Consider the following 110,463-nt stretch of genomic DNA (forward strand, 5'->3'; position numbering starts at 1 on the left):
GGTGACCCGTACGGGAATCGAACCCGTGTTTCAGCCGTGAAAGGGCCGCGTCCTAACCGCTAGACGAACGGGCCACAGCCGTGGCACTTTTGTGCGGATTGCAAATGCAATACCGCCACCGTGGTGACCCGTACGGGAATCGAACCCGTGTTTCAGCCGTGAAAGGGCCGCGTCCTAACCGCTAGACGAACGGGCCACACCCGCTGAGCGGGTCGGTGGCGTGGCGGGCCAATTAGGCGTGGGGCTGCGAGGCGTCAAGCCTCGAATGCACGCAATTTCGTCAATCGGCCCAAGCGGCGTCTTCGAGGTGCAACTCCGCCTGCGGGCGGCTGCCCCAATCGTCGATCTTCACGCGTCCGGCGAGCCACAGCCGGCGGCCGCGCGCGCCGTGCAGCAAGGCCTGGCCCATGTCGCTCTCCGCGGCGCGGAAGGCGATGCCCTTGAAGCTCTTGCCGTCGTCGCCCGCAGCGATCAGCCGGACGTGGTCGGTGCCGACGATATCGCATTTGACCAGCCGTACGGGGCCGACTGCCACGCGCGGTCCGGGCCAGCCGACGCCGTAGGGGCCGGCGCCTTCGAGCGATTCGACCAGTTCTGGCGTCAGACCGCCCGGCGCGACCGCCAGGTCGAGCGCCATCTCACGGCCTGCCGAGGCGCGCGCGACCTGCGCTTCGAGCGTCGTGTCGAGCCATTCGGCGAGGTCTTCGATCCGCTCGCTCGCGACGGTCAGGCCCGCCGCCATGGCGTGGCCGCCGCCCGCGACGAGCAGGCCCTCGTCGCGCGCACGGATGATCGCGGCACCAAGATCGACGCCGGCGATCGAACGTCCCGAGCCCTTGCCGGTCTCGCCGTCGAGCGCGACGACAAGCGAGGGCTTGCCGGTCTTCTCCTTGATCCGTCCGGCGACGATGCCGATGACGCCCGGGTGCCAGCCTTCGCCGGCGAGCAGATGCACCGCGCGGTTGTGCTGCGCGGCGAGCTGCTCCTCCGCGGCTTCCTGCACCTCCGCTTCGATCGCGCGGCGTTCCTCGTTGAGCGCGGAAAGCTGCGCCGCGATCTCGCGGGCCTCCTCCGGGTCCTGCGTGGTCAGCAGGCGGACGCCGAGCGTCGATTCGCCGACCCGTCCGCCGGCATTTATCCGCGGTCCGAGCGCGAATCCGAGATCGGAACAGGCGGGCGCGCGCTTCAGGCGGCTCGCATCGATCAGCGCGGCCATGCCGATACTCTCACGCCGGGCCATGACCTTGAGCCCCTGCGCCACGAAGGCCCGGTTGAGCCCGTGGAGCGCGGCGACATCGGCCACCGTCCCCAGCGCCACGACATCGAGCAGTGCGAGCAGGTCGGGTTCCTTGCGCCTTTCGAAATAGCCGCGCTCGCGCAGCGTGCGAACGAGCGCGATCGCGAGCAGGAAGGCGACCCCGACCGCGGCGAGATGGCCGTGCGATGCGGCTTCGTCCTCCTCGTCGAGGCGGTTGGGATTGACCAGCGCCACGGTCTTGGGAAGCTCGGCAGCGCATTTGTGGTGATCGACCACGATCACGTCGATTCCGGCATCATGCGCCATGGCCAGCGCCTCGTGCGCCATCGCCCCGCAGTCGACCGTCACGATCAGGCTCGAGCCCTGTTCGCCGAGCCTGACGAGCGCCTCGCCCGAAGGGCCATAGCCTTCGAGCAATCGATCGGGGATATAGTAGCCAGCCTCGACCCCGAGATCGCGCAGCAGGCGGATCAGCAGTGCCGAGCTGGTCGCACCATCGACGTCATAATCGCCGTAGATGGTGATCGTCTCGCCTGCGATGACCGCTTGCGCGATGCGGTCGGCGGCAGCGTCCATATCGCGGAACAGCGAAGGGTCGGGGAGGAAATTTCGCAGCGTCGGCCTGCGGTGGCGCTCGATATCATCGGGCGCGACGCCGCGCGACAGCAGCAGCTGGCGGACGATGTCGTCGCCGAGCGCCTGGCCGTTGCCGAGTTCCATATTGCCGCCGCGCCAGCGCCAGGCGCGCCCGGTGAGCGACTGCGAAACGCCGAAGACGTGCGAGAGGGCCTGCGATGCCATGGGGCCACCATAGACTCTGGCTGTGGGCGGTGAAAGTTGCGCCGATTGACAATCGACAGGCGTGGCCGATGCTGGAGGCATGTCCACGGGCCCACTCCTGATCGTCTGGCATAGTCGCACCGGGGCGAGCGAGCAACTGGCCGCCGCCGCCGCCGAGGGCGCGGGATCAGGCGCTCGCCTGCTGCGCGCCGGTGAAACCACGCCCGACGATTTGCTCGCTGCCGGCGGGTACTTGTTTTGCTGTCCCGAGAACCTCGCCAGCATGAGCGGCGAGATGAAGGAGATGTTCGACCGCTGCTATTACCCCGTGCTCGGGCGGATCGAGGGCCGGCCCTATGCCTCGGCGATCGCCGCCGGGTCGGACGGCGAGGGGGCGCAGCGGCAGATCGACCGGATTGCGACGGGCTGGCGCCTGAAACGCGTGACCGATCCGTGGATCGTCATGATGCACGCGCAGGAACCGGCGGAAATCCTCGCCGCAAAGACCATCGACGGCGACGATCGCGAAAAGGCGAGCGAACTCGGCGCGGCGCTGGCCGAAGGTATCGCCCAAGGGATATTCTAGTATTGCCTCCGATTTCGAGCGAAGAGCCCGCTATGGCTCGACGCGCCCGTGCATTGCCGCCAGATATGATGGTCTGGAGGATGGCGGACAGGGTGACGGTACAAGGACGAAGCGGCGCACAGGTGAGACCGGCTCGGTCCGGCCTGATGCTGGTATTCGATCGCGGTGCGAGGCCAGATCGCACAGCGGTGGCGACGGCGCTTGCCGCCATTCCCCGCGTTGCGATCAGCCACGACCCGGCGACACTTGCCGGTCCTACGCATGCCGCCAGTCCCTTGGCGGCGCCCGAAGACATGACACGGTGGCTCGAACTTCTGGTCGACGGGCTGACCGTCGATCTGGTCGGGTTGGCTCCCGGACCCGCCTTGGACGAGCCCGATGTCGCCTATCGCTACAACTGCGAAATCGGCGAGCCAGGTGGTAGGGAGGCAGTCGGTTTGTTTCCCGGTCCGCATATCGCAGCGGGAGCAAGCAGCATGCCGATCCTGCGCACGCTCCTCGGTCTCGGTGCGGATCTTGCGGATACGCTCGATGGGCTTCGAGCAGTGTGCTGGGGACCGGCGCGTTCTGCGATCGCGCCACAATTCTTCGTTCGGACCATCAGGGCATGGCTGGACGACGGGCCGTTTCCCGCGCTTGGCCTTCTCGGCCTGCATTTCGACGAGGGCGGCACGCTGACTAGCGAGGGCCTAGCCTTCTTCACGGGCTACGAGCTGGCGGTCGATCCCGCACTGACCGCCGACCGCGCGGCGGCCATGCGCCTAACGGTGCGGGTGGTGCACGAACTGGTTGGGGCGGAGCTGCCCGAGGTGCGTCACGAATTCGTGACCGACGAGGGTTTGCCGCTTGCGCTCGAACCCGATCCTTCCGCGCGGCTGATCAGGATCGGGCCTCTCTAGGCGGCGTGGGCGAGGGGGGACTTCCTGCGGCCTGCGGGGATCGGCCCCGATTGCCATTCCGAGCGGTCAACCGGCGCGGGACGCCGCAGCACGACCCAGCGCTCCAGCGCCACCATCTCCTGCCGCGGCAATTGCTCGGGCAGCCTTGTTTCGGCTTGCTGTTCGACGCACTTGGCCGGGAAAGGATCGGTTTCGACGACTTTCGCCGCAATGGCCTGCTTCTGCCCGCTCGTGAGGAGGCGGCGCGGCGGCTAGCCCTGCCGCTGCATCGCGGTCCGCATCGCGCCTACAACCAGATGGTCATCGATCGCGTCGGTCGGATCGAACGGCAGTGGTCGCGCCAGAGCCTTGCCCAGCCGCGCCATGCGGCCGAAACCGCGCTGATGCGCCTGGCGCTGCTTCAGCGGGCTTTGCGCCAGCGGTTGATCGACGAGCGCCAGCCGTTGCGGCTCAGTCGCAAGGACCCGCTCGGACAGGGGATGGACTTCTCGGAGCTCGACGCCATGGCGGAATTCCTCTGGGGCGCGACCTCCGCCTAGGCGATGGCCTTGGCCAGCGCTTCCTTCGCCGCGACATATTCGCGCTCGAGCCGGGCAACGGTGGCTTCGACCGGCGCGGTCTCGGTCACCGTGCCGATGCCCTGGCCCGAACCCCAGATGTCCTTCCACGCCTTGGCCTTGGTGTTGCCGCCGCTGCCGAAGTTCATCTTGCTCGGATCGCTGACCGGCAGATTGTCGGGATCGAGCCCGGCGCCCTCGATGCTCGACCGCAGGTAATTGCCGTGCACGCCGGTGAAGAGGTTGGTGTAGACGATACCGTCTGCGCGGCCTTCGACGATCGCCTGCTTGTAGCGTTCGTCGGCATTGGCCTCGGTCGCCGCGATCCAGGGCGAACCGATATAGGCGAAGTCCGCCCCCAGTGCCTGCGCCGCGAGGATCGAGCGACCGTGCGCAATTGAGCCCGACAGCGCGACCAGCCCGTCGAACCAGCTGCGGATTTCCTGCATCAGAGCGAAGGGGCTGAGCACGCCGGCATGACCGCCGGCACCCGCGGCGACAGGGATGAGGCCCGTTGCGCCCTTTTCGATCGCCTTGTGCGCGAAGCGGTCGTTGATCACATCGTGCAGGGTGATGCCGCCCCAGGAATCGACGGCTTGGAAGATGTCCTCGCGTGCGCCGAGCGAGGTGATCACCATCGGCACCTGCCACTTGGCGCAAGTGCCCATGTCGGCCTCGAGCCGGTCGTTCGACTTGTGGACGATCTGGTTGACCGCATAGGGCGCCGCAGGGCGATCGGGATTGTTGCGATTGTGCGCCGCCAGTTCCTCGGTGATCTGGTGGAGCCACTCGTCGAGCTGGCTCTGCGGACGCGCGTTGAGCGCGGGGAAGCTGCCGACGATGCCCGCCTTGCACTGCGCGATGACCAGCTCGGGCCCGGAGACGATGAACAGCGGCGAGCCGATGACCGGCAGGCGCAGTCGGTCGAAAGGGGCGGGCAGGGGCATGCGGCAATCTCCGTTGCGTTTCGAAACCGGTGGAGGCTTATGGGGGCAGGGGCGGCTTGTCGAGCGTGACGTTACGTAACGCTCAGCCGGTCGAAAGCAGGTGCTCGATGTCGTAGATCCGCGCGGCCGTGCCGGCGAACAACGCGTGTTTTTCGTCCGCGCTGTGCCCCGAGGCGAGCCGCTTGAAAGCGTTCCACAGCACGGGGTAGCTCGCGCCCCAGCGATCGACCGGATAGTTCGATTCGAACATCGCGCGGTCGGCTCCGAAAGCCTCGATGCAGGTTTCCACATAGGGCCGCCACAGGCCTGCCAGGTGCTCCGATCCCATGCCCTTGGCCGGGCCTTCCGCGGGCAGTCCGCAGAAGGCCATGGCCAGGCCGCCGAGTTTGACCGCGACATTGGGGCATTCGGCGATGGCATGGATCGACCGGCGCCAAGTATCGAAGCGCTCGTGCAGCCGACCGCAATAGCTGGCGATGCCCAGCGGCGTCCCGCAATGGTCGAGCACGATCTGCTGGTCGGGGAAAGCCTTGGCGAGATCGAGCACGTCGCCGAGTTGCGGCTCGAGCAGCCAGGCGTCGAAGCTCAGGCCGTACTCGGCATAGGCGGCAAAGCCGGCGCGGAACGCGTCCGAACCATAGAGTCCTTCGGGCGCATGAAAGGGAGGACCGAGCACTTCGGGATCGGCATCCCAGGCCGCGGCATGACGAATGCCCTTGAACCGTCCGTTGCCCGCTGCAACCAGCGCTTCGACCACCGGCCTCACCGCATCGCCGAGCGTCAGATCGGCATGGCCGACGATCGCGGCGCAGGGGCGATAGTCGCCATAGAGTCCGCTCGCCCCCTGCGCGGCGACGCCATTGACGAATTCGACCTCGCCCACCGGCTTCATCGCCTCGTCGCGGCCGGCGTCGTAGAAGGCGCCGCACTCCATGAACACCGTGCCGACTACCTTGTGGCCCGAATGCGTGTCGGCGTGGAGCGCGTCAAAGGTGTAGTAGGAGGCGCCCGCGATCGCCTCGAGGAAATCGTGGCGCGGTTCGGGAAAGGAAGGCAGCAGCGGGCGCAGGTCCCACAAATGATGGTGCGGGTCGATGATCGGCAGATCGGGTTCGAGAATTTCTTCGGTCATCGGCGGCGCTCTCCCTTCGCTCCTTCAACGCGATTCCGGCCTGTGTGACCGGATGCGGCGATGGAACACGGGGAGGGCATGGCTGACAAGGTTAATCTCGCGGCGGGGGCCCGCCATTTCGGAAGGTCTGTTCCGAACATCCTGAAATACCGCCGAAATCCCACTGCTCCGACGACGTGGCGGCACGGCTTGGCGTCGCGTCGGGCGACGGCCTTTCCAAAATCCTAATGGTCACCTAAGTAGCTGCACGGAGGCGATTTCCCGACTCCCGTTAACCTTGCCGAGGTACCTGTTTACCACGAAACGGGGAGTCCAATGACGCATCCAATGTGGCGCATTGCCACCTATGGCGCAGTATTTTTCGGCGTCACCTCCTTTACTATCTTCTGGACGCGCTTCGCCGGCGGGCTGGCGCTCGTCTGGCTGGGATCCGCGATCGGCGCCGCGCTGTTTCTCGCGCTCCCACGTGCGCGCCATCCGCTCGCTGCAGCGATCCTGATAGCCCTCAGCACGCTTGCGACGAGCCTGTTCGGGTTCGGTCCCACCTGGGCTTTTCCGCTCGCATTGGTCAATATCTTCGAAGCCTGGTTCATCGCCTGGCTGCTGGTGCGGTTCCGGCCTGAGCGCGACTATGTAGACAGCGCCGCCGGCATCGTTAGCCTCGGTTTTTTTGCTGGGCTCATAGGGCCGGCTACCGCCGCAATTCCGGGTGCCATCATCGTAAGCCAGATCGTCGGCGGGAATTTGGCGACTCACGCCCTGTCGTGGCTGGTCGGTCATGGCCTCGGTACCATGCTGGCGATGCCGCTCGCGCTGCTGCTGCAATCTTACCGGCGGCTCAATTTTGCGCCCTTGCGCGAAGCCGGTCGCACATTGCCCTTTGCGGGCTTGATGCTGCTGAGCATCGGCATCTCTGCTATCGCATTTTTTCAGTCGACCTTCCCGTCGCTCTTCTTCCCGGTGGTTCCGCTGGTGCTCGCCAGCTTCCGCTTCGGACGGTTCGGAGCTTCGGTCGTTGTGCTTCTGATCTCGATGGCGGCAGCGGCTTCGCTCGGCATGGAGATTGGAGTTTTCGCCGAACTCGAGATTCCCCTGTGGCAAAAGGCCCTGTTCGTACAGTTCTACCTAGCCACGCTGTTGCTCATCTCTCTGCCCCTGGCCGTGGCGCTCAAGCAGCGACAGCGCTTTCTCGAGGAACTAATCGATCGCGAAGCCATGCAGCGGCTGATCGCCGACCATTCGGACGATGCATTGCTGCACCTCGATCAGCACGGGACAATTCGCTTTGCGTCTCCTGCGTCCGCGCGCCTGAGCGGCCGGGAAAGCACCGACGGCATGCATCTCGGCGCATTCTTCAGCGATTTCGACAAGCAAGTGGTGTCGGATGCGCTGGACGCCGCTGCCGAATCCCCCGGACGTACAGAGATCGTCGAGCGTTCGGTGGAACGCGATGGCAAGACGAAGTGGCTCGAAGCCAAGCTCCGGGCGATCGAATCCTCGAAACAACAAACCTCGGCCTACGTCGTCACCATCCGCGACGTGACCGATCGCAAGCTCGAAGAAATACAGGCTTCGTTCGAAGCGCGCACCGATGCCCTGACCGGCCTGCCGAACCGTCGAGCCTTCCTCGACGAGTTGGAAGGAAGGCTCGACGTGGCCGAGAAGCAACCCTTCGCCTTTGCCCTGATCGATCTCGATCACTTCAAGCGCGTCAATGATGCCTACGGTCACTCGGTGGGCGATTCCGTCCTCAAGGAGGTCGCCGAAATCATGCGCGACAGCACCAATCAGGACTGCTTCTTCGCCCGGCTCGGCGGGGAAGAGTTCGGGATGATTGCGGTCGGCCCCGCGCTGGAATCCTCGGCGATCATTTCCGAACGGCTGCGGCGCACCATCCAGCAGCATGCCATGACCGACGTCAATGGCGGGAGTTTCTCGGTCACGGCGAGCATCGGCATTGCGGTCATCGGCGAACGCTGTAGCACGTCGATGGCCATGCAGGCGGCCGATGGCCCGCTCTATTCGGCCAAAGCCTCGGGCCGCAATTGCGTTCGTCACGCCCAGGATCTGAAGCGGTTTGCCCAGATCGACGAGCCGCCGCGGAATAAGCCCATCGCTGCCGCCAACTAGGTCTTCTCGAAGGCCGAATTTGCGGCGCTCAACACCGCCCGGACGCTGGCCGTGGCGATGTCTTCGTCGATCCCGCAGCCCCAGATCGTCCGGCTATCCACTGTACGGCATTCGAGATAGGCAGCGGCGCGGCTGTCACGGCCGGTGGTCAGCGCGTGCTCGGTGTAGTCGACCACTTCGAGACTGAGCCCGAATGCATTCTCGAGGGTCGTCAGCACGCTGGAGATCAACCCGTTGCCGCGTCCCGAGACGGTCTGTTCCTGGCCGTCGACTGCGATGGTTCCGGTGAACAGGCGCGTGCCGTCGCTGGCGCGGCGCTCCTCGTAATCGACCAGCTGGAAATGCTTGGGGTGCGTCTGGACGTGGTAGGCGCTCTTGAAGGCGCTCCAGATGTCCGCAGCGTTGAGTTCGCGGCCGAGCTCGTCGGCCATTCGCTGGACGTGAGGACTGAAATCGGCCTGCATCTTCTTGGGCAGCTTGAGCCCCTGGTCCTGTTCGAGCACCCAGGCGAAGCCGCCTTTGCCCGACTGCGAATTGACGCGGATGACCGCTTCGTAACTGCGCCCCAGATCAGCGGGATCGATTGGCAGGTAGGGTACGCGCCAGTGCGGATCGTTCTGCGTCTCGAGCGCAGCAAAGCCCTTCTTGATCGCATCCTGGTGGCTACCCGAAAAGGCGGTGTAGACCAGCTCGCCGCCATAGGGATGGCGCTGGTGTACGGGCAGTTCGTTGCAGAACTCCACCGTCTCGATGACGCGGTCGATGTCAGAGAAGTCGAGCCGTGGATCGACCCCTTGCGTGTACATGTTGAGCGCCATGGTCACCAGGCAGCAATTGCCGGTGCGTTCGCCATTGCCGAACAGGCAGCCCTCTACCCGGTCGGCGCCCGCCATCAGCGCCAGCTCCGCGGCCGCCACTCCGGTGCCGCGGTCGTTGTGGGTGTGGAGGCTGATCACCGCGCTCTCGCGGTTGGGCAGGTTGCGGATGAAATATTCGACCTGGTCGGCGTAGATATTGGGCGTCGCCGCCTCGACCGTGGCAGGCAGGTTGAGGATGATCGGATGCTCGGGCGTGGGCGCGAGCACTTCCATCACCGCCTCGCAAACCTCGAGTGAGAAATCGAGTTCGGCGGTCGAGAAGGTCTCCGGCGAATACTGGAAATGCCAGTCGGTGCCGGGCTGCTTGCCCGCCTCATCGCGCATGACCTTGGCGCCGTGGACCGCGATATCGCGCACCTGATCCCGCGTCATGCCGAATACGACCTCGCGCCAGGCGGGGCTCACCGCATTGTAGAGGTGGACGATCGCCGCCCGCGCGCCGGTGAGGCTGGCGAAGCTGGTGCGGATGAGGTCTTCGCGGCTCTGGGTGAGCACCTGCACCAGCACGTCGTCGGGCACGCGGCCCGATTGCACGAGGCCGGAGATGAAATCGAACTCGGTAGCGCCCGCGCTGGGAAAGCCGACTTCGATTTCCTTCACGCCCACTTCGACGAGCAGGTCGAAGAAGCGGGTCTTCTTGTGCGCATCCATCGGATCGACGATCGCTTGGTTGCCATCGCGCAAGTCCGTCGAAAGCCAGCGCGGCGGCGCGGTGATGGTGCGCGTGGGCCATTGCCGGTCGCTCAAGGGGACCTGCGGAAAGGGCGAATATTTGCTGCTCGGGTCGCGGAGCATGGGCATCGGAACTCTCGGGTCTTGCGAAGGTCTGGGTTGGAAATCGGTCCCTTGGGCGCTCAGCGCACCCGTGCAGGCACGCCAGCTATCACGCCCAAGGGCGTGTAAGTCGCAGGATAAGGCCGAGCTCTTTGTGCATGACGCTTGCTATGCTGGCCCGGCGCAGGGTTGTAAAGCAAAACAGTCTTGGGCATCGCGAGAAATTATATTTCACGTTCGACGGGAGAAAGCATGGCTGACGGGCATTCGCTGTATGAAACGATGGGACTGGTGCGGATCGTTTCGACCGATCCCGAAGGCCGCGCCAGCCTCGAATACGAGGCGAAGCGCGAACAGTGCCATTCGGGCGGGGTTGTGCAGGGGGGCTTCATCAGCGGGTGGATCGATGCCGCGATGGCGCATGCGGCGATGGCCAGGAACGGACAGGGTATCGTACCGATGACGCTGGAGCTGAAGGTCAGCTTCTTTGCGCCGACACGGCCGGGACTGGTGGTTGCCGAAGCCTGGGTCGAGCGCCACGGCAAGCGCACGAGCTTCTACGAGGGGCATTTGAAGGATGCGAACGGGACGGTGCTGGCCAAGGCGACCAGCACGATCCTGCTCGCCGACGTGTCGCGCGTGGTCGAGGCATCGCGAAAGGCGACCGGAGGATAGCGATGGGCGAGATCAGACCGTTCGAACTGGATATTCCCGAAGACGAACTCGTCCGCCTCGCGGACCGGCTCGACCGGACGCGCTGGCCCGAGCAGGAACCGGTCGCCGACTGGTCGCAGGGCACGAGGCTCGCGGCGCTGAAGGAACTCGTCGCCTATTGGCGGATCGAATACGACTGGCGGCGCTGCGAGGCGAAGCTCAACGCAATCGGCCAGCACGTCACCGAGATCGACGGGCTCGATATCCATTTCCTCCACAAGCGCTCTTCGCGCCCGGACGCGCTGCCGCTGGTCATCACGCATGGCTGGCCGGGGTCGGTGGTCGAGTTCCTAGGGATTATCGACGAGCTGGCCGAGCCCTCGGACTCCGAGGCGCTGGCCTTCCATGTCGTCGCGCCCTCGCTGCCTGGGTACGGCTTCTCGCAAAAGCCTTCCTCCACGGGCTGGGGCGTCGAGCGGATCGCGCGCGCATGGGCGGAGCTGATGCAGCGGCTCGGCTATGCGCAATGGGTCGCGCAGGGCGGTGACTGGGGTGCGGCGGTGACCACCGCGATCGGCCAGCTCGCGCCCGCAGGGTGCCGGGGTATCCACCTCAATATGCCGATCGGGCGTCCCGGTCCGGAGGATATGGCGAGCAAGGATCCCAAGGTCCTCAAGGCCCTGCAGGCGCTCGGCTTCTATCAGGAATGGGATTCGGGCTATTCGAAAGAGCAGAGCACGCGGCCGCAGACGATCGGCTACGCGCTGGTGGATTCGCCAGTGGGGCTCGCGGCGTGGATTCTCGAAAAAATCCATTGCTGGACCGACAACGACGGGTCGCCCTGGGATGCGCTGTCGATGGACCAGGTGCTCGACGATATCATGCTCTACTGGCTGCCGGCGACAGGGGCCTCCGCCGCACGGCTCTATTGGGAAAGCTTCGCCAAGTTCGGCGCTGGGACGGTTGCAATCCCGTCCGGAGTGAGCGCGTTCCCGAAGGAGATCCTGCCCGCGCCGCGCGCATGGGTCGAACGGACGCTCACCAATCTGGTCTATTGGAACGACCTCGACAAGGGCGGCCACTTCGCCGCCTGGGAGCAGCCCGAGCTGTTCGTCGGCGAGCTGCGCGCCTGTTTCGCGCGGATGGCCTAGCGCCAGCGCAGGCGGTCGGGTGTGAGCTGGTCGACCGAGGTGACGCCCATAAGCCGCATGCCGCGCTCGATTTCTTCCTTGAGGATGCCGATCGCGCGCTCGACTCCCGGCTGCCCCGCCGCAGCGAGCGCATAGAGGTAAAGTCGACCGCCCGAGGCGGCGGTTGCACCTGCCGCGAGGCTCTTGAGCACATGCGTTCCGCGCCCGACGCCGCCGTCGAGTACGATCTCGATTTCGCCGCCCACCGCGTCGACGATCTCGCGCAACTGGTCAAAGGGCGCGCGGCTGCCGTCCAATTGCCGTCCACCATGGTTCGAGATCCAGATCGCATCGGCCCCGATCTCGACCGCACGGCGCGCATCGGCGGCGCTCATGACGCCCTTCAGCGCGAAGGTTCCGCCCCAGTCCTGCCGGATGCGCGCGGCGGTGTCCCAGTCCATGCCCGTATCAAGCATGGTGTTGAAATAGTCCTGGATGCTGACTGCCTTGCCGGTCCCTTCCTGCACGTGGCCGTCGAGATTGGGCAGGCGGAACTTGGGCCCGAAGACATAGTCGAGCGTCCAGCGCGGCCGCGTCGCGTAGCTCCACAGCGCGCTGGCGGTGAAACGGGGCGGGGTGGTGAAGCCCGACCGCAGGCAGCGTTCGCGCTTGCCCGAAACGATCGTGTCGACCGTCAGCGCGAGCGCATCGAAGCCCGCCGCCTGGCAGCGTTCAATCATGCTGGCGTTGAGTCCCTTGTCCTTGTGGACGTAGAGCTGGAACAGTTTCGGGCCGCTCGTCAGCGCGGCGATCTCCTCGATCGAATGCGTCGCAAGGCTCGAGATCCCGAACCACACACCGAATTTCTCCGCCGCCTGCGCCACCGCACGCTCGCCATCGCGGTGGAAGGCACGCTGGAGAGCAGTGGGGCTGAGCAGGAGCGGCAGCGCACTCTTGCGGCCCATGATCGTGCAGGAGGTGTCGATCTCCGCCACGCCGGCCAGAACATCGGGCACGAGATCGACTTCGTCGAAGGCGCTGGTGTTGCGCGCCTTGGTGATCTCGTCGTCGGCGGCTCCATCGATGTAGTCGAACACGGGCCAAGGCAGCCGCTGCCGGGCGAGTTTTCGGAAGTCGTCAATATTGTGGCAGTCGGTCAGCCTCATGCGCGCCCCAGAGCGTGTTTTTCCGCCTGCGTCAGCTGGCGTGGTTTTGCGATCGGCTCAAGCGTCTCCGGATCGAACAGGGCGCTGCGGCGACGATCGCCGCTGAGGATATCCTTGATCATGCGCGGGAAGAAGCGGCGCATCAGGCGGTTCATCGATAGCGGCTTGAGACCGCTGGTGTCGCCCGTCGCGTCGCCGATGAAGAGGTGGCCCAGCGGCTCACCGAGGCTTGCCCGCGCTGCCGCGTCGCAATTGGCGAGCAGCGTCGTGACATAAGGGATCCGCCCGTTGCGGTAGGTGTTGAACAGCGGCGTGTCGCAACAGCTCGCGTACCAGCGCAGCGTCGGCCCTTCGGTCATGTGCAGCTCGGCGAGCCTTTCGCGGCCCCGATCGATCCGCATCCGGGCGCAGCGCGACTGGTAGAGCGCGGTCCCGCCATGGGCATCGAGTAGGCGCGCTTCGTGGCCGAAATGGCGGACGAGGTCGCGGCAGTCGGTGCAGTGGCACACGACATAATCGCCCTCGGCAGCGGTTGCCTTCTCGATCTCGCCAGCCACGGCGCCGCATTCGCAGGCAAATCTCACGGCTTGCGCAGGATCTTGGCCATCGGCCTGCCCTTGGCCAGCTCGTCGATCAGCTTGTCGAGATAGCGGATCTCGCGCATCAGCGGCTCTTCCACTGTCTCGACCTGGACGCCGCAGACCTTGCCTGTGATGAGCTTGCGGTCGGGGTTCAACGGCGCATCGCCGAAGAACTCGGTGAAAGTGGTGTCCTGATCGACATGGCGGTCGAGGTCGTCCTGAGAGTAGCCGGTGAGCCAGCGGATGATCTCGTCCACCTCCTCGCGCGTGCGGCCCTTCCGCTCCGCCTTGGCGATGTAGGCGCGATGCACGCCCGCGAAGGGCATGGCGTAGATGCGGTGTCCGGCCATGCCCTTCGAGCTATCAGTTCCGATCCTTGTCGACCAGCTTGTTGGCACCGATCCAGGGCATCATCGCGCGGAGCTGCGCGCCCGTCCTTTCGATCGGATGCGCGGCGGCGGCCTTGCGGCTGGCCTTGAGTTCGGGCTGGCCCGCCTGGTTGTCGAGCACGAAGTCCTTCACGAAGCGGCCCGACTGGATGTCCTTGAGCACGCGTTTCATCTCGGCCTTGGTCTCCTCGGTGATGATCCGCGGCCCGGTCTTGATGTCGCCGTACTCGGCAGTGTTCGAGATCGAATAGCGCATGTTGGCGATGCCGCCTTCATAGAGCAGGTCGACGATCAGCTTGGTCTCATGGAGGCATTCGAAATAGGCCATTTCGGGCGCGTATCCGGCCTCGACCAGTGTCTCGAAACCGGCCTGGATCAGGTGGGTGATGCCGCCGCACAGCACGGCCTGCTCACCGAAGAGGTCGGTTTCGCACTCTTCCTTGAAGTCGGTTTCGATGATGCCCGAACGCCCGCCACCGACCGCGCTCGCGTAGGACAGGGCGAGCTGCTTGGCATAGCCCTGTCCGCCCGACTGTTCGCTTTCCTGGTGGACGGCGATGAGGCAGGGGACGCCGCCGCCCTTGATGTATTCGCCGCGCACCGTGTGGCCGGGGCCCTTGGGTGCGATCATGATCACGTCGACATCGGCGGGCGGGTCGATCAGGCCGAAGTGGATGTTGAGGCCATGCGCGAAGGCGAGCGCGGTGCCAGGACGCATCTTGCCGGCGACCTCGTTGGCGTAGATCGCGGCCTGGTGTTCGTCGGGCGCGAGGATCATGAGCACGTCGGCCCATTCGGCCGCCTCGGAGACGGTCTTCACGGTAAAGCCCGCGCTTTCCGCCTTCTTGGCGCTGGCCGAGCCTGGGCGAAGTGCGATGGCGATCTCGCCGACGCCGCTGTCGCGCAGGTTCTGAGCGTGAGCATGGCCCTGACTGCCATAGCCGACAATGGCGACCTTCTTGTCCTTGATCAGCCCGGTGTCGCAATCGGCATCGTAGTAAACTTGCATTGTCTTCCCTCGCGTCGCCCCCGCGAAGGCAGGGGCCCAGATAAGGTCGCACATTGGCGATATGTTGGTTAGGCTCCTGCCTTCGCAGGAGCGACGAAAATCTCAAAGTCAGTCGGACGCGGTCCCGCGCATCATGCCGACGATCCCCGAGCGGCCGACCTCGACGAGGCCGAGCTCGCGCATCAGGGCGATGAAACTGTCGATCTTTTCCGGCGCGCCGGTCAGTTCGAAGACGAAACTCTGCGTGGTGGTGTCGACCACATTCGCGCGGAACAGTTCGGCGATGCGCAGCGACTCGACGCGGTTGTCCCCCTTGCCAGCAACCTTCACCAGCGCCAGCTCGCGTTCGACATGCGCGCCCTCCTCGGTCAGGTCGATGACCTTGTGCACCGGCACGAGGCGTTCGAGCTGCGCGCGGATCTGGTCGATCACCGGTTCGGGGCCCTTGGTGACAATGGTGATCCGGCTGATCGCATGGTCTTCCGAAATGTCGGCCACGGTCAGGCTGTCGATATTGTAGCCGCGCGCGGTGAACATGCCGGTGATCTTGGCGAGGATGCCCGGTTCGTTGTCGACGATGACATTGAGGACGTGCCGTTCGCTGGCCTGCTGGGCGATCTTCACGGAGTCCGCTCCTGCCACACCGGCTCGAACATGCGCCCGTCGCCATCGTAGTCGCGCAGGAAATCGCGCCCGCGCCGAACCGCCTCGAAATTGTCGGTCTGGCGGCTCAGGTCGAGCCGGTCGGGTAGCAGCGTCCAGACCTCGTCGTCCTGCTTCTCGGCGACTTCCATGCCGATGAAACGATGGCCATCTTCCTCGAGCCAGTCGAGCACCTGTTCGGCATCGCTGCGACTGAACCAGCGGCGCCGTTCCGCGCGCTCGGAAAATTCGGTCGGGATCGCGCTATGCATGCCCATCACACCAGTGCCTTCGCTTCGTCGTCCATCGTCCCCTCGACCAGGTCGCCGTAGAGCAGCATGTCGGTATGCGCCGCTCCGCTGGGGATCATCGGGAAACAGTTCGCTTCCTTCGCCACCTGGCAATCGACCATCACCGGTCCGTCATGCGCGAGCATGGCTTCGATCCCGGCATCGAGCTGGCTTTCGTCTTCGATCCGGATGCCCTTCCAGCCATAGGCTTCGGCAAGCTTCACGAAGTCCGGCAAGGAATCGCTGTAACTGTTTGAATAACGGCTTTCATAGGTCAGCTCCTGCCACTGGCGAACCATGCCCATATATTCGTTGTTGAGGATGAAGACCTTGACCGGCAGGCGGTACTGGCTCGCCGTCCCCAGTTCCTGGATGTTCATCTGGATGCTGGCTTCGCCTGCGATGTCGATCACCAGCCGACCGGGATTACCGAGCTGCGCGCCGATCGCCGCGGGAAGGCCGTAACCCATGGTGCCGAGGCCGCCGCTGGTGAGCCACCGGTTGGGCGCAGAGAAGCCGAAATATTGCGCCGCCCACATCTGGTGCTGGCCGACTTCGGTGGTGATGATGGGATCGCGGTCCTGCGTCAGCGCGAAGAGACGTTCGATGCTCTTCTGTGGCATGATCAAGTCGCTTCCGCGGTCGGGATAGGCGAGGCAATCGCGTGCCTTCCAGCCGAGGATACGCGCCTTCCATTCGGAGAGGTCCTGTGGCTTGCGACCGCCCCAGCATTCGAGCAGCTGGTCGAGCACATGCGCGCAGTCGCCGACGATGCCGAGATCGACGGGGACGATCTTGTTGATGCTCGCCCGGTCGATGTCGATGTGGACCTTCTTTGCTTCGGGCGCGAAGGCATCGAGCCGTCCGGTAACCCGGTCGTCGAACCGCGCACCCACTGCGATGATGAGGTCGGCGCGGTTCATCGCCATATTGGCTTCGTAGGTGCCGTGCATGCCGAGCATGCCGAGCCAGTCGGGATGGTCGGCCGGGAAAGCGCCGAGGCCCATCAGCGTGCTGGTGACCGGGGCGCCGGTGGCGTGCTGCAGTCTGCGCAACAGCTCGGAAGCGCGGGGCCCGGCATTGATCACCCCGCCGCCGGTATAGAACACTGGGCGCTCGGCTGCGGCGAGCATGGCCACGGTCTCGGCGATCTCGTCGGCCGCGCCGACCATACGCGGCTGGTAGCGATGCGAGGGGAGGGGCCTGTCGTCCTGCGCGTCCCAGCTCGCGAGCGCGATCTGCACATCCTTGGGGATGTCGACAACCACCGGGCCGGGGCGACCGGTGGTGGCTATGCGAAAAGCCTCCTCGATCGTTGCGCCGAGGCGCTCGGGGTCCTTCACGAGGTAATTGTGCTTGGTACAGTGACGCGTCAGACCGACCGTATCGGCTTCCTGGAAGGCGTCGGTGCCGATCAGCGCGGTCGGCACCTGCCCGGTAATCACCACCAGCGGGATCGAATCCATATAGGCGTCGGCGATGCCGGTGACCGCATTGGTCGCGCCGGGGCCGCTGGTGACGAGCACCACGCCGGGCTTGCCGGTCGATCGGGCATAGCCTTCGGCGGCATGCGCCGCACCGGCTTCGTGGCGCACGAGGATGTGGCGGATTTCTTTGTCGGCAAAGAGCTCGTCATAGATCGGCAGCACTGCGCCGCCGGGATATCCGAAGACGAATTCGACATCCTGCCGCTTGAGGCATTCGATCAGGATTGCAGCGCCGCTGCGCTCGGTACTCACACCAACCTCCGACCCGTTCGGGGCTCTGAAAGACACAAATCGGCCCGGCGCTGGGGTCTGGAGCGCCGGGCCGACTGGTTCGGAAATAGGCATTGTGAATTACGCGGTCAAGCGTTGTGGTGAAATAAAGAAACAAAATAATCGCACTCACCGATAGATTTGTTATCAACGCGTGGCCAGTCATCGGGGGGCTGGTTGCGGAACCAGGTATATTGCCGCTTGGCATATTGCCGGGTCGCGGTCTGGCCCGCGGCGATGGTCTCGTCGCGCGACATCTCGCCGCGAAGCAGGGCCGCGACCTCGGGTACGCCGATCGCACGCATGACCGGAAGTGTGGGGTCGAGATCGCGCGCGATCAGAGCCTCGACCTCCTCCAGCGCGCCTTTGTCGAGCATGATCTCGAAACGCAGGTCACAGCGTGCGTAGAGCCATTCGCGCTCGGGCAGCAGAACCAGCGGGTGGAGCGCGATCTTGGAAGCAATTCCACCCGTCTGCCGGTCCTGCCAGTGGACCATGGGCTTGCCGGTCGAGCGGACCACCTCGAGCGCGCGCGCCATGCGCTGAACGTCGCGCGGGCCGAGCCGGCCGGCAGCCTCGAAATCTTCTTCCAGCAGGCATTCGCGCAGTTCTTCGGCGGAAAGAGCGCGCACCGCCTGGCGTATCTCGGGATCGATCGCTGGGATGGGGGATATCCCGTCGAGCAGCGTACGCATGTAAAGTCCCGTCCCGCCGCACAGGATCGGCACGCCATCGCGAGCGTGGACCTCGGCGATGGCGCGCTTGGCCGCGTCGGCCCAGTCGGCGGCGGAGCATGCTTCGACTCCGTCCCATGTGCCGAACAGCCGGTGCTCGACCCCGCGCATCTCTTCTTCACTCGGCCGCGCGGAGAGCACGCGCAGGTCGCGGTACACCTGCTGGCTGTCGGCGTTGATCACCACGCCAAGCCGACCATCACCGGCAAGCCTCTTCGCAAGGCGCACAGCGAGATCGCTCTTGCCGCTCGCGGTCGGCCCTGCAATGAGCGCGACCGGCTTATTTTCGGGAGATTTCCTGGTGCTCATTGCCCGGCTGATAGCAGACATGGACGCGGTGGAAACACGCCTCGAAGCCGCCATGGCCGCTGCATCGCAAGCGGACATGCCCGTGGCCATGGCGGGGATGCTCGATTTCTGCAGCGACGTGCTCCAGCTCTCGCTCCCGCACGGCGACCGGGCGGGCCTCTCCGCCATCCTCGACGAAAATTTCGGCGACTGCGACCTGCTGATCGCGGATCACGCGATCGAGGTGCCCCGACTCTTCGTCTCGGACATGGATTCAACCATGATAGGGCAGGAATGCATCGACGAGCTCGCCGATTTCGCGGGAATCAAGGAGCAGGTCGCAGCGATCACCGAACGCGCGATGCTCGGCGAGCTCGACTTCGAAAGCGCGCTCAAGGAGCGCGTCGGGTTGCTCGAAGGGCTCGAGGAGGAGGCGATCGACCGCTGCCTGAGCGAGCGAATCCGCCCCGTCGACGGCGCACGGACGCTTGTCGCGACGTTGCGCAGCAAGGGCTGCCGCACCGTGCTCGTGACCGGCGGTTTCCATCATTTCGCCGACCCGGTTGCCGAATCGCTGGGCTTCGAGCGCGTGGTGGGCAATCGCCTCGCCGTCGCCGGCGGCAAGCTGACCGGTGGGCTCGCAGGACCGGTCAGCGACGCTTCGACCAAGCTCGCCACGCTGGTCGAGGAGCGCGACAGCCTGGGCGAGGGCGCGCGGGTGCTGGCGACCGGCGACGGGGCCAACGACATCCCGATGATGGAGGCGGCCGATTACGGCATCGCCTATCGCGCCAAGCCCAAGGCGCGCGCGGCGGCCGCCGGGCGCATCGCGGGCCGTGACCTGACCGCCGTGCTCAAGCTGTTCGGCATCCCGCAAAGCGAATGGGTCGAGGACTTCCCCGGCTGACGGCTTGGCGCGCATTTCCAATTGCGCGATGTCGGTTTCTGTTAAAGACTGACGTCTATGAGCAAAAGCATGGCTAGCAGCGCACCCGCCCTCTCCGGTTCCGACACCGCCCGCGACGGGACCCCGCTGCGCCATCCGCGGCGCCCCAAGGCGCGCTACCGCCCGCTGACCGCGCTCAAGCACTTCCGCGAGCTGCTCAAGGACAAGGAAAACACCGCCGAGGTCTTCAAGATCTACGACGCCCTTCCCTCGGGCAAATTCATTCCCCGCGTGCGCGCGCTGACTCTGAGCCAGCACGGCGAGGCGCTGCGCGCGAGCGAGCCTTTCCTCCCGACGATCCTCGACGATCACACGGCACTGCGCCGCCTGCCCGAAGGCTCGGTGGGGCATGCCTATTGCGATTTCATGGAACGCGAAGGGCTGTCCGCCGCGGGCTTGGTCGAGGAGTTCGCCAAGGCCGGCCGACCGACCTACGACGATCTCATCCAGTGGTTCGGGTTCCGCCAGCGCGATACCCACGACCTGATGCATGTGCTGACCGGCTACGGCCGCGATGCGCTGGGCGAGCAATGCGTGCTGCTGTTCACCCACGGACAGTCGCCGAGCCAGGGCCACCTGCTGCTCGGCTATGCCGGTTCGCTCCATCTCAAGAAGCTGGTCAGGAGCGAGGCGCCGGTGATGAAGGCGGTGCGCCAGGCACATCGCACCGGCAAGGCTTGCCCGCCGCTGGTCGGCCTGTCGGTCCGCGAGCTCCTCGCCAAGGACCTGCAGCAGGCCCGCGCCGAGCTGAACATTCCCGAGCCGCACTGGTATCGCGAATGCCACCGCGTCTGGCGCGAGGAGGGGATCGACCCCTACGACCTGCTCGCGCCACGCGCCGACACGGAGATGGCTGCGGCCGCCTGAGGTCAGAGCCAGCTGGCGATCTGCTCCAGCGGCTTCTTGTTCAGCGCATGGGCCGGCACCGTCGCATCATCTGCTGGGTGCCCGACTACGACGACCATCAGCGGCTTTTCGTGATCGGGTCTTCCGCAGATTTCGCGCAGGAAGCCCATCGGCGAGGGCGTGTGGGTCAGCGTTGCCAGGCCCGCCTCGTGGAGCGTCGCGATCAGGAGCCCGCAGGCGATTCCGACGCTCTCGGTGACATAGTAATTCTGCGTCTTGCCATCCTCGGCGATCCCGCCCTTGCGCTGGGCGAAGACCACGATCAGCCAGGGCGCGGTCTCGAGGAAGGACTTGTCCTCGTCGGTGCCGAGCGGGGCGAGCGCTTCGAGCCATTCCGCGCTCGCCTTGCCAGCGTAGAAACTGCGTTCTTCCTCCTCGGCCGCCTCGCGGATCGCGCGCTTCTTCTCGGGTGAGGCAACGACCGCGAAATGCCAGGGCTGGTGGTTGGCGCCATTGGGTGCGGTGCCCGCAGCCTCGATTGCCGCCTCGATCACTTCGCGCGGCACCCGCTTGTCGGAGAAATATCGGCAGGTACGGCGCTCCTTCAGCCGGTCTCGCATCTCCTGAGCCAGGGCAATGCTCATGGCTTCCGGGATGCTGGGGAGCGAATAGGGGACGGTCTCGTGGTCGCGCATGAGACCGTCCCTAACGCATGCGGGCCTTCAATGCGACGCGGTCAGGTGGGTATCTCCGGTGCGCGCATTGTAGAACAGTTCGAAGTGCCAATCCTCGCACAGGTCGAGCCCGTCCCAGATGGCCTCCTCGCCATCGTCATAGACGACCTTGAGGTCCCAATCGCAGGTGTTCTCGGAGCGCCTGAAATCCACCTCGAATTCCTGCCCGTCCTCGAGCACGTCCCAGTCGAGCACATCCTCTTCCCAGCTGCGCGAGGATGCGGGCGAAATGTAGATTTCGGAAATCGTGTAGCCGGTCGAGTTCACAAGCGTGATGTTCTCGTACATTTGCGCGATGGCCGCGCTCGTGGCGCCGACTGCTAACGCCGCGCCCGCGCAAAGCTTCAGCCATATCCGATTGGTCATGTCGACATCTCCCCCGCCGATGAGCGACCCGGGCCGATCCTAGGTGCCAATCGCGGGGGCGGAAAGACGAATTCGGATCAGCGCAATTCCTTGCGGATGACCAGCTTCAAGCCCGACCAGACGTCGTCCACCGCGCAGACCTTGGTATCGACGAGGCCGAGCGGGAGGCAGACCTCGCGGATCGTGTCCTCGGTGATATCGGTCGGGACCTTCGACGCCTTCTTGGGCCAGCTGACCCACACATGCCCGTCGCGTGCCATCGTTTCGCGCAAAGCCGCGAGTTTCGCTTCCATCGCGCTTCGCTCGGTCACGAAGATATGCGCAGCATCGGGCCGCTCTTCAGGGCCGGCGACGAAGATCAGTTCGAGCGCATATTCGCCGATCTCGTCCTGCACGCTTTCGGGCATGGCATCGAACCACACGCGCTGACCGTCGCGCAGGCTGAGCTTCTTGGCCAACGGAGTGGCGGAATATCCCGCCGCCACTGTTCAGGCCTCCATCCACTCGGCGAAGAAGCTGCGGTGCGCGGCGCGCATCGCTTCTACCGTGTTGCCGAACAGCGTGTCGCCTCCGGTCTTGCCGATCCGGCGGAAACCGATCGAGGCCGTCTCGTCGTTCTCGGTACCCTTGGCAAGCGCCTCGTTGAGCGCCTGCGTGTCGGGAACGGTCACCACGTAGCGCCCCTGATCTTCGCCGAACCACCATGCGGCCTTCGAGTATTCCTCGTTCCACTCGACTTCGGCGCCGATACCGCCAGCCATTGCCATTTCGGCGAGTGCCATGGCCAGACCGCCGTCGGAGACGTCATGGACCGCGCTGACGAGACCGTCGGCAATGAGCTGCAGTACGATCTTGCCCGCGTTCTTTTCGACCGTGAGATCGGTCGGCGGAGTGCGGCCCTCGTCGCGGCCATGGATTTCCGAAAGCCACAACGACTTGCCGAGGTGCGAGCGCTCGGGATCCGCCGTTGCCCATTCTTCGGCGTGGATGAGATAGATCGCTTCGCCTTCGGCCTTGAACGGCATGGTCATCATGTGATCGTAGTCGTCGATCAGGCCCACGCCGCCGATGGCCGGTGTGGGCAGGATGGCACTGCCGCCGCCGGTCGCCTTGCTCTCGTTGTAAAGGCTGACGTTGCCGCTCACGATCGGGAAATCGAGCACCTTGCACGCACGGCCCATGCCCTCGAGCGCATGGACGAACTGGCTCATGATTTCGGGCCGCTGCGGATTGCCGAAATTGAGGCAGTTGGTCACCGCCAGCGGCCGCGCGCCGACCGCGCAGAGATTGCGATAGGCTTCGGCGATCGCCTGCTTGCCGCCTTCATAGGGATCGGCATGGACATAGCGCGGCGTGCAGTCGGTGCTGATCGCCAGCGCCTTCTTCGTGCCGTGGACGCGGACCACGCCCGCATCGCCGCCAGTCTGCAGCGTGTCCGCGCCCACCTGGCTGTCGTACTGCTCCGCAATCCAATTGCGCGAGGACAGATTGGGCGAGGCGAGCAGCTTCATCAGGTCGCCGCCGACATCGTCGGTGTCGGGGCGCTCGGTCATCGGCTTGATGCCCGCCCAGGCGGTGTAGTCTGCCTTCGAGAGGTAGGGGCGGTCGTATTCGGGCGCGTCGGCGGCAAGCGGGCCGAGCGGGATGTCGCAGACAACCTCGCCGTCGAATTCGAGCACCATGTGACGCGTGTCGGTGACTTCGCCGATCACCGCGAAATCGAGCTCCCACTTCTCGAAGATGGCCTGCGCCATCGCTTCCTTGCCGGGCTTCAGCACCATGAGCATGCGCTCCTGGCTTTCGCTCAGCATCATCTCGTAGGGAGTCATGCCCTCTTCACGGCACGGCACCTTGTTCATGTCGAGCCGGATGCCCGCCTTGCCGTTGGTCGCCATTTCGACACTGGAGGAGGTCAGGCCCGCAGCGCCCATGTCCTGGATCGCGACGATCGCGTCGGTCGCCATGAGCTCGAGGCAGGCCTCGATCAGCAGCTTCTCGGTGAAGGGATCGCCGACCTGCACGGTGGGGCGCTTGGCATCGGCGTCTTCCTCGAAGTCGGCAGAGGCCATGGTTGCGCCGTGGATGCCGTCGCGGCCCGTCTTCGAGCCGACATAGACGATCGGATTGCCGACGCCGGTGGCGGCCGAATAGAAGATCTTGTCGGCATCGGCGACGCCGACGGTCATAGCGTTGACCAGGATATTGCCGTCATAGGCGGGGTGGAAATTGGTCTCGCCCGCGACGGTCGGCACGCCGACGCAATTGCCGTAGCCGCCGATTCCCGCGACCACGCCCTGGACGAGGTGCTTCATCTTGGGGTGGTCGGGTCGCCCAAAGCGCAGCGCGTTGGCGTTCGCCACCGGGCGCGCACCCATGGTGAAGACGTCGCGCAGGATCCCGCCCACGCCGGTCGCCGCGCCCTGGTAGGGCTCGATATAGCTCGGATGGTTGTGGCTCTCCATCTTGAAGATGGCGGCCTGGCCGTCACCGATGTCGATCACGCCGGCATTCTCGCCCGGGCCGCAAATCACCCAGGGCGCCTCGGTCGGAAGCTTCTTCAGGTGCAAGCGCGAGCTCTTGTAGCTGCAGTGCTCGGACCACATGACCGAAAAGATGCCCAACTCGACCAGATTGGGCTCGCGACCCAGCGCGTGCAGGACGCGGTCGTACTCTTCGGGGCTGAGGCCGTGCTGTTCGACGACTTCGGGGGTGATCGCGGATTCGACTGTTGCCATGCGCGCGCGCTTAGCGCCGCACGCTCGCTACCGCCAGTCCCACCTTGTTTTTATGCCACCGCGTCGTCTGCACCCAGAAGGCCAGAGCGGTGAGGATGGCGTAGCCGAGCAGGGCCAGCAGATACATGCCCACGCCCGCCTGTTCCGGCTTGGCGCCGAACCAGTCGATCGCCTGGAACAGGAGCAACGCCACGAGCAGGATCAGCGGAGGAACCAGCGGCCCCTTCGTGCGGCGGATGTAGTAGCAATAGGCCAGCAGCACGAGACCGATCTCGAGAGGCATTTCGATCGATGGGTGGTTCCACAGTCCGAAACCATAGCGGGTCTCGCCACCGGCGATGGTCAGGTCTGGACGATGCACGAGCAGGTCGAGCAGCCAGTGGCTCACCACTACGATCGCGCCCCATGTCGCGGCCACGGGATTCCGCGTGACGATCCACACGACCATGCCGAAGCCGAGGGCCCAGAGGGCGCTGGCCAGCAGGCTGTGAGTGTAGGGCATGTAATAGAGGTCTAGCGGGTTCATCGCGGTGATCCCCGGCACCAGTCGCACCTTCTCGATCCCGACGATCGCCAGCGTGAAGAAGACCCAATCGATGAATTGCGCGGCGAAGAAGAATGTGCCCAGCTTCGGCGCCTCGTCGGTGATGCCGCGGGCCGCGAAGGCGGGGGCGAAATGGCCGATGAACATCGCTCAGCCAATCCTCTCTGCAGCGAAGGTCGCCGCACTCGCGGCGATTGCGGTGGCGAAGGCTCCCCAGGCGATATCGGCCAGCGTAACTGTTGTGGACCAGTCGCGCAGGGTCGTCTGGTTGGTGAGGTCGTAGGTCGCATAGCAGATCGCGCCCAGCAGTGCCCCGTTGAGAGCGGCGGCGCCGACCCCGCCCGCGAGACCCGGCCGCACGGCGAACCAGACTATCGCGGCGATATAGGCGGCGTAGAAGGCCAGCGCGGGGACGAGGCGGAACTCGTCCGCCAGCAGCTCACCAAGCCGGGGGCGATAGAAATTGGGCCCGGCCCAGTTCAACCACACAGCGTCGAGCCCGCCGAATACGAGTGCGGCGACCACGACGGCTACAATCCACGTCATATTGCCCGTCCCCCTTTTGGGTTTACTTGACCGCGCGCAGGCGGGCCGTCAATGCTTGCCCGCGATGGCAGAGGAACAGTCACAGATCCCCGAAATGAGCTTCGAGCAGGCGTTGCGCGAGCTCGAAGGCGTGGTCCGCCGGCTCGAAAGCGGCGACGTGCCGCTCGACGAGAGCATCGATCTCTACGAACGCGGCGAAGATCTGCGCAAGGCCTGCCAGGCACGGCTCGATGCAGCGCAGGCGCGGATCGAAAAGATCGTCCAGGGAGCGGACGGCAAGCCTGCGGGCACCGAACCCTTCGACGCGGACAACCCCGCGTGAGCGTGATGACGGCGATGCCCGATCTGCTTGGCGATGCCTTCGAACGGATCCAGGACGAAGTCGACAGTGCCTTCGACGCCTTCCTGCCCGTGCCGCAGGATACACGGGCGCGGCTGGTCGAGGCGATGCGCTATGCGGCGATCGGCGGGGGCAAGCGCGTGCGGCCCCTGCTGGTGGTCGCCACGGCGGAGCTTTACGGCGTCAATCGCGACGCGGCGGTCAACGCCGGCTGTGCGATCGAGGCGATCCATGCCTACTCGCTGATCCATGACGACTTGCCCTGCATGGACGACGACGAATTGCGCCATGGCAAGCCGACGCTGCACCGCAAGTTTGACGAGGCGACCGCGGTGCTGGCGGGTGACTGCCTCCATGCGCTCGCTTTCGACATCCTGACCCAGCCGGATACCAGCTCCGATCCCTTCGTGCGCGCCGAACTGGTCGCGACGCTCGCGCGCGCCAGCGGTCACGAGGGTATGGCCGGGGGGCAGATGATGGACATCGTGTCCGAGCAGCAGGCCTACGACCTGCGGCAGATCACCCGCCTCCAGCAGCTCAAGACGGGTGCGCTACTCGCCGCCAGCGTCGAGATGGGCGCGGTGCTCGGTCGCATCCCGCCCGAGGGGCGCACGCATCTGCGCGCCTATGCCCGCGACATCGGGCTCGCCTTCCAGATCGCCGACGATTTGCTCGATGTCGAAGGCGACGAGACCAAGGCGGGCAAGGCGCTGCGCAAAGACGCGGGGCAGGGCAAGCAGACCTTCGTCACGCTGATGGGCGCCGAACAGGCGCGCGCGCAGGCGGAAATGCTGGTCGAACAGGCGGGGCGGCACCTGGCCGGCCATGGCGAGGACGCACGGCTGCTGGTCGAGCTGGCGCAATTCATCGTCAGGAGGGACCACTGATGGCCAAGCGAATCGGCATCTACCCGGGAACCTTCGACCCGATCACGCTCGGCCACATGGACATCATCGAGCGCGGCGCGAAGCTGGTCGACGAGCTCATCATCGGTGTTACCACCAATATCGCGAAATCGCCGATGTTCGACGACGACGAGCGGATCGCCATGGTCGAGCGCGAGGTCGCCAAGATCGAATGCGACTCCATTCGCGTGGTCGGTTTCAATTCGCTGCTGATGGATTTCGCCGAGCAGATGAATGCCGGCATCGTCATCCGCGGAATCCGCGGGGTGACCGATTTCGAATACGAGTACCAGCTGACCGGCATGAACCGGCAGCTCAACGACCGGATCGAGACCGTCTTCCTGATGGCGGATGTCGAACTGCAGCCGATCGCGAGCCGGCTGGTCAAGGAAATCGCGCTCTACGGCGGGCCGATCGACAAGTTCGTCACCCCCAAGGTGCGCGAGGATGTCGAGGCCCGGGTCCGCGAGCAGGGCCGCAAGGGCGGTTGAGGACCGCTGCCAACCTATTCATTGAACGGACAGTCACCCCTCGTTAGACGGTCCGCCATCCAGGACATTGCTACGGAATGACAATGCTCAAGACTTCGCTTGCCCTTGCCGCCGCGTTGACCCTCGCCGCGACGCCCTTTGCCGCCCATGCGCAGGACGAACCCGCGACGGAAGAGGCCGCCACGCAGGAAACCACCGCCGATACGCGGGTCTATTCACCGGTCAATTTCGATGTCGAGGAAGATCTCGAGAACATTCTCCTGCTCGACCTGTCCAATGGTCAGCGCGTGGCGATCAGGTTGAAGCCCGACTGGGCGCCGCAGCATGTCGAACGGATCAAGACGCTGACCCGGCAGGGCTTCTACGACGGCATCATCTTCCACCGCGTGATCGACGGCTTCATGGCCCAAACCGGCGACCCGACGGGGACCGGTACCGGCGGTTCGCAGCTGCCCGACCTGGCCGAGGAGTTCAATCCGATGCCGCATGTCCGCGGCACCGTCTCGATGGCCCGCGCTGCGAGCGAGGATAGCGCCAACAGCCAGTTCTTCATCGTCTTCTATCCGCGCTTCAACCTCGATACCAATTACACCAATTTCGGGCGCGTGATCTCCAACATGGCGGCCGTCGACGCGATCCAGCGCGGCGAGCCGCCCGCCAATCCGACGCGCATCCTGCAGGCTTCGATCGCCGCCGACCACAAGCCGGTTCCGCCAATGCCCGCACCGCAGGTCGCCGGCGAGGAAATCACCGCCGACGATCTGAACGCGCCGCTCGGCAACTGACTTTTCATCGCGCCGCACCCGGACTAGGGGCGGCGCGATGAAAGTCGACCTTTTCGATTTCGAACTGCCGCCCGAACGGATCGCGCTGCGCCCGGCGCGGCCGCGCGATGCGGCGCGCATGCTCGTGGTCCGGAGCGATGGCCCGTTCGAGGATCGCGGCGTGCGCGATCTGCCGCAGCTGTTGCGCGCGGGCGACGTCCTCGTCTTCAACGACACGCGCGTCATCCCGGCACAGCTCGAAGGGCGTCGCGGCGAGGCGAAGATCGGCGCGACGCTGCACAAGCGCATCGATCTGCGGCGCTGGCAGGCCTTCGTCCGCAACGCCAAGCGGCTGCGCGTCGGCGATGTCGCCGAATTCGGCGGCGGGGTCACCGCAGTGGCCGAGGAGCGTCTGCCGGACGGCAGTGTCGTGCTCTTCTTCGAGGGCGAGGAACCGGTCGAGGTGCTGCTCGAACGCGCCGGGCGCATGCCGTTGCCGCCCTATATCGCGGGCAAGCGCGACACCGACGAGCGCGACCGCGAGGACTACCAGACCATGTTCGCGGCAGAGGACGGCGCCGTTGCCGCGCCGACTGCTGCGCTCCATTTCACACCCGAGCTGATCGCGGCGCTCGATGAGGCGGGCATCGGCAGCGAGACGCTGACGCTGCATGTTGGGGCGGGGACTTTCCTCCCGGTCAAGGCCGACGATACCGACGACCACGCGATGCATGCCGAATGGGGCCGGATCGAACCCGAGACAGCCGAACGCCTGAATGCCGTAGGCGGGGCCGGGGGCAGGGTGATCGCGGTCGGTACGACCAGCCTGCGCCTGCTCGAAAGCGCGACGGGCGAGGATGGCGTGATCCGTCCCTTCGCGGGCGACACCGCCATCTTCATCACGCCGGGATACCAATTTCGCGCAGTCGACGGGCTGATGACCAATTTCCACCTGCCCAAGTCGACGCTGATGATGTTGGTGAGCGCGCTGATGGGGCGCGAGCGGATGATGGCGGCCTACAACCACGCTATCGCGGAGGAATACCGCTTCTACAGCTACGGCGATTCGTCGCTACTGCTACCCTGACTGCGGGAACAGGCTGCGCGTATCGAGCATCCGCTCGATCAGGGCGTCGTCGGCCGGAATCCTCCCGTCGAGCATGAGCATGGCGAGGCCATGCGCGATCGACCAAGCTTGCAACGCCAGCGTCTCCGCCTTCTCGGGATCGCCCGCCAGCGCGCGCGTGTTGGCGGTGAGCAATTCACGCGCGGGGTCGGCGTGCCCAGCATGCTCGATCGGTTCGCCTTGCGTGAACATCAGCCGGAACAGCGCGGGATGCGCTAGCGCGAAGCGGACGTAAGCGCGCCCGGTTTCTGCAAAGCCCGCGCTTCCACCGCCGACCTTTGCGGCTGCCTCGGCCTGCTCCTGGCCGAGCAGTTGCAATCCTTCGAGCGCCAGCGCCTTGTCGAGCGCATGCTTGTCAGGGAAGTGGCGATAGACTGCCGTGGGCGAGACGCCGACGGCCCGGGCCAACTCGCGCAGCGACGGCGCCTTTCCCTCGGCACCCTCCAGCGCCGACAGGCCGGCTGCGAGCAGGGCGTCGCGCAAATTGCCGTGATGATAAGCTTCATTCGATGTTGACACTGTTATCATTGACCCTATGTTTACAGCGTTCACTTTAACCGGAGCGAGTCGGTCATGGCAAGTGTCATCGAGAAAACCATCCGCAAGGCAGTCACCCCGGCGATCCAGGCCGTGGCCAGTTTCAACCGCTCGCGCCTGCCCGGGGCGAAGGACAATCCGTTCCTGAAAGGCGTGCATACGCCGCTGACCGAGGAATTCACTCTCGACCAGCTCGAAGTGACCGGCAGCATCCCGCCCGAACTCGACGGGCGCTATGTCCGGATCGGTCCGAACCCCTTTGGCGAAGGAAGCAAGGGCCACCACTGGTTCATCGGCGACGGCATGGTCCACGGCGTGCGTCTGCGCGATGGCAAGGCCGAATGGTATCGCAACCGGTACATCCGCTCGCGCGATCTCGAGGGGAAGGGTGGCCCCGCCGCCGTTGGCGGCCCCCGCCGCGGCTTCGGCGATACCGTCAACACCAACGTGCTCGATATAGGCGGCAAGATCATGGCGTTGGTCGAAGCCAGCAGCTTTCCCGTCGAACTCGACGGGAATCTCGACAGCGTCGCCTATTCCGACTTCGGCGGCGGGCTGACCGGATCCTTCACCGCTCATCCGCACCAATGCCCGACGACCGGCGAATTCCACGCCATTTGCTACGACGGTACGTCGGCCGATACGATCCGCCACGTGGCTCTCGACAGCACGGGCCGCGTGCTGCGCGAGACGTCGATCGCCGTTCAGGACGGGCCCTCGATCCATGATTGCGCGCTGACCGAGAATTACGTCGTCATCCTCGACCTGCCGGTGACCTTCTCGATGCAGGCGCTGATTGCTGGACACAAGTTCCCCTATCGCTGGAACCGCGAACACCGCGCCCGCGTCGGCCTGCTGCCGCGTGACGGATCGGGCGACCAGGTTGTCTGGCACGAGGTCGATCCCTGCTACGTCTTCCACGTCGGCAACAGTTTCGAGGACGAGTCCGGCCGCGTCGTGATCGACCTCTGCGCCTACGAGACGATCTTCGACGGCGAGATGGCGGGGCCCTATGGCAAGTCGCTCGGGCTCGAACGCTGGACGCTCGACGGCAGCGGCGGGAAGGTCGTGCGCGAAACGCTGGACGCGTCGGGACAGGAATTCCCGCGCCCCGACGAGCGCTATTTCACCCGTGCCTATCGCTATCTCTGGGCGATGGGACTGCCCGAGGACGGCGACCTTGAATTCGTCGCGCCTATGCCGCTCTACCGTCACGATCTCGCCACGGGCGAGCGTGCGCAGCGCGATTTCGGCGAGGGCCGCATCCCGGGCGAGTTCGTCTTCGTTCCGCGCAGCGCCGATGCGCCCGAGGGAGACGGTTGGGTGATGGGCTATGTCATCGATCGCAAGGAAGGCACCAGCGCTCTCGAGATCCTCGATGCGATGAGCCTCGATCCGGTCGCATCGGTCCATGTCCCGCATCTCATCCCGCCGGGCTTCCACGGCAACTGGATCGCCGCTAGCTAGGAGGGCGTGGATCCGATTCTCGAACTCAGCGGCCTGTCGAAGGTCTATCCCGGCGGGTTGAAGGCGCTCGACGATGTCGATCTCACCATCCGCAAGGGCGAGATATTCGCGCTGCTCGGGCCCAATGGCGCGGGCAAGACCACGCTGATTGGGGCGGTGTGCGGGATCGTGCGGCCGACATCGGGTACGATCCGCGCCTTCGGGCACGACATGGCGAGCGACTGGCGCCAGGCGCGCAGTCGGATCGGGCTGGTGCCGCAGGAACTCGCCACCGACATGTTTGAACCGGTCAGGCGCGCCGTCAGCTATTCGCGCGGCCTCTTCGGCCTGGCCCCCGATCCCGCGCGGATCGAAGAAATCCTGAGATCGCTCAGCCTGTGGGACAAGCGCGATGAGCGCATCATGGCGCTGTCGGGAGGGATGAAGCGGCGCGTGCTGATCGCCAAGGCGCTGGCGCACGAACCCGACCTGCTGTTTCTCGACGAGCCCACCGCGGGCGTCGACGTCGAGCTGCGCAAGGGCATGTGGGCGATCATCGACGAGATGCGCGGGCGCGGCGTGACGATCATCCTCACCACGCATTACATCGAGGAAGCCGAGATGATGGCCGACCGCGTCGGCATCATCAATCGCGGCAAGTTGCTGATGGTCGACGAGAAGGACGCCATGATGGCGCGGCTCGGGCGCACCGAGGCGCATATCACGCTCGCCAAGCCGCTGGCATCGCTGCCGCCGGAGATCGCGCACTTCCCCGTCGAACTCGAAGCGGGCGGGACCTCGCTCTGCTATCGCGGCGGGGATGGGACCGGCAAGGGCAAGGCCGAGGTCGCCGCGCTGACCAAGGCGCTGATCGTCTCCGGCATCGACTACACCGGCATCGACACGCGCGAGAGCAGCCTCGAGGACATCTTCGTCTCGCTGCTCGGCGAAGGGGAGGGCGCAGCATGATTTCCTGGCGCTCGACCTGGTCGATCTACACGCGCGAGCTGATGCGTTTCCTGCGCACCGCCTTCCAGTCGGTGCTCGCACCGGTTCTGACCACCTCGCTCTATTTCATCGTCTTCGGCGCGGCCATCGGAGGGCGCATGCCCGATCTCGGCGGAGTCGACTATGGCGCCTTCATCATCCCCGGCCTGCTGATGCTCACCCTGCTCGGCGAGACCACCAGCAATTCCAGTTTCGGCATCTACATGCCGCGCTTCACTGGGACGATCTACGAATTGCTCAGCGCGCCGGTCGGCGTCGCGGAAACGCTGCTCGGCTTCGTCGGCGCGGCGATGACCAAGAGCCTGATCCTCGCGACGATCATCCTCGTCACCGCGCGGCTGTTCGTCGACTATTCGATCGCGCACCCGTTGCTGGCGCTGGTCTATATCATGCTGGTCGCCGCGGCCTTCAGCCTGTTCGGCTTCATCCTCGGCATCTGGGCCGACAATTTCGAAAAGCTCGGCATCATCCCGATGCTCTTCCTCACCCCGCTGACCTTCCTTGGCGGGACGTTCTACTCGATCAAGATGCTGCCCAAGCCGTGGGACACCATCGCGCTGGCGAACCCGATCGTCTACCTCGTCAGCGGGCTGCGTTGGACCTTCTATGGCAAGGCCGATGTCGACATCGGCCTGAGCTTCGCGATCACGCTCGGCTTCCTTGCCGCATGTATCGCGGTGATTGCATATATCTTCCGCACGGGTTGGCGCCTGCGCGCCTGACCCCACGCATACGATTGCGGGTTGGCGTGCAGGCGCACAAGCCGCTAGGCGCGTGTGATGCGTTTCCTCCTGCTGCTTCCTCCCCTCCTGCTGGCCAGCACAGCCGTTCCTGCGCGGGCCGAACTCCCCGAAGGCACGCGAGCGATGATCGACGCAGCGCTCGCGACGGGGGACAAGGCCAAGGTCGCCACCGTGCTCGACCTCGCGCGCAGCACCTGGCCCGATGACTCCGCCGAGATCGATGCGGTGGCATCCGCCTTCGAAGCCTCTTTCGCCGCGAAGCAGGCAGAGGCCGAGAAGCAGAAAGAGCAGACAATCCGCAATGCCGGCCTGTTCGACATGTGGAAGGGCGAGGGCGAACTCGGCGGCTTCCAGTCGAGCGGCAACAGCAATACCGTCGGCATCACCGCGGGGCTCAAGCTCAAGCGCGAGGGGATCGACTGGTCGCATCGCCTGCGCGCCCGCTTCGACTACCAACGGCAGAATGGCGTAACGAGTCGCGAACAGCTGTTTCTCGCCTATGAACCGCGCTGGCAGTTCGACGAGAATCTCTTCGCCTACGGCCTGTCGCAGTTCGAGCGTGACCAGATCCAGGGTATCGACGCGCGCTACGCGATTTCCGGCGGCCTCGGCTATCAGGTACTCGCCAGGGATGGCCTGAGCCTGTCGCTCAAGGCTGGCCCCGCCTACCGCGTCACCGACTTTACAGACGGACGAAAGGACAGTCGCATCGCCGCTCTCGCCGGGCTCGATTTCGACTGGAAGGTCTTCGACCGGCTGACACTGACCCAGGACGCGAGCGCCGTCGCCGAGACCGGTGGCGAGGCCGTCGTCCTGATCGACAGCGCGAACACGACGATCAACTTCGTGACCGGGCTCGACTTCGTGGTCAGCGACCGCTTGCGCGCCCGGATGTCGTACCAGCTCGACTACGACAGCAGTCCTCCGGTCGGAAAGGTTTCCACCGACACGCTGACCCGCGCGACCCTGATCTACGGGTTCTGACCATGCCAGAACGTTTCGCCTTCACCATCCAAGCCACCGATGGCGCTGCCCGTACGGGCCGCATCGAGATGTTGCGCGGCGAAATTCGCACGCCTGCCTTCATGCCCGTGGGCACCGCGGCGACGGTCAAGGCGCTCAAGCCCGAGACGGTGCGCAAGACCGGGGCGGACATCATCCTCGGCAATACCTACCACCTTATGCTGCGCCCCGGGGCCGAGCGTGTCGCTCGGCTCGGCGGGCTGCACAAGTTCATGAACTGGCCGCGCCCGATCCTGACCGACAGCGGCGGCTACCAGGTGATGAGCCTGTCCGAGCTCCGGAAGTTGACCGAGAAGGGCGTCGAATTCCGCAGCCATATCGACGGCTCGAAGCACATGCTGACGCCCGAGCGCAGCATGGAGATCCAGCGCCTGCTCGGCAGCGACATCGTCATGGCTTTCGACGAATGCCCGCGTGCCGACCGTCCACGCGACGAGATCGCCGCGAGCATGGAAATGTCGATGCGCTGGGCGAAGCGCAGCCGCGACGGCTTCAATGCGGGCGGGGAACATGCGGCCCGTGCGGCGCTGTTCGGCATCCAGCAGGGCGCGCTCGACGAGGAGTTGCGCAAGGTCAGCGCCGAGAAGCTCGCCGAGATCGGCTTCGACGGCTATGCGATCGGCGGGCTCGCAGTGGGCGAGGGGCAGGAGGCGATGTTCGCCACGCTCGACTTCGCTCCCGGCCAGCTCCCTGCCGACCGCCCGCGCTATCTGATGGGCGTGGGCAAGCCCGACGACCTCGTCGGCGCGGTCGAGCGGGGGGTCGACATGTTCGATTGCGTGCTGCCGAGCCGGTCGGGTCGCAACGGCCAGGCATTCACCTGGAACGGCCCGATCAACCTCCGCAATGCGCGTTTCGCCGAGGATCAGGAGCCGCTCGACGGCCGCTGCGCCTGCGACACCTGCGGCACGTATACGCGCGCCTATCTCCACCATCTGGTGAAGTCGCAGGAAATCCTCGGCGCTATGCTGATGACCGAGCACAACATCGCCTTTTATCAGCAGCTGATGCAGGCGATGCGCGATGCCATCGCCGAAGGGCGATTCGCGACCTTTGCGACGAATTTCCGCAGTGATTACTTGCGTTAGGGCCATCCTGCGATAGGCTGGGGCAATGGAAAATAAGTCCCAGCAACTCGTCGTGCCCGCGAAATGGGGCCTGCCCTATGCGGAGGACGAGATGAAGCCGGTCGTCAAGCGCGAACAGACCTATATCGTCGCCTTCGCGGTGCTCACCATCATCGCCTGGCAGACCAGGATCGGGACGATGGCGCTGCTGCCGTTCACCCTGCTGTCGACCTGGTGGCACGAAATGGCGCACGGCCTCACCGCCACCCTGCTCGGCGCGAATTTCGAGCGCCTCGTGATCTTCGCCGACGGGTCGGGCTTTGCCGAGCATTCGGGCGGGCTTTGGGCCGTCGGGCAGGCGATCGTCGCCGCGGCAGGCCTGCTCGGCCCGAGTGTGGCCGGCTGCGCGATGATCGTGGCCTCACGTTCGCGCCGGGCGACCCGGCTGGCGCTGCTCGCCCTCGCCACCGCGCTGCTCGTGACCGCGCTGATCTGGGTCCGCTCGGTGACGGGCTGGATCGTCCTGCCCGCCTTTGCCGCGGCGGCGCTCTACATCGCCGCGCGCGGAAGCGCGAAATGGCAGCGGATCGCGGTCGAGTTCCTCGGTGTGCAGGGTGCGGTCGCGGTCTACCAGGACCTCGGCTACCTGTTCAGCCCGGGTGCCGTGGTCGGCGGGCATGTCGCCCTTTCGGACACTGGGCGCATCGCCGATGCGCTGTTCCTGCCCTACTGGTTCTGGGGTGGGGCGATCACGATCGCAATCGTGGCGATGGTGTGGAAGTCGCTGCAGGTCGCCGGGCGATATTGAATTCGATTGCTCGAATTTCGACGGAATTAGTTATCCTATGCGGTTGCGCTGCGAATAAGCTTTGCTAATCTTCGACCGACTTGGAAATGAGGGGTCGAAATTCATGAAAAAGCTATTCACCGGCGTCGCCGCCGTGTCCTTTTGCGCGCTTGCTTCGTCGGTTTCCGCCGGCACAGTGGAGGAAGATGCGACGGCATTCGGCGCACGCCAATCGATCTTCCATGCAAGCCTGTCCCCTTCGGGCAAGAAGCTGGCCTATGTCGGTACCGTCGGGGCCGGGGGAGAGGCGCTCTACACGGTCGATCTGGAAGCGGGAACGCCGCCCAAGCGGGCGCTGGCAGCGCTCGACCCCATGAGTGACCTTTCCTATTGCAACTGGATTACCGAAGAGCGGCTCGTCTGTCAGACGATCCTGCGTCGCAAGGACGATTCCATCGGTCGGTATATCGCTGCCAGCAGGATGATCTCGGTCAACGCCGATGGCACCGATCCCAATGTGATCGAGGGCCGCAAGTCGATGCGCGCCTACGGCAATATTTACTTCGGCGGAGGCATCATCTCACTAAATGCCGAAGGAGAAGAATCGTCGGTCCTCGTGACGCGCGGTTACGTGAAGGAATCTTCGCTCAACACCCGTCTAGCCAACCAGGCTGAAGGTTTGGGCGTTGTGTCGCACGATGTCGTCACAGGCAAGGAACGGCCGGTCGAGGCCCCCGACAAGGATGCCTTCGAATACATCGCAGACGATGCGGGGATCGTGCGGATCAAGGGCACCCTCAACAGCAACCCGCGTGGCTACGCGCAGGACACGCTCGCCTATTTCTATCGCGAGCAAGGAAGCAAGCGCTGGAATCCGCTCTCTCGTGCCGAAATCGATAGCCAGACGATCGATGGCTTCGAACCTTACGCCGTCGATTCTGCGACCAATGCCGCCATCGGTTTCGACAACGATGACCGCGGGTTCAAGACGCTTTACGCGATCTCGCTAGACGGCACCCTCGCGCGCAAGGAACTCCTCGCCGCCGAAGGTGCGGATGTCGATTCGCTCGTGACAATCGGACGGCGCCAGCGCGTGATCGGTGCGAGCTATGCCACTGAAAAGCGCCTGGTGAAGTACTTCGACCCGGCATTTCGCGACTTGGCTGGCGCATTGAGTGGCGCTCTGCCCGGCAAGCCTGCTGTGAGCTTCGTCGGTGCCAGCGAGGACGAGCGGCAGGTGCTTCTTGTCACGGGTTCGGATGTCGACCCCGGCATGCTCTACAAGTTCGATCGCGACACGAACCAGCTCAATCCTCTCCTGCCGATCCGCGAGACGACCGAAGGGCACAAGCTTGCCGAAATGAAGCCTGTCGTATTCCCCGCTGCCGACGGAACGCAGATACCGGGTTACCTGACGCTGCCCGTGGGCTCGACCGGCAAGAACCTGCCTGCGATCGTCCTGCCGCACGGAGGCCCTTCCGCGCGCGACGAGTGGGGCTTCGACTGGCTGGTGCAGTTTTTTGCCGCGCGCGGCTATGCAGTCCTTCAGCCCAATTTCCGGGGATCTACGGGCTATGGTGCCGAATGGTTCGGCAAAAATGGGGTCAAGGCATGGCGGACTGCGATCGGCGACGTGAACGACGCTGGCAGGTGGCTGGTGTCGCAAGGCATTGCCAAGCCCGACAAAATGGCGATCGTGGGCTGGTCCTATGGCGGGTACACCGCTCTCCAGTCGCAAGTTGTCGATGCTGACCTCTACAAGGCGGTGGTGGCGATCGCCCCGGTCGCGGACTGGCGCCAGTATCTCGAAGAGGAGCGCACCACCTCGAACTATCGCCTCGTCCAGAAGTTCGTCGGCGACGGGCCGTATCTCGAGCAAGGTAGTCCCATGCGCAATGCGGCCGCTTTCGAGGCTCCGGTGCTCCTGGTCCATGGAACTGCGGACAACAATGTCGATGTCGAACAGTCGCGCAACATGGAAGACGCCCTGCGCGCTGCGGGCAAGCCGGTCGAATTTCTCGAGTTCGAAGGACTGGCGCACTCGCTTCACGACGGAGCCGCGCGCAAGCAGATGCTCGTGAAGATCGATAGCTTCCTGTCAGCCAACCTCGGATCCTGATCGGGTCCGGGCAGGGCCCAACGAGGAAGGGCGGCTCCGCGAGGGGCCGCCCGTTTCTTTATCGCTGTCATAGAGGCTTGGCGGGCGAGCGCTAGGTCGATGCTTTTTCGCGGAATTCCAGCACGGTGCCGCGATAGGCAATGAAGTTGCCGGCAGCATCGAGATAGCCCGCCCCAATGGCGTTGGCGCGCGCCTGGGCATCGCCGAGGCTGGGATACCATTTTCCGCGCCGGTTGGGTGTGATGAAGCGATATTGGGTCATGGCCAAATGTGAACTGTGGATATCGATCCGCGTTCCCGCCAAATCTTTGAAAAATAACATAGACATGAAAAAAAGGCGGCCCCGCGAGGGACCGCCCTTTTTCTGTGTCGCTGCCGTGAGGCTTAGCGCGAGTAGAACTCGACCACGAGGTTCGGTTCCATGGTGACCGGGTAGGGCACTTCGTCGAGCTTCGGCACGCGGGTGAAAGTCACCTTGTCGTTGCCGTCGGGCGCGACGTAGTCGGGAATGTCACGCTCGGGCAGGCTCTGCGCTTCGATGACCAGTGCCATTTCCTGCGCCTTCTTGCCGAGCGAAACGACGTCGCCGACCTTGACGCGGGCCGAGGCGATGTTGGTCTTCACGCCGTTGAGGAAGATGTGACCGTGGCTCACGATCTGACGCGCGGCGAAGATGGTCGGCGCGAACTTGGCGCGGTAGACGACCATGTCGAGGCGCTGTTCGAGCAGGCCGATCAGGTTCTGACCGGTGTCGCCCTTCATGGCCGATGCTTCCTTGTAGGTGCGCTTGAACTGCTTCTCGGTCACGTCGCCGTAGTAGCCCTTGAGCTTCTGCTTGGCGCGCAGCTGCAGACCGAAGTCCGACATCTTGCCCTTGCGGCGCTGGCCGTGCTGGCCCGGGCCGTAGGAACGCTTGTTGACGGGGCTGTTCGGGCGACCCCAGATGTTTTCACCCATCCGGCGGTCGAGCTTGTACTTGGCGCTGGTGCGCTTCGTCATGGTATTTCCTTCAATTTGCAGGACTGCCCCTGTGGCAGCCATCGAACCCGGCATCGCACCACCGAACCTGGGTTCGATGCGGCTACCGCTTCACCGGGGTGCGGGGCCAATTCGCGAAGGCGCGCCAATAGCAGTATCGCGCGCTTCGTCAAGGGTGAAGATAGGTGCTCGACAAGCACGCCCAAGCGGGGCAGGGCGCGCGCCATGAGCGACGATTTCAAGCTACCCGACGATTGCATCGATATGCGCGAAGTGCGCATGGGCGTGGACCGGACCGACCGCGAGCTGATGGAAATGCTCGACCGGCGCTTCGGCTACATGCGCGCAGCCGCCCGCATCAAGACCGACCGCAATGTCGTGCGCGACGAGGCGCGCAAGGCCGAAGTGATCGAGAATGCCCGCGCGGATGCGGAGGGGCGCGGTCTTCCTGCCGCGAAGATCGCGCAGATATGGGACGACCTGGTCGAAACCTCGATCGCCTACGAACTCGTCGAGTGGGACCGCCTGCGCGACCCCGACTAAGGGCGCTCAGCCCTGGCGGGTGTTGCCCGTTGCGCTGCGTTCTTGCCGTTCGCGAGCGGCGTCACCGGCCATTTCCTGCTCGAGGCGCCAGGCGGCATTGGTCTTGCAGACCTTCTTGCCCATGATGCGCGTGCCGGCCGGCGGAGGCTGGCGCTTGCAGACGATGGTCGCAGGATCGTCCGCCCTCGCGTCGCTCTCGTCGATGATCTGGGCACGCTCCTGATCCAGCGCCGATACGGCAGACGCGGGGAGCGCCGCCATCAAAGCCGCGCCGAATGCGAGGAAAAATGTCGAGTTCTTCATACTCACCTCCTGCGGGGACTATATCACAGCGTGGCCGAAACGTGAAAAATTCACGCTTCAGCCATCGGTCGCCGGGATTTAGCCGCTCGTGCGCGTGTTACCGGTGCCGCTGCGATCCTGGTTTTCGCGGGCTGCCTGAGCGGCAGCTTCCTGCTCCAAGCGCCATGCAGCGTTGGTCTTGCAGACCTTCTTGCCGCCCATGCGCGAACCGACCGGCGGGGGCAGGCGCTTGCAGCGGACCGTTGCGTCATCATTGGCCTTGGCGTCGTCTTCACCGACGACCACGCCCTTTTCGCCGGCCATTGCCGACGCGGCGGGGACAAGAAACAGGGCAGCGGCGCCGGCTGCGAAAGCAATATTGAAGCTCTTCATAAATCCTCCTGTTGATCCGCTTACCACCCTATGTGGTAAAGCTGAACCCCAAATGGACGGGCGACCGACGGACCATGTCGGTCGACGATTGTTCCGGTCATGGGTCAGCCTCGATTACGGATCAGGCCCATGCGCTCGGTGTCGCGCATCTCTTCCTTCGTGTTCTCTTCCCATTGCTTCCACTGGAATAGGGTGAGGCATACGCGGCGGCCGGGAATGCGGGTGCCCACGCGCGGAGCCAGATTTCGGCACTCGATTGCTTCGTCGTCGCGCTCTTCCGCAGCGTTCTCGTCGGAGGCCTGCTGGATATCCGCTTCGACAGCAACGGGATCCGTCATGTCTGCTTGCTGAGCGACGACAGACGGCGCAAGCGATACAGAAATGATGGCGATGAGGGCAAGGGCGCGAGTATTCATGAAGAATCTCCTTCGCCTGCAGGATACACTATTGTATTCGAATAACAATCGCGTCCAGGTTTTTACTTGCGCGGTTCGCGTTCGAGTGCGGACAGAACCCCTCGAAGGGTGCGTACTTCTAGGTGATTCCAGCCCGGCTTGGTGAGCACGCCCCTCAGGGTGCGTCGCGTCGCCTCCCGGCGGGTTTCGGGCAGGTAGTAGCCCTTGGGATCGAGCATGCCTTCGAGATGGGAAATCAGGCCGTCGAGCTCTTCCTGCGGGGCGGGCGGCAGGAGATCCTCCTGCGTGGGCTGCACCAGCTGTTCGTGCTTCGACCATTCATAGGCGCACAGGATGACGGCCTGGGCGAGGTTGAGTGACCCGAATTCGGGATTGATCGGAACCGTCAGGATGGCCCGGGCCAGCGCAACGTCCTCGGTTTCAAGGCCGGAGCGTTCGGGACCGAACAGGATGGCGCTGCGCCCCGGTTGGCTTGCCATTTCCCGGCTTGCTTCCTCGGGCGTCAGGACCGGCTTGGTCACCCCGCGCTTGCGCACGGTGGTGGCATAGACATGCGCGCAATCGGCCACAGCTTCGGCGGTAGAGGAATAGACCGTGGCCCGCTCCAGCACGATGTCCGCACCGGAGGCGGCGGGGCCGGCCGAAGGATTGGGCCAGCCATCGCGTGGCTCGACCAGGCGCATCTCGGTGAGGCCGAAATTGAGCATGGCGCGCGCCGCCTTGCCGATGTTTTCGCCCAGCTGCGGCCGGATGAGGACGATTGCGGGTTTGCGCAGGTCAGCCGCGCTCATGGGCCGCCGCTTCCTGCACCGTGCTCGCGAATTCCTCGAAGTCGCGCGCTTCGCTGAAGTCGCGATAGACGCTGGCGAAACGGATGTAGGCGACGCTGTCGAGGCCTTTCAGACCGTCCATCACCATTTCGCCGATGCGTTGCGACGGGATCTCGGCTTCGCCGGCGGTCTCGACCTGCCGCTGGATGCCCGAGACGAGCTGGTCGATCCGCTCCTGCGGCACGTCGCGCTTGCGACAGGCGAGTGAGATCGACTGTTCGAGTTTGCCGCGATCGAAGGCTTCGCGTCGGTCGCCGCTCTTGACGACGGTCACCTCGCGCAGCTGAACGCGCTCGAATGTGGTGAAGCGCGCGCCGCAGCTCGAACATTGCCGCCGACGGCGGATCGAGGTCGAATCCTCGGTCGGACGACTGTCCTTTACCTGGCTGTCGTCATGGGCGCAGAACGGGCAGCGCATTTAGTCCCTGATGCGCTTGTAAAGCGCGTAGCCGCCGCCCGCGAGACCGCCGATCAGCGGACCGACGACGGGCACGAACAGGCCGGCGGCAGCGCCGACCGCGGCGCCCTTGAGCACTGGCTTGGTCGACGGATGGTCGAGCCCGCCGTGGAGCATGTCGCTCAACTCGCCCTTGGCATCGGGGAACAGGTCGCGATCCTGATTGCGGGGTTCGCGGTCATCCATATGTCTCGTCCTTATGTGGCTGGAAAGTAACGCGCATTCACGCCCGGAAGTATCCGGTGCCAGCTCTAAAGCGAATATTTCGAATTGGGAAGTCGTTCAGGGCCGCAGGCGCTTGTACAGCATGAACCCCGCGCCCGCGACGAGACCTATCGGCCAGGTCACCACAGGCAGAATCCCGGCGGCAATCGCGCCCACCGCAGCGCCGGTCAGCACCGGCTTGGTTGAGGGATGGTTCATCCCTTCCCTCGCCATACCCTTGATCTCGTTTCCAGCGTCGGAAATCAGGTCGTGATCCTGGTGGTTGGGTTCGTGCTCGTCCATCGTTCGTCTCCTCAGCGCCCGGGATAGACGGGGAAGGCCGCGCAGAGTTCGGCCACCTTGCCGCGCACCTGCTCTTCGACCTGCCCGTCGCCTTCGGGGCCGTTGCGCGAGAGACCGTCTACCACTTCGCAGATCAGCGCGCCAATCTTTCGGAATTCGTCGGGGCCGAAGCCGCGCGTGGTACCGGCAGGCGTGCCGAGGCGGATGCCGCTGGTCACGAAGGGGCTGCGCGTGTCGTAGGGGATGCCGTTCTTGTTGCAGGTCAGCCAGGCGCGATCGAGCCCGGCTTCGGCCGCCTTGCCGGTAACGTCCTTGGGCGTCAGGTCGACGAGCATCGAATGGTTGTCGGTGCCGCCCGAAACGACACGCAGGCCATTGGCCTCGATCCCTTCGGCCAGCGCGCGCGCGTTCTCGACCACGCGGCTGGCATAGTCTTGGAAATCGGGGCGCAGTGCCTCGCCGAAGGCGACTGCCTTGGCGGCAACGACATGCATCAACGGTCCGCCCTGCATGCCGGGGAAGACGGCCATGTTGATCGGCTTGGTCAGCTCCGCGTCGTCCCACAGGATCACGCCCGAACGCGGGCCGCGCAGGCTCTTGTGCGTGGTGGTGGTGACGACATGGGCGTGCGGGAAGGGCGAGGGATGCGCTCCCCCGGCGACGAGACCGGAAATGTGGCTCATGTCGACCATCAGGTATGCGCCGACCTCGTCGGCGACCTTGCGGAAAGCTTCCCAGTCCCACACGCGCGAATAGGCAGTGCCGCCGGCGATGATCAGCTTGGGCTGGTTGGCCTTGGCGATTGCCATGACCTCATCCATGTCGATCAGCTCGTCGTCCTTGCGGACACCGTAGCTTACCGGATTGAACCACTTGCCGCTCATGTTGACCGGCGAACCGTGGGTCAGGTGGCCGCCCGAATTAAGATCGAGGCCCATGAAGGTATCGCCCGGCTGCAGAAGCGCGAGGAACACCGCCTGGTTCATCTGGCTGCCCGAGTTGGGCTGGACGTTGGCGAATTGGCAGCCGAACAGTTGCTTGGCGCGTTCGATCGCCAGCGTTTCGACCACGTCGGCATAGTCGCAGCCACCGTAGTAGCGCTTGCCCGGGTAGCCCTCGGCATATTTGTTGGTGAAGACACTGCCGGTGGCTTCGAGGACTGCCGTCGAGGCGATGTTCTCGCTCGCGATCAGTTCGATCTTGTCCTGCTGGCGTGCGAGTTCCTTGCGAATCGCGCCGTAAATCTCCGGATCGGCCTCGGCGAGCGTATCGTGCCAGAAACGGTCCATCGGGCTGCGGTTGGTCGATGCGGGCTGGGTAGCCAAGTCAGATCTCCGGATTGGATAGCTTGTCGACGCGGCGCTGGTGGCGGCCGCCGGCGAATTCGGTTTCGAGGAAGGCGGCGAGGCACGCCTTCGCCATGTCGCTACCGGTCAGCCGCGCGCCCATGGCGATGCAATTGGCATCGTTGTGTTCGCGTGCGAGGCTGGCCGATAGCGGCTCCGAAACCAGCGCGCAGCGCACCGCGGGATTGCGGTTGACGCTCATCGAGATGCCGATGCCAGAGCCGCACAGCGCGACGCCGCGCTCGGCCGTGCCGTCGGCGACGACTGCGGCCAGCTTGTAGCCGAAGTCGGGATAGTCGACGCTGTCGGTGGTCTCGGGGCCGAGGTCGGCGACCTCGTGGCCCTGCTCGATCAACCACTCGCGCAGCTCGGCCTTGAGGTCGATGGCGGCATGGTCGGAGGCAATGGCGATACGCATGGGCTGCCTCATAGGCGAGGGCTGACGAATCCTCCACCCGGAAGTCGCAAATTGCCACAAGCGAATGCTGGACAATTCCCGGGTGCAGGCGCAGCACCCGTTGCGGGCGGCTGCGGCGCGCGGATCGCAGGGGCGGGACGGCGCGAGTCGCTGCGTGGGGAGTTGGATCATGAAAAGACTGTTCAAGCGATTCGTCGCAGCCGTCGTGCTGTCCCTTTCGTTGTTCGCGGTCCCTGCTTCGGCGCAGGCGACCCGTACCTGGGTTTCGGGGGTCGGCGACGATGCCAATCCCTGTTCCCGCACGGCACCGTGCAAGACCCTTGCAGGAGCGATCTCGAAGACCGCCGCGGCGGGCGAGATAAACATCCTCGACCCTGCCGGCATTGGCTCGGTGACCATCACCAAGTCGATCACCATCCAGGGCGAGGGAACATTGGGATCGATCCTTGCCAGCGGGACCAATGGCATCATCATCAACGCTGCGACCACCGACCGGGTGGTGATCCAGAATATCGAGATCGAAGGCTTCGGCGGGAGCTGCGTTTCGGGAATCAAGATCCTCAGCGCCAATCAGGTCTCGGTGATCAACACCACGATACTCGCCTGCCAGAATGGCATCGAGGTCGCCAATACCAACGATTTGATGATGACGATCGATCAATGCGAATTCATCGACAATACGGGCTATGGCATCAATTATACCACCAGCGTCGGCCGATCGCGGGCTTGGGTGACACGCAATGTCTTCGCCTTCAACGATCTCGCCCAAGTGCGGATGAACGGCCCGCAGCAGAAGATGAGCATCGACGACAACAAGTTCGCCGGCCCCTCCGGCACCTTCGTTCTCAACAACAACGCGCAGCTCACGTCCTACGGCAACAACCTGTTCGATGATGTTCCGCCGACGGGTTACCAGCTCAAGCAGCAGAACTAGCAAGAAAAAGCCGCCCGGTCGCATGTGGACCGGGCGGCTTCGTCATTACTGTGGCAAGGCGGCTGGCGCCTTACTGATCGAGGAACGACCGCATCTTGCGGCTGCGGCTCGGGTGCTTGAGTTTGCGCAGCGCCTTGGCTTCGATCTGGCGGATACGTTCGCGCGTAACCGAGAACTGCTGGCCGACTTCCTCGAGCGTGTGGTCGGTGTTCATGCCGATGCCGAAGCGCATGCGCAGCACGCGTTCCTCGCGCGGGGTGAGGCTGGCGAGGACGCGGGTGACCGTTTCCTTGAGGTTCGCCTGGATCGCCGCGTCGACCGGGATGATCGCGTTCTTGTCCTCGATGAAATCGCCGAGGTGGCTGTCTTCCTCGTCGCCGATCGGCGTCTCGAGACTGATCGGCTCCTTGGCGATCTTCATCACCTTGCGCACCTTCTCGAGTGGCATGGAGAGCTTCTCCGCCATCTCTTCGGGAGTCGGTTCGCGGCCCTGATCGTGCAGGAACTGGCGGCTGCAGCGGACCAGCTTGTTGATCGTTTCGATCATGTGGACCGGGATGCGGATGGTGCGCGCCTGGTCGGCGATCGAACGGGTGATCGCCTGCCGGATCCACCAGGTGGCGTAGGTGCTGAACTTGTAGCCGCGGCGGTATTCGAACTTGTCGACCGCCTTCATCAACCCGATGTTGCCTTCCTGGATCAGGTCAAGGAACTGCAACCCGCGGTTGGTGTACTTCTTCGCGATCGATATCACGAGGCGGAGGTTCGCCTCGACCATTTCCTTCTTGGCGATGCGCGCTTCGCGCTCGCCTTTCTGGACCATGTTCACGATGCGGCGGAATTCCTCCAGCGCCATGCCGGTCTGGCTGGCGATGTCGGAGATCTCGGCGCGGATGCGCTCGACGGCTTCGGCTTCCTTCTCGGCGAAGGCGGCCCATTTCTTGTCCTTCTTGGCGCGGTCCTTGAGCCAGCTGTCGTCGAGCTCGTTGCCGATATAGGCGTCGAGGAAGTCGAGGCGCTTGACCTTGTGGCGCTCGGCCAGACGCAGCATCTGGCCGCCAAGAGCGGTCAGGCGGCGGTTGAAGGCGTAGAGATTGTCGACCAGGAACTCGATCTTGGTCGCGTGGAACTGGACGCTTTCGACCTCGGCGGTGAGCTGTTCCGACAGCGCTTCGTATTTCTTTTCCTTGGCCGCGCTGAAGGTTTCGCCCTTGGCCATGAGCTCGACGCGCTCCTTCTGGAGCTTCTCGAACTTGCCGAACAGGTCGGTGATGCGCGCGAAGCGTTCGATGGCGTCGGGCTTGAGGGCCGCCTCCATCTGCGCGAGCGACATCGTGTTGTCCTCGTCGTCGTCATCGTCGCTCTTGGACGAGCCTTCCTCGCCGTCCTCACCGTCTTCGTCGGAATCCTCGTCTTCGTCATCGTCGCGGATCGAGGGGCCGGCAGTTTCTTCCGAAATCTCGCCGTCGTCGTCTTCCTCTTCCTCCGCCATCTTCTCGGGCGGGGGTTCCTTCGATAGCATGGCGTCGAGATCGAGAATCTCGCGCAGTTGCATTTCCTCGGCGTTGAGCGCCTCGGACCATTGGATGATGGCATGGAAGGTGATCGGGCTCTGGCACAGGCCCATGATCATCATGTCGCGGCCGGCCTCGATGCGCTTGGCGATGGCGATTTCACCCTCGCGGCTGAGCAGTTCGACCGCGCCCATTTCGCGCAGGTACATGCGCACGGGGTCGTCGGTGCGCTCGCCGGTGGCGGTCTTCTTCGCAGCTGCAGCCGCGGTCGTCTTCTTGGTTTCCTTCTTGCCGTCGGCGGCCTCGATTTCCTCGACCTCTTCGGCTTCTTCGGCGGCGGCCTCGGCCTCTTCGTCGCTCTCGACGATCTGCACGCCCATGTCGGACAGGGCCGACTGGATGTCCTCGATCTGGTCGGAGCTCATCTCGCCCTGCGGCAGCGCATCGTTGAGCTCGTCATAAGTGACGTAGCCGCGCTTCTTCGCCTTCGCGAGGAGCTTCTTCACCGATGCCTCATTGAGGTCGATCAGGGGAGCGTCGCCGTCGTCCTTGGTCTTCGACTTGGTGGCCATGGGGTCTTCAGTCCAGTCTTTGTCTTGTCCACGGGCCGCGCACCCGGGGGATCATGATTCCGATTCGCCGATCGCTGCCGCTTTCCTGCGCCCGAAACGCTTCAACCGCTCGTTCAGTGCCAGCAATCGCTCGCGCAATCGGGTCTGTTCGGCGATGGAGCCTTCCGGATCGCGCTCGAAACGCGCCGTGGCTGCGGCGAGCGCAGCCTCCAGCGCAGGTCTTTCGACCAGCAACGAAACGGCCTCGGCCAGATCCTCGCGCGCATCACCCGGGTCGGTGCCTTCATCGAGGAAGGCGAAATGAGCTTTTTCCGGTGGGGCGGGAAGGCCTCGTTCGAGCGATATGGTCGATTGAGCGGACAAATCAAGCGTCTCGGCCGCTTCGAGCAGCAAATCGATCGCGGAACCGACATTTTGGTCACGCCGGGCGAGGTCGCCGAGCGCCTCTTCGTGGCGCAGGATCTGGTCGGGAAAGCGGACGAGACCGGCGATCACCGCGCGAGTGAGCGCGTCGCGCGCGCCGCCCTGCATCGCACGGGTCAGGCTCGCACGAGCCTCGGGGGTGAGCGCAGGAGCGGGCTGACGGAAATTGCCCTTCTTCCAGTCGCCACGGGGCTGGAACTCGCGTGGGGGGCGGGGCGGGAAGGCGAGGGCGGAAAAGCGTTCGAGCAGTTCGCGCTTGTAGAGCGCGCGGATATCGGGGTGCTGGATGGCCTCGACATGATCGAGCAGCCGCGCCTTGAGCCCGGCCTTGTCCTCGGGCGTATCGAGTGGCGCGGCGGCCTTTTCGAATTCCCACAGCATGTCGAGCAGGCTCGCGGGCCGTGCCAGCAGCTCCTCGATCGCGGCTACGCCCTTCTCGCGGATCAGGTCGTCGGGGTCCTTGCCCGCGGGCATGCGCACGATCGCGAGCGAATGCGCCGGGCGAAGCATCGGCAGCACGCGGGCGATCGCGCGCATCGCGGCGCGCTGGCCGGCATTGTCGCCGTCGAAACACAGGATCGGGCGTTCGACCTGGCGCCACAGCAGTTCGATCTGGTTCTCAGTCAGTGCGGTGCCGAGCGGAGCGACCGCCTCGCGAATGCCTGCATTGGCGAGCGCGATCGCGTCCATATAGCCCTCGACAACGATCATCCGCCCGCTCTGCCGCGCGGCGGGAGCGGCGCGATGGAGGTTGTAGAGCGTGCGCCCCTTGTCGAACAGCGGGGTGTCGGGGCTGTTGAGGTATTTCGGCTTGCCCTCGGGATCGAGCACGCGGCCGCCGAAGGCGATCACGCGCCCGCGCATGTCGTGGATCGGCAGCATCAGACGGCCCCGGAACCGGTCGTAGGGCTCCTTGTCCTCGACCGAGATGCGCATGCCGGATTCGATCAGCATCGGCTCGTCGAATTTGCCGAGCGCACGCTTGAGCGCCTGGCGGTCCTCGGGCGCGTAGCCGAAGCCGAATTCGCGGATCGTCGCGTCTGAAAAACCGCGCCGGCCGAGATAGGCGCGCGCCTGCGCGCCGTCGGCCGACTTGAGATTGCCGACGAACCAGTCCTGCGCCGCCGCGGTCACATCGTGCAGGCTCGCGCGCTTCTCCGCTCGCTGCGCGGCGCGCGGATCGGGGGCGGGAACCTCCATCCCGGCCTCCGCCGCCAGTTCCTTCACTGCATCCATGAAGGGCATGCCGCGCTGGTCAGTCAGCCAGCGGATCGCATCGCCATGCGCCTCGCAGCCGAAGCAGTGGTAGAAGCCCTTCTCGTCATTGACGTAGAAGCTCGGCGTCTTCTCGTTGTGGAAGGGGCAGCAGGCCTTGAACTCGCGGCCCGCCTTGGTCAGCCGCAGGGTACGACCGATCACTGCGGACAGCGTGGTCCGCATGCGCAATTCGTCGAGCCATTGGGGAGACAGGGCCATAAGGTCGCAGACCTTATCGCTCCGGCCTTCCCGCCGCTAGCCGATGGTCGAACGCTCCACAGGCTTATACCCGCATGTTACGCGCTTGGGAGAGTGTCACCCCTTCGCCGGGGGAGCCTCACAGGCATTGGTCGCGCCCGCTGCCTGGCCGGGATAGGGGCCGCTGCCCGTCGCCTGCGTGTAGTTTGCCGTGATTGCATAGGCTTCTGCAGGGCCAGCCGGGGGCACGGTCGATTGCCACCAGAAGGTCAGCGGTTCGGCCTGTTCCCACTGGTCGCCGCCGTCACCCGCGCTCACGGTCCACACCAGCGCGCCTTTGTCGCAGGTGACGACGACATCGGCCTTGGGTCCGATCGCCGCCATGGCCTCGTCCTTCGAATAGCCCGCCGCGCCGGTGAAGCCCGTCGCCGGGCGGGTCATGCGGAAGACGGTCGCGCGCTCGATGTCGGAGGAATCATTGCCCTCGCCGCTCCCGCTGTCGTCTTCATTGTCCTCGCCTGGGTAGACCACGTGGACATAGGTATAGACCGTGCCCTCGGGCGCCTTCGCCGGGTCGCAGGTCTTCATGCCGGCAGGGCAGGCGACGAAGCTGCGCATGTCGGCGAAATTGCCTTCAGGGTTCGACAGCGCGCTTTCGACCTCCTCGCCCTGCGGCCCGACGATCTTCGCGCCGAGCTGCAAGTCGAGGAAATCGCCCGCCTCGATCTGGCGCGCCAGCGCCTCGGCCTCGCCGTCGCTTACCGCCACATCGAGATCGGTAGGCGGCTCGTCGGCATCGCTGCCGCAGGCGCCGAGCGCGAGAACGAGGGGGAGGGCGACGGCGATACGGTTCATGACAGCGCTTCCTTTACCAGCCCGCTGGCCTTGGTCATGTCGAGAGTAGCGCCGTGGCGGGCCTTAAGTTCCCCCATTACGCGGCCCATGTCCTTCATTCCCTCGGCGTTGAGGTCGGCCTTGATCGCGGCGATGGCGGTGCGGGTTTCGTCCTCGCTCATCTGTTTCGGCAGGAATTCCTCGATCACCGCGAGCTCGGATTTTTCCTTGTCGGCGAGTTCCTGGCGCCCGCCGTCCTCGTACATCTCGATCGACTCGCGGCGTTGCTTGGCCATCTTCATCAGTACGTCGGTGACGAGCTCGTCGTCTTCCGGCTTTGTGTCCGACGTGCGCAGCTCGATGTCGCGATCCTTGATCTTGGCCCCGATCAGGCGGAGCGCGGCGGTGCGATCCTTGTCCTTTGCCTTCATGGCGGTGACGGTCTCGGCCTGGATTTTTTCGCGCAGCATTGGGATTCCCGATGGTTGGTGTCTGGAGTTCGCAGCCCATTTAGAACAGTGCGGCGATAAGCCAAGGGTTCCGCTTGACGGGAATCGCTGGGGTCCCTAGCGGCTGGGACTTAGCACACATCGCTGGAAACCTTTTACCCGGAGCGCCCATGGCCCTGTCCGCATCTTCGCACGCGCAACCCAAAGGCGCGACCGGAGTCCTCGTACTTGGCGACGGCACCGTCATCTGGGGCAAGGGCTTCGGCGCCAGCGGCAGCGCGGTGGGCGAAGTCTGCTTCAACACCGCGATGACCGGCTACCAGGAGGTGATGACCGATCCCTCCTACGACAGCCAGATCGTCACCTTCACCTTCCCGCATATCGGCAATGTCGGCGCGAACGAGGAAGACCACGAGAGCCGCGGGCTCGGCGCGGTCGGCTGCGTCGTGCGGCAGGAAGTGACCGCGCATTCGAATTTCCGCGCGCAGAACGAATTCGTCGAATGGATGCGCGAGCACGGCAAGATCGGCCTCTCGGGTGTCGATACGCGCGCGCTCACCCGCCGCATTCGCCTGTCGGGCGCGCCCAATGCGGTGATCGCGCACAGCCCGCGCGGGGAGTTCGACCTCAAGGCGCTCAAGCAGCAGGCCGCCGAATGGAGCGGGCTCGAAGGGCTCGACCTCGTCCCCGGCGTCACCCGCAGCGAACGCGAGGACTGGCGCGGCGGCCACTGGCAGCTCGGCTTCGGCTATACGAACGGCGGTGCAGAGAAGCCGCACGTCGTTGCAATCGACTACGGCGCGAAGGACAATATCTTCCGCAATCTCGTGAAGGCGGGTGCGAAGGTCACCGTGGTGCCCGCGCGCAGCTCGTTCGACGAGATCATGGCGCTCAAGCCCGACGGCGTGTTCCTCTCCAACGGTCCGGGCGATCCGGCGGCGACCGGCGAATATGCCGTGCCGGTGATCAAGGCGCTGCTCGACAACGACGTACCGCTGTTCGGCATCTGCCTCGGCCACCAGATGCTCGGCCTCGCGGCCGGCGCGAAGACTGCCAAGATGTTCCAGGGCCACCGCGGCGCCAACCACCCTGTCCAGCGTGTCGGGGAAGGGTGGGGCGACAGTACCGGCCTGGTCGAGATCACCAGCATGAACCACGGCTTCGCGGTCGATGTCGACACGCTGCCGCCCGAGGTCGAACAGACCCACGTCTCGCTGTTCGACGGCACCAATTGTGGGATTTCGATCAAGGGTAAGAAGGCCTTCGGCGTCCAGTACCACCCCGAAGCGAGCCCCGGCCCGCAGGACAGCTTCTACCTGTTCGAGAAGTTCGTGGGGATGTTGGGGTGAGAGGAACGATTGCCTTCGTGTTTCTGCTCGGAGCCTGCAGCTCAGTATCACCTGACAATGCTAGGAAATGCGGAGTGACGGAGTATCAACTTCGCGAGGCAATCGACGCAGCCGCTCTACAAGAGCCATATACAAGCCGCCGGATCGGCAACTGTGATCTACTGAACGACGACGCAGGCAACGTTTCAGTCATCACGCCGGAAATTAGACAAAAAGTTGAGCAAATGATCGCTCGCGAGAAGACTGAGGCAAATAACTAATGCCCAAACGCACTGACATCTCCTCGATCCTCGTCATTGGCGCCGGGCCGATCATCATCGGCCAGGCCTGCGAGTTCGACTATTCGGGCACGCAGGCGATCAAGGCGCTGAAGGAAGAGGGCTACCGGGTCATCCTGGTCAACTCCAACCCCGCCACGATCATGACCGATCCCGAAATGGCCGACGCGACCTATGTCGAGCCGATCACGCCCGAGATCGTCGCCAAGATCATCGCGAAGGAACGGCCCGACGCGGTGCTGCCGACGATGGGCGGGCAGACCGCGCTCAACTGCGCGCTGGCGCTGTTCAACGACGGCACGCTGGAGAAGTTCGGGGTGCAGATGATCGGCGCCGATGCCGATGCCATCGACAAGGCCGAGAACCGCCAGCGTTTCCGCGAGGCGATGGACGCAATCGGCCTCGAAAGCGCGCGCAGCGGCGTCGCCAACACGGTCGACGAGGCCTTCGCCGTGCTCGAGACCACCGGCCTGCCCGCGATCATCCGGCCCAGCTTCACGCTCGGCGGTACCGGCGGCGGCATCGCCTACAACAAGGCCGAGTTCGAGCGCATCGTCCGCGAAGGTCTCGACGCTTCGCCCACCACCGAGGTCCTGATCGAGGAATCGCTCCTCGGCTGGAAGGAATACGAGATGGAGGTGGTGCGCGACCGCAAGGACAATTGCATCATCATCTGCTCGATCGAGAACGTCGATCCGATGGGCGTGCATACCGGTGACAGCATCACCGTCGCCCCGGCGCTGACGCTGACCGACAAGGAATACCAGATCATGCGTACCGCCAGCATCGAGGTGCTGCGCGAAATCGGCGTGGAAACAGGCGGTTCGAACGTCCAGTTCGCAGTCAATCCGAAGGATGGCCGGCTGATCGTGATCGAGATGAACCCGCGCGTCTCGCGGTCCTCGGCACTGGCGTCGAAGGCCACCGGCTTCCCCATCGCGCGGGTCGCGGCGAAGCTGGCAGTCGGCTATACGCTCGACGAGATCCAGAACGAGATTACCGGCGCGACCCCTGCGAGCTTCGAGCCGACGATCGATTACGTCGTCACCAAGATCCCGCGCTTCGCCTTCGAGAAGTTCAAGGGCTCGAAGAACGAACTCTCGACCGCGATGAAGTCGGTCGGCGAGGTCATGGCGATCGGCCGCTGCTTCGCGGAATCGATGCAGAAGGCGCTGCGCGGCCTTGAGACGGGCCTCGACGGGTTCAACCGCATCACCGAATTCGAAGGCGTCAGCCGCGAAGTGATCGTGGCCTCGCTGTCGAAGCGCACGCCCGACCGCATCCTCAAGATCGCGCAGGCCTTCCGCGAGGATTTCACCGTTGAGGAAGTGGCGAAGATCACCGGTTTCGACCCGTGGTTCCTGCGCCAGATCGAGGCGATCATCTACGAAGAGAAGATGATCGGCCACCAGGGCCTCCCCCGCGATGCCGCCGAAATGCGCCGATTGAAGGCGATGGGCTTCTCCGACAAGCGCCTCGCCACGCTGGCGGTGCGTTCGGTCGGCGTAGCGGGCGGCCTCGGCGAAACGCAGGCCAAGCGTTCGGGCCTGCTCCACGACGCGCTGCGCGCCATGGCGGGCGCCACCAGCGAGCAGGAAGTGCGCGACCTGCGCCGCAAGCTCGGCGTCTACCCGGTCTACAAGCGGATCGACAGCTGCGCCGCCGAATTCGAGGCGGTCACGCCCTATATGTACTCGACCTACGAAGCGCCCAGCTTCGGCGAGTCCGAGGACGAGGCGATGCCGTCCGACCGCAAGAAGATCGTCATCCTCGGCGGCGGTCCCAACCGCATCGGGCAAGGCATCGAGTTCGACTATTGCTGCGTCCACGCCTGCTTCGCGCTCAGCGAGGCGGGGTTCGAGACGATCATGGTCAACTGCAACCCGGAAACCGTCTCGACCGACTACGACACCTCGGACCGGCTCTATTTCGAGCCGCTGACCGAGGAAGACGTGCTCGAGATCATGCGCGTCGAGATGTCGCAGGGCGAGGTCGTCGGCGTGATCGTCCAGTTCGGCGGGCAGACTCCGCTCAAACTCGCTGCCGCGCTCGAGCGCGAGGGCATCCCGATCCTCGGCACCAGCCCCGATGCGATCGACCTCGCCGAAGACCGCGAGCGCTTTGCCAAGCTGGTCAACCAGCTCAAGCTGAAGCAGCCGATGAACGGCATCGCCAAGAGCCGCGACGAGGCGGCCGCGGTGGCGCATCGTATTGGCTATCCCGTGCTGCTGCGTCCCTCCTACGTGCTCGGCGGGCGGGCGATGGAAATCGTCGACAGCGAGGCGCAACTCGACGACTACATCGCCACCGCGGTGAACGTCTCGGGCGACAGCCCCGTTCTGGTCGACCAGTATCTGCGCGATGCAGTCGAATGCGACGTCGACGTGGTCGCCGACGGCACCGGCGAGGTGCGGATCGCTGGCGTGATGCAGCATATCGAGGAGGCGGGCGTCCACTCGGGCGATTCCGCCTGCACGCTGCCGCCCTACAGCCTTTCCGCCGACATCATCGCCGAGATGGAGCGTCAGGGAACCGAGCTGGCGAGGGCGCTGAAGGTCTGCGGGCTGATGAACGTCCAGTTCGCGGTCAAGGACGGCGAAGTCTACCTTATCGAGGTCAATCCGCGCGCCAGCCGCACCGTGCCCTTCGTGGCCAAGGCCATCGGCCAGCCGATCGCCAAGGTCGCCGCGCGGGTGATGGCGGGCGAGCGGCTCGACAGCTTCGCACCCTTCGACCTCAATCCCGACCACATGGCGGTCAAGGAAGCGGTTTTTCCCTTCGCGCGTTTCCCCGGTTCGGATCCGGTGCTCTCGCCCGAGATGAAGTCGACCGGCGAGGTGATGGGGATCGACCGCGGTTTCGCCCCCGCATTCCTCAAGTCGCAGCTCGGCGCGGGGATGAAACCGCCGCAGTCGGGCACGCTCTTCGTTTCGGTCAAGGATAGCGACAAGGCGGCGATCGTGCCGGCTGTCGAGACTTTGCTCGACAAGGGCTTCCGCGTCATCGCCACCGGCGGGACGCAGCGCTACCTTGCCGAACAGGGCCTGGCTGTCGAACCGGTCAACAAGGTCGCCGAGGGCCGCCCGCACATCGTCGATGCGATCATCGACGGCGAGGTGCAGTTGATCTTCAACACCACCGAGGGCTGGCAGTCGCTGCTCGACAGCAAATCGATCCGCGAGGCGGCGCTCGAAAAGAAGTTGCCGTACTACACCACCGCCGCCGCTTCGCTCGCCGTGGCGCAGGCGATTGCCGAGGTTTCGCCGGACCAGCTTGAAGTGCGTTCGTTGCAAGACTATTATAGCTGACAGAACACACGACACCGCTCCCCCAGACATTCGAACCGATTGGGTTCCGCACTTCGGCGGACCGGGTTCGAATTGTCCCGGGAGACCGGTTGGAACAGGAAGGACAAGGGGTCCTATGGAAAAAGTGCCGATGTTGGCCGAGGGCTACGAGAAGCTCACGGCGGACCTGAAGATCCTGCGTGCCGAACGCCCCAAGATCGTCGATGCGATCGAGGAAGCGCGCGCGCATGGCGACCTTTCGGAAAACGCAGAATACCACGCCGCCAAGGAACGCCAGGGCCAGGTCGAAGCCATGATCGGCGAGCTGGAGGACAAGATCAGCCGCGCGCAGATCATCGATCCGACCACGCTGAGCGGCGACAAGGTGATCTTCGGCGCGACCGTCACCCTGCTCGACGAAGACGACAAGCCGGTGCGCTACCAGATCGTCGGCCAGACCGAGGCAGATGCCTCGAAGGGGCGGATCAGCTACAATTCGCCGATCGGGCGGGCGCTGATCGGCAAGCAGATCGAGGAAGAGGTCGAAGTGACCGTCCCCTCGGGCGACAAGTTCTACCTGATCGACAAGATCGAATTCATCTGATCCGTTTTTCCATCGCCCAATTGTGGATCGGGACCTCCCGACCCTCGTGGGCGATGGTGAACTCGCGCTTCTTCGTCGCAACGTAACCCGCCCGCTCGAATGCCGGGCGGGCAAGATCGCTCGCCTCGGTGTAGAGGCGCTGCACACCCAGAGCCGCCGCATGCGCCTCGGCCGTCGCCAGCAATTGCGTGGCGAGCCCCCGGCGCGTGTGCTCAGGATGGTTGTAGAGGTGGTCGAGATGCCCGTCGGGCTCGATCAGCACATAGGCGACCGGCCTGTCCTCCGCATCGGCGGCGACGAAGATCGCATGGCCCGCAGCGACGCGCTCCCGGAACCTTTCGGGTCCGGGATGGCGCGCCGACCATGCGGCAACCTGTTCGGGCGAATAGGCGTGTGGGCCGATTTCTGCGATGGCCGCCGCGTTCACCGCGGCGAGGGCCTCGGCATCGGCGTCGCAATAGGGCCTGATCGAATAGGCCACCGCGGAATTATGCGCCCGGATCGAGCAGCTTGTGCAGGTGGACGATGACGTATTTCATCTCTGCATCGTCGACCGTGCGCTGGGCATTCGAGCGCCACGCATCCACCGCGAGGTCGTAGCTGCTGAACACACCGGCGACGTGGATGCTCTCGGGATCGGCGAAGGTCACGCTGCGCGGATCGGTGACGCGGCCGCCCATGACCAGGTAGAGCGTCTGCTTGCTCTCTTTTTCTTCCATCGGATGTCTTTCGCTCGGGGGAGGGGAGGATTGGCTGCGCCACATAGCGAAAGCGGCGCAACAGGCAAGCCTGTCGCGCCGCTACGGCAGGTCCCGTTTCGGGAGATGTCAGTGCGTCAGGCGGGTGCGCAATGCGCGATAGGCGCGGCTGCCCTTGCGCCCGGCCTTGCGTCCCGAGGCGCGCAGCGCGTCGCTCGCCGTATCGAGCTTGTAGGCGGCGTCGCGCCGCAGTCCCCGCGCGGTGGTGGCGGCGCTGTCACCGAAGTCCTCGAACCGGTCGCCGGCATATTGCGCGCCGTCCATCAGGCCGTCGATCATCCGCGCGCCATAGGCCAGCGCGGCATCGGTCGCGAGACCGGCGAAGACGCCGCCGCGTCGGCCGAGGCGACGGCCCTTGCGCGTCATCGCACCGGCGGCAAGGCCGAGCACGAGCACACCACCGACAACCGCCAGCGGATGCTTGCGGGTGAAATCGAGCGCGGAGTCGGCGACGTCTTTCGCCTGATCTGCGAGGCTGCGCTGTTCATTGCGCTGCTCGCCGGCTTCGATCCGGGCGCGGAGTTGATCGCGCTTCTCCGAATCGCTCAGCTTGCTGTCGGCGCTGATCGGGGTGACATTGCTTTCGGCTGCATCGGCCATGGTACTCTCCGGAAAAATGTGTTCGTGCGATCAACGAATTTCGGCGACACGATGTTCCGACTATTCGGCCAGATCGTCCTCGTCCTGCTCTTCGGGTGTAAAGCCGAGCAATTCGAAGATCGGGTTGCGCGCGAACCAAACTACCACCGCGGCGAGCAGTGCGGCGAGCGCGCCCTTGTTGTCCTCGGCCATGTCCATGGCTTCGTCGTAGAGATCGGAGGCGCCGTCCATCACGCGATCCATCGCCCGCTCGGCGATGGTCTTGTGCGTGAAATCGGCCTTGAGATGCTCGATGTCGGCTTCGACCAGCGCGCGTGCGGAATCGCGCAGGTGCCGGTCTTCGATCATGCGCGCGCGGCGGGTGCTCACGATGGGTCCTCCTCGTCGAAGGCACCGCGAATATCGTCTATGCGGCTCTTGAGCAGGCGCAGGAGGATCACACCAGCAATGACGAGCACCACCGTGACCAGCGCGGTCGCGCCCCAGGCACCGATGATCGGGACCAGCGCGATCACCAGGCCGACGGTCGCGGCGATGAGGGCGAGGTGGAGCACGCCGAAGGCCCCGAGGCCGAAGCCAATCGCACCCTTGGCGCGGTTGGCGATGAATCCGGTGCGGCTCTTCTGGAACCGCAGTTCGGCCTCGGCATAGGTCTTGCCGTCCTCGATCAGCGCCAGGACGTCGTCGGTCAGCGAATATTCGTGACCGTCGTCGCCCTGCGGATCGGGAGCCTCGTGCTCGTCAGGCAGATCGAGCGGGCCGGCGAAATCGTCCGTACGCTCGGATTCGTCGTCCCGCATTCAGTCCCCCGTGGCAGCTCGTTCAGCGCGAGCTGCGGAATAGACGCGAAAACATGAAGCCGACAAGCGCCGCGATGCCGAGTGCCTTGCCCGGGCTCTTGCGGACGAATTCACGGCCGTCCTCGACCAGGTCGTCGACGCTCTTTTCGTCGAGCCTGGTGGCATAGCCGTCGAGCGACTTGGAGGCGCTTCGGGCGTAGTCGCCGTATTTGGCGCCCAGCTTTTCGTCGACCTGATAGGCATTGTCGCTGACCAGGCGGCTGAGCGAGCGAAGGCCTTCGCCAGCCTTGACCTTGCCTTCGACGGCCAGTTCGCGGCCCTTGATCTTGGCTTCCTCGCCATAAGCCTTGGCGTCGGTAACCCAGTCCTCGCCCTTGCCCTTGGCCTGGTCGCGATAGGCGACGGCGCGGTCGCGGCCTTCGGCCTTCAGCGCGGCGGCACCGGCCTTGGCTTCTTCCAGCGCAGCGTTGAAGCGCGACTTGGCTTCGGAGCGGTTGTCGGTGGTGGCAGTGGTCTTGTCGGTCACGGGAACGGTCTCCTTGGCTGCGCTCGTCGATGCCGCGGCTTTGCGCGGCGTCTTGGCGGAAGTGGATTTCTTCGCTGCGGGTTTCTTGATTGCGGTGGTCTTGCGCTTCTTTGGCGCGCCACCGGAAGTTGTCTCTGCCATGCTCTTCGTCCTTGCCCTCGGTCAATCTCGAATAGGCGATTTCGCCTTCCATGGTGCAACGCAACTTGCACACCAATGTTCCGGCGCATAGAGCGCTGCGGACTCCCCATCTGGGGGTGTTTTAGCCAATTACAACACCTTTCTCCGGAGCGCCAGCATCCATGACCGCGATCATCGACATCCATGCCCGTGAAATCCTTGATTCGCGGGGCAATCCCACGGTCGAAGTCGATGTGTTGCTCGACGATGGCAGCTTCGGCCGGGCCGCCGTGCCCAGCGGTGCCTCGACCGGCGCGCACGAGGCGGTCGAACTGCGCGACGGCGACAAGACCCGCTATCTCGGCAAGGGCGTGCTCAAGGCCGTCGAGGCGGTGAACACCGAGATCCGCGACCTGCTGGTCGGCGCCTTCGACGCCGAGGACCAGCGCGATATCGACCTGTCGATGATCGCGCTCGATGGCACCCCCAACAAGGGCCGGATCGGCGCCAATGCCATTCTGGGGACGAGCATGGCGGTGGCCAAGGCCGCCGCGAACGCGCGCGGGCTGCCGCTCTACAGCTATATCGGCGGGGTCTCCGCACACCTCCTGCCGGTGCCGATGATGAATATCATCAACGGCGGCGAACATGCCGACAACCCGATCGACATTCAGGAATTCATGATCATGCCCGTCGGCGCCGACAGCCTGGCCGAGGCGGTGCGCTGGGGTGCGGAAGTGTTCCACACGCTCAAGAAGAAGCTGCACGAGAAGGGCCTTGCCACCGCGGTGGGCGACGAGGGTGGTTTCGCCCCCGACCTCGCCAGCACGCGCGACGCGCTCGACTTCATCATGGCCTCGATCGAACAGGCCGGGTTCACGCCGGGCGAGGATATCGCGCTGGCGCTCGATTGCGCCTCGACCGAGTTCTTCAAGGAAGGCAAATACGAGATTACCGGCGAGAAGCTGTCGCTCGACGGGCACGAAATGGCCGAATATCTCGACAAGCTGTGCCGCGACTACCCGATCCGCTCGATCGAGGACGGCATGGCCGAAGACGATTTCGAAGGCTGGAAGGCGCTGACCGACCGCATCGGCAATAGCGTCCAGCTGGTCGGCGACGATCTCTTCGTGACCAATCCGCAGCGTCTGCGCGAAGGGATCGACCAGGGCCTCGCCAACTCGCTGCTGGTCAAGGTCAACCAGATCGGCACGCTGTCGGAAACGCTCGACGCGGTGAGCATCGCCAATCGCGCGGGCTATACCGCGGTCATGTCGCACCGTTCGGGCGAAACCGAGGATGCGACCATCGCCGATCTCGCGGTCGCCACCAATTGCGGGCAGATCAAGACCGGCAGCCTCGCACGCTCGGACCGTCTGGCGAAATACAACCAGCTGATCCGTATCGAGGAAGAACTGGGCGACAGCGCAGCCTATGCCGGGCGCGCCTGCTTCGGGCGGCTCAACGGCTAACCATCGACCGGACGGTCTCGCGCGTCGATCAGTGGCACTGGTCGGCGTGCGCTCCTGCGCCTATCACCCGCGCGTTCAACTGAGGGCGCGGATCGCGCCGTGGGAGTAGCCTGATGAAAAACCGCCTGATCGCCGCGCTCTTGCTCGGCACCGCCGTCGCCACGATGGGGCCGGTAGCGTGCCAGCAGCTCGGCGAGGATACGCAGCTTGCCGCCGGAACCGAGCTGGGCATCCGCACCGACTGGATGGACACTTCGGTCAAGCCCGGCGACGATTTCTTCCGTTTTGCAAACGGTGGGTGGTTCGACAAGACTGAGATCCCGGCCGACCGTTCCAACGTCGGCGGGTTCTTCATCGCCGACCAGCAGACCGAGAAGAACCTCGCCGCGCTTATCGACGAGATCGTGAAGTCGGAACCCGAGCAGGGCAGCGACGCCTATCGCGTAAAGACCTTCTACCAGGCCTTCCTCGACACCGAGGCGATCGACGCGGCCGGGCTGAAGCCGGTCGAGGCCGACCTCGCGCGGTTCGACAAGATCGCCGACAAGAAGGCGCTCGCGCAGGTGCTCGGCAGCCAGGTCCGTGCCGACGTCGATCCGCTCAACGCGACCAATTTCGAGACCGAGAACCTCTTCGGCGTGTTCGTCACGCAGGCGCTCAAGGGCGGCGAGGTGGTGCCTTACATCCTTCAGGGCGGGCTCGGCATGCCCGAGCGCGAATACTATCTCTCGCGCGACGAGAAGATGGCCGGGCTGCGGACCGCCTACAAGAGCTACATCGCCGATCTGCTCGAGGCGGCGGATGTCGCCGATGCGGAGATGAAGGCGGCGCGCATCTACGATCTCGAGATGAAGATTGCGCAGGCTCACGTCAGCCGCGAGGACAGCGACGACTGGACCAAGGCGAGCACGCTGTGGACGCAGTCGGACTTCGCCAGCAAGGCGCCCGGGCTCGACTGGAACGCCTTCTTCAAGGCGGCCGAGCTGGACGGGTTCGAGACCTTCGACGCCTATCACCCTGCGGCGATCACCAAGCTCTCCGCGCTGGTGGCATCCGAGCCGCTCGAGGCATGGAAGGACTGGCTGGTCTTCCACCAGATCAATGCCAACACCGCCGTGCTACCGAGCAAGCTCGATAACCTCCATTTCGCCTTCTACGGCAAGAAGCTGTTCGGGCAGGAAGAACAGCGCAGCCGCGACAAGCGGGCGCTTTCTGCCATCAACGCCTACATGGGCGACGAACTGGGCAAGCTCTATGTCGAGAAATACTTCCCGGCACGGGACAAGACCGACATCCAGGGCATGGTCGACAACATCAAGGCGGCCTTCGCCAAGCGCATCGATGCGCTCGACTGGATGGCCGAGGAGACCAAGGCCGAGGCAATCAAGAAGGTCGAGACGATGGAAGTCGGTGTCGGCTATCCCGACCAGTGGCTCGACTATTCCTCGCTCACGGTGAAGCCGGGCGATGCCTATGCCAATGTCCAGGCAGCGGAGAAGCTGCGCTATTCGCAGCAGCTCGCCAAGATCGGCAAGCCGCTCGACAAGCGCGAGTGGTGGATGAATGCGCAGCTGGTCAACGCGGTCAATCTGCCGGTCCAGAACGCGCTCAACTTCCCCGCCGCGATCCTCCAGCCGCCGTTCTACGATCCCAAGGCCGACGCCGCCTTCAACTACGGCGCGATCGGCGCGGTGATCGGGCACGAGATCAGCCACAGCTTCGACAACAACGGTGCCGCCTTCGACAGCACGGGCGCCATGCGCAACTGGTGGACCGATGCCGACAAGGCCAAGTTCGACGAGGCGGGCAAGGCGCTGGCGGGTCAGTTCGACCAGTACGAACCCTTCCCGGGCCTGCATGTCAGGGGCGATCTGACGCTGGGCGAGAACATCGCCGACGTCGCCGGCCTGTCGGCCGCCTACGACGCCTACCGCGCCTCGCTCAACGGAAAGGAAGCGCCGGTGATCGACGGCTATACCGGCGACCAGCGCTTCTTCATTGCCTATGCGCAGGCCTGGGCGAGCAAGTATCGCGAGGAGGCGCTGCGCCAGCGTATCGCCACCGACGGGCATGCGCCGGGCCAGTACCGTGCGCTCACTGTCCGCAATCTCGACGCGTGGTACAAGGCCTTCGACGTCAAGGAAGGCGACAAGCTCTACCTCGCGCCCGAAAAGCGCGTGAAGGTCTGGTAGTCGATCGGAGACCGGGCGCGGGTCAGTCCTGCGCCCGGTTCTTCGGATGGAACCAGTACTGCCACACGCCCCAGGCGTTGATCAGCAGCAGCACGCCGTTCATCGCTGCGAGCGGGAGGGCGTCGCTCGTCAGCCCGATGTAGATCCACAGCGCAGAGACCGCACAGAACAGCACGAAACCCCAGGCGGTTGCGCGGCGCCCCAAGTCGAAGGCGATCATCGCTGCGGCCAGCACGGTGCCGATCGAAGTGATCCATTCGAGCGGCCCGTTCATTCTCGTCTCTCCTGCATGATTGTCAGGACGCGTGGCTCTCGCTAGCGTTCCGGCAATTGCTCTTTGCGGGAGAGGGGCTTGGCGGATTTTCCGGGCCATCCGGACGAGGTGAGCGCTGCGTGGCTCGGCGAGCAGCTGGGCGCGCGCGTCGACGCGGTCCGCTGGGAGCCGATCGGCACCGGCCAGGTAGGCGACAGCGTACGCTTCCACCTCGACGGCACGGGCGTGCCAGCGACATTGGCGGGCAAGTTCGCCGCCGCCGACCCTGCCAGCCGCGGCACGGCGGCCATGTTCGGCCTCTATCGCAAGGAAGTGGAATTCTACCGGCAGGTCGCGCCGCTGCTCGACGTCCGCGTACCCAAGGTCCATTTTTCGGCGGTTGACGAGGCCGGGGTCGAATTCATCCTGTTGTTCGAGGACATGGGGCCGGCGCGGCAGGGCGACCAGATCCGCGGCTGCGGCATTGCCGATGCGCGTGCGGCGATAAGGCAGGCGGCGGCGATCCACGCGCCGAGCTGGGAGCGGAACGAGCTGATCGAGGCCGCGTGGATCGCCCCGCTGCCCGATCTGCGCGAAAGGCTCGGCGCCATGTATCCGCAGGCGCAGGCGATCTTCCGCGAACGCTATGTCGACACGCTCGAACCCGAATTCATGCTTCTGTGCGAAGAACTTGCCGAGGCGAGCTCGCACTGGTTCGAACGCGGCGAGCCGCCGCAATGCGTGGTCCATGGCGATTTCCGCCTCGACAACATGCTGTTCGACATTCGCGGGGGGGCGGAACCCATTGCCGTGCTCGACTGGCAGACGGTGGCGGTGGGCAGGCCGATGACCGATGTCGGCTATTTCATCGGCTGCGGCGTGGGCGAAGCTCTGTGGCGCGACCACGAGGAGGAATTGCTCGAGCTGTGGCGCACCGAGATGCAGGCGCGCGGCGTTGCGCTGGAGCGCGAAGAGATTGAGCGCGACTACCGTCTCGGCATCCTGCACGGGGTTTCGACGGCGGTCTTCAGCGCGGCCTTCGTCGAGCGGACCGAGCGCGGCGATGCCAATTTTCTGTCGATGGCGCGCGGGGCCTGTTCGCTGGCGCTGGCGCGCGATAGTATCGGTGCACTGAAGGAGACGATCTAGTGGTTTTGAGCCGCGGTGACGATTATCCGATCCACCAGACACCGGAGCCGGTCGCCTATGCCGGCACCGACCGCAATTTCTACGACCGCTATTTCTTCAACGGCTATGCCCCCGACGGCAGCGGCTTCTTCGCGGTCGCGCTGGGCATCTACCCGCATCTCGACGTGATCGATGCGCATTTCAACGTCGTCCGCGACGGAGTGCAGCACTGCATCCATGCCAGCACCGAGCTGGGGATGGAGCGGATGGCGATGGCAGCGGGCCCGATCTCGGTCGAGATCATCGAGGCGCTCCATATCCTGCGGATCCGGCTCGAGCCATGCGAGGGGATGGCGGCGGACATCACCTTTACCGGGCGGGCCTTCCCGATCGAGGAGCCGCGCTTCACCCACCGCATCGGCCCGCGCGCCTTCATGGACTACACGCGCCTGACACAGAACGGCGGATACGAGGGCTGGATCGAGGTCGACGGAGATCGCCGTGACCTGGCCGATGGGACGATGGGCACGCGGGACCGGAGCTGGGGCGTGCGACCGATCGGTGCGCGCGACATGCAGCCGATGCCCGGACACACATTGCCCGGCTTCTTCTGGCAGTGGACGCCGGTCAATTTTCCGCAGGGCAGCCTGTTTTTCCACGTCAACAACGACGAGCACGGCGAGGCGTGGAACACGCGCGCGGCCTGGGCAGGGGAGGGGGCCGGACCCGAGGAGCTCGCCGAAGGGCACGGCAGCATGCGGACCCGGCTTCAGCAGGGAACCCGCTGGCCCTCGGGCGGCACGCTATCGCTGGCGCTCCCCCGCGCACCCGAACAGGTCAGCTTCGAACCGCTCGGCCGCTTCCAGATGCGCGGCCTCGGCTACACCCATCCCGAGTGGGGCCACGGCATGTATCACGGGCGGCTGAAAGTCGCGCGCGAGGATATCGAACTGGCCGATCTCGACCCGCTCGCTCCGGAGAACCTCCACGTGCAGGTCCCGGTTCGCGTCACGGCCAGCGACGGGTCCGACGGTATCGGAGTGTTCGAACAGCTGATCATCGGTCCCTTCGCACCGCTGGGACTGAAGGAATTCCTCGACGGGGCGAGTTAGCCTGCAGCGGCGCCGAGCCGTGCAAGCTGCGCGTCGCTCAGTTCCAGCCGAGTGAAGGCGAGCAGTTCCTCGAGCTGGGCCACCGTTCGCGCACTGGCGATCGGGGCGGGGATGCCCGGTTGCCGGACCAGCCAGGCGAGCGCGATGGCGGCATGGCTCGCGCCGGTTTCATCCGCAACTGCATCCATTGCATCGAGAACTGCGGGGCCGTTGTCACCGGACAATTCACGGGCGCGACCGCCACGGCTCGATTTGGCAAAATCCTCCTCGGTCCGGTACTTGCCGGTCAGGTAACCCGAGGCAAGGCCGAAGAAGGGCAGCATCGGGATGCCGCGCGACACGCAGAGCTGCTGCAGCTCGGCGCCATAGGCTGCGCGCGCAACGAGGTTGTATTCGTTCTGCAGCGCGGTGAAGGGTTCGGCCCCGGTCGCATCCGCCACCGCCAACGCCTCACCCAGCCTTTCGGCATTGAAGTTCGACGCTCCGAGCGATGCCACCTTGCCGCTGCGCACCGCGCCGTCGAATGCCGCGACAATGTCCGCAATCGGCAGCTCGTCATAGTCGCGATGGGCGTAATAGAGATCGACGCTATCGCAGCGCAGGCGGTCGAGAGAGGCGTCGAGCGATTTCAGGACGCGATCGGGCTCATAGAGTTCCTTGCCCCCAAGCATGCCGGTCTTCGTGTGGATTCGCATGTCCTTGCGTACACCGCGACTGTCGAGCCACTGTCCGAGATAGGTCTCGGATTCGCCGCCCTTGTGCCCCGGGATCCAGGCCGAATAGACGTCGGCCGTATCGATCATGCGTCCACCCGCCTCGTAGAATGCGTCGAGGACGGCGAACCCTTCGTCGCCCTGCGCGGTCCAGCCGAACACGTTTCCGCCGAGGACGAGCGGGATCCCGGCAATAGCTGGGTGGGCGGTCATGCGAATTTCTCCTGCAGTGCGAGCAGGGCCATCGCGGCCTGAGCGGCCTCTCCGCCCTTGTCCTTCTGTTTCGGATCGGCGCGAACAAGGGCCTGGTCTTCGTTCTCAACCGTCAAGATGCCGTTGCCGATGGCCATGCCATCCATGGTCAGCGCCATGATCCCGCGCGCGCTTTCGCCGGCGACGATCTCGAAATGATAGGTCTCGCCGCGGATCACCACGCCGATGCCGACATAGCCGTCATATTGACCGCTTTCGGAGGCGAGCGCGATGGCGCCGGGGACTTCAAGCGCGCCTGGGACGGTCAGCACTTCGACCTCGTGCCCCTTCGCCACGAGCGCGGCGCGCGCGCCGGCCACGAGCATGTCGTTGAGGTGGTCGTAGAAACGGGCTTCGACGATCAGGAAACGGGCCATGCTGGTCACTCCGGGATGGGCTTGTGGTCGACGATGTCGAGGCCGTAGCCCTCGATCGCCACGACGTTGGGTTGCGAATTGCTGAGCAGGATCATGTCCTCGATCCCGAGATCGGCGAGGATCTGCGAACCGATGCCGACGTTGCGCTGCGCATCGTTCTCGCTGTAGCCGCTGTTCGACGCCGGACGCCCCGTGATCAGCACGATTACGCCCGAGCCATGTTCGCCCACCGCCTGCATCGCGCGCTGGAGCGTGCGTTTGCGCGGGCCAGGCTTGCCGAGCAGGTCGTCGAAAATCGAGATCGGGTGGACGCGGGCGAGGGTGGGCTGGCCTTCGACGACATGGCCCTTCTGCAGGACGTAGCTCTCGCTGCCGTCGACCGTGTTGCGATAGGTCAGCAGGCGCCAGTCGCCGCCGTAGTCGGATTCGAAGCTGTCCTCGCCTACACGCTCGACCAGGTGATCGTGCCGCATACGGTATTCGATGAGATCGCGGATCGTGCCGATCTTCATGTCGTGCTTGCGCGCGAAGCCGATCAGGTCGTCGAGCCGGGCCATCGTGCCGTCCTCGTTCATGATCTCGCAGATCACGCCCGAGGGGTTGAGCCCGGCGAGGCGCGAGATGTCGACCGCAGCCTCGGTATGGCCGGCGCGCACGAGCACGCCGCCGTCGCGGGCGGCGAGCGGGAAGACATGGCCCGGCGTGACGATGTCGTCGGGCCCCTTGGTGGCATCGATCGCGACCGAGACGGTGCGCGCGCGGTCGGCGGCGCTGATTCCGGTAGTGACGCCTTCCTTCGCCTCGATCGAGGTGGTGAAGGCGGTCTGCATGCTTTCGCGATTGTTGCGGCTCATCGGTTCGAGCCCGAGCGCCTCGACGCGCTTGCGGTCGAGCGCGAGGCAGATGAGGCCGCGGCCGTGCGTGGCCATGAAATTGACCGCGTGCGGCGTCGCCATCTGCGCGGGGATGATGAGGTCGCCCTCGTTCTCTCGGTCCTCGTCGTCGACGAGGATGTACATCCGCCCGTTGCGCGCCTCGTCGATGATATCCTCGGCGCCGACGATGACCGGGGTCTCGTCATTGGCCTCGAGGAAGGCGGCCAGCTTGGCGAGCGTTTCGGCGGTCGGGTTCCAGCTGTCCTCGCCGCAATCGCGCAGCGTGTTGGCGTGGAGTCCGGCGGCGCGGGCGAGCCCGGCGCGGGTCATGAGACCCTGCGAAACGAGCGTGCGAACTTTCTCGATCGTGTCCATGCCTTGACGGGTATCACATCATAATGTGACTGCCAATGCGTCATATCACATTCAGTGTGATTCAGGCACAAGGATCCCCCGAGGGGCTCACGAAGACATGTCAAAAGGAAGGAAATGGTGGACGCACTAGGGCTCGAACCTAGGACCCGCTGATTAAGAGTCAGCTGCTCTACCAACTGAGCTATGCGTCCACACTGCGACTTGCCGCGGCCTCGTGAAAAGAGGCGTTCCCGACTCGGGAGGCGCTCATATAGCGGGCTCTCCGAAGATGAAAAGTCCTAATTGCCCGATCAGGCCACGCGCTGCATTTCGACCCGTCGCGTTCCCTCTTCGCGAACCCTCAAGGTTGCACCGAAGGGGTCGGTGGGGTTGTCGTCGATGATGACGAAGCGACCGAATTCGAGCGTCCTGACGGCGGCAAAGGCCGCGTGCAGGGGCATGCCGGTGATCTGCGGGAGGTCCCAGATGGTGATCGGCGAACCGCGCCGGTTCGCGAGGCAGATTTCGGCCAGCACCTTGTCGCAGGTATCGTCGCCGACCTTTCTTGCCGGGCCTTCGCATTCCAGTTCGCTCCGGTCCTCTGACCGGCGGCGGGGGGTATTGGGTTCCATGATCTATCAATCCCTTTCGGACCAGCGACTTCCCCCACCTGTCCATCGCCGGACACTACTTATGCGGGTTCCTAGATGAATAGATCATGGCGGTCAGTCCCTCACCTTGGGGACAATGACGCCAGTTGTCGTACGTCTTCGAAATTGACGGTCTAGATCACGAGCCCTAGACTTCTTAAAAGAATGCAGAATTTCTCGGCCCATATCGCCAGAATGTCGGATTGCGAGGCGATCCTTGAATACGTATACGCTACGTGCCGCGAGGAGGGAGCGGTCTGGTTCAGCTACCACTTCACTTCCGCTTTCGATTCGCAGACTTCGAAGAGAACCGCGATCTGGGCGCGGGACTATCCCCTCGAGTACCAGAAGCTCTACGTAACCGAAGATTGGCGCAGTCAGGATCCGGTCCCGCGCCTGACCTTCAAGCATGGTCCGATCATGACCTGGAGCCGCGCGCGCCAATGCGCGCGGGGCGAACGGCAGGCGCGGGACTTCCTCGCGCGACTGGAAGGGCTCGGAATCGACAACTGGGTAAGTTTCGCGCTCTACGGCCCGCGCAATCGCGACGGATATGCCTCGATGCGCTTTGCCCAGGATCCCGACGGATTCGACGATGGTCGTCTCCAGTCGATCCATGCGCTGCTGACTGCCGCCCATTTCCAGATCTGCACCATCATGGGTGGCGGGAGCGCATCGGTGACGCTGTCGGAACGCGAGCGCGAGGTGCTCGAATGGATGGGAAGGGGCAAATCCTCCTCCGATATCGCGATCATCCTCGCCATCTCGCCCGAGACGGTGCGCACCTACACGCGCAGGATCTATGAGAAGCTGCAGACCAACGACCGGGTGACCGCCACCGTCAGGGCGCTCAAGTTGGGGCTGGTCGACCTCTAGCGCATCAGGCCCGAACGCGGCGCCCTGCGGTTCCAGCGGTCGACCATCATCAGCGATCCGATGCAGATCATGTTGGTCAGCATCGAGCTGCCGCCATGGCTCATGAAAGGCAGCGGGATCCCGACCACGGGGGCGAGCCCCATCACCATCATCAGGTTGATCGCGACGTAGAAGAAGATCGTCGCGGTCATGCCCAGCGCGATCAGCTTGCCGAACCGGTCGTTGCTGGCGCGCGCCACCGACAGGCCCCAGGCGAAGATGATCGCAAAGGCGCCGATGACCACGAGCCCGCCGACGAAACCCCATTCCTCGGCCATGGTGGCGAAGATGAAATCGGTATGCGGTTCGGGCAGGTAATGCAGGTGACTTTGCGAGCCTTCGTTGAAGCCCTTGCCCGAGAACCCGCCCGAGCCGATCGCGATCTTCGACTGGGTGATGTGATAGCCGTCGCCCAGCGGATCGCTTTCCGGGTCGAGGAAGGTGAAGACGCGTTTCTGCTGATAGGGCTGGAGGCCGAAGAAGAAGGCGACCGGGGCAAGCACGGCGCCGGCCAGCCCCGCACCGATGAACCAGCGCAGCGGCAGCCCCGCGGCGAACATCACCACCGCTCCGCCGAAGAGGATCGCCAGCGAAGTGCCGAGGTCGGGCTGCAGCAGCACGAGCGCGACCGGTGCCATGATCAGCCCACCCGCCGGGATCAGTGACCTCCACGTAGGAATCATGCCAACGGGTAACGTGGCGTAGAAGCGCGCCAGCACCAGGACGATGGCGGGTTTCATCATTTCGGACGGCTGCAGCTGGATGAATCCCAAGTCGAGCCAGCGCTGGCTGCCACCGCCGACGAAACCGATCGCTTCGACCCCGACGAGCATGACCAGCAGGGCGGCATAGATCGGGAAGGCGAAAAACATCGCCAACTCGCGCGTGAACCGCGCGAGCACGAAGGCCATCACGAGAAATATCCCGAAGCGCAGGACGTGCGAGGAAGCATAGGGGGACCAGCTCCCCGCCGCCGCCGAATAGAGCACCAGCGCGCCGAAGGCGATCAGCACGAACAGCGGAAACAGCATCTGCCAGGGTTGCCGCGCGATCGGCGCGGGGACGATCCCGCTCATTCGCTCACCTGTCCCGACGAGGCTGCGGTGTCGAGGCGCGGATCGACCTTCTTGTCGGCAATACTTTCCTGCTGGCGCACGGCGAGACGCGCTTCGGCCTCGACCTGGTCGAAGATGTCCTCGTCGCGCGCGGGTACGGGTTTGACCGCTTCGCCCGCGGCTGCGGCGAAGGCGCGATACTTGGCGTCGAGTCGCTGCTGTGCGGTACCGCCCCATTGCTCCTCGAAGCTGCGCAGCATTTCCATGCCCTTGGCGGGGTCGAACAGGAAGGTCATCACGTCGCGTGCGATCGGATAGGCCGAACCCGATCCGCCGCCATGTTCGATCACTACCGCGCAGGCGTAGCGCGGATTGTCGTAGGGCGCGAAGCTGATGAACAAGCCATGGTCGCGGTATTTCCACGGCCCCGTCTTGCCGTTCGACAGGTTCAGGCCGACAACCTGCGCGGTCCCCGTCTTGCCGGCGAGCAGCACGTCGTCGATCGGCAGGCGCGCACGGCCCGCGGTTCCTGGTCCGTTGACCACATCCTTCATCGCTTCGCGTACGAGATGGACGTGCTCGGCGGAAAAGTCGGCCGGGGCGAAGCGCTGGCGGGTCTTCGACTTGATCAGCTTCGGCTCGAGATGGCGCCCCGAGGCGATGCGCGCCGCATAGACCGCCAGCTGGAGCGGATTGAACAGCATGTAGCCCTGGCCGATCGTCGCGTTGACGGTGTCGTAGGCCTGCCATTCGCGGCCGTATTTCTTGAGCTTCCACGCGGGATCGGGGACGGTGCCGTAGAACTGGCTCAGCACCGGCAGGTCGAATTCCTGGCCCAGGCCGACGCGACGCGCCATGGCTGCGATCGGGTCCATCCCGATTTGCTGGGCGAAATGGTAGAAATAGACGTCGCAGGACTGGTAGATGCCCTTGGCCATGTCGACCCGGCCGTGGCCGCGGCGCTGCCAGCAGTGGAACACGCGGTTGCCGACGCGCAGGCCGCCATTGCAAGTGACGGCGTCGTCGGGCTTCAGGCCTTCCCTGAGGAAGCTCATCGCCACCATCGGCTTGACCGTCGATCCGGGTGGATAGAGTCCTTTCAGGACCTTGTTGCGCAGCGGCACGCGCTCGTCCTGGCTGAGCATCGAATATTCGACACGGCCGATTCCCTGAGAGAAGCTGTTGGGATCGAAGCTGGGCATCGAAGCCATGCACAGGATGTCGCCGGTGAGGCAGTCGATCACCACCACCGAACCGCTTTCGAGGCCGATGCGGCGAGCGGCGTAGTCCTGCAGCGGGCCGTCGATGGTCAGCTGGATCGGATCGCCCTGCGTGTCTTCGCGCGTTTCGAGTTCGCGGACGATGCGGCCGGCCGCGGTGACCTCGACCCGGCGCGCGCCCGGAATGCCGCGCAATTCCTGTTCGAACTGTCGTTCGAGGCCGTCCTTGCCGATCTTGTAGCCGGGAGTGACCAGCAGCGGGTTGCGATCCTGCTCGGCATATTCCTCGGCATTGGCAGTGCCGACGTAACCGATCAGGTGGCCCACGCTGGGTCCGGTGGGATAGAAGCGGGAAAAGCCGCGTTGTGGAACCACGCCGGGCAGGTCGGGTAACCGGACGCTAACGGCGGCGAAGGCGTCGTAGGTGATCCCCGAGGCGACCTCGACGGGCTGGTAGCCGGGCCCGTCGGCGATGCGCTTGCGAATGTCGGCCGCCTGGTTCTCGTCGAGCTTGAGAATATTGGTCAGCGTGCGCACCGTCGCGTCGGGATCAGGTGTCCGCTCGGGAACAATGTCGACACGGAAATCGGCGCGGTTCGAAGCGAGCGGCGCACCGTTGCGGTCGAGGATCCAGCCGCGCCGCGGCGGGATCAGCGAGAGGTTGACGCGGTTGCTTTCGCTCTCGAGCTCGTATTTCTCGTTCTCGGCTATGGCGATGTAGCCCATCCGCGCGGCCAGCAGCATACCGACCCCGCCCATCGCCGTGCCGATCACGAAAGTCCGGCGGTCGAAAGCGTTGTCGAGCGTCGACTGGGTGACGATCTCGCGCGGGCGGGCCCTCTTGCGCCAGGCCATCAGACGGCCCTCCAGCGATGCAGGCGCAAGCGGTCGAGTGTGGCGACCAGACGGGCCGCGACCGGGAAGAGAAGGATCGTAATCACGAGCTGCGGAACGAGAGCGACGAGCGAGTGGATGGTGGGTTGGCCGCCCGAGAACAGCCAGCCCGTAACGAGATAGGCGAGAATCAATATACCCGCAGTGAACCAGTCCTGCCAGAAGGCGCGCCAGGGCAGGCGGGTCTCGATCAGCTCGATGGCGAGCATCACCAGCGACCAGGTCAGGATGGCGAAACCGAAGGGCTGGCCCGAATAGAGATCGTCGACGAAGCCCAGCGGCATTCCCGCCCAGACGGGCAGCAGGCCCGGGCGCACCAGGCGCCAGCCGAGCAGCATGAGCAGGCCCAGCGGCGGGATCATCGGCAGTGCTGCGGCGATGGGGAAGATCGGCAGGATCGAGCCAATCACGATCGATACCCAGGGCACGACATTGGCGAGCAGCGGGGAGTGCGAACGATTTATCCGGCTGCCATAGGCATCGCTGCGCGAGCGGGGGTCGTTGCGCTCCATCAATCGCCCAATTCGCGTTCGATCGGGGTCGCGGCGCCGATCGCCGCATCGGGCTCGTAGATCGGTTCGACGCTGACGAAATCGGTCGCGGCGGGATCGCTGACGATGCGGGCGAGCCCGCCGTCATCGGTGATTTCGGTCACGATGGCGACCGCAATCCCGGGCGGATAGTAGCCGCCGGCCCCGCTGGTGACGAAGACGTCACCGGGTTTGAGCGGATTGATCCCGAGATTGATCAGCTTGATCCGCAGCAGGCCGTCGCCACGCCCCTCGGCGAAGGCGACCACCTCGTCCTTGGCGCGGCGTACGGGCAGGACGCTTTCGGTATCGGTCAGCAGCAGCACGCGCGCGCTGTTGCTGCTCGTCTCGAGGATGCGCCCGACGATCCCGCGTGGGGAGCGTACCGGCATGCCGATTGCGACACCCTGGTCGGACCCGGCACCGAGATAGGCGAAGCGCCGCGTACTCGACGAGGTTGACCCGACCAGTCGCGCCACGGCTACCGGCTTGACCTCACTGTCGCTCAGTCCGAGGAGGCCCTTGAGCCGGGCGTTTTCCTGTTTCACCGCTGCCGCTTCGGCGAGGCGGATGCGGGCGATTTCCATCTCGCGCTGGAGCGCGGCATTTTTCGATCCGGCACGGTAATAGCCGGTGATCGTATCCCAGAAGCCCTTCGAGCCGGTGCGCACCGTTGCGGCGGTCTCGGTCGCGGGCGAGACGCTTTCATGCGCCGCGCCGCGCAGCCCGCCGAACAGCTGGGGCTGGAAGAACGACAGGGCGAGCAGAATCGCACCGACCAGCGCGCCCGCGCCGGCGATCACGTATCCGGTGAAGAGATTGTACTGCGCCCTGCGCGAATAGCCCGAGCGCCGTGAGCCTGTCGGCGCCATTCCAATGCCTTCCTTAAGCCGTCATCAGGACGCCGCGATAGATCGGGTCCTCCATCGCGCGGCCGGTGCCGAGTGCGACGCAGGACAGCGGGTCTTCCGCGATCGTCACCGGCAGGCCGGTTTCCTCGCGCAGATATTCGTCGAGGCCGCCGATCAGCGCGCCGCCGCCGGTGAGCACGATGCCCTGGTCGACGATGTCGGCGGCCAGTTCGGGCGCGGTGTTTTCCAGCGCGATGCGCACGCCTTCGACGATCGCGCCGATCGGTTCGGACAGCGCCTCGGCGATGTGGCCTTGGTTGATCGTGATTTCCTTGGGCACGCCGTTGACGAGATCGCGACCCTTGATGGTGATGCTTTCACCAACGCCGTCCTCGGGCTGGCGCGCGACCCCGAAGTCCTTCTTGATCCGCTCTGCGGTGGCGTCGCCGATCAGGAGATTGTGGTGTCGGCGGACATAGGAGACGATCGCTTCGTCCATCTTGTCGCCGCCGGTACGCACCGAGGTGGTGTAGGCGAGACCACGGAGCGAGAGCACGGCGACTTCGGTGGTGCCGCCGCCGATGTCGACGACCATGCTGCCGACCGGCTCGGTCACAGGCATGTCGGCACCGATCGCCGCTGCCATGGGTTCCAGGATCAGGTAGACCTGCGATGCCCCGGCATTGCTGGCCGCGTCGCGGATCGCGCGGCGCTCGACGCTGGTCGAACCCGAGGGCACGCAGATGGTGATCTCGGGATAGCGCATCAGGCTCTTGCGGCCGTTCACCTTGCGGATGAAGTGCTTGATCATCTCTTCGGCGACGTCGAGGTCGGCGATCACGCCGTCGCGCAGCGGGCGGATGGCTTCGATGCTGTCGGGCGTCTTGCCCATCATCATCTTCGCGTCGTCGCCCACGGCCTTGACGCGCTTCATGCCGTTGATCGTCTCGAGCGCGACCACGCTCGGCTCGTTCAGGACGATACCCTGGTCCTGCACGTAAACCAGCGTGTTGGCGGTCCCCAGGTCGATCGCCATGTTCTGCACGCCGAATTTGAAGAGATTGTTCCAGAAGCCCATTGTAACTCGATTTTCCGTTTGTGCGTGGTCAGGCGAGGGGGGATGCGACCCGCTCGCACCTCTCCGGGGGGAATGGTGGCGGTGCCTTAGCGAGATTATGCGGCGAATGCCAAAATTTTCCGCGCTTGCTTCGGGGGAAAGATGAACGCGCCATCTCGGATTCCCGGCGCTTCATCGCTACCATGCCCGATCCATGCCGCAAATCCGTCGCCTGCCCGAGAATTTGGTCAACCGTATCGCCGCCGGCGAGGTGGTCGAGCGGCCCTCTTCGGCGCTCAAGGAACTGGTCGAAAACGCCATCGACGCAGGCGCGTCGCGGATTGCGGTCAAGCTCGTCGAAGGCGGACTCACCAGTCTCGAAGTGACCGACGACGGCTGTGGGATGAGCCCCGATGACATGGCCTTGGCACTCGAACGGCACGCGACCTCGAAACTGCCCGACGAGGCGATCGAGCAGGTGGCGACGCTCGGCTTTCGCGGCGAGGCGCTGCCGAGCATCGCCAGCGTCGCGCGCTTCACGATCGAAAGCCGTCCGCACGGTGCAGAGCAGGGCTGGAAGCGCGTGGTCGATCACGGCGAACTCACCGCCGAAGGCCCCGCCGCGCTGCCGCCGGGCACGCGGGTCCGGGTCGAGAACCTGTTCGGCAAGATCCCCGCGCGGCGCAAGTTCCTCCGCACTTCGCGCAGCGAATACGCCGCCTGCAAGGACGTCGTCCTGCGGCTCGCCATGGCGCGGCCCGATGTGGCGATCACGCTCGACCACGGCGATCGGCGGATCTTCGGCCTGCAGGGTGGGGAGGGGCTGGCCAACCGCGTCGCCCAATTGATCGCGCGCGAACTCAAGGACAATGGCGTCGTGCTCGACATGGAGCGCGGGGCGATGCGGCTGACCGGGATCGCCGGCCTGCCGACCTACAATCGCGGCGTCGCCGACCACCAGTATCTCTTCGTCAACGGTCGTCCGGTGAAGGACCGGCTGCTGACCGGCGCGGTGCGCGGGGCCTATGCCGACATGCTGGCACGCGACCGCCATGCCGTGCTCGCGCTGTTCCTCGAACTGCCCTGCGAGGATGTCGACGTGAACGTCCATCCGGCCAAGACCGAGGTCCGCTTCCGCGATGCGCAGGGCGTCCGCGGCTTCATCGTTTCGGGGCTGCGGCAGGCGTTGGCGACGGGGGACAAGCGCAGCGCGCAGACGCCCGATGCCTCGGCGATGAGCCGCTGGCAGCAGGAGCCGGTGCGTGAGGAGCCTTCACCTGCGCTCCGGTCGATCTTCGAGGGCCGTGACTGGTCGGCGCCGAGCCAAAGGGTGTCCGAGGCAAATGCAGCATGGCGCGGTGTCGAGGCCGATGTCATGGCACAGCCGCGCGGGCGCGCCGAGGAAGCCGCGCCGGTGGCCGAGGAGGCGCAGGACTATCCGCTCGGTATCGCGCGCGGCCAGGTCGCCAACACCTATATCGTCGCCGAAGCGAAGGACGGGCTGGTGCTGGTCGACCAGCATGCCGCGCACGAACGCCTTGTGCTCGAACGCCTGCGCGCAGCCGGGGCCGAGGAGGCCGTCGCGCGCAGCCAGGCGCTGCTGATCCCCGAAGTGGTCGAACTCGACGAGACGAGTTGCGACCGGCTCGAGGAAGCGGCGCCGAAACTGGCCGAGCACGGCCTCGCGATCGAGCGCTTCGGCCCCTCGGCCATGCTGGTGCGCAGCCTGCCGCATGCCATCGCGCGAACCGATCCCGAAAAGCTGCTGCGCGACATCGACGACGATCTCGCGCTCAACGGCGAGGTGCTGCTGCTGGGCGAGAAGCTCGACCTCGTGCTCGCGACCATGGCCTGCCACGGCTCGGTACGCGCCGGCCGCGTCCTGCGGGTCGACGAGATGAACGCGCTACTGCGCGAAATGGAACGCACCCCGCGCTCGGGCCAATGCAACCATGGCCGTCCGACATGGGTCAAGCTGAGCATGGAAGACGTCGAGAAACTGTTTGGCAGGCACTGAAGCCGCCGATTGAAACGGCGTGGAACAGTCTGCTTTCGCAATATGGGTGCTGCTAGCCGAACTTCGTCTAACGACTCCAATAGCTGCCTTATCCGACAACTATATTGATGCGGCTCTCGAGCCCTTCGGGCAAAAAGAGCTGCTCGGTGGTACCTTCCGCTGCAAGTGCCTTTGAGATCAGTTGCGATCCAAATCCGCTATCTCTTTCCTCATCTAGAGGTGGTCCACCATGCTCCTTCCAGACGATACTGACGGTGTCTTCGGCGCAATCAATGTGGACATCTATCTTGCCGGATTCGATGGATAGCGCACCGTATTTGACGGCGTTGGTAAGCAACTCATGGAAGACTAACGCGAGACCTTGGCTAGCCGAAACAGAGAGCTCCGCCTCATCATCCACCGATATATGCATCCGCTCTTCAACGCCTTCAAAGGCCGCAAGCTCTGCATCTAGTATGGGGCTTGGCATCATTGAGGCGGAAGAATTGCCGACTAACAGGTCTTGAGCTCGGGCCAAGGCTCCCACTCTGCCCTCCAATGTGCTTGAGAACCCTTGAATATCCTTTGCACCGCGCGCAGTCATTTTGACCATCGCTTTGATCATGGCCAGCAGGTTTCGAACCCTGTGGTTTAGCTCGTCGGTGATCAGTCGAAGCCTGGCCTCGCTCTGCTTAGACTTGGTTATGTCAATTACGTGGCCGATGAGCCGGATTGTTTTGCCTTCAGCGTCTTTTAGAGGCCGGCCTGCCGCTGCGATCCACCTGAAATGGCCCTTTTTTGTCTTAATCTGACATTCGAACGACCACTCGCGTCCTTCTTCGATGGCGATTTTCTGAAGTTCATCGACCCGCGCTCTATCGCCTTCGACAACATGGTTGAGAAACCGATCATATCGCCATTCAGGCAGCGGTTCATCGTATCCAAAAATCCGATCATGCGTCTCGTTCCTGACAGCCAACTCAGAGCCGATATCGAGCTCCCAGATTCCTATCTGGCTGTTCTCCAACACGAGCCGAAGATGCTCAGCGCTCTGATCGTTAAAAGATTCTAAGTCAGGCATCGGATTGGCAACTAGATTATCGGCGAATGAGTGTCACCTAGCCATTCAGGCGTCCCTCGACGAATAGGGCATACTACTGGCGCTTGTAGGCTTTGTGGCGAACGGCCGCTTCCCACCCAATTTCAGACATAGCCTGGTCCAGCGGCTCATCGAAAAGCTGACGACCAACCTGTGGATCGAGCGCAAAGGGCTAGGGCTCAAACTTGCCCTTGCAGACCGGGGGTGGTTTTGAATCCCTCGAGTTTCGCCGCTTTTCATGCCTCGACAGCGGTTGGTTTAGCGTGGCAGACGTCGAGAAGCTCTTCGGGAGGAACTGATGCGCAGATTGGTCCTGGTTTGTGCGCTGGCGCTCGCCGCGTGTTCGAATGAACCTACCGAAGAGGAGCGCGCGGCTGCGGTCGCCGAGGTCGAAGCCAACCAGACGCCGCCGCCCGAACAGCTCGAGCTTGCGCCGATCCGCTATCGCGAGATCGAGCAACACGACCTGTTCGGGGCGGGGTGCAGTTTCGCGCCCGAAGGTGGTGGCCTTTCCGCGGTTGCGCTGGCGATGGCCGAGACCGGGCATTTCCTGCGCGGCAGCGAGCTGGTGACGATGGCGGCGGACAAGGGAAGCAGGGAGCTGCCCTATCTCGCGCGTCGGAAATACGACGGGAAGGCCTATTCGATGGTGCTCGATCTCGACGAGGCGGAGGGCGAACAATCTGGCGAGGAGACGAGCGACTACCCGGCCACGCTCACGATCCGCGATGCCAACGACGAGGTCGTCTATCGCAAACCGGGCATGGCCCAGTGCGGCGCGTGAGCTAGTCCGATCCTTTTGGGTCGCGCGTGCGGACGAGACCGTTCGAGACCATTTCCATGACCGGCTCGTCGTTCTGGTTGAACACCGTCAGCCGGCTCTTGAAGATCCCCATCTCGGGACGCGAAGCGCTGCGGCGCTTCTCGATGACCTCGCTTTCGCAGCGCAGCGTGTCGCCGGGGTAGACCGGTTTCTTCCAGCGTAGCTGGTCGACGCCCGGCGAACCGAGGCCCGCCTGCCTGTTCGCCTTCAGGTTCTCGACAAGCATCGACATCGTCATCGCACAGGTGTGCCAGCCGCTGGCGGAAATCCGCCCGAAATGCGTCTGAGCAGCGGCGGCATCGTCGAGATGGAAGGGCTGAGGATCGTATTTCGAGGCGAAATCGATCACCTCGTCGCGGGTGACCTCGTAATGCCCGAAGGCCTGCTTGTGCCCGACGGCGATGTCTTCGTAGAATTGCATTGCAGATTGCAATGGATCACATGCTCGGGCGAAGCAACATCCAAATGGCCATGCCGATCATCGCAAGGTTCTCGGTCAGCGAGACGAAGCCCAGAGGCACGTTGCTGGATCCGCCGACGCAGGCGCATTTGATATCGCGCTTCTGGACGTAGACGGCGTAGAAGACGCTCGCCGCGCCGATCGTCCCGATGACCAGCGCCACCGGGATCGACAGCCAGCTCAGGCTGTGGGCCGCCATCAGCACGCCCGCACCGAATTCGAGGAAGGGATAGGCGTAGGAATAGGGGACGAAGCGCTTGGCAAGCAGATCGTAGCCGAGGAACATGGAAGAGAATTTCTCGACGTCCTGCAGCTTGAGCATGGCGAGGATGACCATCGAGAAGGCAATGAACCATTCGGCGGCGCGAAGGGTGAAGGGTGTATCGAAAACGAACTGGCTGATTGCCATGCCAAGCGCGCCCGCCGCAGCGAAGACGGCGAGCACCGGCGTGTAGCTGGTAGTTCCGGGCTCGGGCAGCGGCTTCCCGAAATGCGCCCTCAGATCCGTGTAACCGCCGATGCGTTTGCCATCGATGAAGGTCTGGGGCGTGGTCTCGACCCCGTGCCTCTCCTTGAAGGCGTCGGTTTCCTCGCGCGTGGTGAGGTGGCGATCCTCAACCTGGTAGCCCTCGCGCTCGAGGAGCCATTTCGACTTGATGCCATAGGGACAGACATGCTTGTCCATGACCATGCGGTAGAGTTCTGCAGTCTTCGTCATAGTGGCGCAGATATACCCCCTGGGGGTATAGTTCAAGTCAGGCGCGGAACTGCGGTACCTTTCCGTGGACGCCCATGTCGGGAATGATCCGGTAACGGGCCAGGACGAAGCTGAAGAGGCCGAAAGCGAGCAGGCCGATCGCGACGAGGGTGAAGACGACCCCTTCGCCTGCAAGGCTGGCGACCGCGTCGCCAAGCGTCTTTACCTGATCCGAACCGCCCGACATGAAGCCCGCCTTGAACAGTGACCAGCCGATCACGAGGAACACCACGGCCCGCGCGACATAGCCGATGCCGCCGATCAGCCGCGTCTGATTGGGCGCCCGCGCGCTAATGCGGTGCATGAAGCTGCCTGTCAGGCCCTTCTTCGCCTGGAAGAAGGCGGTTGCGAAGAAGGCGATGCCGAGAAGGCCGAGCACGACCCCGCCGAATTCCATCGACAGTACACCCGAGGCCGCTTCCTGCGCACCACCGCCGCTGTCGCGGCCCGCGGTGGCGAACTTGTACGCCGAATAGGCGAGCGCGAGATGGCCGATCGCGCTTCCCGCATGGCCAAGGCGATGGGCCCAGCCGGTCGTGTCGCTACCCTGGTTCTCGATATCGAAGACAGTCGAGGCGAAGCGGAACAGAGCGTAGGCCAGCAAGCCGACGACCATCAGCCAGAGGACGACGGTGCCGAGCGGAAAGTCCTGGATCGCCTCGAAGACGCCGTTGGTGCCCTTGCTGATCCGTCCGGCACTGGTCAGCGCGATGAGGCCGAGCATTGAATAGAGGATCGCGCGACTGAAATAGCCGACCCGTACCAGCGTGCTGAACTTTTCGGACTTGTCGACCACCGATGTCTCCCCGTTGAACTTTGTATGCCAACGGGGAGGGGGCGAGGCCGTTCCGCGACCGGGCTAGTTTTGTGACGCGAGCGCGTCGCTGACATCCGCTAATCTGCCGTCGCTGCGCGCCGCCTGCGGCAGGCCGATGAGTTCGCGCAGCAGCGGTGTGATCGCCGTGTTCTGAAAGCCGTCGAGGGTGAGGCCGCTGCGGAAGGCCGGGCCGTTGGCGATGAACAGCGCTGCCATTTCGGGTGCGAAGGGATCGTAGCCGTGGTTCCCCCCGCTCCAGCTTCCCTCCGATGCGGCGGGAGCGATCGTCCAGCCCGTGTCGGGCAGGCAGAAATAGGGCGGGATGCGCTTGTGCGTGCCGTATTCGAAGCGCGTCGGGATCTCGGACTTGCGCCAGCATTCCATGTGCTCGTGCTCGCGCAGGAGCGCCGCTTCGAGAACTGCGGTATTGCCTTCGGTCGGCTCGAAAGTGGCATAGGCGCCACCTTCGACGAGCCGATAGAGCGATGGATCGACGATATCGGCGAGCACGACCATCTTGTCCGACCCCGTGGCGGCCATGCCGTGATCGGCGACGATCACCAGGTTGGCAGGCTGGTGCAGCGTTTCGAGCCCGGTCACGAGGTTGGCGATGTGGCGGTCGATATCGCGCAAGGCGGCATCGACTTCTTCGCTCTGCGGGCCACCGCCGTGCCCTGCGCTGTCGACCGTGTCGAAATAAAGCGTGACGAATTCGGGACGGATGTCGGACGGGCGGCGGAGCCAGTCGAGCACCGAATTGACCCGCTGGGTATTGGTCACCTGCATGCTGAAGGCCTGCCAGTCGCTCGCCATTTCGCCGTCGGTGACGGGGCCGTAGCGCACCGCCGTGCCGCCCCAGGGGACCGCCGAGCCGGGCCAGAACATCGCCGCGCTGCGGATGCTCGCTTCCTCGGCCTCGACCCAGATCGGCTTGGCCTCGCTCCACCACCAGGGATCTACAGTGGCCATGGTGAAGGTCTCGTCCGGGCGCTCCGGATCTTCCATGCTGTTGGCGATGATGCCGTGATGGTCGGGGACGAGCCCGGTGACGAGCGTCCAGTGGTTGGGGAAGGTCTTCGAGGGGAAGGACGGACGCATCGAGGCGCGTACGCCCTCCGCGGCGAGGCGCGACAGCGTCGGCGTGAGGCCGCGATCGAGATAGTCGGCGCGAAAGCCGTCGATCGAGACGAGAATCGTGACCGGTTCGCGCTGCTCTACCGCCGGCGCGCTCGCGGCCGGCGGTTCGGCGTAGCTCGTGCACCCGGAGATCGTCGACGCGAGACCGAGGGCGAGGGCGGCAGCGATCCGGTTCATGGGGTTTTCCTCAGACGTTGAACTTGAACAGCATGACGTCGCCGTCCTGCACGAGATATTCCTTGCCTTCCTGGCGCAGCTTGCCCGCTTCGCGCGCACCGCTTTCGCCGCCGAGGGCGACGTAGTCATCGAAGGCAATTGTTTCAGCGCGAATAAAGCCGCGCTCGAAATCGGTGTGGATCTCGCCCGCCGCCTGCGGGGCCTTGGCGCCCGCGGGGAAGGTCCATGCGCGCGCTTCCTTGGGGCCGCAGGTGAAGAAGGTCTGCAGGCCGAGCAGCTTGTATCCCGCCTTGATGACGCGGCTGAGCCCCGATTCATCGAGTCCGAGCTCGGCGAGGAATTCGGCGCGCTCCTCGACCGGCATGGCGACCAGTTCGGCTTCGATCGCGGCGGAGACGACCACCGCCTCGGCGCCTTCGGCCGCGGCCTTGGCGAAGACCTGCTCGCTCAGCGCATTGCCGGAGGCGGCGTCTTCCTCGGCGACGTTGCAAACATAGAGCACCGGCTTGGCGGTGAGCAGCTGCGCCTGGCGGAAGACGCGCGCTTCCTCCTCGTCCTTGGGCTCGGTCAGCCGCGCGGGCTTGCCGTCGCGCAGCAGCTCGAGCGCCTGGCCGAGCACCGAAGCGGTGAGCTTGGCTTCCTTGTCGCCGCCGGTGGCGCGCTTCTGCGCCGCGGGAACGCGCTTTTCGAGGCTCTCGAGGTCGGCGAGCAACAGTTCGGTCTCGACGACTTCGGCATCGGCCAGCGGGTCGACCTTGTTGGCGACGTGCTGGATGTCGTCGTCCTCGAAGCAGCGCAGCACGTGGACGATCGCGTCGACCTCGCGGATATTGCCGAGGAACTGGTTGCCGAGGCCTTCGCCCTTGCTCGCGCCCTTCACCAGGCCGGCGATGTCGACGAAGGCGAGCTGCGTCGGGATGATCTTGGCCGAGCCGGCGATCGCAGCGATCTGGTCGAGCCGCGTATCGGGCACCGCCACCTGGCCAACGTTCGGCTCGATCGTGCAGAAGGGATAGTTCGCGGCCTGCGCGGCCTGCGTCTCGGTCAGTGCATTGAACAGGGTGGACTTGCCGACATTCGGCAGGCCGACGATCCCGCAGCGGAAACCCATCAGAAACTCCGGAAAATATGTGTGGCGCGCGCCTTAGACGCGCCCCGCGCGAAATGCCAGAGCGTCAGACGTGGTGCACCGCCTTGATCAGCGGGCCGTAGCCGCTTTCGCCGAGCCATCCCACCTGCGTCTTCGCGCAGACCTCGTTGATCGCCACCTGCGGGATCGCCCCGCCGCTGACCGGCAGGCGGACGGGGCGCGTGCCGGGCGCCATCCCGAGGACCTTCGCCATCGCACGCGGCACGTCCATCGGATCCGCGCTGCGGCCCGAACCGTCCTCGGTTCCCATGCGCGCGACCACCTGTGGATAGCCGTCGAGATGGAGCGGCGAGGACCGTTCCTTCAGCTCCCGCGAATAGCGGTTGCGGTTGACCCAGACCTTGGTCGGATAGCCGCCCGGCTCGATCACGGTCACGCCGATATTGTGCGGCACGAGCTCGTATGCGAGCTGCTCGAACATCGCCTCGACCGCGAATTTGGTCGCCGAGTAATGACCGGCATAGGGGACGATCACGCGGCCGAGCTGGCTCGCGACGGCGAAGATGTGGCCCTGCTGGCGCGCGCGCATGCCGGGCAGCACCGCGCGGGCGAGGCGATGGTAGCCGAGGACATTGGTGTCGAAGGCCAGCTTCGTCGCTTCCATGTCCTGCACCTCGACCGGGCCGGTGATGCCGACCCCGGCATTGTTGACCAGCACGTCGAGCCCGCGACCGGCGATCCGCTCGGCTTCGGCAACCGCCTGCGCCACTTCATCGTCGAGCAACACGTCGAGCTGCAGCACGTGGATGTCGAGCTTCTCGTCGCGGGCCAGTTGGCGCAGTTCCTCGGCCTCGGGGCGCGGTGTGTTGCGCATGGTGGCGAAGACGGTCGCGCCAAAGCGGGCGAAATGTTCGCTGGCCAGTCGGCCGAAGCCCGACGAGGTACCGGTGATGAGGATCGCCTTGCCAGCCAGATCGGGCACGGCGTCCAGAACATCCTTGGCAGCAAGCCGTGTCGTCGAAGCGAGTGCGCCGATGGCGGCGGCCCCGGCGAGCAGGGAGCGGCGGGTCAGGTCGGACATGGTTCTCTCCTCTCGGCGACAGCATGCAGCGCAGGTCCGGATTTTGCCAGCACGGGAAGTGTTTTGCTTGCGCCCCGCAATGCTCTAATAGTGAAGCATAACAGAAAGGGCCGGGTCGCGAACGAATCGTCAACGGGGGTCCTTCACATATGTCGACCATGGTTTTGAGCGAAGCCGAGGAGCGGGCAGAAGCGCTTCTCCGCGCCGGCAAGACGGAGAATACCGTCGCCAGCCTGATGCAGCCCGCAGTGGGCATATTCGCGCCCACCACCACCGTCGCCGAAGCGACCGAGGTCCTCCGCCAGCAGGTTCGCGCAGCCTTCATCACTTATCTCTATGTGGTCGATTGCGCGAACCACCTGCTCGGCCTCGTGGTGATGCGCGAGATGCTGCTTGCGACGCCCGAGACCACGCTGGAGGAGATCATGATCAAGGATCCCTTCGCGCTCCAACGCGACATGTCGCTCGGCGATGCGCTGAAGGCGGCACTGCGTAAGCATTTCCCGGTCTATCCCATCGTCGATGCCGACTACCGCCTCGTCGGTTTGGTGCGGGGGGCCGAGCTCTTTGCCAATCGCGCCATCGAACTGTCTGCCCAAGCGGGTGAAATGGTCGGTGTCGAGAAGGAAGAACGGCTGTTCACCCCGCTGCTGACGAGCCTCAAGCTGCGCCATCCCTGGCTGCAGGTGAACCTGCTCACCGCTTTCGTGGCTGCGGCGGTGGTCGGCATGTTCGAAGACACCCTCAGCCGGCTCGTCATTCTCGCCGTCTTCCTCCCCGTGATGGCGGGTCAGACGGGCAATACGGGGTGCCAGGCGCTGGCCGTGGCCTTGCGCGGTATGACGCTGGGCGAGGTCAATGCCGACAGCGCCCGCCATCTGGTGCGCAAGGAAGGGACGCTCGGCTTCGCCAACGGCTTGCTCGTCGGGGTCACCGCGGGCGCGGGAATGTTCGCCTATGCGCTGATGCAGGGCGAGGCCGACCCGGTCTGGTTCGGGATCGTCGTGCTGATCTCGATGGTGCTTGCCTGCACCGTGAGCGGGATCGCCGGAGCGCTGATCCCGCTCACGCTCAAGCGGCTCGGCGCCGATCCTGCGACCGCATCGAGCATCTTCCTTACAACGATGAGCGACGTCGCCAGCATGGGCGTGTTTCTAGGACTGGCGACTCTGCTGCTTTAGCCCTTCTGCTTGCGCTTGCGGCGGCGATAGAGGGCAGCGGCGGCGCCATACCCGGCAAGGCCCGTGCCCATCATAGCGAACGAGCCCGGTTCGGGCACGGCGGTTCCGCCACTTCCAGCAGTCTCGCCGGGTTCTCTCGGCGGCTTGGTCATTGCCGACGCCGAGCTGGCGGCGACGAGGAGCGAAGCTGTGGCGAGTGCGAGATTGACGAGGCGCATGATCGAGACTCCGAATGACACACCGGCTGTATGATAGAGATAATTTCTCGGTGCAGTGCTGGCGTAGCCACCGTACCGGATTGGCACATCGGAGATCGCGCCGGTTAAACCGTGTCCTGCATCCTGCGGGCATATTCGCTCATGAAACGCGCATCGTCGCCGCGCGCCAGCCATTCCGCCTCCGCGCCGATCGCACCGAGCATGTCGGCGAGATCGTCCATTTCCGCCTTGGCGTAATTGCCCAGCACATGCCCGTGGACGCGCTCCTTCGATCCGGGGTGGCCGATGCCGATGCGCACGCGGCGGAAATCGGGGCCGAGGTGCTGGCTAATCGACCGCAGGCCGTTGTGCCCCGCGAGCCCGCCGCCGGTGCGGACCTTGACCTTGAACGGGGCGAGGTCGAGTTCGTCGTGGAACACGGTCAGCGCGTCGGGCTCGAGCTTGTAGAAGCGCAATGCCTCGCCCACCGCGCGGCCGCTCTCGTTCATGAAGGTCGCGGGCTTGAGCAGCAGGATTTTCTGCGTGCCGATGCGGCCTTCGCGGACCCAACCCGAAAATTTCTTCTGCACCGGGCCGAAACCATACATGTGGGCAATCACGTCGACCGCCATGAAGCCGACATTGTGCCGGTGCATCGCATATTGCGGTCCGGGGTTTCCGAGGCCTGTCCAGATTTGCATGGCGCGCTGTTAGCTGCTGTCTGCCGTGAACCCAAGCCCTAGGCGGGCGCGGCGCCCGGCCACAGCGGCAGTAGGCGAGAATCGCACACGGCCGCAGTGCGATGCTGCGTGATGCGCTGCGCAGCCGGGTCGGAGGCGAAAGCCAGGAAGCTGGCCTTGCTCGCCTGCTTCACCAGCATGGCGAAGTCCCAGCTCTCGTCCTCGGGCCCGATCAGGAAGGCATCGGCCTTGCCCGCGAACAGCACTTCGCCGCCGCTGGCCACCAGCAGGGGATCGAGCTCCGCCATGTAGCGGGCATAGGCCTCGGCGCCGCTCGCCCCGCCCTGGGGTTCGAGATCGGGCGCATGGGCATAGTCGGCGCGGGCGCGGAAGCGCAGCAGGTTGAGCATGACCACCGGCCCGTCGCCGGGGGTGCCGAAAAAACGCGCGCCTGCCTGCGGCGAGACGTCGAGATAGGTCGGGGCATCGGTCATCGCGGCTCTCCCAAAGCAAAACGCCGGCCCCGCTGGGGGCCGGCGTCTCGTATATGCCGAAGCGGCAGGTGGAAAGGATCAGTCCTCGCCGCCTTCGCCTTCGCCTTCTGCTTCTTCCTCGGCGTCCTGCTCGGTGGCGGGGACGTCGTCGGCAGCGGTTTCACCTTCTTGCGTGGTGTCGCCTTCGGCCTTCTTGAGCGCCGAGGGAGCGACCAGCGTGGCGATGGTGAAGTCGCGATCGGTGATCGCGCTCTCGCTGCCCTTGGGCAGGGTCACTTCGCTGATGTGGATCGAATCGCCGACCGCCTTGCCGGTGACGTCGATTTCGATCTCGCTCGGGATTTTGTCGGCTTCGCAGACCAGTTCGAGCTCGTGACGGACGATGTTCAGCACGCCGCCCTTCTTGAGACCCGGCGAGGCTTCTTCGTTGGTGAACACGACCGGGACGCTGACTTCGACCTTGGCGTTCTTCGACAGACGCAGGAAGTCGACGTGCTCGGGGCGGTCGTTGACGGGGTGCAGGGCGACGTCCTTGGGAAGCGTGCGCAGCTTCTTGCCGCCCACTTCGATCTCGACGATCGAGTTCATGAAGTGACCGGTCATCAGCTGACGGACCAGTTCCTTCTCTTCCACGTGAATCAGGGTGGGTTCTTCCTTGCCGCCATAGATCACGGCGGGGACACGGCCATCGCGACGCAGTGCACGGGAGGCTCCCTTGCCAGCCCGTTCGCGCGTCTCGGCCGGCAGGGTCAGAGCGTCGCTCATGTCACTTACCTTTCGAATGCATATTGGTTACCCGGTCCACCACGCCTCCAGGGATGACCATGGTGCCGGAGGCGCGCGCCTAGCAGGATGCGCGGGAAAAGCAAGCGCGAAGAGCGCGTGCTCTATTCGATGCGGCGGACCTTGTATCCGCGCGCCGCGAGCATGGCGGGGAGGCCCGCTTCGCCGAGCAGATGCCCGGCGCCGACTGCGATCAGCGGCTTCTCGCGGGCCGAGAGGAGGTTCTCGATCTGCGCCGCCCAGCTGGCATTGCGATCGACGAGCAGGGCCTGGACAAGTTCGGGATCGGCCAGGATCCCGCGCCGGGTGAGCTGCTCGAGCTGGTCGGTATCGCCCGCCAGCCAGGCCTTGGCGAGCGTGCCGATCCCGTCTTCGTAATCGCGCGATTCCTTGAGCACCGCGTTGAGCAGGTCGCGCTGCTCGGTTTCGGGCAGGGAGTCGAAGATTTCGAGCTGCGCGCGGGCGCCCTCCAGCTCGACCACCTCGCGCTTGTCGAAGGCCGCCAGCAAGGCGCGGTCGGCACCGTTTTCGGACTTGGCCGATTGCGCCACCTGCGCCAGGGCCAGCGCTGCGGCCCAGCTTTCCATCGGATCGAAATAGGCGCGGCGGACCTTGGCCCTGACCAGCAGCGTTTCGAATTCGTCGGTCAGCTCGGGATCGATCCGCTGCGCGATCGGACCGGCGGGGCGGTCGAAGGCCATCTGCTCGAAAATCTTCGAAAGCTCGGCACTGTCCTCGAGATTGGCGACCTCGACCACGAGCATGTCGGCCTTTCCGAGGATGCCGTCGAGCTTGGGCGAGCGCCATTTTGTGTTGTCGGGCAGGGCATGGATCGTGCCGAACATCCAGCCTTCGACCGCACCCTTGCTGTCGGTGATTTCCCACAGTGCGGGGTAGGGGCCTTCAGGCTTGGCATCGTCGGCCTGCTTGCCGCAGGCGGTGAGCAGCAGCACCAGCGCGAGGCAGAGCGAGGAGAGCGAGCGGGCGGTCACGCTCGCTTCCCTGCATTGTTTGAAGCGCTTGGCAAGATTGGATTTCTGCCTGACCGCCAGCGGGACAATTACTGCACGCGCGTCACGGTGAGGCCGCGACTGGCGAGATAGTCCTGCACGCTGCGCGAACCGGCGAGATGACCCGCGCCGACCGCGAGGAAGACCGTGCCGGGGGTGTCGAGCCGCGTGTCGATCCAGTCGGCCCAGCGGGCGTTGCGATCATAGAGCAGCGCATCGGCCAGTACCTGGTCGGTCAGTCCCTGGTTCATCAGCTCGGCGAGGCCGTCTGCGTCGCCTTCCATCCACTCGGCGACCATGCGCTTCATCAGCGGGACGATCTGGTCGATATTGTCGGCGGCGACCATCATGAAGGCGATCTGCGAATCCTCGGGCAGTCCGTCGAAGAGGTTGATCTGGTCGTCGAGCGATTCGAGCCCGGCGCGCTTGGCATCGGCCGGGGCGAGCTTCTCGATCATCGCCTCGACGCCGCTTTCGGCGGAATAGCCTTCCTTCATCAGTGGAAGGACACCGAGATTCATGCCGGCGAACCAGGGCTCGAAGGGGTCGAACGCCGCCGGGGGCATGCCGAGCGCGCCCAGCGCCGCTTCGTAGCTCGCGCGATCTGTGTCGCTGAGCTGGTCGCGAAGGGTCTCGCCCTCAGGTAGCATGGCCTTGCTCATGACCATCTGCTGCGCCGCCGGGTCCTGCGCCGCCGAGGCGGGGATTTCGGTGATCAGTTCGTCCGCTCCGGAGAGGGCGTTCTCGATCGGGCCGCCGTACCATTCGGTGCCCTTGGGCAGCGCGTGCACCGTCCCGAAGAGGTAGATCGTGGTGTCTTCGTCGGCGACCTTCCACAGCGCGGGGCCCGCGCGCTCGGCCGGCTGCGGTTGGGCGATTTCGGGCGCGGGGGCGGACGCCAGCTCGCCCTCAGACGACGCGGCGCATCCCTGCAGCAGCAGCGCGACGGCGGGCAGCCAGGCGAAGTGGGTGGCGGAGATTTTCATGAACTGGGTTCCTTACTGGTGCCGACGGATTTGTCAGCAGTGATTTCGGCGCCGACGGGGGTCAGCGGCCCGCACCCTATGTCAAGCAAGCTTTCCAATGTCAAATAACCTTTACTAAAAGTCATGTTTCCGTGTCATGGGCCTTCCCGCTTCCTCAGGATTGACCCCGTTTCGCGCTTGCGCCATTGCCCGCCGCCATGGACCGCAACCCGCAAAATTCCTTCCAGGACATGATCCTTGCGCTGCACGATTTCTGGAGCGCGCAGGGGTGCCTCATCCTGCAGCCCTACGACATGCGCATGGGCGCCGGCACCTTCCACACCGCGACCACCCTGCGCGCGCTCGGCCCCGAGCCGTGGAACGCCGCCTTCGTCCAGCCCTGCCGCCGCCCGACCGACGGCCGCTATGGCGAGAATCCCAACCGCCTGCAGCACTATTACCAGTACCAGGTGATCCTGAAGCCGAGCCCGGCGAACATCCAGGACCTCTATCTCGAGAGCCTGCGCGTCATCGGGATCGATCCCTTGAAGCACGATATCCGCTTCGTCGAGGACGACTGGGAAAGCCCCACGCTCGGCGCCTGGGGTCTGGGCTGGGAGGTCTGGTGCGACGGGATGGAAGTCACCCAGTTCACCTATTTCCAGCAGATGGGCGGCTTCGACTGCAAGCCGGTCGCGGGCGAGCTGACCTACGGGCTCGAACGCTTGGCGATGTATATCCAGGGCGTCGACAACGTCTACGACCTCGCCTTCAACGATCGCGGCGTGAGCTATGGCGACGTCTTCCTCGAGAACGAGAAGCAGATGTCGAAGTGGAACTTCGAGGTTGCCGAGACCGATGCGCTGTTCGACCTGTTCAACAAGGCCGAGGCCGAGTGCCGCAACGCGCTCGATGCCAATGTCCCGATCGCCGCCTACGAGCAGGCGGTCGAGGCGAGCCACATCTTCAACCTGCTGCAGGCGCGCGGCGTCATCAGCGTGCAGGAACGCGCCAGCTACATGGGCCGCGTCCGCGACCTCGCGCGCGGCGCCTGCGAAGCGCATATGGCCAAGGAAGCGCCCGCCTGGGCCGCAAAATATCCGGAGTGGTCGAAATGAACGCCCTCGCACCACACCCGCTCATGCTGAGCTTGTCGAAGCATAGGCAGGAGGCTTGCCCAGCGCGTGGCCTTCGACAGGCTCAGGCTGAGCGGATGTTTGCTGGGGAGGCAGCCAATGTCTGACTTCCTTCTCGAACTGCGCAGCGAAGAAATCCCCGCCCGCATGCAGGCGGGAGCGCGCGCCGAGCTCGAAAAGCTGTTCCGCCGCGAGATGGAAGCCGCCGGCGTGTCGGTCGGCGACATCACTGTCTGGTCGACCCCGCGCCGTCTCGCGCTGATCGCGCGCGGCCTGCCGCAGGCCACCGAGGCGGTGAGCGAGGAAGCCAAGGGCCCGCCCGAAGGCGCGCCCGATGCCGCGATCGACGGTTTCTGCCGCAAGAACGGCGTCACGCGCGAGCAGCTCGAATTGCGCGACGTGAAGGGCCGGAACACCTGGTTCGCGGTGATCGAGAAGCCGGGCAAGGCGACCGTGGACCTCCTCGCCGAGGCGATCCCGGCGATCGTCCGCGACTTCAGCTGGCCGAAATCGATGCGGTGGGGCGCCGCCTCGATCAGCACCGAGTCCCTGCGCTGGGTGCGCCCGCTGTCGGGCATCGTCGCGCTGCTGGGTGACGAAGTGGTCGAATGCGAGGTGCACGGCGTCACCTCGGGCTCGGTCACGCTCGGTCATCGTTTCCACCATTCGGGCGACATCACCATCGGCAATGCCGACGATTACGCGATGAAGCTGCGCGCGGGCCATGTCATCGTCGACCACGCGGAACGGCAGGACCTGATCCGCGCCGGCGCGGCCAAGGTCGCCTCCGAAGCCGGTCTCACGCTGGTCGAGGACGAGGGGCTGGTGATCGAGAATGCCGGCCTCACCGAATGGCCCGTGCCGCTGCTCGGCCGCTTCGAGGAGGATTTCCTCGAGGTCCCGCCCGAGACGATCCAGCTCACCGCGCGCGTGAACCAGAAGTATTTCGTCTGCGAAAACGACAAGGGCGAGCTCGCCAACGCCTTCATCTGCACCGCCAATATCGCGGCGGAGGATGGCGGCGCGCGCGTGGTCGACGGCAACCGCAAGGTCCTCGCCGCGCGCCTGTCCGATGCCCGCTTCTTCTGGGACGTCGACCGCAAGAAGACCCTCGCCGAACACGCCAAGGGGCTCGAGCGCATCACTTTCCACGAAAAGCTGGGCACCGTCGCCGACAAGGTCGACCGCGTCGCCAAGCTGGCGCGCTGGCTGGTCGAAGAGAATATCGTCACCCCGGACTTGATCCGGGGTGGTGCTTCCTCCGGCGCCGCAGAAGACAAGCACAACCCCGGCTCGGGGGCCGGGGTGACGAAGGAGCAGCTGGCGGACTGGGCCGAGCAGGCCGCGCGCCTCGCAAAGGCCGACCTCGTCACCGAAATGGTTGGGGAGTTTCCCGAACTGCAGGGCCTTATGGGTGGCTATTACGCCCGCGCGGAGGGCCTGCCCGATGCGGTCGCCGACGCGATCCGCGATCACTACAAGCCGGTTGGGCAGGGCGACGAAGTCCCGACAGCGCCGGTCACGGTGGCGGTGAGCTTGGCGGACAAGCTGGATAACTTGGGTCGTTTCTTCGCAATCGAAGAAACCCCAACCGGGTCGAAGGATCCCTTTGCGCTTCGCCGAGCTGCATTGGGAGTACTCTCGCTCATCCGAGAGAATGACCTAGATTTCAACATTTTCGATGCGATCAAATCTGCGATCTATCAGGGATCACATGACATTTCGGAAGATGACGCTTCCGGTCGAACATGGCGTCCTATCTATGGTTTGAACGCCTTCTTTGTGGATCGGCTTAGGCAAATCCTAAAGTCCGAGGGTCGTAGGCACGACCTTGTAGATGCCGTAATTCCCGAGGGCGATGTTGGCTTCAACGTAAAGATCGCCATCGCATCATCCGTCGCGTTGCAGGATTTTCTAGCTACCGAAGACGGCGCCAACCTGCTCGCCGGCTACAAGCGCGCCGCCAATATCCTCAAGAAGGAAGACTGGCTCGGCGTCGAGGGTGAAATTGCCCGTACCGGCGAGGAAGACCCGCTGGCACTGGTCGACGATCCCGACATGAAGGCGGTGATCGACGCGAAGATGGCCGAGCGCCATGCGAAACAGCTTTCCTACACGCCCGAGCCGGCCGAAAAGGCTCTGATGGATGCGCTGGCGCAATCGGAACCGGCAGCTGCGCGAGCCATTGAGGCGGAAGACTTCTCCGGCGCTATGGCGGCGCTCGCATCGCTGCGCGCACCGATCGACCGCTTCTTCGAAGAAGTGACGGTAAACGCGGATGAAGAAATGAAGCGGGCAAACCGGCTCGACCTGCTTGCGGCCTTCCGTGCTGCAGTGCACAAAGTGGCCGATTTCAGCCGCATCGAGGGCTGATTTCGCGCCCGCGCCACTGTCCGTCACCTTACGCAAAGGTGATGGAAATCAGCGGCTTGTAAGATTTTGATCGGGTGACGGGGTGTAACCTTCGTCACCCCGGAAGGGACACGATGAACGATACGGTCTTCACCTTCGGCGGCGATGCGCCGCATACGAATGCACGGCAGAAGGACAAGACCGTTACCGGCGGCAAGGGTGCCAACCTGGCCGAAATGGCGAGCATCGGCCTCCCGGTCCCCCCGGGCTTCACCATCGCGACCGAGGAATGCCTGAAGTATCTCGCGGGCGGCTCGGATTTCTCCGACAAGCTGCGTGGCGACGTCGCCGCGGCGCTGAAGCATGTCGAGAAAACCGTCGGCAAGGGCTTCGGCGATGCCGCCGACCCGCTGCTCGTCTCGGTCCGTTCGGGCGCGGCGATCTCCATGCCCGGGATGATGGACACCGTCCTCAACCTCGGCCTCAACGACGAGACCGTGAAGGGCCTGGCGCAGACCAGCGGCGACGAACGCTTCGCCTGGGACAGCTACCGCCGCTTCATTCAGATGTATGGCGACGTGGTGCTCGGCGTCGATCACGGCCTGTTCGAGGAAGCGCTCGAAATCGCCAAGGAAGAGCAGGGCTATTACGCCGATACCGAACTGAGCGCCGAGGAATGGAAGGCTCTGGTCGCCGAATACAAGGCGATCGTCGAGCAGGAGCTGGGCACGCCGTTCCCGCAGGACCCGGTCGAACAGCTGTGGGGTGCGATCGCCGCAGTCTTCGACAGCTGGGATACCGAACGCGCCAAGATCTACCGCCGCCTCAACGACATCCCGCACGACATGGGCACCGCCGTCAACGTACAGGCGATGGTGTTCGGAAACATGGGCGATACCAGCGCCACCGGCGTCGCCTTCACCCGCGACCCCTCGACCGGCGAGAAGGCCTATTACGGCGAATGGCTGGTGAATGCACAGGGCGAGGACGTGGTCGCGGGCATCCGCACGCCGCAATACCTCACCAAGGCGCGGCGCGAGGCGGCGGGTGCCGACAAGCCGAGCATGGAAGAGGCGATGCCCGAGGCTTTCGCCGAGCTCGCGCGCCTGTTCGACCTGCTTGAGCGGCATTACACCGACATGCAGGACATCGAGTTCACCGTACAGCAGGGCACGCTGTGGTTGCTCCAGACGCGCAACGGCAAGCGCACCGCCAAGGCCGCGCTCAAGATGGCGGTCGACATGGTCGGCGAGGGGCTGATCGACGAGAAGACCGCGATCCTGCGCGTCGATCCGATGGCGCTCGACCAGCTGCTCCACCCGACGCTCGATCCCGATGCGCCGCGCGACGTGCTGACCACCGGGCTTCCGGCGTCGCCCGGTGCGGCGAGCGGCAAGATCGTGCTCGATGCCGACACCGCCGAGACTTGGGCGGGGCGGGGCGAGAAGGTCATCCTCGTCCGCGTTGAGACCAGCCCCGAGGACATCCACGGCATGCACGCGGCCACCGGCATACTGACCGCGCGCGGCGGCATGACCAGCCACGCGGCCGTGGTCGCGCGCGGCATGGGTCGTCCCTGCGTCTCGGGTGCCTCGCAGGTCTCGATTTCGCGCGAAGGGCGAACGCTAACGATCGGCAATCGCGAGCTTTCGGAAGGCGATGTCATCACCATCGACGGCGCCAACGGCCAGGTGATGGCGGGCGAGGTCGCGACCATCGAGCCCGAGCTCGCGGGCGATTTCGGCACGCTGATGGAATGGGCCGACAAGCATCGCCGCATGCGCGTGCGCACCAATGCCGAGACCGAGACCGAATGCCGCATGGCACGCCAGTTCGGGGCCGAGGGCATCGGGCTGTGCCGCACCGAGCACATGTTCTTCGACGCGGGCCGGATCAGCGCGGTGCGCGAGATGATCCTTGCCGACAGCGAGAAGGGCCGCCGCGCCGCGCTCGACAAGCTGCTGCCCGAACAGCGCAGCGATTTCGTCACCATCTTCGAGGTGATGGCCGGGCTGCCCTGCACGATCCGCCTGCTCGACCCACCGCTCCACGAATTCCTGCCGCATGGCGACGGCGAATTCGAGGATCTGGCCGAGGCGACCGGGGTCCCGATCGAGAAGCTGCGTCGCCGCGCGGGCGAATTGCACGAATTCAACCCCATGCTCGGCCATCGCGGTTGCCGCCTTGGGATCACCTATCCCGAGATCTACGAGATGCAGGCGCGCGCGATCTTCGAAGCCGCCTGCCAGGTGGCGCAGGGCAGCGGCGAGGCGCCGGTGCCCGAGATCATGATCCCGCTGGTGGCGACGCGGCGCGAGCTCGAATTGCTCAAGGACGTGGTCGACCGCGTCGCGCAGGAGGTCTTCGCGGCCACCGGCACCACGCTCGAATATCTCGTCGGGACGATGATCGAACTGCCGCGCGCCGCGCTGATGGCGGGCGAGATCGCCGAGGTCGGCGAGTTCTTCAGCTTCGGCACCAACGACCTCACACAGACCACGCTCGGGGTGAGCCGCGACGATGCCGGGCGCTTCCTGACGACCTATGTCGACAAGGGCATTTTCGCGCGCGATCCCTTCGTCAGCCTCGATGTCGACGGGGTCGGTCAGCTGGTCGAGCTCGCCGCCGAGCGGGGCCGGGCGACGCGCGACGGGCTCAAGCTCGGGATCTGCGGCGAACATGGCGGCGACCCAGCGAGCATCGCCTTCTGCGAGGCGACCGGGCTCGATTACGTCAGCGCTTCGCCCTACCGTGTGCCGATCGCGCGGCTCGCGGCGGCACAGGCAAGCCTGCGCTAGTCATTCCAGCCGGTTAGCGTCAGGATCTCGAAGCTTTCGAGGACCCGGCCCTTTGTGTTGGCGGTCTTGCGGAAGGCGGTTTCGGCGCGTTCGAGCGCGGCCTTGCCGAGCGGCGGCGGGGCGCTCGCCAGCGCGCTGCCGAGACCCTGGTCGCGCAAGTCGGAGACCAGCCGGTCGAGCGAGCCGAAGGAGACCGTCAGCGTCCGGCTGTCGACCACCTGGCGTTTGAACAGCGCGCGCTGCAGCAGCGCAGCCGCGGCCTGGTTGTCGACCAGCGGATGCATTCGCGCCGCCGGTCGGTCGGGCTCCGCCGCCAACATTGCCCGGCGCAGATTGGGTAGGCTGCCCGCGCCGAGGAAGCTGGCGATCATCATCCCGCCCTCGGCCAGTGCGTTGCGGATATGAAGCAGCGCACCGGGCAGGTCGTTGACCCGGTCGAGCGAGGCGAGGCTGACCACGAGATCGTAGGGCGCCCCGACGATCGGCGATTCCTCGTCGAGCGTCGCGACATCCTCCTCCTCGACCTGCGCCCCGGCGCCGCGCAGCGACAGCGCGAGCGTCCCGGTCCAGTCGCCGATAACGAGCACGCGCTGCGGGTTCATGCGGACGAATTCGAGCCGGTCGAGCACGTCCTCGACCATGTCGTCGAGGATGTAGCGGGCCGCATTGCGATGCGCCTGGCGGACCCGAGCCCGGCGCAGCCCGGCGGTGCGACGGCGGCGCGAGAAGATGCGGGGCGGGGCGGGATTAGCCATCGCATTGCCCCTGCCGCGCTTGCCAGTGCGGTGCAAGCGGTGCAGCCTGCGAAGGTGTCGACAAGCCGCTTCCTCGCCACGAGCCTCGCGCCGCTGGTGGACTTCGTCTATCCGCCGCGGTGCCCCGCATGCGGCGGCGGCGTGGCCGAGCAGGGCGGCTTGTGCGCCGGCTGCTGGGAAGGGCTGGTGATCCCCGGCGAGCCAAGTTGCGCCTCCTGCCAGCGCCCCTTCGGCGACAGCGGTCCGAGGGCGGGGGCGATCTGCGCGCTCTGCCTCGCCCGGCCGCCACGGCACGACGGGATCGCCGCGGGCACGCTCTACACAGACGTTTCGCGCCAGCTGGTCCTTGCCTTCAAGCACGGTCGCCGGATCGCCCTGGCGCCGATGCTGGCCCGCCTGATCGCCGCGCGATTGCCTGCAGCGGATGCCGAGTGCCTGATCGTCCCCGTCCCGCTCCATCGCTGGCGCCTGTGGCGACGCGGTTTCAACCAGGCGGCACTGCTGGCCCGCGAACTGCAGGCGCTGGGGTATGGAAAGCTCAGCGTCGACGCGCTGGTCAGGCCCAAGCCGACGCCCGCGCTCGGCGGGCTGGGCCGGAAGGCACGAACACGGGCGCTATCGGGAGCGATCGCGCTGAATGCGCGCCGAGCGAAGCTCGTCGATGGCCGCGACATCGTGCTGGTCGACGACGTGCTGACCAGCGGGGCGACCACCGACAGCTGCGTTCGCGCGCTCAAGCGTGGCGGTGCGGCCAGCGTGACCATCGCCTGCTTTGCAAGGGTGCTAGACGAGGCACGCGATGCCTGAACCGAAAACGAAACGCCCGGGACCTTGCGATCCCGGGCGCCACGTGACGAATTTAACCGGACCTGCCTTTCGGCGTCGGTGCAGCCCCCCAGCATGCACCATGGGTCCATCCCTCATCGTTACCGGATGCGCCGCGTAAACCCTCGATCGCGGCAGCGGATCCGTGACCCCCTGAACCTGGCGCTCTGTTGGCACCTGCTCCGGTGGGCAGGCTTCACGTGCCTGCGGAGGCATGTGTCGCTTAAATGGCGTCTCGAACAAACAACCATTTGCAGGACCGCCCGATTTTGGGTCGACTTTGTGGTTATCTTGCAACAAGTGTGGCCGCCAGGTTCGAGGCGAAGGGTAATATCGTGAGTGACGAGAACGAGCGCGAGGCGGGAACGAGATTCATGCCCAAGTTCGACGACAAGGGCCTGCTGAGCGCGATCGTCGTCCATCACGAGACTCGCGAGGTATTGATGCTTGGTTTCATGGATGCCGAGGCGCTCGCCGCCACGCGCGAGACCGGTTTAGCCCATTTCCATTCGCGGTCGCGCGGCAAGCTCTGGAAGAAGGGCGAGAGCTCGGGCCACGTCCTCGTAGTCGAGGAAATCCGCGTCGATTGCGATCAGGATGCGCTGCTGCTGATCTGCCGACCGGCGGGCCCGACCTGCCACACGGGTGCGCCGAGCTGTTTCTATCGCCGGCTTGACGACGGTGTTCTCCAACCCGTCAAGACTTGACGCTTACGTAAACGTGCGATTATGTGCAGCGCATGACCAAGCCGCTGCCCAAGGACTTTCCCGCCGAGAATGGCGACCGCCGCCATGCCGGTGCCCATATCGAGCGCCCCGATGAGCTCGGCCGCGAGCAATATTCGATCTCGGACCTGACGAGCGAGTTCGGCTGCACCGCCCGCGCGCTCCGGTTCTACGAGGACGAGGGGCTGATCGCACCGTCACGGATCGGCCTGACGCGAATCTATTCCAAGCGCGACCGTGCTCGGCTCGCCTGGATCATGCGCGCCAAGAACGTCGGGTTCTCGCTCACCGAAATCCGCGAGATGATCGACCTCTACGACCTCGGTGACGGCCGCGTCGAACAGCGCCGTGTCACGGTCGAGAAATGCAAGGCGCATGTCGCCAAGCTCAAGGAACAGCGCGACGACATCGACAGTTCGATTCACGAACTCACCGAATTCATCGACCACATCGAAAACTTCGATTCCGACTGACTAGCCTCCCACCGGCGAAATGCCGGCCAAACCCAGACCCAAGGACACGCAGATGCCCAGCTATACCGCGCCGACCCGCGACACCCGTTTCATCGTCAACGAGCTGCTCGACCTCGCCAGCTACGGCAATCTGCCGGGCTTCGAGATGGCGAGCGCCGACGTTACCGATGCGGTGATCAACGAAGGCGGCAAGTTCTGTTCGGAGGTCCTCGCCCCGCTGAACCTGCCGGGCGACCAGGAAGGGTGCACGCGCAACGAGGATGGCTCGGTCACCACGCCCAAGGGCTTCAAGGACGCCTTCGACAAGTTCCGCGAAGCGGGCTGGGGCACGCTTGCCCAACCCGAGGAATTCGGCGGGCAGGGGCTGCCGCACGTGCTCGGCTTCGTGATGGAGGAATTCATCTCCTCCGCCAACCAGGCGTTCGGCATGTATCCCGGCCTTACCAATGGCGCGATCTCGGCGCTGATCGCCAAGGGTAGCCAGGAACAGAAGGAAATGTACCTGCCCAAGATGGTGTCGAACGAGTGGACCGGCACCATGAACCTGACCGAGCCGCATTGCGGCACCGATCTCGGCATGATCCGCACCAAGGCCGTGCCCAATGGCGACGGCTCCTATGCGATCACCGGCACCAAGATCTTCATCTCGGCCGGCGAGCACGACATGAGCGACAATATCATCCACCTCGTGCTCGCCAAGACGCCAGGTGCGCCTGACAGCACCAAGGGTATCTCGCTCTTCGTGGTGCCCAAGTTCCTCGTCGATGAGGACGGCAACCCGGGCGAACGCAACGGCGTGATGTGCGGTTCGATCGAGCACAAGATGGGCATCCACGCGAACTCCACCTGCGTGCTCAACTACGATGGCGCGACGGGCTGGATGGTCGGCGAGGAGAACAAGGGGCTCGCCGCCATGTTCATCATGATGAACGCTGCGCGCCTCGGTGTCGGCATCCAAGGGCTCAGCCAGGCCGAAGTCGCGTACCAGAATGCGGTCGCCTATGCGCTCGACCGCCGCCAGGGCCGCGCGTTGACCGGCCCGGCCGATCCGGAAGCGCAGGCCGACCCGATCTTCGTTCACCCCGACGTGCGCCGCATGCTGATGGACGCCAAGGCCTTCACCGAAGGCATGCGCGCGCTGTGCCTGTGGGGTGCCCTGCTGGTCGATCTGACCCACAAGGCGCAGACCGAGGAAGAACGCGCCGAAGCCGACGCGATGATCGGGCTGCTGACCCCGGTCATCAAGGGCTACGGCACCGACAAGGGCTATGAAGTCGCCACCAACATGCAGCAGGTCTTCGGCGGGCACGGCTACATCGAGGAATGGGGCATGAGTCAGTTCGTCCGCGATGCCCGTATCGCCCAGATCTACGAAGGCACCAATGGCGTGCAGGCGATGGACCTGTGCGGCCGCAAGCTCGCCAGCAAGGGCGGCGCGGCGATCCAGGCCTTCTTCAAGGCAGTGGGCGAGGACATCGCAGCGGCCAAGGGTGACGAAGAGCTCCGTCCGCTCGCCGAGGCGCTGGAGAAGGCGCTCGGCCAGCAGCAGGCCGCGACCATGTGGTTCATGAACAATGCGATGCAGAACCCCAACAATCTCGGCGCGGGCGCGCATCACTACATGCACATCATGGGCATCGTGACGTTGGGCTGGATGTGGTTGCGCATGGCCAAGGTCGCCCAGGCGGCGCTTGCCGACGGCACCGAAGACAAGGCGTTCTACGAAGCCAAGCTCGCCACCGCGCGCTACTACATGGACCGTTTCCTGCCCGACGCCGGCGCGCTGCGCCGCAAGCTCGAAGCGGGCAGCGACAGCATGATGGCGTTGGGCGAAGAGGCATTCGCTACGGCTGCGTAAGGTTTCGACCTTCTAGAAATTGAAAGGCCCGGGTTTCGGCTCGGGCCTTTTCGTTTCAGCCGAGCAGTTCGTCGAACATGGCATGCATCGCCGCCCAGCTCTGGCGGTCGGCGCTGGCGTCGTAAGCCGGGTTGGGCGATCCATCGAGCATGCGTGGATTGGTGAATCCGTGCTCCACCCCGGAATAGCTGTGGAAATGCCAGTCGGCCTGGACCGCGTCCATTTCCTTCCAGAAGCCGGTCACCTGGGTGCGCGGGACGAGTGCATCGGCATCGCCGTGGCAGACGAGGATCCGCGCCGGGATCGGCTTGTCGGCGGGCAGGCCGGTTTCGAGCAGCCCGTGGAAGCTGACGACGGCGGCGAGTTCCTGTCCGTCGCGCGCCATTTCGAGCACCGCCATCCCGCCGAGACAGAATCCGATTGCCAGCTGCGGCAGGCCGGGTTCGAGTTCACGGAGCAGGTCGATCGTCGCGCGCAACCGATTTCGCATCGCCTGCGGGTCAGCGCGGAGCCGGCCCATGGCGATGAAGGCCTCTTCGAAATCCGCGGGGGCTTCGGGACCGTAGAAATCGCCGATCAGCACGGCATAGCCTGCCTCGACCAGAAGCCGCGCCTTGGCCTCGACGCCGGGAGTGGAATTCATGAAGGTCGGAAAGATCGCAACCGCGGCGCGGGGCGTGCCCCTAGGTCGCGCGTGGAGAGCAGTCAGCTCAACCGCGCCATCGGCATATCCGACCTTGTCGAACTCCATCACTCGGGCAGGAAGTCGGGCACCGAAAGATAGCGCTCGCCGGTGTCGTAGTTGAAGCCGAGCACGCGCGAACCGGCGGGCAGGTCGGCGAGCTTCTTCTTGATCGCCGCCAGCGTCGCGCCGCTCGAGATGCCTACGAGCAGGCCCTCCTTCACCGCGCACTGGCGCGCCATTTCCTTGGCGTCCGCCGCATCGACCTGGATCGCGCCTTCGATGACGTCGGTGTGGAGGTTGCCGGGAATGAACCCCGCGCCGATGCCCTGGATCGGGTGCGGGCCGGGCTGGCCGCCACTGATGACGGGCGAGAGTTCGGGCTCGACGCCCCAGGCCTTCATGTCGGGCCAGCTCTTCTTGAGCACTTCGGCACAGCCGGTAAGGTGGCCGCCGGTGCCGACGCCGGTGATGAGTGCATCGATCGGCGTATCGGCGAAGTCGTCGAGGATTTCCTGCGCGGTGGTGCGCGCATGGACCTTCCAGTTGCTTTCGTTGTCGAACTGGCTCGGCATCCACGCGCCCTCGGTCTGCTCGACCAGCTCCTGCGCGCGCTCGATCGCTCCCTTCATGCCCTTTTCCTTGGGCGTCAGGTCGAAGCTCGCGCCATAGGCGAGCATCAGCCGGCGACGCTCCACGCTCATGCTTTCGGGCATAACCAGGACGAGCTTGTAGCCTTTGACCGCGGCGGTCATCGCCAGTCCGATTCCGGTGTTGCCGCTGGTCGGCTCGATGATCGTGCCGCCGGGCTTGAGCTTGCCCGCCTTCTCGGCATCCTCGATCATGGCGAGGCCGATACGGTCCTTGATCGAACCGCCTGGGTTGGCGCGCTCGCTCTTCACCCAGACCTCGTGGTCGGGGAACAGGCGGGCGAGGCGGATGTGCGGGGTGCCGCCGATGGTGGCGAGGACGGAGTCGGCTTTCATGGCATCTGCTCCTGCAATGTCTCTTCGGGGGGAGTGTCTATCAATTCTTCGGGAGGGTCAAAGGTCCGGGTCGTCCGCAGGACAGGGAATATCCGCGCCCAGACGACGACGGTTACGATCGCCCCCGCGCCGCCGCCGACTACGGCCAGCACCGGGCCGACGAGATAGGCGAGGCTGCCCGAGAAGAAATCGCCGAACTCGTTCGAGGCGCTGATCGTCAGCAGGCTGACCGACGACACGCGGCCGCGCTTGTCGTCGGGCGTGTGCAGCTGGATCAGCGACTGGCGGATATAAACGCTGAACATGTCCGCCGCGCCGACGATGAACAGCATGGCGAGGCTGAGCGGCATCCAGGTCGACAAGCCGAAGACGACGGTGGCGAAGCCGAAGAGCGCGACCGCGCCGAGCATCTTGGGGCCGACATTGGTCTTCAGCGGGCGGAAGCTGAACCATAGGGCGGTCAACGCGGCGCCGACCGCGGGAGCCATGGCGAGCTGCGCGAGGCCGGTCTCGCCGACCTCGAGGATGTCACGCGCGAAAACCGGGAACAGCGCGGTCGCCCCGGCAAGAAAGACGGCGAAGAGATCGAGCGTGATTGCGCCAAGGACCATCTTGTTGCGCACGACATAGCGCAGCCCCTCAACCATCTGGTGGATCGGACGCTTGTTGGCTTCGCGCGGCGGCTGCGGCACCCTGCCGATGAAAGACAGCGCGGTCAGCGCCACCGCGAACAGCGCGCAGGCGACGACATAGGGCAGGGCGGGGAGGATCGCGTGGGTGTAGCCGCCGATCGCAGGCCCCACGATCATGCCCACCTGCCACGCAATGCTCGACAGCGCGATGGCGTTGGGAAGGATCGCCTTGGGGACGAGGTTGGGGGCAAGCGCCGACAGGGCGGGGCCGTTGAACGCGCGCACCACGCCGAGCACGATGGCGACGCCGAAGAGGGCAGGGAGGGTGAGGTTGCCGCTCGCGGTCAGCCATGCCAGCACCGCGGCACAGCCGAATTGCGCGATCACGGTCAGGCGTGCGATTGTGCGGCGGTCGAAATGATCCGCGGCCCAGCCCGAGAAGGGCGTCAGCAGGAACAGAGGCACGAATTGCAGCAGGCCGATCAGCGCCAGCTGGCCCGAGGCTGCGGCGACCCCCAGCCCGCTGTCGCGGGCGATGTTGTAGGTCTGCCAGCCGATGATCAGCATCATCGCATATTGCGCCAGCGTCATCGTCAGCCGGCTGAGCCAATAGGCACGGAAATTGGCGATCCTGAGCGGCGAGGATCCGGATGAGGGTGTCTCGGTTTCGGTCACGCCGGACGCATGGCAGGCCCGCCTTCGCTTGTGAAGACGGGCCTGCTTGTCGTTCTAGAAGAAGGCTTTGGGGACTAGCGCTGTTTGCGTAGCCGCGGGTTGGGCTGGAGCGTGTCGATCATGGCGACGAAATCGTCGATGCGGATGATCCGTTCAAACTGGAAGCCGGCGCGATTGTCGCGCGTCCAGATGCAATAGGCCTCGATCCGGCCGATGACCGGGAGGCGCACAATCACGCGTTCGCCGCGGCCGACGCCGTCGGCATTGTCGATCATGAAGCCGTTGGCGGAAATATTGGCGATGTGCAGCCGCACGTCACCCTTGCCGAAATGCTCGGCAATCACCGGATGGTCTACCGGGTGACGCGCCATCCGCCGCTGGTCGGTTACGCTGAGTTGGGCTCCGACAGCCATTCTGGCGATCCTTTTGCAACGATGCAGTTAGGTTGATTCCTATGCCCGCAAAAGGCTGCCAAATGGTAAACCCGAAACCGGTTTCGCCAACAAATCCTGCCGCTTGGCATGTGTCAGCGACGCAGAATCGCGTGCTTCTTCTTGCCCAGGCTGAGCTTGGCTTCGTCTTCCGCCGTGATGCTGACGAGAAAGCCCGGATCGGTGATCGTTTCGCCGTCCAGCTTGACCGCGCCCTCGGCCAGCTTGCGCTTGGCTTCGCCGTTGGAGGCGGTGAAACCGAGCGCGGTGAGAACCGCGCCGATGCGCATTCCCTCATCACCCACTGCCAGCGAGGGAAGGTCTTCCCCCGCGCCGCCGCCAGCGAAGGTCTCGGCTGCGGTTCGTTCGGCAAGTCCCGCTGCTTCCTCACCCCGAACGAGTTTGGTTACCTCGGAGGCAAGGACCGTCTTGGCGCGATTGATCTCGGCGCCTTCGAGTGCTTCGAGCCGCGCGATCTCTTCGAGCGAGAGGTCGGTGAACAGGCGGAGGAAGCGACCGACATCGCGGTCGTCGACATTGCGCCAGTATTGCCAGAAATCGTAGTTCGGCAGCTGCGCCTCGTTGAGCCACACTGCGCCCGCAGCGGTCTTGCCCATCTTGGCGCCGTCGGCAGTGGTCAGCAGCGGCGTGGTCAGGCCGAAGAGCTCGCTGCCGTCCATGCGGCGGGCGAGTTCCATCCCGTTGACGATATTGCCCCACTGGTCGCTGCCGCCCATCTGCAGGCGGCAACCATAGCGCTGTGCCAGCTCGCGGAAATCGTAGGCCTGCAGGATCATGTAGTTGAACTCGAGGAAAGTCAGCGGCTGTTCGCGATCGAGCCGCAGCTTGACCGAATCGAAGGTCAACATGCGGTTGATGGTGAAGTGCGGGCCGACATCGCGCAGCAGCTCGATGTAACCGAGTTGGCTGAGCCATTCGTCATTGTCGACCATCACCGCGTCGGTGGGCCCGTCGCCGAAGGTCAGCAGGCGCTCGAAGACCTCGCGGATGCCGGCGATATTTGCCGCGATATCCTCCGACGTGAGCATCTTGCGGCTCTCGTCCTTGCCGCTCGGATCGCCGACCTTGGTCGTGCCGCCGCCCATCACCACGATCGGCTTGTGGCCCGCCTGCTGGAGCCGGCGCAGCATCATGATCTGGACGAGGCTGCCGACATGGAGCGAAGGCGCGGTCGCATCGAAGCCGATATAGCCGGGCACAACCTGCTTGGCTGCGAGCGCGTCGAGGCCCGCGGCGTCGGTGACCTGGTGAATGTAGCCGCGCTCTTCGAGCAGGCGCAGGAGATCGGACGAATAGTTGCTCATGACGAAGCGCCCGCTAGCAGGTAAGAGACGGCATGGAAACGTATCGATTGCGGCCTCATCCGGCCCATCCCCCGCTGGCGGTTTCGGGCATCGAGGCACGGATTGTCGGCGTCGATGAAAACTGGCTTCGTCTACGCTGGCGGATCGAGGGTTCGAGCGATCTCGTGATCCCGACATTCGCTGGGAAGGGCCGGGCCGATGGCTTGTGGCAGACGACCTGTTTCGAACTCTTCCTCCGGCCTGGGCCTGGCGAGGCCTATTGCGAGTTCAACCTGTCACCGTCCGAGCGCTGGAACGCCTATGATTTCACCTCCTATCGCGAGGAAATGCGCGAGCACGCCATGCCGCGCGAACCGTCCTGCACCATCCGCCAAGGCAGCAGCTTTGCCATCTTCGATGCCGCGATCCCGCGTACCGGACTGCCTACTGCCGACTGCGCCATGGCTTTGGCCTGTGTCATCGAGGAAACCGGTGGGCGGAAGAGCTACTGGGCCCTGGACCACCGCTCGGACGCACCCGATTTCCACGATCCCGCTTGCTTCACCGCGCAGCTTCCGGCACCGAGCCCGGCATGAAATTCGGCATTGATCGGCTCATCACCGAAGAGGAATTGCGCGCACCGCTCGAGGGCAAGCGAGTGGCGCTGGTCGCTCACCCGGCCTCGGTCACCGCGAGCCTCGACCATTCGCTCGACGCGCTGATCGATCGCGGCGTCAACGTGAGCTCCGCCTTCGGTCCGCAGCATGGGCTGAAAGGCGACAAGCAGGACAATATGGTCGAAACCGCGGACGAGACCGATCCGCAATACGGCATCCCCGTCTTCAGCCTCTATGGCGAAGTTCGCCGCCCGACCGGCCAGATGATGTCGAGCGCCGACGTCTTCCTGTTCGACCTCCAGGACCTCGGCTGTCGTATCTACACTTTCGTAACCACGCTGCTCTATCTGCTCGAGGAAGCGGCCGAGGCGGGCAAGGCGGTGTGGGTGCTCGACCGGCCCAATCCCGCCGGCGGGCCGGTCGAGGGCACGTTGCTCGAGCCCGGTCAGGAGAGCTTCGTGGGTGCCGCGCCCATGGCCATGCGCCACGGCCTCACCATGGGGGAGATGGCACGCTGGTTCGTCGACCATTTCAAGCTCGACGTCGATCTCAAGGTAATCGAGATGCGCGGCTGGACGCCGGGCAAGGCGCCGGGCTATGGCTGGCCCGAAGACCGCATCTGGATCAATCCCAGCCCCAATGCCGCCAACCTCAACATGGCCCGCGCCTATGCCGGCACGGTCATGCTCGAAGGCACCACGCTGAGCGAGGGCAGGGGGACCACGCGCCCGCTCGAAGTGCTGTTCGGCGCGCCAAATCTGGATGCCAAGGCAGTCCTGGCCGAGATGCATGATCTGGCACCGGTGTGGATGCGCGGCTGCGCGATCCGAGAATGCTGGTTCGAACCGACCTTTCACAAGCATGCCGGCACCTTGTGCAACGGGCTGATGGTCCATGCCGAGGGCAAGTTCTACGACCATCACGCCTTCCGCCCCTGGCGGCTCCAGGCACTGGCGTTCAAGGCGATCCGCCGCCTTTACCCCGACTATCCGCTATGGCGCGATTTCCCCTATGAATACGAGTTCGACCGGCTCGCGATCGACGTCATCAACGGGGGGCCGGCGCTGCGCGAATGGGTCGACGATGCCGCAGCAGTGCCCGATGATCTCGACGAGCGCGCAGAGGCGGACGAGGCCGCCTGGCGCGAAAGCATCGCCCCGCACCTGATCTACAGCTGATGACCGCGACGGGGGATGCGCTCTCGCGAGAGGCGGCATTGCTCTATCGATCGGGCCGCTTCGATGCGGCGCGCGAGGCCTATGGGCGCTTGCTGGAGCGAGATCCGCGACGCCCCAACGACTGGCTCAATTATGGTCTCCTGTTGAGAATGAAGGGCGACTTCCATGCGGCGCTATCTGCCTATGATGCCGCCTTGCAGAATGGTGCAGCGCGAGCCGAGGAAATCCATCTCAACCGCGCCGTCATTCTGGTCGATGACCTTGCCAAGCCGGATGAAGCACTCGACGCTCTTAAGGCGGCGCTGGACATCCGGCCAGACTATGTTCCGGCGCTGCTCAATCTCGGAAACATTCACGAGGATGCGGGCGACCGTGATGCGGCCCGGCAGGCCTATGGGAGGGCGCTCGAACTCGAGCCGGACAACCCCATGGCGCTGATGCGTCTTGCCGATGTCACTCGGTTCGAAGGGCCGGACGATCCGCTCATCGCGCGCCTGCGCAAGGCGGTCGGGCGGACCGACCACGCCGCGCTCGAACGCGCTGACCTGGGCTATGCGCTGGGTCGTGCGCTCGACCAATGCGAGAACTATGACGAGGCATTTGCCGCCTATCGTCTCGCCAACAAGGGCAGCCGCGCGCTCGCCCCGCATCCTTATGATCCGGCCGGAGCGGAACGCTTCATCGACGCGCTGATCGCGGGCTTTCCTTCCCGAGGTAGCGAAGCAAGCGAGAGTGATCCGTCACCCATATTCATCTGCGGAATGTTCCGGTCGGGATCGACGCTGGTCGAGCGGATCCTGTCCGCGCACAGCCAAATCACGGCCGGTGGCGAATTGCCGTTTCTGCCGAACATGGTTCGCGAGCGCTTGCAGCCCTATCCGCAGTCGCTCGCCGGGCGAGGGGAAGCCCTCTACGCCGAACTGCGCAAACTCTATCTCGATGGCCTGGCACGGACGGGCCTGTCGGGCCAGCGCTTGACCGATAAACGACCGGACAACTTCCTCCATGTCGGGCTGATCAAGCGCCTGTTTCCCGATGCGAAGATCGTCCTGACCCGACGCAATCCGCTCGATAATTGCCTGTCGGTCTATTTCGCGCATCTCGACCCCGCGCTGACCTATGCATCTTCGCTGGAGAGCGCGGTGCACTGGTACCGCCAACACGAGAGGCTGGCATCGCATTGGCAGGCCTTGTTCCCGGACGACGTGCATTGCGCGGATTACGACGCACTGGTGGCAGATCCCGGCTCCGAGGTCGCGCGGCTGCTGGAATTCCTGGGTCTCGACTGGGAGGATGCCTGCCTCAAGCCGCACAGCGGCAGCGGACATGTCCGCACCGCCAGCGCCTGGCAGGTCCGCGAACCGCTCTACACGCGGTCGTCGGGACGATGGCGAAACTATCGCGCGCATCTGGACGCGCTTCTCGATGTTTTCGGCGAGTCTGAAAATCTCGGCCCTCCCGCCCGGAAAGGTTGACCGTCGGGCCGACCGTTCGTTCGATTTTCGATCAACACCCTTGACGAAACGGCCTAGGCAAGGAAGCTTGGCCGGAGGTGACGGGCATACCCGCGCTTCGGGAGAGAAATGAATGGCGACTGCGGCGGTACGGCAGACCGGTGGGTCGGTGCGGGTCACCCTGTGGATCCTGCTGGTGGTCTACATCTTCAATTTCATCGATCGCCAGATCGTCAACATCCTGGCCGAGCCGATCGCCAGGGACCTCAGCCTCAGCGATACGCAGATCGGCTTGATGACGGGGCTCGCCTTCGCGCTGTTCTACACCGTGCTCGGCCTGCCAATCGCGCGCTATGCCGACCGGCCGTCGACGAGCCGTCCGCGACTAATCGCGCTGGCGCTGGCCGTGTGGTCGGCGATGACCGCGCTGTGCGGGCTGGCGCAGAACTTCATCCAGCTGCTGCTCGCGCGGATCGGCGTCGGTGTGGGCGAAGCCGGCTGCACGCCCGCGGCGCATTCGCTGATCAGCGACATGGTGCCCAAGGAACGCCGGGCCTCGGCGCTTGGCTTCTACGCGCTCGGTATTCCCACCGGCACCGTGCTCGGGATGATCATCGGCGGGCAGTTGGTCGACGTGCTGGGTTGGCGCCACGCCTTTATGATCGTCGGCCTGCCGGGCATCGCGATGGCGGTGGTCGTCTGGTTTGTCCTCAAGGATCCGCGCTATGGCGCGAACATCGCAGGCACGGGCACGCCGCAGCCTCTACCGACGGGCGACGCTTTGCGTTCGATCCTCTCGAGCCGGGCGCTCGTCCTGCTCCTGATCGCGGCATCCTCGGCCGCATTTCTCAGCTATGGCAAGGTCACCTGGGCGACGATCTTCTTCCAACGCACGCACGGGCTTACTCCCGGACAGGTCGGGCTGTGGTTCGGCATCGTCAACGGGGCGGGGGGAATCCTCGGAACCTGGCTCAGCGGCAGGCTCGCCGACCGTTTCGGCGCCGAGAAACGCCAGCACGTGCTCACCGCCGCCGCTGTCGGCATGCTGCTCGTCGCGCCGCTTTCGATCTGGGGGTATTCGGCGGAGGACTGGCGGGTCGCGCTGGCGATCCTGTTCTTCCCGGTCTTCTTCGGCGCACTCTATTACGGCCCGACCTATTCGAGCGTGCAGGGGCTCGTCACCCCGCAGTCGCGCGCCCTGGCATCGGCGGTGCTACTGTTTTTCCAGAACCTCATCGGGCTCGGGCTCGGTCCGCTCCTGTTCGGCATGCTGTCGGACGGCCTCAAGCCGATCTATGGCGAGGACAGCGTGCGCTGGGTGCTCTACTGCGCCAGCGTCATGAGCCTGATCCCCGCCTTCTTCTTCTGGCGCTGCAGCCTGCGGCTCGACGAGGAACTCGACCGGAAGGGCTAGTCGGGTTCGCGGACGGGCGAGACGAGTTCGACCAGCACGAAGCTGATCAGCATCAGCAGGAACCAGCTGCCGAGCTTGGCGAAGCTCACCATCTGCCAGCCATCCTCCTGCCCCGGATAGCGCCAGGCGCGGGCGAAGGTGCCGATATTCTCCGCACCCCAGATGAACAGCGCAACGAGCAGAAAGCCGAGCAGCAGCGGCATCCAGCGATGGACGCGCCAATTGCGGAAATGGATGCGGGTGCGCCAGAACAAGAGCACGGTGGCGGCGAACAGCGCTAGCCGTATGTCGGGCAGCCAGTGATGCGCGAAGAAGTTGACGTAGATCGCCGCCCCCAGCGCCCAAGTCGTCCAGCGTGGCGGAGAGGCGGTGAAACGGAAATCGAAGATCCGCCAGACGCGCGCGATATAGCTGCCGACGGCGGCGTACATGAAGCCCGAGAACAGCGGCACCGCGCCGATGTGGAGCACGCTCGCTTCGGGATAGATCCACGATCCCGCCGCGGTCTTGAACAACTCCATCAACGTACCGACGACGTGGAAGAGGAGGATCACCTTCGCCTCGGCCAGGGTTTCGAGCCGGAAGGCCAGCATCCCGCCCTGGATAGCGAGTGCAGAGAGGGTGAGGAAATCGTATCGATGCAGCGGCGCATCGTCGGGGTAGAGGAAATGCGTCGCCAGCAGCAGCGCCAGCATCAGACCGCCGAACAGGCAGGCCCACCCCTGTTTGAAACCGAACAGTAGGAATTCGTAGAGCCACAACCGCCAGCCCGTACCGGGATCGAATTGCTCGAGGCGAAGGCGAACCGCCTCGAAACGGCTGTGTTTCAAGCCCCTATCCCTGCTTGCGGCTCAACTCGCGCATGGCGTCGTCGAGACCGTCGAGCGTCAGCGGATACATGCGGTCGTTGACGATGTGCTTCATCACCTTTGTCGACTGCGAATAGCTCCACTGCTTCTCGGGCACGGGGTTGAGCCACACGGTCGCGGGATAGGTGTTGACCACTCGCTGCATCCAGGTGGCGCCGGCTTCCTCGTTCATATGTTCGACGCTGCCGCCCGGATGCGTGATCTCATAGGGGCTCATCGCGGCGTCGCCGACGAAGATCACCTTGTAATCATGGCCGTATTTGTGAAGCACGTCCCAGGTCTTGGTACGCTCTTGCCAGCGGCGGCGGTTGTCCTTCCACACGCC

General features: G+C 64.9%; 116 protein-coding genes and 3 tRNA genes (1 of these 119 only partly in view). 45 read left to right on the plus strand and 74 right to left on the minus strand.

What is annotated here, in order from left to right:
• Positions 1-2: 2 nt before the first annotated feature.
• The 3 genes from K3181_RS14175 to recJ form a co-directional block, all read right to left on the minus strand.
• Positions 3-74 (minus strand) — tRNA-Glu (locus K3181_RS14175).
• Positions 75-121: 47 nt separating this feature from the next.
• A tRNA-Glu gene (locus K3181_RS14180) sits at positions 122-196 on the minus strand.
• Between the two features lie 84 nt (positions 197-280).
• Positions 281-2,059: a single-stranded-DNA-specific exonuclease RecJ gene (gene recJ, locus K3181_RS14185; protein ID WP_221603784.1), complete on the minus strand. Its 1,779-nt coding sequence runs from the start codon at positions 2,057-2,059 to the stop codon at positions 281-283.
• Positions 2,060-2,138: 79 nt separating this feature from the next.
• On the opposite strand from recJ, the gene K3181_RS14190 reads away from it, so the two are divergent.
• From K3181_RS14190 to K3181_RS14200, 3 genes are all read left to right on the plus strand, one after another.
• Positions 2,139-2,624: a flavodoxin family protein gene (locus K3181_RS14190; protein ID WP_221603785.1), complete on the plus strand. Its 486-nt coding sequence runs from the start codon at positions 2,139-2,141 to the stop codon at positions 2,622-2,624.
• A 146-nt stretch (positions 2,625-2,770) separates the two neighbouring features.
• Entirely contained in the window at positions 2,771-3,523 is a 753-nt protein-coding gene (locus K3181_RS14195; protein ID WP_221603786.1) for a hypothetical protein, read from the plus strand.
• A 50-nt stretch (positions 3,524-3,573) separates the two neighbouring features.
• A complete protein-coding gene (locus K3181_RS14200; RefSeq protein WP_221603787.1) occupies positions 3,574-4,062 on the plus strand; it encodes an AHH domain-containing protein in 489 nt (162 codons plus the stop codon).
• On the opposite strand, the gene K3181_RS14205 is transcribed toward K3181_RS14200, so the two are convergent.
• Positions 4,059-5,027, minus strand: a complete 969-nt coding sequence (locus K3181_RS14205) for an NAD(P)H-dependent flavin oxidoreductase (protein ID WP_221603788.1) — start codon at positions 5,025-5,027, stop codon at positions 4,059-4,061. The two genes, K3181_RS14200 and K3181_RS14205, sit on opposite strands and share 4 nt — an antisense overlap.
• A gap of 82 nt (positions 5,028-5,109) precedes the next feature.
• Positions 5,110-6,159 carry an amidohydrolase family protein gene (locus tag K3181_RS14210; RefSeq protein ID WP_221603789.1) on the minus strand — a complete coding sequence of 350 codons (1,050 nt, stop codon included), beginning with the start codon at positions 6,157-6,159 and terminating at the stop codon, positions 5,110-5,112.
• Positions 6,160-6,474: 315 nt separating this feature from the next.
• Here K3181_RS14210 and K3181_RS14215 point away from each other — a divergent pair, with 315 nt between their 5' ends.
• On the plus strand, positions 6,475-8,289 hold the full coding sequence (locus K3181_RS14215; RefSeq protein ID WP_221603790.1) for a sensor domain-containing diguanylate cyclase: 1,815 nt from the start codon (positions 6,475-6,477) through the stop codon (positions 8,287-8,289).
• On the opposite strand, the gene leuA is transcribed toward K3181_RS14215, so the two are convergent.
• Complete coding sequence (leuA, locus tag K3181_RS14220; RefSeq protein WP_221603791.1) at positions 8,286-9,968, minus strand: 2-isopropylmalate synthase; 1,683 nt, start codon at positions 9,966-9,968, stop codon at positions 8,286-8,288. The two genes, K3181_RS14215 and leuA, sit on opposite strands and share 4 nt — an antisense overlap.
• Before the next feature lie 225 nt (positions 9,969-10,193).
• Here leuA and K3181_RS14225 point away from each other — a divergent pair, with 225 nt between their 5' ends.
• Together K3181_RS14225 and K3181_RS14230 are read left to right on the plus strand one after the other, a co-directional pair.
• Positions 10,194-10,616 carry a PaaI family thioesterase gene (locus K3181_RS14225; RefSeq protein WP_221603792.1) on the plus strand — a complete coding sequence of 141 codons (423 nt, stop codon included), beginning with the start codon at positions 10,194-10,196 and terminating at the stop codon, positions 10,614-10,616.
• Positions 10,617-10,618: 2 nt separating this feature from the next.
• Positions 10,619-11,746, plus strand: coding sequence for an epoxide hydrolase family protein (locus K3181_RS14230; protein ID WP_221603793.1), 1,128 nt, complete (start codon positions 10,619-10,621; stop codon positions 11,744-11,746).
• Here the strand turns inward: K3181_RS14230 and K3181_RS14235 are convergent.
• The 8 genes from K3181_RS14235 to miaA form a co-directional block, all read right to left on the minus strand.
• Positions 11,743-12,891 (minus strand): alpha-hydroxy acid oxidase, encoded by a 1,149-nt coding sequence (locus tag K3181_RS14235; RefSeq protein ID WP_221603794.1) that lies wholly within the window; start codon positions 12,889-12,891, stop codon positions 11,743-11,745. The two genes, K3181_RS14230 and K3181_RS14235, sit on opposite strands and share 4 nt — an antisense overlap.
• On the minus strand, positions 12,888-13,448 hold the full coding sequence (locus K3181_RS14240) for a DUF6151 family protein (protein ID WP_345725514.1): 561 nt from the start codon (positions 13,446-13,448) through the stop codon (positions 12,888-12,890). Before K3181_RS14240 ends, K3181_RS14235 begins: the two co-directional genes overlap by 4 nt.
• A 23-nt stretch (positions 13,449-13,471) precedes the next feature.
• On the minus strand, positions 13,472-13,822 hold the full coding sequence (locus tag K3181_RS14245) for a DUF2200 domain-containing protein (protein ID WP_221603796.1): 351 nt from the start codon (positions 13,820-13,822) through the stop codon (positions 13,472-13,474).
• A gap of 13 nt (positions 13,823-13,835) precedes the next feature.
• Positions 13,836-14,870, minus strand: coding sequence for a ketol-acid reductoisomerase (gene ilvC / locus K3181_RS14250; protein ID WP_221603797.1), 1,035 nt, complete (start codon positions 14,868-14,870; stop codon positions 13,836-13,838).
• A 108-nt stretch (positions 14,871-14,978) separates the two neighbouring features.
• Positions 14,979-15,494, minus strand: coding sequence for an acetolactate synthase small subunit (ilvN, locus tag K3181_RS14255; protein WP_221603798.1), 516 nt, complete (start codon positions 15,492-15,494; stop codon positions 14,979-14,981).
• A complete protein-coding gene (locus tag K3181_RS14260; protein ID WP_221603799.1) occupies positions 15,491-15,790 on the minus strand; it encodes a hypothetical protein in 300 nt (99 codons plus the stop codon). The genes ilvN and K3181_RS14260 overlap by 4 nt, the downstream gene beginning before the upstream one ends.
• On the minus strand, positions 15,790-17,541 hold the full coding sequence (ilvB, locus tag K3181_RS14265) for a biosynthetic-type acetolactate synthase large subunit (RefSeq protein ID WP_221603800.1): 1,752 nt from the start codon (positions 17,539-17,541) through the stop codon (positions 15,790-15,792). Before ilvB ends, K3181_RS14260 begins: the two co-directional genes overlap by 1 nt.
• Positions 17,542-17,648: 107 nt before the next feature.
• Positions 17,649-18,602 (minus strand): tRNA (adenosine(37)-N6)-dimethylallyltransferase MiaA, encoded by a 954-nt coding sequence (gene miaA, locus K3181_RS14270; protein WP_221603801.1) that lies wholly within the window; start codon positions 18,600-18,602, stop codon positions 17,649-17,651.
• Here miaA and serB point away from each other — a divergent pair.
• Both serB and K3181_RS14280 read left to right on the plus strand, forming a co-directional pair.
• A complete protein-coding gene (gene serB / locus K3181_RS14275) occupies positions 18,595-19,488 on the plus strand; it encodes a phosphoserine phosphatase SerB (protein ID WP_345725515.1) in 894 nt (297 codons plus the stop codon). The genes miaA and serB overlap by 8 nt on opposite strands.
• A 69-nt stretch (positions 19,489-19,557) precedes the next feature.
• Complete coding sequence (locus K3181_RS14280; protein ID WP_221603802.1) at positions 19,558-20,394, plus strand: Coq4 family protein; 837 nt, start codon at positions 19,558-19,560, stop codon at positions 20,392-20,394.
• A gap of 2 nt (positions 20,395-20,396) precedes the next feature.
• Here K3181_RS14280 and K3181_RS14285 read toward each other — a convergent pair whose 3' ends face one another.
• From K3181_RS14285 to K3181_RS14310, 6 genes are all read right to left on the minus strand, one after another.
• Positions 20,397-21,068 carry a nitroreductase family protein gene (locus K3181_RS14285; protein ID WP_221603803.1) on the minus strand — a complete coding sequence of 224 codons (672 nt, stop codon included), beginning with the start codon at positions 21,066-21,068 and terminating at the stop codon, positions 20,397-20,399.
• 27 nt (positions 21,069-21,095) lie between these two features.
• Positions 21,096-21,473 (minus strand): argininosuccinate lyase, encoded by a 378-nt coding sequence (locus K3181_RS14290; RefSeq protein WP_221603804.1) that lies wholly within the window; start codon positions 21,471-21,473, stop codon positions 21,096-21,098.
• A gap of 77 nt (positions 21,474-21,550) precedes the next feature.
• On the minus strand, positions 21,551-21,958 hold the full coding sequence (locus K3181_RS14295) for a DUF3052 domain-containing protein (protein WP_221603805.1): 408 nt from the start codon (positions 21,956-21,958) through the stop codon (positions 21,551-21,553).
• Positions 21,959-21,961: 3 nt separating this feature from the next.
• Complete coding sequence (gene purL / locus K3181_RS14300; RefSeq protein ID WP_221603806.1) at positions 21,962-24,208, minus strand: phosphoribosylformylglycinamidine synthase subunit PurL; 2,247 nt, start codon at positions 24,206-24,208, stop codon at positions 21,962-21,964.
• A gap of 10 nt (positions 24,209-24,218) precedes the next feature.
• Complete coding sequence (locus K3181_RS14305) at positions 24,219-24,899, minus strand: metal-dependent hydrolase (protein WP_221603807.1); 681 nt, start codon at positions 24,897-24,899, stop codon at positions 24,219-24,221.
• Between the two features lie 3 nt (positions 24,900-24,902).
• A complete protein-coding gene (locus K3181_RS14310) occupies positions 24,903-25,298 on the minus strand; it encodes a DUF2177 family protein (RefSeq protein WP_221603808.1) in 396 nt (131 codons plus the stop codon).
• 64 nt (positions 25,299-25,362) lie between these two features.
• Between K3181_RS14310 and K3181_RS14315 the strand changes: the two genes are divergently transcribed.
• From K3181_RS14315 to queA, 5 genes are all read left to right on the plus strand, one after another.
• Positions 25,363-25,620: an exodeoxyribonuclease VII small subunit gene (locus K3181_RS14315; protein WP_221603809.1), complete on the plus strand. Its 258-nt coding sequence runs from the start codon at positions 25,363-25,365 to the stop codon at positions 25,618-25,620.
• Between the two features lie 5 nt (positions 25,621-25,625).
• Positions 25,626-26,525, plus strand: coding sequence for a polyprenyl synthetase family protein (locus K3181_RS14320; protein WP_247715184.1), 900 nt, complete (start codon positions 25,626-25,628; stop codon positions 26,523-26,525).
• Positions 26,522-27,034, plus strand: coding sequence for a pantetheine-phosphate adenylyltransferase (gene coaD, locus K3181_RS14325; RefSeq protein WP_221604026.1), 513 nt, complete (start codon positions 26,522-26,524; stop codon positions 27,032-27,034). Before K3181_RS14320 ends, coaD begins: the two co-directional genes overlap by 4 nt.
• 83 nt (positions 27,035-27,117) lie before the next feature.
• Complete coding sequence (locus K3181_RS14330; RefSeq protein WP_221604027.1) at positions 27,118-27,819, plus strand: peptidylprolyl isomerase; 702 nt, start codon at positions 27,118-27,120, stop codon at positions 27,817-27,819.
• A gap of 37 nt (positions 27,820-27,856) precedes the next feature.
• On the plus strand, positions 27,857-28,885 hold the full coding sequence (queA, locus tag K3181_RS14335) for a tRNA preQ1(34) S-adenosylmethionine ribosyltransferase-isomerase QueA (protein ID WP_221603810.1): 1,029 nt from the start codon (positions 27,857-27,859) through the stop codon (positions 28,883-28,885).
• On the opposite strand, the gene K3181_RS14340 is transcribed toward queA, so the two are convergent.
• Positions 28,877-29,452 carry a TetR/AcrR family transcriptional regulator gene (locus K3181_RS14340; RefSeq protein WP_221603811.1) on the minus strand — a complete coding sequence of 192 codons (576 nt, stop codon included), beginning with the start codon at positions 29,450-29,452 and terminating at the stop codon, positions 28,877-28,879. The genes queA and K3181_RS14340 overlap by 9 nt on opposite strands.
• Before the next feature lie 45 nt (positions 29,453-29,497).
• On the opposite strand from K3181_RS14340, the gene K3181_RS14345 reads away from it, so the two are divergent.
• The 7 genes from K3181_RS14345 (at position 29,498) to K3181_RS14375 (ending at position 37,654) form a co-directional block, all read left to right on the plus strand.
• Complete coding sequence (locus K3181_RS14345) at positions 29,498-30,928, plus strand: 8'-apo-carotenoid 13,14-cleaving dioxygenase (protein ID WP_221603812.1); 1,431 nt, start codon at positions 29,498-29,500, stop codon at positions 30,926-30,928.
• 6 nt (positions 30,929-30,934) lie between these two features.
• Entirely contained in the window at positions 30,935-31,876 is a 942-nt protein-coding gene (locus tag K3181_RS14350) for an ABC transporter ATP-binding protein (RefSeq protein ID WP_221603813.1), read from the plus strand.
• On the plus strand, positions 31,873-32,637 hold the full coding sequence (locus K3181_RS14355) for an ABC transporter permease (protein ID WP_221603814.1): 765 nt from the start codon (positions 31,873-31,875) through the stop codon (positions 32,635-32,637). Before K3181_RS14350 ends, K3181_RS14355 begins: the two co-directional genes overlap by 4 nt.
• Before the next feature lie 57 nt (positions 32,638-32,694).
• Positions 32,695-33,642 (plus strand): DUF481 domain-containing protein, encoded by a 948-nt coding sequence (locus K3181_RS14360; RefSeq protein WP_221603815.1) that lies wholly within the window; start codon positions 32,695-32,697, stop codon positions 33,640-33,642.
• Positions 33,643-33,644: 2 nt separating this feature from the next.
• Positions 33,645-34,769 carry a tRNA guanosine(34) transglycosylase Tgt gene (gene tgt, locus K3181_RS14365; RefSeq protein WP_221603816.1) on the plus strand — a complete coding sequence of 375 codons (1,125 nt, stop codon included), beginning with the start codon at positions 33,645-33,647 and terminating at the stop codon, positions 34,767-34,769.
• A gap of 25 nt (positions 34,770-34,794) precedes the next feature.
• Complete coding sequence (locus K3181_RS14370; protein ID WP_247715172.1) at positions 34,795-35,556, plus strand: M50 family metallopeptidase; 762 nt, start codon at positions 34,795-34,797, stop codon at positions 35,554-35,556.
• A 103-nt stretch (positions 35,557-35,659) separates the two neighbouring features.
• The gene (locus K3181_RS14375) at positions 35,660-37,654 is read left to right on the plus strand and encodes an alpha/beta hydrolase family protein (protein WP_221603817.1); all 1,995 of its coding nucleotides are present in this window, start codon (positions 35,660-35,662) and stop codon (positions 37,652-37,654) included.
• Between the two features lie 91 nt (positions 37,655-37,745).
• Here the strand turns inward: K3181_RS14375 and K3181_RS14380 are convergent, their stop codons facing one another.
• Both K3181_RS14380 and rpsD read right to left on the minus strand, forming a co-directional pair.
• A complete protein-coding gene (locus K3181_RS14380; protein WP_221603818.1) occupies positions 37,746-37,916 on the minus strand; it encodes a hypothetical protein in 171 nt (56 codons plus the stop codon).
• Positions 37,917-38,038: 122 nt separating this feature from the next.
• Entirely contained in the window at positions 38,039-38,653 is a 615-nt protein-coding gene (gene rpsD / locus K3181_RS14385; RefSeq protein WP_221603819.1) for a 30S ribosomal protein S4, read from the minus strand.
• A 204-nt stretch (positions 38,654-38,857) separates the two neighbouring features.
• Between rpsD and K3181_RS14390 the strand changes: the two genes are divergently transcribed.
• Positions 38,858-39,175, plus strand: coding sequence for a chorismate mutase (locus tag K3181_RS14390; protein WP_221603820.1), 318 nt, complete (start codon positions 38,858-38,860; stop codon positions 39,173-39,175).
• Between the two features lie 6 nt (positions 39,176-39,181).
• Here K3181_RS14390 and K3181_RS14395 read toward each other — a convergent pair whose 3' ends face one another.
• From K3181_RS14395 to rpiB, 9 genes are all read right to left on the minus strand, one after another.
• A complete protein-coding gene (locus tag K3181_RS14395; protein WP_221603821.1) occupies positions 39,182-39,478 on the minus strand; it encodes a hypothetical protein in 297 nt (98 codons plus the stop codon).
• 78 nt (positions 39,479-39,556) lie between these two features.
• Entirely contained in the window at positions 39,557-39,850 is a 294-nt protein-coding gene (locus K3181_RS14400; RefSeq protein ID WP_221603822.1) for a hypothetical protein, read from the minus strand.
• Positions 39,851-39,954: 104 nt separating this feature from the next.
• Positions 39,955-40,266, minus strand: a complete 312-nt coding sequence (locus K3181_RS14405; RefSeq protein WP_221603823.1) for a hypothetical protein — start codon at positions 40,264-40,266, stop codon at positions 39,955-39,957.
• Positions 40,267-40,328: 62 nt separating this feature from the next.
• Complete coding sequence (locus K3181_RS14410) at positions 40,329-41,057, minus strand: RNA methyltransferase (RefSeq protein ID WP_221603824.1); 729 nt, start codon at positions 41,055-41,057, stop codon at positions 40,329-40,331.
• Complete coding sequence (gene nrdR, locus K3181_RS14415) at positions 41,044-41,514, minus strand: transcriptional regulator NrdR (RefSeq protein ID WP_221603825.1); 471 nt, start codon at positions 41,512-41,514, stop codon at positions 41,044-41,046. The genes K3181_RS14410 and nrdR overlap by 14 nt, the downstream gene beginning before the upstream one ends.
• Entirely contained in the window at positions 41,515-41,739 is a 225-nt protein-coding gene (locus K3181_RS14420; RefSeq protein WP_221603826.1) for a hypothetical protein, read from the minus strand.
• Positions 41,740-41,835: 96 nt separating this feature from the next.
• On the minus strand, positions 41,836-42,060 hold the full coding sequence (locus K3181_RS14425; RefSeq protein ID WP_221603827.1) for a hypothetical protein: 225 nt from the start codon (positions 42,058-42,060) through the stop codon (positions 41,836-41,838).
• 11 nt (positions 42,061-42,071) lie between these two features.
• Positions 42,072-43,349, minus strand: a complete 1,278-nt coding sequence (glyA, locus tag K3181_RS14430; protein WP_221604029.1) for a serine hydroxymethyltransferase — start codon at positions 43,347-43,349, stop codon at positions 42,072-42,074.
• A 37-nt stretch (positions 43,350-43,386) separates the two neighbouring features.
• Positions 43,387-43,824 (minus strand): ribose 5-phosphate isomerase B, encoded by a 438-nt coding sequence (gene rpiB / locus K3181_RS14435; protein ID WP_221603828.1) that lies wholly within the window; start codon positions 43,822-43,824, stop codon positions 43,387-43,389.
• Between the two features lie 169 nt (positions 43,825-43,993).
• On the opposite strand from rpiB, the gene K3181_RS14440 reads away from it, so the two are divergent.
• Complete coding sequence (locus K3181_RS14440; protein ID WP_221603829.1) at positions 43,994-44,758, plus strand: right-handed parallel beta-helix repeat-containing protein; 765 nt, start codon at positions 43,994-43,996, stop codon at positions 44,756-44,758.
• Between the two features lie 70 nt (positions 44,759-44,828).
• Here the strand turns inward: K3181_RS14440 and rpoD are convergent, their stop codons facing one another.
• The 4 genes from rpoD to K3181_RS14460 form a co-directional block, all read right to left on the minus strand.
• Positions 44,829-46,844 carry an RNA polymerase sigma factor RpoD gene (rpoD, locus tag K3181_RS14445; protein ID WP_221603830.1) on the minus strand — a complete coding sequence of 672 codons (2,016 nt, stop codon included), beginning with the start codon at positions 46,842-46,844 and terminating at the stop codon, positions 44,829-44,831.
• Positions 46,845-46,895: 51 nt separating this feature from the next.
• Positions 46,896-48,743: a DNA primase gene (gene dnaG / locus K3181_RS14450; protein ID WP_221603831.1), complete on the minus strand. Its 1,848-nt coding sequence runs from the start codon at positions 48,741-48,743 to the stop codon at positions 46,896-46,898.
• A gap of 96 nt (positions 48,744-48,839) precedes the next feature.
• On the minus strand, positions 48,840-49,577 hold the full coding sequence (locus K3181_RS14455; RefSeq protein WP_221603832.1) for a hypothetical protein: 738 nt from the start codon (positions 49,575-49,577) through the stop codon (positions 48,840-48,842).
• Positions 49,574-50,026, minus strand: coding sequence for a GatB/YqeY domain-containing protein (locus K3181_RS14460; RefSeq protein ID WP_221603833.1), 453 nt, complete (start codon positions 50,024-50,026; stop codon positions 49,574-49,576). The genes K3181_RS14455 and K3181_RS14460 overlap by 4 nt, the downstream gene beginning before the upstream one ends.
• 149 nt (positions 50,027-50,175) lie before the next feature.
• Here K3181_RS14460 and carA point away from each other — a divergent pair, with 149 nt between their 5' ends.
• From carA to greA, 3 genes are all read left to right on the plus strand, one after another.
• A complete protein-coding gene (gene carA / locus K3181_RS14465; RefSeq protein WP_221603834.1) occupies positions 50,176-51,354 on the plus strand; it encodes a glutamine-hydrolyzing carbamoyl-phosphate synthase small subunit in 1,179 nt (392 codons plus the stop codon).
• 259 nt (positions 51,355-51,613) lie between these two features.
• Positions 51,614-54,940 (plus strand): carbamoyl-phosphate synthase large subunit, encoded by a 3,327-nt coding sequence (gene carB / locus K3181_RS14470; protein ID WP_221603835.1) that lies wholly within the window; start codon positions 51,614-51,616, stop codon positions 54,938-54,940.
• 115 nt (positions 54,941-55,055) lie between these two features.
• Complete coding sequence (gene greA, locus K3181_RS14475; RefSeq protein WP_221603836.1) at positions 55,056-55,523, plus strand: transcription elongation factor GreA; 468 nt, start codon at positions 55,056-55,058, stop codon at positions 55,521-55,523.
• On the opposite strand, the gene K3181_RS14480 is transcribed toward greA, so the two are convergent.
• The 6 genes from K3181_RS14480 to K3181_RS14505 form a co-directional block, all read right to left on the minus strand.
• Positions 55,516-56,004, minus strand: coding sequence for a GNAT family N-acetyltransferase (locus K3181_RS14480; RefSeq protein WP_221603837.1), 489 nt, complete (start codon positions 56,002-56,004; stop codon positions 55,516-55,518). The two genes, greA and K3181_RS14480, sit on opposite strands and share 8 nt — an antisense overlap.
• Positions 56,005-56,011: 7 nt before the next feature.
• Positions 56,012-56,242, minus strand: coding sequence for a DUF4170 domain-containing protein (locus K3181_RS14485; protein ID WP_221603838.1), 231 nt, complete (start codon positions 56,240-56,242; stop codon positions 56,012-56,014).
• Between the two features lie 108 nt (positions 56,243-56,350).
• Entirely contained in the window at positions 56,351-56,881 is a 531-nt protein-coding gene (locus K3181_RS14490) for a hypothetical protein (protein ID WP_221603839.1), read from the minus strand.
• 60 nt (positions 56,882-56,941) lie between these two features.
• Positions 56,942-57,250 (minus strand): hypothetical protein, encoded by a 309-nt coding sequence (locus tag K3181_RS14495; RefSeq protein WP_221603840.1) that lies wholly within the window; start codon positions 57,248-57,250, stop codon positions 56,942-56,944.
• Positions 57,247-57,681, minus strand: coding sequence for a phage holin family protein (locus K3181_RS14500; protein ID WP_221603841.1), 435 nt, complete (start codon positions 57,679-57,681; stop codon positions 57,247-57,249). The genes K3181_RS14495 and K3181_RS14500 overlap by 4 nt, the downstream gene beginning before the upstream one ends.
• Positions 57,682-57,703: 22 nt before the next feature.
• Positions 57,704-58,207 (minus strand): hypothetical protein, encoded by a 504-nt coding sequence (locus K3181_RS14505; RefSeq protein WP_247715173.1) that lies wholly within the window; start codon positions 58,205-58,207, stop codon positions 57,704-57,706.
• 13 nt (positions 58,208-58,220) lie between these two features.
• Between K3181_RS14505 and K3181_RS15675 the strand changes: the two genes are divergently transcribed.
• From K3181_RS15675 to K3181_RS14515, 3 genes are all read left to right on the plus strand, one after another.
• Positions 58,221-58,439, plus strand: coding sequence for a hypothetical protein (locus K3181_RS15675; RefSeq protein ID WP_247715174.1), 219 nt, complete (start codon positions 58,221-58,223; stop codon positions 58,437-58,439).
• A gap of 70 nt (positions 58,440-58,509) precedes the next feature.
• A complete protein-coding gene (gene eno / locus K3181_RS14510; RefSeq protein WP_221603843.1) occupies positions 58,510-59,799 on the plus strand; it encodes a phosphopyruvate hydratase in 1,290 nt (429 codons plus the stop codon).
• 113 nt (positions 59,800-59,912) lie between these two features.
• Complete coding sequence (locus K3181_RS14515) at positions 59,913-61,991, plus strand: M13 family metallopeptidase (RefSeq protein WP_221603844.1); 2,079 nt, start codon at positions 59,913-59,915, stop codon at positions 61,989-61,991.
• Positions 61,992-62,013: 22 nt separating this feature from the next.
• On the opposite strand, the gene K3181_RS14520 is transcribed toward K3181_RS14515, so the two are convergent.
• Positions 62,014-62,265, minus strand: coding sequence for a hypothetical protein (locus tag K3181_RS14520; protein WP_221603845.1), 252 nt, complete (start codon positions 62,263-62,265; stop codon positions 62,014-62,016).
• Between the two features lie 78 nt (positions 62,266-62,343).
• On the opposite strand from K3181_RS14520, the gene K3181_RS14525 reads away from it, so the two are divergent.
• Both K3181_RS14525 and K3181_RS14530 read left to right on the plus strand, forming a co-directional pair.
• A complete protein-coding gene (locus tag K3181_RS14525) occupies positions 62,344-63,393 on the plus strand; it encodes a phosphotransferase family protein (RefSeq protein WP_221603846.1) in 1,050 nt (349 codons plus the stop codon).
• On the plus strand, positions 63,393-64,484 hold the full coding sequence (locus K3181_RS14530; RefSeq protein WP_221603847.1) for an Rv3169 family protein: 1,092 nt from the start codon (positions 63,393-63,395) through the stop codon (positions 64,482-64,484). Before K3181_RS14525 ends, K3181_RS14530 begins: the two co-directional genes overlap by 1 nt.
• On the opposite strand, the gene K3181_RS14535 is transcribed toward K3181_RS14530, so the two are convergent.
• From K3181_RS14535 to K3181_RS14555, 5 genes are all read right to left on the minus strand, one after another.
• Positions 64,481-65,410 (minus strand): aldo/keto reductase, encoded by a 930-nt coding sequence (locus tag K3181_RS14535; RefSeq protein WP_221603848.1) that lies wholly within the window; start codon positions 65,408-65,410, stop codon positions 64,481-64,483. The two genes, K3181_RS14530 and K3181_RS14535, sit on opposite strands and share 4 nt — an antisense overlap.
• A complete protein-coding gene (gene ribH / locus K3181_RS14540) occupies positions 65,407-65,826 on the minus strand; it encodes a 6,7-dimethyl-8-ribityllumazine synthase (RefSeq protein ID WP_221603849.1) in 420 nt (139 codons plus the stop codon). Before ribH ends, K3181_RS14535 begins: the two co-directional genes overlap by 4 nt.
• Positions 65,827-65,831: 5 nt before the next feature.
• Complete coding sequence (gene ribB / locus K3181_RS14545) at positions 65,832-67,076, minus strand: 3,4-dihydroxy-2-butanone-4-phosphate synthase (protein ID WP_247715175.1); 1,245 nt, start codon at positions 67,074-67,076, stop codon at positions 65,832-65,834.
• Between the two features lie 115 nt (positions 67,077-67,191).
• Positions 67,192-67,267: transfer RNA gene (locus K3181_RS14550), tRNA-Lys, on the minus strand.
• Positions 67,268-67,366: 99 nt separating this feature from the next.
• On the minus strand, positions 67,367-67,687 hold the full coding sequence (locus tag K3181_RS14555; RefSeq protein WP_221603850.1) for a hypothetical protein: 321 nt from the start codon (positions 67,685-67,687) through the stop codon (positions 67,367-67,369).
• 183 nt (positions 67,688-67,870) lie between these two features.
• Here K3181_RS14555 and K3181_RS14560 point away from each other — a divergent pair, with 183 nt between their 5' ends.
• Entirely contained in the window at positions 67,871-68,581 is a 711-nt protein-coding gene (locus K3181_RS14560) for a helix-turn-helix transcriptional regulator (protein WP_221603851.1), read from the plus strand.
• On the opposite strand, the gene rodA is transcribed toward K3181_RS14560, so the two are convergent.
• The 5 genes from rodA to K3181_RS14585 are packed head-to-tail and all read right to left on the minus strand — an operon-like array spanning position 68,578 to position 74,248.
• Complete coding sequence (gene rodA / locus K3181_RS14565; protein WP_221603852.1) at positions 68,578-69,696, minus strand: rod shape-determining protein RodA; 1,119 nt, start codon at positions 69,694-69,696, stop codon at positions 68,578-68,580. The genes K3181_RS14560 and rodA overlap by 4 nt on opposite strands.
• Positions 69,693-71,750 (minus strand): penicillin-binding protein 2, encoded by a 2,058-nt coding sequence (gene mrdA, locus K3181_RS14570; protein WP_221603853.1) that lies wholly within the window; start codon positions 71,748-71,750, stop codon positions 69,693-69,695. The genes rodA and mrdA overlap by 4 nt, the downstream gene beginning before the upstream one ends.
• Positions 71,750-72,301, minus strand: coding sequence for a rod shape-determining protein MreD (mreD, locus tag K3181_RS14575; RefSeq protein ID WP_221603854.1), 552 nt, complete (start codon positions 72,299-72,301; stop codon positions 71,750-71,752). Before mreD ends, mrdA begins: the two co-directional genes overlap by 1 nt.
• Positions 72,301-73,191 carry a rod shape-determining protein MreC gene (gene mreC / locus K3181_RS14580; RefSeq protein ID WP_221603855.1) on the minus strand — a complete coding sequence of 297 codons (891 nt, stop codon included), beginning with the start codon at positions 73,189-73,191 and terminating at the stop codon, positions 72,301-72,303. The genes mreD and mreC overlap by 1 nt, the downstream gene beginning before the upstream one ends.
• A 13-nt stretch (positions 73,192-73,204) precedes the next feature.
• Positions 73,205-74,248 carry a rod shape-determining protein gene (locus K3181_RS14585; protein WP_221603856.1) on the minus strand — a complete coding sequence of 348 codons (1,044 nt, stop codon included), beginning with the start codon at positions 74,246-74,248 and terminating at the stop codon, positions 73,205-73,207.
• A 193-nt stretch (positions 74,249-74,441) separates the two neighbouring features.
• Between K3181_RS14585 and mutL the strand changes: the two genes are divergently transcribed.
• The gene (mutL, locus tag K3181_RS14590; protein WP_221603857.1) at positions 74,442-76,244 is read left to right on the plus strand and encodes a DNA mismatch repair endonuclease MutL; all 1,803 of its coding nucleotides are present in this window, start codon (positions 74,442-74,444) and stop codon (positions 76,242-76,244) included.
• A gap of 88 nt (positions 76,245-76,332) precedes the next feature.
• Here the strand turns inward: mutL and K3181_RS14595 are convergent, their stop codons facing one another.
• The gene (locus K3181_RS14595; RefSeq protein ID WP_221603858.1) at positions 76,333-77,304 is read right to left on the minus strand and encodes a sensor histidine kinase; all 972 of its coding nucleotides are present in this window, start codon (positions 77,302-77,304) and stop codon (positions 76,333-76,335) included.
• Positions 77,305-77,620: 316 nt separating this feature from the next.
• Here K3181_RS14595 and K3181_RS14600 point away from each other — a divergent pair, with 316 nt between their 5' ends.
• Entirely contained in the window at positions 77,621-78,106 is a 486-nt protein-coding gene (locus K3181_RS14600) for a hypothetical protein (RefSeq protein ID WP_221603859.1), read from the plus strand.
• Position 78,107: 1 nt separating this feature from the next.
• On the opposite strand, the gene K3181_RS14605 is transcribed toward K3181_RS14600, so the two are convergent.
• From K3181_RS14605 to K3181_RS14630, 6 genes are all read right to left on the minus strand, one after another.
• Positions 78,108-78,566, minus strand: a complete 459-nt coding sequence (locus tag K3181_RS14605; RefSeq protein ID WP_221603860.1) for a MaoC family dehydratase — start codon at positions 78,564-78,566, stop codon at positions 78,108-78,110.
• A gap of 16 nt (positions 78,567-78,582) precedes the next feature.
• Positions 78,583-79,323 carry a glutaredoxin family protein gene (locus tag K3181_RS14610; protein WP_221603861.1) on the minus strand — a complete coding sequence of 247 codons (741 nt, stop codon included), beginning with the start codon at positions 79,321-79,323 and terminating at the stop codon, positions 78,583-78,585.
• Positions 79,324-79,360: 37 nt separating this feature from the next.
• Positions 79,361-80,158, minus strand: a complete 798-nt coding sequence (locus K3181_RS14615) for a DUF1206 domain-containing protein (protein ID WP_221603862.1) — start codon at positions 80,156-80,158, stop codon at positions 79,361-79,363.
• Positions 80,159-80,221: 63 nt separating this feature from the next.
• Positions 80,222-81,493, minus strand: coding sequence for an alkaline phosphatase family protein (locus K3181_RS14620; RefSeq protein ID WP_221603863.1), 1,272 nt, complete (start codon positions 81,491-81,493; stop codon positions 80,222-80,224).
• Between the two features lie 10 nt (positions 81,494-81,503).
• A complete protein-coding gene (gene ychF, locus K3181_RS14625; RefSeq protein ID WP_221603864.1) occupies positions 81,504-82,604 on the minus strand; it encodes a redox-regulated ATPase YchF in 1,101 nt (366 codons plus the stop codon).
• Between the two features lie 64 nt (positions 82,605-82,668).
• Positions 82,669-83,664: an SDR family oxidoreductase gene (locus K3181_RS14630; RefSeq protein WP_221603865.1), complete on the minus strand. Its 996-nt coding sequence runs from the start codon at positions 83,662-83,664 to the stop codon at positions 82,669-82,671.
• A 158-nt stretch (positions 83,665-83,822) separates the two neighbouring features.
• Here K3181_RS14630 and K3181_RS14635 point away from each other — a divergent pair, with 158 nt between their 5' ends.
• Complete coding sequence (locus K3181_RS14635; RefSeq protein ID WP_221603866.1) at positions 83,823-84,845, plus strand: magnesium transporter; 1,023 nt, start codon at positions 83,823-83,825, stop codon at positions 84,843-84,845.
• Here the strand turns inward: K3181_RS14635 and K3181_RS14640 are convergent.
• The 6 genes from K3181_RS14640 to K3181_RS14665 form a co-directional block, all read right to left on the minus strand.
• Positions 84,842-85,063, minus strand: a complete 222-nt coding sequence (locus K3181_RS14640; protein ID WP_221603867.1) for a PEP-CTERM sorting domain-containing protein — start codon at positions 85,061-85,063, stop codon at positions 84,842-84,844. The genes K3181_RS14635 and K3181_RS14640 overlap by 4 nt on opposite strands.
• Positions 85,064-85,167: 104 nt before the next feature.
• Positions 85,168-85,743, minus strand: a complete 576-nt coding sequence (gene pth / locus K3181_RS14645; protein ID WP_221603868.1) for an aminoacyl-tRNA hydrolase — start codon at positions 85,741-85,743, stop codon at positions 85,168-85,170.
• Positions 85,744-85,781: 38 nt separating this feature from the next.
• The gene (locus K3181_RS14650) at positions 85,782-86,216 is read right to left on the minus strand and encodes a DUF1330 domain-containing protein (RefSeq protein ID WP_221603869.1); all 435 of its coding nucleotides are present in this window, start codon (positions 86,214-86,216) and stop codon (positions 85,782-85,784) included.
• A 78-nt stretch (positions 86,217-86,294) separates the two neighbouring features.
• On the minus strand, positions 86,295-86,981 hold the full coding sequence (locus K3181_RS14655; RefSeq protein WP_221603870.1) for a 50S ribosomal protein L25/general stress protein Ctc: 687 nt from the start codon (positions 86,979-86,981) through the stop codon (positions 86,295-86,297).
• Positions 86,982-87,103: 122 nt separating this feature from the next.
• A complete protein-coding gene (locus K3181_RS14660) occupies positions 87,104-87,991 on the minus strand; it encodes a TraB/GumN family protein (protein ID WP_221603871.1) in 888 nt (295 codons plus the stop codon).
• Between the two features lie 68 nt (positions 87,992-88,059).
• Positions 88,060-88,995 (minus strand): TraB/GumN family protein, encoded by a 936-nt coding sequence (locus K3181_RS14665; protein ID WP_221603872.1) that lies wholly within the window; start codon positions 88,993-88,995, stop codon positions 88,060-88,062.
• A gap of 197 nt (positions 88,996-89,192) precedes the next feature.
• Here K3181_RS14665 and K3181_RS14670 point away from each other — a divergent pair, with 197 nt between their 5' ends.
• The 3 genes from K3181_RS14670 (at position 89,193) to ppdK (ending at position 95,260) form a co-directional block, all read left to right on the plus strand.
• On the plus strand, positions 89,193-90,092 hold the full coding sequence (locus K3181_RS14670; RefSeq protein WP_221603873.1) for a glycine--tRNA ligase subunit alpha: 900 nt from the start codon (positions 89,193-89,195) through the stop codon (positions 90,090-90,092).
• Positions 90,093-90,209: 117 nt separating this feature from the next.
• Positions 90,210-92,483: a glycine--tRNA ligase subunit beta gene (gene glyS, locus K3181_RS14675; protein WP_221603874.1), complete on the plus strand. Its 2,274-nt coding sequence runs from the start codon at positions 90,210-90,212 to the stop codon at positions 92,481-92,483.
• Between the two features lie 113 nt (positions 92,484-92,596).
• Positions 92,597-95,260, plus strand: a complete 2,664-nt coding sequence (ppdK, locus tag K3181_RS14680) for a pyruvate, phosphate dikinase (protein WP_221603875.1) — start codon at positions 92,597-92,599, stop codon at positions 95,258-95,260.
• Here the strand turns inward: ppdK and K3181_RS14685 are convergent.
• Positions 95,257-96,015, minus strand: a complete 759-nt coding sequence (locus tag K3181_RS14685) for a class I SAM-dependent methyltransferase (protein ID WP_221603876.1) — start codon at positions 96,013-96,015, stop codon at positions 95,257-95,259. The genes ppdK and K3181_RS14685 overlap by 4 nt on opposite strands.
• Before the next feature lie 54 nt (positions 96,016-96,069).
• Between K3181_RS14685 and K3181_RS14690 the strand changes: the two genes are divergently transcribed.
• From K3181_RS14690 to K3181_RS14705, 4 genes are all read left to right on the plus strand, one after another.
• Positions 96,070-96,822, plus strand: coding sequence for a double zinc ribbon domain-containing protein (locus tag K3181_RS14690; protein WP_345725516.1), 753 nt, complete (start codon positions 96,070-96,072; stop codon positions 96,820-96,822).
• A gap of 392 nt (positions 96,823-97,214) precedes the next feature.
• On the plus strand, positions 97,215-97,547 hold the full coding sequence (gene hisI, locus K3181_RS14695; protein ID WP_247715190.1) for a phosphoribosyl-AMP cyclohydrolase: 333 nt from the start codon (positions 97,215-97,217) through the stop codon (positions 97,545-97,547).
• A 32-nt stretch (positions 97,548-97,579) separates the two neighbouring features.
• Entirely contained in the window at positions 97,580-98,038 is a 459-nt protein-coding gene (locus tag K3181_RS14700; RefSeq protein WP_221603879.1) for a MerR family transcriptional regulator, read from the plus strand.
• Between the two features lie 52 nt (positions 98,039-98,090).
• A complete protein-coding gene (locus tag K3181_RS14705; protein WP_221603880.1) occupies positions 98,091-99,896 on the plus strand; it encodes an acyl-CoA dehydrogenase C-terminal domain-containing protein in 1,806 nt (601 codons plus the stop codon).
• 55 nt (positions 99,897-99,951) lie between these two features.
• On the opposite strand, the gene K3181_RS14710 is transcribed toward K3181_RS14705, so the two are convergent.
• The 5 genes from K3181_RS14710 to tyrS all read right to left on the minus strand — a co-directional run bounded on the left by K3181_RS14710 (position 99,952) and on the right by tyrS (position 104,627).
• Positions 99,952-100,647: a dienelactone hydrolase family protein gene (locus K3181_RS14710; RefSeq protein ID WP_221603881.1), complete on the minus strand. Its 696-nt coding sequence runs from the start codon at positions 100,645-100,647 to the stop codon at positions 99,952-99,954.
• Positions 100,647-101,564, minus strand: a complete 918-nt coding sequence (gene cysK, locus K3181_RS14715) for a cysteine synthase A (protein WP_221603882.1) — start codon at positions 101,562-101,564, stop codon at positions 100,647-100,649. Before cysK ends, K3181_RS14710 begins: the two co-directional genes overlap by 1 nt.
• On the minus strand, positions 101,561-102,871 hold the full coding sequence (locus K3181_RS14720) for an MFS transporter (RefSeq protein WP_221603883.1): 1,311 nt from the start codon (positions 102,869-102,871) through the stop codon (positions 101,561-101,563). The genes cysK and K3181_RS14720 overlap by 4 nt, the downstream gene beginning before the upstream one ends.
• 74 nt (positions 102,872-102,945) lie before the next feature.
• A complete protein-coding gene (locus K3181_RS14725) occupies positions 102,946-103,284 on the minus strand; it encodes a PilZ domain-containing protein (RefSeq protein WP_221603884.1) in 339 nt (112 codons plus the stop codon).
• 113 nt (positions 103,285-103,397) lie between these two features.
• Positions 103,398-104,627, minus strand: a complete 1,230-nt coding sequence (gene tyrS / locus K3181_RS14730) for a tyrosine--tRNA ligase (protein WP_221603885.1) — start codon at positions 104,625-104,627, stop codon at positions 103,398-103,400.
• 32 nt (positions 104,628-104,659) lie between these two features.
• Between tyrS and K3181_RS14735 the strand changes: the two genes are divergently transcribed.
• The 4 genes from K3181_RS14735 (at position 104,660) to K3181_RS14750 (ending at position 109,269) form a co-directional block, all read left to right on the plus strand.
• Positions 104,660-105,202 (plus strand): DOMON-like domain-containing protein, encoded by a 543-nt coding sequence (locus tag K3181_RS14735; RefSeq protein ID WP_221603886.1) that lies wholly within the window; start codon positions 104,660-104,662, stop codon positions 105,200-105,202.
• Complete coding sequence (locus K3181_RS14740) at positions 105,199-106,401, plus strand: exo-beta-N-acetylmuramidase NamZ family protein (protein ID WP_221603887.1); 1,203 nt, start codon at positions 105,199-105,201, stop codon at positions 106,399-106,401. Before K3181_RS14735 ends, K3181_RS14740 begins: the two co-directional genes overlap by 4 nt.
• The gene (locus tag K3181_RS14745; protein ID WP_221603888.1) at positions 106,401-107,876 is read left to right on the plus strand and encodes a tetratricopeptide repeat-containing sulfotransferase family protein; all 1,476 of its coding nucleotides are present in this window, start codon (positions 106,401-106,403) and stop codon (positions 107,874-107,876) included. The genes K3181_RS14740 and K3181_RS14745 overlap by 1 nt, the downstream gene beginning before the upstream one ends.
• A 112-nt stretch (positions 107,877-107,988) precedes the next feature.
• The gene (locus K3181_RS14750; RefSeq protein ID WP_221603889.1) at positions 107,989-109,269 is read left to right on the plus strand and encodes a spinster family MFS transporter; all 1,281 of its coding nucleotides are present in this window, start codon (positions 107,989-107,991) and stop codon (positions 109,267-109,269) included.
• Here K3181_RS14750 and K3181_RS14755 read toward each other — a convergent pair.
• Together K3181_RS14755 and K3181_RS14760 are read right to left on the minus strand one after the other, a co-directional pair.
• Complete coding sequence (locus K3181_RS14755) at positions 109,266-110,099, minus strand: DUF817 domain-containing protein (RefSeq protein WP_221603890.1); 834 nt, start codon at positions 110,097-110,099, stop codon at positions 109,266-109,268. The genes K3181_RS14750 and K3181_RS14755 overlap by 4 nt on opposite strands.
• 4 nt (positions 110,100-110,103) lie before the next feature.
• Positions 110,104-110,463: the end of a vWA domain-containing protein gene (locus K3181_RS14760; RefSeq protein WP_221603891.1), read on the minus strand. The gene runs 822 nt beyond the window's last position; 360 of the gene's 1,182 nt are visible here — the last part of the coding sequence; the start codon falls outside the window, past its right edge; its stop codon occupies positions 110,104-110,106.

The sequence above is a fragment of the Qipengyuania mesophila genome (assembly GCF_019711655.1).
Taxonomy (GTDB): domain Bacteria; phylum Pseudomonadota; class Alphaproteobacteria; order Sphingomonadales; family Sphingomonadaceae; genus Qipengyuania; species Qipengyuania mesophila.

Excerpts from the sequence above, each read along its gene's own strand:
- recJ (WP_221603784.1), bottom strand. The coding sequence starts at position 2,059 with ATGGCATCGCAGGCCCTCTCGCACGTCTTCGGCGTTTCGCAGTCGCTC.
- K3181_RS14190 (WP_221603785.1), top strand. The coding sequence starts at position 2,139 with ATGTCCACGGGCCCACTCCTGATCGTCTGGCATAGTCGCACCGGGGCG.
- K3181_RS14195 (WP_221603786.1), top strand. The coding sequence starts at position 2,771 with ATGCTGGTATTCGATCGCGGTGCGAGGCCAGATCGCACAGCGGTGGCG.
- K3181_RS14205 (WP_221603788.1), bottom strand. The coding sequence starts at position 5,027 with ATGCCCCTGCCCGCCCCTTTCGACCGACTGCGCCTGCCGGTCATCGGC.
- K3181_RS14210 (WP_221603789.1), bottom strand. The coding sequence starts at position 6,159 with ATGACCGAAGAAATTCTCGAACCCGATCTGCCGATCATCGACCCGCAC.
- K3181_RS14215 (WP_221603790.1), top strand. The coding sequence starts at position 6,475 with ATGACGCATCCAATGTGGCGCATTGCCACCTATGGCGCAGTATTTTTC.
- leuA (WP_221603791.1), bottom strand. The coding sequence starts at position 9,968 with ATGCCCATGCTCCGCGACCCGAGCAGCAAATATTCGCCCTTTCCGCAG.
- K3181_RS14225 (WP_221603792.1), top strand. The coding sequence starts at position 10,194 with ATGGCTGACGGGCATTCGCTGTATGAAACGATGGGACTGGTGCGGATC.
- K3181_RS14230 (WP_221603793.1), top strand. The coding sequence starts at position 10,619 with ATGGGCGAGATCAGACCGTTCGAACTGGATATTCCCGAAGACGAACTC.
- K3181_RS14235 (WP_221603794.1), bottom strand. The coding sequence starts at position 12,891 with ATGAGGCTGACCGACTGCCACAATATTGACGACTTCCGAAAACTCGCC.
- K3181_RS14245 (WP_221603796.1), bottom strand. The coding sequence starts at position 13,822 with ATGGCCGGACACCGCATCTACGCCATGCCCTTCGCGGGCGTGCATCGC.
- ilvC (WP_221603797.1), bottom strand. The coding sequence starts at position 14,870 with ATGCAAGTTTACTACGATGCCGATTGCGACACCGGGCTGATCAAGGAC.
- K3181_RS14260 (WP_221603799.1), bottom strand. The coding sequence starts at position 15,790 with ATGGGCATGCATAGCGCGATCCCGACCGAATTTTCCGAGCGCGCGGAA.
- miaA (WP_221603801.1), bottom strand. The coding sequence starts at position 18,602 with ATGAGCACCAGGAAATCTCCCGAAAATAAGCCGGTCGCGCTCATTGCA.
- K3181_RS14280 (WP_221603802.1), top strand. The coding sequence starts at position 19,558 with ATGGCTAGCAGCGCACCCGCCCTCTCCGGTTCCGACACCGCCCGCGAC.
- K3181_RS14285 (WP_221603803.1), bottom strand. The coding sequence starts at position 21,068 with ATGCGCGACCACGAGACCGTCCCCTATTCGCTCCCCAGCATCCCGGAA.
- K3181_RS14290 (WP_221603804.1), bottom strand. The coding sequence starts at position 21,473 with ATGACCAATCGGATATGGCTGAAGCTTTGCGCGGGCGCGGCGTTAGCA.
- purL (WP_221603806.1), bottom strand. The coding sequence starts at position 24,208 with ATGGCAACAGTCGAATCCGCGATCACCCCCGAAGTCGTCGAACAGCAC.
- K3181_RS14305 (WP_221603807.1), bottom strand. The coding sequence starts at position 24,899 with ATGTTCATCGGCCATTTCGCCCCCGCCTTCGCGGCCCGCGGCATCACC.
- K3181_RS14310 (WP_221603808.1), bottom strand. The coding sequence starts at position 25,298 with ATGACGTGGATTGTAGCCGTCGTGGTCGCCGCACTCGTATTCGGCGGG.
- K3181_RS14315 (WP_221603809.1), top strand. The coding sequence starts at position 25,363 with ATGGCAGAGGAACAGTCACAGATCCCCGAAATGAGCTTCGAGCAGGCG.
- K3181_RS14320 (WP_247715184.1), top strand. The coding sequence starts at position 25,626 with ATGACGGCGATGCCCGATCTGCTTGGCGATGCCTTCGAACGGATCCAG.
- K3181_RS14330 (WP_221604027.1), top strand. The coding sequence starts at position 27,118 with ATGCTCAAGACTTCGCTTGCCCTTGCCGCCGCGTTGACCCTCGCCGCG.
- queA (WP_221603810.1), top strand. The coding sequence starts at position 27,857 with ATGAAAGTCGACCTTTTCGATTTCGAACTGCCGCCCGAACGGATCGCG.
- K3181_RS14340 (WP_221603811.1), bottom strand. The coding sequence starts at position 29,452 with ATGATAACAGTGTCAACATCGAATGAAGCTTATCATCACGGCAATTTG.
- K3181_RS14345 (WP_221603812.1), top strand. The coding sequence starts at position 29,498 with ATGGCAAGTGTCATCGAGAAAACCATCCGCAAGGCAGTCACCCCGGCG.
- K3181_RS14355 (WP_221603814.1), top strand. The coding sequence starts at position 31,873 with ATGATTTCCTGGCGCTCGACCTGGTCGATCTACACGCGCGAGCTGATG.
- K3181_RS14360 (WP_221603815.1), top strand. The coding sequence starts at position 32,695 with ATGCGTTTCCTCCTGCTGCTTCCTCCCCTCCTGCTGGCCAGCACAGCC.
- tgt (WP_221603816.1), top strand. The coding sequence starts at position 33,645 with ATGCCAGAACGTTTCGCCTTCACCATCCAAGCCACCGATGGCGCTGCC.
- K3181_RS14370 (WP_247715172.1), top strand. The coding sequence starts at position 34,795 with ATGGAAAATAAGTCCCAGCAACTCGTCGTGCCCGCGAAATGGGGCCTG.
- K3181_RS14375 (WP_221603817.1), top strand. The coding sequence starts at position 35,660 with ATGAAAAAGCTATTCACCGGCGTCGCCGCCGTGTCCTTTTGCGCGCTT.
- K3181_RS14380 (WP_221603818.1), bottom strand. The coding sequence starts at position 37,916 with ATGACCCAATATCGCTTCATCACACCCAACCGGCGCGGAAAATGGTAT.
- rpsD (WP_221603819.1), bottom strand. The coding sequence starts at position 38,653 with ATGACGAAGCGCACCAGCGCCAAGTACAAGCTCGACCGCCGGATGGGT.
- K3181_RS14390 (WP_221603820.1), top strand. The coding sequence starts at position 38,858 with ATGAGCGACGATTTCAAGCTACCCGACGATTGCATCGATATGCGCGAA.
- K3181_RS14395 (WP_221603821.1), bottom strand. The coding sequence starts at position 39,478 with ATGAAGAACTCGACATTTTTCCTCGCATTCGGCGCGGCTTTGATGGCG.
- K3181_RS14400 (WP_221603822.1), bottom strand. The coding sequence starts at position 39,850 with ATGAAGAGCTTCAATATTGCTTTCGCAGCCGGCGCCGCTGCCCTGTTT.
- K3181_RS14405 (WP_221603823.1), bottom strand. The coding sequence starts at position 40,266 with ATGAATACTCGCGCCCTTGCCCTCATCGCCATCATTTCTGTATCGCTT.
- K3181_RS14410 (WP_221603824.1), bottom strand. The coding sequence starts at position 41,057 with ATGAGCGCGGCTGACCTGCGCAAACCCGCAATCGTCCTCATCCGGCCG.
- nrdR (WP_221603825.1), bottom strand. The coding sequence starts at position 41,514 with ATGCGCTGCCCGTTCTGCGCCCATGACGACAGCCAGGTAAAGGACAGT.
- K3181_RS14420 (WP_221603826.1), bottom strand. The coding sequence starts at position 41,739 with ATGGATGACCGCGAACCCCGCAATCAGGATCGCGACCTGTTCCCCGAT.
- K3181_RS14425 (WP_221603827.1), bottom strand. The coding sequence starts at position 42,060 with ATGGACGAGCACGAACCCAACCACCAGGATCACGACCTGATTTCCGAC.
- glyA (WP_221604029.1), bottom strand. The coding sequence starts at position 43,349 with ATGGACCGTTTCTGGCACGATACGCTCGCCGAGGCCGATCCGGAGATT.
- rpiB (WP_221603828.1), bottom strand. The coding sequence starts at position 43,824 with ATGCGTATCGCCATTGCCTCCGACCATGCCGCCATCGACCTCAAGGCC.
- K3181_RS14440 (WP_221603829.1), top strand. The coding sequence starts at position 43,994 with ATGAAAAGACTGTTCAAGCGATTCGTCGCAGCCGTCGTGCTGTCCCTT.
- rpoD (WP_221603830.1), bottom strand. The coding sequence starts at position 46,844 with ATGGCCACCAAGTCGAAGACCAAGGACGACGGCGACGCTCCCCTGATC.
- dnaG (WP_221603831.1), bottom strand. The coding sequence starts at position 48,743 with ATGGCCCTGTCTCCCCAATGGCTCGACGAATTGCGCATGCGGACCACG.
- K3181_RS14455 (WP_221603832.1), bottom strand. The coding sequence starts at position 49,577 with ATGAACCGTATCGCCGTCGCCCTCCCCCTCGTTCTCGCGCTCGGCGCC.
- K3181_RS14460 (WP_221603833.1), bottom strand. The coding sequence starts at position 50,026 with ATGCTGCGCGAAAAAATCCAGGCCGAGACCGTCACCGCCATGAAGGCA.
- carA (WP_221603834.1), top strand. The coding sequence starts at position 50,176 with ATGGCCCTGTCCGCATCTTCGCACGCGCAACCCAAAGGCGCGACCGGA.
- carB (WP_221603835.1), top strand. The coding sequence starts at position 51,614 with ATGCCCAAACGCACTGACATCTCCTCGATCCTCGTCATTGGCGCCGGG.
- greA (WP_221603836.1), top strand. The coding sequence starts at position 55,056 with ATGGAAAAAGTGCCGATGTTGGCCGAGGGCTACGAGAAGCTCACGGCG.
- K3181_RS14485 (WP_221603838.1), bottom strand. The coding sequence starts at position 56,242 with ATGGAAGAAAAAGAGAGCAAGCAGACGCTCTACCTGGTCATGGGCGGC.
- K3181_RS14490 (WP_221603839.1), bottom strand. The coding sequence starts at position 56,881 with ATGGCCGATGCAGCCGAAAGCAATGTCACCCCGATCAGCGCCGACAGC.
- K3181_RS14500 (WP_221603841.1), bottom strand. The coding sequence starts at position 57,681 with ATGCGGGACGACGAATCCGAGCGTACGGACGATTTCGCCGGCCCGCTC.
- eno (WP_221603843.1), top strand. The coding sequence starts at position 58,510 with ATGACCGCGATCATCGACATCCATGCCCGTGAAATCCTTGATTCGCGG.
- K3181_RS14515 (WP_221603844.1), top strand. The coding sequence starts at position 59,913 with ATGAAAAACCGCCTGATCGCCGCGCTCTTGCTCGGCACCGCCGTCGCC.
- K3181_RS14520 (WP_221603845.1), bottom strand. The coding sequence starts at position 62,265 with ATGAACGGGCCGCTCGAATGGATCACTTCGATCGGCACCGTGCTGGCC.
- K3181_RS14535 (WP_221603848.1), bottom strand. The coding sequence starts at position 65,410 with ATGACCGCCCACCCAGCTATTGCCGGGATCCCGCTCGTCCTCGGCGGA.
- ribH (WP_221603849.1), bottom strand. The coding sequence starts at position 65,826 with ATGGCCCGTTTCCTGATCGTCGAAGCCCGTTTCTACGACCACCTCAAC.
- ribB (WP_247715175.1), bottom strand. The coding sequence starts at position 67,076 with ATGGACACGATCGAGAAAGTTCGCACGCTCGTTTCGCAGGGTCTCATG.
- K3181_RS14555 (WP_221603850.1), bottom strand. The coding sequence starts at position 67,687 with ATGGAACCCAATACCCCCCGCCGCCGGTCAGAGGACCGGAGCGAACTG.
- K3181_RS14560 (WP_221603851.1), top strand. The coding sequence starts at position 67,871 with ATGCAGAATTTCTCGGCCCATATCGCCAGAATGTCGGATTGCGAGGCG.
- rodA (WP_221603852.1), bottom strand. The coding sequence starts at position 69,696 with ATGAGCGGGATCGTCCCCGCGCCGATCGCGCGGCAACCCTGGCAGATG.
- mrdA (WP_221603853.1), bottom strand. The coding sequence starts at position 71,750 with ATGGCCTGGCGCAAGAGGGCCCGCCCGCGCGAGATCGTCACCCAGTCG.
- mreD (WP_221603854.1), bottom strand. The coding sequence starts at position 72,301 with ATGGAGCGCAACGACCCCCGCTCGCGCAGCGATGCCTATGGCAGCCGG.
- mreC (WP_221603855.1), bottom strand. The coding sequence starts at position 73,191 with ATGGCGCCGACAGGCTCACGGCGCTCGGGCTATTCGCGCAGGGCGCAG.
- K3181_RS14585 (WP_221603856.1), bottom strand. The coding sequence starts at position 74,248 with ATGGGCTTCTGGAACAATCTCTTCAAATTCGGCGTGCAGAACATGGCG.
- mutL (WP_221603857.1), top strand. The coding sequence starts at position 74,442 with ATGCCGCAAATCCGTCGCCTGCCCGAGAATTTGGTCAACCGTATCGCC.
- K3181_RS14595 (WP_221603858.1), bottom strand. The coding sequence starts at position 77,304 with ATGCCTGACTTAGAATCTTTTAACGATCAGAGCGCTGAGCATCTTCGG.
- K3181_RS14600 (WP_221603859.1), top strand. The coding sequence starts at position 77,621 with ATGCGCAGATTGGTCCTGGTTTGTGCGCTGGCGCTCGCCGCGTGTTCG.
- K3181_RS14605 (WP_221603860.1), bottom strand. The coding sequence starts at position 78,566 with ATGCAATTCTACGAAGACATCGCCGTCGGGCACAAGCAGGCCTTCGGG.
- K3181_RS14610 (WP_221603861.1), bottom strand. The coding sequence starts at position 79,323 with ATGACGAAGACTGCAGAACTCTACCGCATGGTCATGGACAAGCATGTC.
- K3181_RS14620 (WP_221603863.1), bottom strand. The coding sequence starts at position 81,493 with ATGAACCGGATCGCTGCCGCCCTCGCCCTCGGTCTCGCGTCGACGATC.
- ychF (WP_221603864.1), bottom strand. The coding sequence starts at position 82,604 with ATGGGTTTCCGCTGCGGGATCGTCGGCCTGCCGAATGTCGGCAAGTCC.
- K3181_RS14630 (WP_221603865.1), bottom strand. The coding sequence starts at position 83,664 with ATGTCCGACCTGACCCGCCGCTCCCTGCTCGCCGGGGCCGCCGCCATC.
- K3181_RS14635 (WP_221603866.1), top strand. The coding sequence starts at position 83,823 with ATGGTTTTGAGCGAAGCCGAGGAGCGGGCAGAAGCGCTTCTCCGCGCC.
- K3181_RS14640 (WP_221603867.1), bottom strand. The coding sequence starts at position 85,063 with ATGCGCCTCGTCAATCTCGCACTCGCCACAGCTTCGCTCCTCGTCGCC.
- pth (WP_221603868.1), bottom strand. The coding sequence starts at position 85,743 with ATGCAAATCTGGACAGGCCTCGGAAACCCCGGACCGCAATATGCGATG.
- K3181_RS14650 (WP_221603869.1), bottom strand. The coding sequence starts at position 86,216 with ATGACCGATGCCCCGACCTATCTCGACGTCTCGCCGCAGGCAGGCGCG.
- K3181_RS14655 (WP_221603870.1), bottom strand. The coding sequence starts at position 86,981 with ATGAGCGACGCTCTGACCCTGCCGGCCGAGACGCGCGAACGGGCTGGC.
- K3181_RS14665 (WP_221603872.1), bottom strand. The coding sequence starts at position 88,995 with ATGAAAATCTCCGCCACCCACTTCGCCTGGCTGCCCGCCGTCGCGCTG.
- K3181_RS14670 (WP_221603873.1), top strand. The coding sequence starts at position 89,193 with ATGGACCGCAACCCGCAAAATTCCTTCCAGGACATGATCCTTGCGCTG.
- glyS (WP_221603874.1), top strand. The coding sequence starts at position 90,210 with ATGTCTGACTTCCTTCTCGAACTGCGCAGCGAAGAAATCCCCGCCCGC.
- ppdK (WP_221603875.1), top strand. The coding sequence starts at position 92,597 with ATGAACGATACGGTCTTCACCTTCGGCGGCGATGCGCCGCATACGAAT.
- K3181_RS14685 (WP_221603876.1), bottom strand. The coding sequence starts at position 96,015 with ATGGCTAATCCCGCCCCGCCCCGCATCTTCTCGCGCCGCCGTCGCACC.
- hisI (WP_247715190.1), top strand. The coding sequence starts at position 97,215 with ATGCCCAAGTTCGACGACAAGGGCCTGCTGAGCGCGATCGTCGTCCAT.
- K3181_RS14700 (WP_221603879.1), top strand. The coding sequence starts at position 97,580 with ATGACCAAGCCGCTGCCCAAGGACTTTCCCGCCGAGAATGGCGACCGC.
- K3181_RS14705 (WP_221603880.1), top strand. The coding sequence starts at position 98,091 with ATGCCCAGCTATACCGCGCCGACCCGCGACACCCGTTTCATCGTCAAC.
- K3181_RS14710 (WP_221603881.1), bottom strand. The coding sequence starts at position 100,647 with ATGGAGTTCGACAAGGTCGGATATGCCGATGGCGCGGTTGAGCTGACT.
- cysK (WP_221603882.1), bottom strand. The coding sequence starts at position 101,564 with ATGAAAGCCGACTCCGTCCTCGCCACCATCGGCGGCACCCCGCACATC.
- K3181_RS14725 (WP_221603884.1), bottom strand. The coding sequence starts at position 103,284 with ATGGCTGTCGGAGCCCAACTCAGCGTAACCGACCAGCGGCGGATGGCG.
- tyrS (WP_221603885.1), bottom strand. The coding sequence starts at position 104,627 with ATGAGCAACTATTCGTCCGATCTCCTGCGCCTGCTCGAAGAGCGCGGC.
- K3181_RS14735 (WP_221603886.1), top strand. The coding sequence starts at position 104,660 with ATGGAAACGTATCGATTGCGGCCTCATCCGGCCCATCCCCCGCTGGCG.
- K3181_RS14740 (WP_221603887.1), top strand. The coding sequence starts at position 105,199 with ATGAAATTCGGCATTGATCGGCTCATCACCGAAGAGGAATTGCGCGCA.
- K3181_RS14745 (WP_221603888.1), top strand. The coding sequence starts at position 106,401 with ATGACCGCGACGGGGGATGCGCTCTCGCGAGAGGCGGCATTGCTCTAT.
- K3181_RS14750 (WP_221603889.1), top strand. The coding sequence starts at position 107,989 with ATGGCGACTGCGGCGGTACGGCAGACCGGTGGGTCGGTGCGGGTCACC.